Source organism: Caballeronia sp. LZ043, from assembly GCF_031451075.1.
Taxonomy (GTDB): domain Bacteria; phylum Pseudomonadota; class Gammaproteobacteria; order Burkholderiales; family Burkholderiaceae; genus Caballeronia.
Map to the genome: position 1 here is coordinate 1492594 of NZ_JARUXT010000003.1, position 115343 is coordinate 1607936.

A 115343-nucleotide genomic window follows, 5' to 3' on the forward strand; every position below is an offset into this window, starting at 1 on the left:
AACAGCGCGGCGGACAGATACTCCTGCTCCGTGTGCGTCCATACGGCGTCGCAGGCGAGTATGGCCTCGCGATTGCGCCACGTATGAATCAAATCGAAGCCGAGCGCGGCCTTCAACGCGCGGCGCAGGAAGCGCATCGGCTTGCGTTCGTCGGCATCGCGCGAGTAGGTCAGCGTGAATTCCGCCGACTCCGCATGGTGATAGCCATACAGGCAGCCGATGTTGTCGCCCTGCCGATACCGCGCCGGATCGGCGCCATGGAAGAGATGCACATGCACGTTCGTCATAGTGTCCTCGCAGCGGGAAGCGCAGGCGTGTCCGACGTGCGCGCGCGGCGGGCCTCAGAGCGCGCCTCGCGTGCGCCGCTGCGCACCGCGCGCCAGCGCCGCCATGCATGGGCCACGCCGCCGCGCGTCGCGAGCAGCGCCTGCGCCAGGCCCGGATAGACCTTCGTGCCGATCAGCGCATACCACCACCACGCCAGTTCGCGATGACCCGGATCGAGCTGCTCGCTCAGGATCAGATGGAAGTTGTAGGCGGCATCGCTCAGTGCGCCGAAGGTCTGGGCGTCGCGCCGGTCGTCGTCGAAACGCTCGGCCGGAAAGTGATCCACCGCGACCAGCGGGTCATAGCGCACCGTCCAGCCCGCGCGCCGCACGTTCATGCTGAACGCCATGTCGTTGTGAACCTGGGCGCCCGCGCCGCGCAATCGCGTATCGAAACGCAGCGCGCCCACCGCCGCGCGCCGGTAGCTCATGTTCGCGCCCTTCAGCATGCGTACGTCCCGCGCCGGTCCCACGCCGAGGTGATGGTTGCCCACGATCCGGCCCGTGCGGCGCACCACGCCCACTTCGTGGCGCGCGCCGTCCAGCACGCGGCCCTTCTCGTGGACCCAGTCGCGCCCGCCGAGCGCACCGAGGCGTTCATCCTCTTCGAACGCGCCGGCGATACGCGCAATCCAGTCGGGATGGGGCGCGGCGTCGTCGTCGGTGATCGCGACGATCTCGCCTTGCGCCGCCTCCAGCCCGCGATTGAGCGCCGCCACCTGACCGCCCGCGCCGGTCTCGATCACGCGCAACATGAAGCCTTGCGCGCCCTTCAGTTCGATCGCCAGACGCCGCGCCGTTGCTTCGTCCTCGGGACGCGCGATCACCAGCACTTCCTCTGGCAGGCGCGTCTGCGCCCGCAGCGCCGCCAGGCAGCGCTTCAGGTCCGCCGGCCTGCGATAGGTCGGCACCACCACCGAGACGCTCAAGCTCATGGTCATGGTCATGGTCTGTTCTCCCTCAGTGGCCCGCATACTCTTCCACCGCTGCGTAATGGGCGCGCCCGTAGCCGCGCGCGCGTTGTGGCGTACCGTTCAGGATCGCGCCCTGCACGACGATGCCCGCCGTACGCAGGCGCCGCGTCGCTTCGCTGATTTCGCCTTCGTTGTGCGCACCGGAGCGCAGCACGAGGAAGTTCGTGCCCGCCATCTTGCCGACGATCAGCGCGTCCGTGACCGCGAGCACCGGCGGCGTGTCGATCAGCACGGCGTCGTATTTGCGGGCGAGCGCCTCGAGCGTGGGCTGGAGTCGCGGCGACATCAGCAGTTCCGACGGATTGCCCGGACGCTTGCCCGCCGCGATGAAATCGAGCGATGGAATCCGGGTCGTGCGGATTGCCTTCTCCAGGCCGATCGTTCCCGCCAGCAGTTCCGCGAGGCCCGGCTCGCGCCCGGCGCTCAACGCGCGTTCGAGCTTGCCGCGCCGCATGTCCGCGTCGATCAGCAGCACGCGCTTGCCGGTAGCCGCGAGCAGCACCGCGAGGTTGGTCGCGAGGAAGCTCTTGCCGACGCCCGACGCCGGCCCGGTCAGCATCACCACGCGATTGCGCGCTTCCATCAGCGAGAACTGGATCGACGTGCGCAGGCTGCGCATGATCTCGACGCAAACGTCGTTGGGACGCAGCATCGCGAGAATCGGCGCTTCGAGGTCGTCGTGACGGCGGCGCTTCACGTCGGTATCGAAACGGGTTTGCTCGGCGCTGTGCGGCACGAGCGCGAAGATCGGCAGCGAGGAGACGCGTTCGAGGCGCTCCGGATCGTCGATGCCCTTGAAGATCGCGCGGCGTGCGAACACGAAGCCCGTGCCGAGGATCAGCCCGAGAATCACCGCCGCCGACATGATGAGCACCTTCTTAGGCTTGACCGGATCGCCGGGTCGCAGCGCGGCATCGACGATATGCACGTTGCCGCCCGTACCGGCCCGCTGCACCGAAAGCTCCTGCACGCGGTTCAGCAGCAGCACGTAGATGTCTTCCGCCACCTTCGCGTCACGCTGCAACGCCACCGCCTTCACTTCCGATTGCGGCAGATCGCGGAAGCGCGACGCATAGCGCTCGCGTTGCGCTTCGAGTTGCGCGAGCTGCTCGCGCGCCGTCGTCAGCGCCGGATGCAGATTGCCGTAGCGCTGTTCGAGCGTCGTGATCTGCAGGCGCAGCGCGGAAATCTGCGCCTCATAGCCGATGCTGCCTTCGAGATAGACCTTGGCTTCGTCGCTTGCGTTGATGACGCCCGCCTGGCGCTGATACTCGGTCAGCGCAGCTTCCGCGTTGTGCAGGTCCGCCTTGAGCCGCGGCTCCTCGGTGCGCAGGAAGTCGAGCATCTTGCCCGCGTCGGCCTGCTTGGTCTCGATGTGCTGGCGCAGATACGACTGCGCGAGCGCATTCGCGATCTCGGCGGCCTTGTCCGGATTCTGGTTTTCGAGCGAGATCTGGATCACGCCGGTCTGCTTGCCCTGCTCGGTCACCGTGATGCCCGACTGGAAGCTTGCAATCGCCGAGAGATCGTTGGCGCGCATCACCTTGAAACGCGTGCCGGGCCGGGCCACGAGCTGCTTCACGAGCAGCGTGACGCCCTGGCCGCTCGCCTCCGCGCCTGCCTGTCCCTGAAGCAGCGCGTGTCCCTGCGGGTCGGCCAGCGCATAGCGCCCGTCGCCGAGCGCGGTGAGCATCAGTTCCTTGCCTTCCCACTGCGGCTCGACCTCGATCGAATCCAGCTGGATGATCTCGCCGCCCCACGCATACGACGCCATGCCGAACCACGGCTTAGCCGGCACGCCGGGCGTCGCGAAGCGTGCCGCGAGACTGCCGAGCAGCGGCAGCGTCACCGGCGCAACCGAGAAGTTGAGCTTGCATTGCGCCACCACCGGCGCCACCACGCCGCGGCTCTTGATGATCTCGATTTCCGCGTCGGTGGGCAGCGCGCTCGATCCCGAGTTGATCGCCTGGCCGGTTTGCGTCTGCGTGAGCGCCTGCGACGTGTTGTCGTTGGTTTCGACGCGCACGTGAGCATCGGCGGAATACACCGGCCTCGCGAGATAGCAATACACGGCCGCGCACAGCACCACGAAGGCGAAGACGCCGATCAGCCAGCCGATGTCGTCGATCACGGCCTGGATCAGATTGCCGAGCACGACGTCTTCCTCGTCGGGCTTCTGCATGAAGGGATGCACTTGCATGTTCACGATACGACTCCCTTGTTCGATGCCCGCTAGCGCGTCAGCTGCTTCAGATAGAAGAGCGTCTGCAAGGTCGGCAACACCTGGTTGATCAGGCGGTTGAACTGCACCGCGCCCGCCGTGCCCACGTAGACCACGTCCTGCGGACGCAGCTGGAATTGCGTCGAGAGCAGCAGCGAGTCCGGCTGCGACATGTCGAGCCGGAAGATGTCGGGCCGCGCCGGATTGCTGCGCGCGCCGCGCACCACATAGATCTGGCGCACGTTGGCGTCGGTGTCGAGTACGCCGCCGGCGAGCGTCAGCGCATCGGCGATCGACGCGCGGCCGCGCATCATGTTCACCGGCATCGGCGTCTTGACTTCGCCCATCACGAAGATGCGGCTGTCGTAGCGGTCCGGAATGTTGATGATGTCGCCCGACTGCAGCATCACGTTCTGCGAGATGTCGCCGCGGTCCAGCACGCTGTTGGCGTCGAGCACATACAGCTTGCCGCCGCGCGTCAGCCGCACGCGCTGGAGATCCGCCTCGGACGTGGTGCCGCCCGAGCGCGTGATGGCGTCCACGAGCGTCAGCGGCACGTCGCTCACGGCGAGCGGACCGGGCTGCTTCACTTCGCCCGTCATCGCGATCTTCTGGCTGCGATACGCCAGCACGCGCACGTCGAGTTGCGGGTTCTTGATGTACGGCGCCAGCGCGGCGGCCAGCTGGTCGCGGATCTCGCCGGTCGTCTTGCCCGCCACGCGCACGCGGCCGATGAACGGGAAGAAGATCATGCCGTCCGGCGACACGGTCTGGCCGTACGGGTCCGCCTGTCCCGGCAGCGCCTGCGTGTAGGGCTGCCGGAGCGCGCCCGCGACCGTCTGCGTGGTGTTGCCGCCGGTGGAGAGCGTGCTGCCCTGCGGCGTCGTCAGTTCCGGGTGATCCCACAGCGTCACGCCGAGAATGTCCTGCGGTTCGATGCGATACACGTACTGCGCTTCATCGGCGAAACGCGCGGGCGGCAGCGGCTGCGGGGCATCGGGCGCCGCCTGCTCCTGGGCGATCACGTCCGCCGTGATGAGATGCACCGGATAGGTCGCGGTGGGCGTCGGATCCTTGTCTTCGAGCCGCGAGGTATTGAGGAAATTGCCTGGCGCCGTGCTGCACGCCGACAACAACGCCGACATGAAAGACGCCAGCAAAAGAACACGGGGTATCAGCATATTTTGTCGAGCCATCCAAGCACCAGCCGTTCGATCAATCCAAAGCTCTCGCGATAGACCGCGTCATGCGCGCCGTACGGGTCGGCGACTTCAGCGTCTTCCCACTTGCCGAGCAGATGCACCTTGCCGCGCGCGGTTGGCGCGAGCTGCGTGACCGCGCGCATCTGGCTGCGCTCCGGGACGAGGATCAGGTCCGCGCCGCGCGCCATGCCGCGGTCGAAACGCCGGGCGCGATGCTGCGACGAATCGAGCCCCTGCTCCGCCAGCAGCCGCTGCATGGCCGGGTCGATGTCCTCGCCTTCGTGGGCGTAGAGCCCGGCCGAACGAAACTCCATCGGCCGGACGCCGCGCCTCGCCAGATGCGCGCGGAACAGCACCTCCGCAGTCGGACTGCGGCAGATGTTCGCGTGACAGACGATCAGGACGCTCCCGAACATCGGCGCGTTACGCCACGCTTTCTGGCACGGCAACGTGGCTCACGCGCGTGCCGCGTCCGATCGCGTGATACTCGATGCCCATCTCGCTCAGCGTCTCCGGCTCGTAGAGATTGCGGCCGTCGAAGATGACCGGATGCCGCAGGCGACGCTTGATCGCATCGAAATCCGGGCTCTTGAACACCTTCCATTCGGTGACGATCACGAGCGCATCCGCGCCGTCGAGCGCGTCCTTGTGATTCGCCGCATAGGAGAGCCGCGCGCGCGCTTCGGGCAGGCCCTGAAGGTCGAGTGCGAAGACGCGGCGGGCTTCGTCGGCGGCCACCGGGTCGTACGCGACCACTTTCGCGCCGCGCGCCAGCAACGCCGCCGCGAGCACGCGGCTGGGGGCGTCGCGCATGTCGTCGGTATTCGGCTTGAACGCGAGGCCCCACAGCGCGAAGGTGCGGCCTGTGAGGTCGTCGCCGAAGCGCCGCACGATCTTGTGCGTGAGCGTGTCCTTCTGCGCCTCGTTGACGTCCGACACCGCTCTCAGGATGCTCATGTCATGGCCGAACAGCGACGCCGTCTGGATCAGCGAGCGCACGTCCTTCGGAAAGCACGAGCCGCCGTAGCCGCAGCCCGCATAGAGAAAGTCATAGCCGATGCGCGGGTCCGAGCCGATGCCGCGCCGCACCGCTTCGATATCCGCGCCGACGCGGTCCGCGAAATTCGCCAGCTCGTTCATGAAGGAAATGCGCGTCGCGAGCATGGCGTTGGCGGCGTACTTGGTGAACTCGGCGGACTGCACGTCCATATACAGCGTGCGCTCGTGATTGCGGTTGAACGGCGCATACAGGCGCTTCATGCGTTCGCGCGCGCGTTCGCCGGGCACGTCCTCGTCGCAGCCGATCACGATGCGGTCCGGCCGCGTGAAATCCTCGATCGCCGCGCCTTCCTTGAGGAACTCCGGATTCGATACCACCGAGAACATGTGGTCCACGCCGCGCGCGTCGAGCTCGTACTGGATCGCGGCCTTGACGCGCCGCGCGGTGCCGACGGGCACGGTCGACTTGTCGACGATGGTCTTGAAGCCGTTCATGTAGCGGCCAATGTCGCGCGCCGCCGCGAGCACGTATTGCAGGTCGGCGGAACCGTCTTCATCCGAAGGCGTGCCCACTGCGATGAACAGCATCTCGCCGTGCTCCACGGCCTGCTGCACGTTCGACGTGAACGCGAGACGGCCCGCCTCGCGATTGCGGTCGATCACGTCTTGCAGGCCCGGTTCGTGAATCGGCATGCCGCCGCCGTTGAGAATGGCGATCTTGCGCTGGTCGAGGTCGAGACACAGCACGTCATTGCCGATGTCCGCGAGACACGCGCCCGTCACGAGCCCCACGTAGCCGCTGCCGATGATCGTCAGTTTCATGATCCAACTCCAGGTGTTGATGATTTGGCCGGTTGCATGGACCGGACTCAGTAGGCGTTCGCGCCCGCGAAGCCCTTCCACAGCGTCATCGCGACAATCTTCATGTCGAGACCGAAGGTCCAGTGCTGCATGTAGTAGAGATCGAGCTTCACGCGGCCCGACATCTTCTCGATGCGGTCCGTCTCGCCGCGAAAGCCGTTGACCTGCGCCCAGCCCGTGATGCCCGGCTTGATGCGGTAACGGTGCATGTAACCCTTGACGAGGTCCTTGTAGATGTCGTCGTGCTCCAGCGCGTGCGGGCGCGGACCCACCACCGACATCTCGCCCTTCAGGACGTTGATGAATTGCGGCAGCTCGTCGAGACTCGTGCGGCGCAGGAACGCGCCGATCTTCGTCACGCGCCGGTCGCCGCGTTGCGCCTGCGTGATCTGGCCGGCGGCTTCGTGATGAACCCGCATCGAGCGAAACTTGTAGATCCTGAATTCACGGCCATCGATGCCCTTGCGCCGCTGGCGGAAGAACACCGGTCCCGGCGAAGACAGCTTCACGCCGATGGCGATCGCCGCCAGCAGCGGCGCCAGCGCGACCAGCACGCAGGCGGCGAAAACGCGGTCGAACACGCGCTTGGGCAGGACCTTGACGTCGGTAATGGGCGAGGCGGCGAGGTTGATCGCGGGCACGCCCAGCAGATCGACCACCGCATGACCGAAGAACGACAGGCTGCGTACATCGGGGATGAAGCGCACGTTGACGAAGTCGTCGCGGAACTCGGTCACGATGCGGTGAATCGTCGGCTCCTGCGAGATGGGCAACGCGAGCCACAGTTCGCGGACGGCGCGCTCGCGCACGTGTTCCGCGAGCAGGCTGAAATCGCGTTCGATGCGCACGCCCAAGAGCGCGTCGCCTTCCATCGCGGCATGCGAGGCGGCCGGATCGAACACGCAGACGGGACTGAAGCCCGCATCCGGACGGCCGCGCATCTGCTCGATCAGGAACGTCGCATAAGGCGCCGAGCCGATGATCGCGACCGTCTTCTGGTTGAAGCCTTCGCGCCGCAGCAGCTTGAGCGTGGTATGCACGAGCGCCTTCGAGACGATCAGCAGGCCCACCGTGCAGGCGGCCCAGTACGCGAGCCAGCCGCGCGACAACGAGTCCGCGCGATGAATGCTGAAGGTGAGCAGCACGCCCGCGCTTTCCACCAGCAGCCACGCGAAGGTCGCGCGCAACAGCAGGTCGTAGACGGGCTTGCCGCGCCACGACTGATAGATCCCGAGCGCCGGAAACGTCATGATGGTCAGGACGCAGGAGAAGCCGAGCAGGGTGCGTTCGACGTCGCCGAGCCAGACGAACTCGCCCGCTGCGAGCGCGGCGGCAAGCAGCGCGCCCAGCACCGCCATGGCCAGATCGGCGACTCTCGATATCACACTCAGCATTGCATTCCCCTCGGAACGAAAGCACACGTTTATCTGTTGTGAGCGTCATGCCAGTTCGCATGACGCAGTGCATGGGTGGTATGGAACTGGAATAAATATGGCGCTGCAACACCGAAAATATGCGGCTTCAATCGAGCGGATTTATTTGCGGATTTTTTATCGGCGAGCGCCTTTGTTCGTGCGGGTCCGGGTGGTATCGGGATGGGAGAGAAATAAATCGCACCTGAGTCGAGGGGCTTGTATGAAGCAGAAACCGCGCGGATTTTTTGATGCGTTTTTTCCTTTTATCACGCGGTTTTCTCCATGCTAAATATGACGGGTCCGCTTTTGCGATCACGCGCCAGGAGGCACACCATGAATGCACCAGACACCGCGCTTGCGAGCGCATCCACGATCGACGCCGGCACCGGCGTACGCCTCAGCATTCAGCCCGTGATTCTCGCGGGCGGTTCCGGCACCCGGCTATGGCCGATGTCGCGCGAACACTTTCCGAAGCAGCTCATCGGGCTGATCGGCGAGCAGTCGCTCTTGCAGGCCACCGTCAGCAGGCTCGACGGTCTCTCCGCCGCCGGACTGCGCGTGGCCGATGCGGTTGTCGTCTGCAACGAGGAACATCGCTTCACCACCGCCGAGCAGTTGCTTGGCCAGGGCCGCCGCGCGCGGCTCGTGCTGGAACCAGTGCCGCGCAATACCGCGCCCGCGCTCACCGTCGCCGCGATGCACGCGCTTCGTGGCGGCGAAGACGCCGTGCTCGTGGTGATGCCGGCGGATCACGTGGTCGCCGATCAGGACGCATTTCATCGCGCGATCCGTGAAGGCGCGCGCTGTGCGGAAGCCGGCGCGATCGTCACGCTGAGCGTCGTGCCGACCCATGCCGAAACCGGCTACGGCTACATCAGGATGGGCGCCGCGTTGCCCGGCCACGGTGCGTGCAGCCTCGACCGCTTCGTGGAAAAGCCGCATCTCGAACTCGCGCAGCACTATCTGGCTTCGGGCGAATACGGCTGGAACGCGGGCATTTTCATCGTGCGCGCGTCGACCTGGATCTCGGCCATCGAGCACTATCAGCCGGCCATGTATGCGGCCTGCGTCGCGGCGTTCGAACACGGCGACGACGACGGCGAATGCCTGCGTCTCGAACGCACGGCGTTTGCGTCGTCGCCGTCGGATTCGATCGACTATGCCGTGATGGAACAGATTGCCGGCGAACGTGGCGACGACCACTTCACCGGCGCGGTCGTGCCGCTGGATGCAGGCTGGTCGGATGTGGGCTCGTGGGACGCGATCTGGAACATCCTGCCGAAGGACGATGCATCGAACGTGGCGCGCGGCCGCGTGATGTTCGAAGGCGCGACGTCCACCTACGCGCATTCGGAAGGGCGTCTGATCGCCTGCGTGGGCACGCGCGATCTGGTGGTCGTGGAAACGGCGGACGCCATTCTCGTCGCCGACAAGTCCTGCGCGCAGGACGTCAAGGCCATCGTGGGACGCATCAAGTCGGAACAGGGCCGCGAGGCCGCCGATCATCGCAAGGTGCACCGGCCGTGGGGACATTACGATTCGGTGGATCAGGGCGACCGGTTCCAGGTCAAGCGCATCGTCGTGAAGCCGGGCGCGCGCCTGTCATTGCAGATGCATCATCATCGCGCGGAGCACTGGATTGTCGTGCGCGGCACCGCGCTCGTCACGCGGGGCGGCGAGACCTTCATCCTCGCGGAGAACGAGTCCACCTATATTCCGATCGGCGTGCAGCACCGGCTGGAGAACCCGGGCAAGATGCCGCTCGAAATCATCGAGGTGCAGTCCGGAACGTATCTCGGCGAAGACGATATCGTGCGCTTCGAGGATACGTACGGGCGTCAGTGAAGTGACTTGCTGAAGACGCGCGGGGCGCGCCGGGCAAAGCGGGTCAATGCCCGCTTTCGGCCGCCACGCGCTCTTCGCCGACATAAGCTTCGCGCGCCGCCCGCGCCACGTCCGCGCGCGTAGCTTGCGCGGCAATCCAGCGCCGCGCCCACTCCAGCGCATAGCTCCTTGCCTCTTCCATCGACTTGAAGCGCGGCCCGATGAGCCCCGAACGCTCGACCCGGCGACCGTCCTTCACGATCTCCGCCCAGCCGCGATACATGCCGCCGGACACGTCGCGCGCGATCGGGTAGATGCTGTAGCCGCGCGGGTCGCCGACCGGCGCGCAGGCCGGCTCGAACGGCGCCGGCGTTTCATACGGCCGCGCGGGGCGCGGCGCACGCACGCGCGGGACGATGACCGGCGACGCACTGGCCTGGGCGACGTCGCGCGCTTCGGGCAGACGGCGCGGCACCGCCGCGCCCCGCCCGGGCGGCAGGACATCGCGCGACTGCCACGATTCAGGGTTCTGCCAGAACACGCCTCGCAGACGGTCGCAGTCGTAAGACGGCGGGACCGGGCGCGGCGCGGTCTCCGCCACGGGCTGACGCGGCACGTAGGCGAAGGAGCGCCCGGCATTGGCCAGCACCTTGACGATCTCGATCAGCGTGCCGTTCATCTGCCAGTCGACAAAGCGGCGCCGGCACGTGGGCACGGTCGGATAGTGGCTGGGCAGCTTCGACCAGGTTTCGCCTGTTGTGAGGATCCACAACACCGCATTGACGATGGTTCGCGGATGCGCCCGGGGCCGGCCGCGACGGTGCTCGCGCACCTCGCTCTCGCCGATCAGAGCCGAGACCATCGCCCATTCGTCATTGCTGAGTTCATTGAAAAACATTGCGTTGCTCCATGCAGTCGGACTTCGCTGCGGATATCGGACGTCGCGCTGATCAAATCAAAGGAAGGCCGGCACACGTCCGGCTCCCTGCACACTCTGCCCAAGGATCTCGAGGTACTCGCAAACGTTTGCTCAAACAACAAAAACGGTGCATCCGGTGAATTGCCAATCTCTCATGGTGCATGAGTTGACTCAATTCGGCGCACGATGCCTGGTCTCGCTCGTGTATGAAGATATAGTGCAGGAAGCATACCATTACTAAGGTTTGCCCGAATATGACAAACCCCTAGGTTCCAGGCGAAGTTAATGATTTTTTGCGCCAAGCAATATTCTTTAGCGAATAAGCGATCCCGGACGGGACTCGGGCGGTCTGTTTTCTTGTGCCGGACGACGATTCTTGAGCCGCAGAACGGGCTCTTCGATGAAACGCCAGGACAATCCGGCAAGCATCAGCGTTAGCAGAAACGAAGCGGCGAAGCTTGCCGCATGCGCCCATGCCGGCATGCCGGACGGACCAAACATCGCGGCCACCCGGGCGTTGCGGGTGAGGTCCGGCATGAAGCCGTGATAAAGATAGAAGCCATAGCTGATCTTCCCCAACGCCGCCAGCGGCTTCCATTCGAGACATGCCAGCAGCATGGCGCTCCGGCTGCACGCGACGGCGCACACCAGGGCCGCGATGCATGCGCCATAGGTCACATAGAGCGCGGTGAAGCGCAGCGGGTCCGTCATGCGCTCCCACGCCGGCTCGACGCCGCACATCAGCGCAATGCCTCCGGCCAGCGCCAGCGCCACCGGCAGCGAACCCAGGCAGCGCCCGAGCGTGCCGTTACGGCGCACCCATGCCCCGCCGATGCCGCCAAGCGCGAACAGCCAGAAGTTCGCGAGCGGATGCGTGTAGATCACGATGCCCGGCGTCTGCGTCGCCTTCATCCATAACAGCGTGGCGACGCCCGCGACGAAGATCGCGCCGCAGATCCGCGTGTGCCATTTCGCGCCGATGGCCAGCAGCAGCGGCGCGAAGAACAGATAGAACTGCTCTTCGACCGACAGGCTCCATAGATGCGAATAGCGTCCGGGCCAGTAGTGCAGAACATCGGCGATCCAGAAATTGGACAGATAAGCGAAATGAAACGGCATGCCGCCCGCCAGTTCGGGACCGGCAAGGCCGACCGTCATCAGGAGCGTCAGCGTGACGAGCAGCAGGTAGTAGACGGGGAAGATCCGCAGCGTGCGCCGGAAGAGGAAGCGCTTGAGTTCGGCGATGAACGAACTTGCGCCGGCATCGATGCGCCCCCGTTGCTTCGTCAGGATATCCGCGATCAAAAAGCCACTGAGCGCGAAAAAAATCCACACACCGAGGTGTCCAAGGCCGCTGTCTGCCGCCATGGCCTTGTGGTGGATGAAGACCAGCAGGACGGCAAGCGCGCGCAGGCCGTCGAAGCCGCGAATTCTTTCGTTCATGAGTGCGCCCGGTCGATGATGTCAGACGCGGCCGTCAAGGCCGCTTCGCGAGCGCCCTATGCTAATTCGTGCAAAACGGGAAAAAAATCCTTGGCGAATTTCTTTAGCGCGCAAGGCAAGCGTCTTAGCGCCCGCCTTGAAATATTTTTTAACGCCTTGAGTGATTTTCTTTGCAAAGTTTTTAACGGAGACTCGATCCCCTCGAGCCGGCACGCGCAGGACGCCCGCCATACACTCATTGAAAGGTTTTTTGATGAAAAATCATGTTCAGGAGCTGACCGGATTGCGCTGTGTCGCGGTAATGATGGTGGTCATGGGTCATGCGCAGCACATGATTCCGGGCGGCTATCGCGGCGCGCTCGCGCCTTTGCGCCTTTTCTCGGACGGGCGTCTCGGCGTGATGATTTTTTTCGTGCTCAGCGGCTATCTGATTACCGGCATCCTGAAGGCCGAATGGCAGGCCAGCGGCACCTTGCGCCTGGTGCCGTTCTATATGAAACGCGCGCTGCGCATCTGGCCGGCGTTCTATGCCTACCTTGCCGTCATTGCGCTGCTGTCGTTCGCCGGGCTCGTTGATGTCGATCCCGGCCAGTTCGCGGTCGCCGCGCTGCATGTCTGGAATTTCTCCGGCGTCGCCGGCATGAGTTCGATCAACGCGCTTCACCCCGACGGCGCCTGGTATCTCGGCCACTTCTGGACCCTCGCGCTCGAAGAGCAGTTCTACTGGTTCTGGCCGCCCTTGCTCCTTTTCATTCTCGGACGCGGCAGCCAGCGTGCGCTGATTGCCCTGCTCGTGCTCGTGCCGCTCGTCAGGATCGGCACGTACTTCGCGTGGCCGGCCCTGCGCGGGCAGTTGAGCATGATGCTGCACACCGGTATCGATCCGATCCTGATCGGCTGCTTCGTCGCCCTGAATCGCGACGCGCTGAAAGCGCGCGTCGCGGCGCTGCCGTGGGGCGCGCTGCTTCCGTCCGCCGCGGTCCTGCTGCTGCTCTTCGGCATGCCCTTGCTGCATGAGCGGCTCGGCGGGCTCTGGAGCGCAACCTACGGCGCAACGGTGGAAGCGGCGCTGGTCGGCTTCGTGATCGTCGTGCTGATATCGCGCAAGGCGTTCTGGTTCTCGCGCCTGCTGCGCAGCGCACCGTTCGTCTACATCGGCACGATCTCGTTCAGCCTGTATCTGTGGCAGCAATTGTTCAGCGACATCCACTCGCCGGTGGCGTACCGCTTTCCGCTGGGCATCGTCGGCGCGCTGGTTGCGGCGAGCCTCAGTCATGTGCTGATCGAAACACCCTTCCTGCGCCTCAAGGATCGCCTGACGATGCGCAAGCGCGTCGACGTGTATCCGTCCGCGCAGGCCGAGGGATCGAAATGAGTGCTGCGCTCCGACGCCGGCAGGACGTTTCGTGCACAGCCGCTGCCGGCGCCGCTCATGGTCACGATCGCGCTTATTCGCGCGGCCCGTAATCCAGCTTCGGATACCAGTCCTTGCCGCGTCCTTCGGGCGTCATGTCGAGCACGTTCCACAGCGGCATCAGATCCGGCGCGCCGCGCGGATCCTCACCGGGATCGACGGTAGCGAAATCCATCTCGCCGCTCCAGAACTGGCGAATCACGCCTTCGCGCCGGGTGAACACATGGAGCGCGGGTTCATCGCCGCCTTCCTTCGACAGCGCGAAATAATCCCGGCTGAACGCGCCGTTCAGGTCCGAGAAGAGACGCAGGTCGCGCCAGCCGCGCTCCTGCGCGAACGCGGCGAGCCGCGCATACGGCGAACGCGCGATCACCGCGAGCGCGATCCGCTGGCCCATGTCGCGCGCCTCGCCCTCCCACGCGGACAGCAGCGACGTGCACATCGGACAGGGCCGTTCGCGTTGCGGCCCGAACATCCAGCTATAGATGACGAGCGTGTCCTTGTCGCCGAACAGCGCGGCGAAATCCACGGCGCCTTGCGCGCCTTCGAAGCGATAGTCGCCCTTCACTTCGCCGCCCGGCGGCAATGCCCGGCGCAGCTGCGCGACACGCTCGATCTGCCGCCGCAGCTCGATCTCCTCAGCCAGCAGCGCGGTGCGCGCCCGCCGATACTCGGCGCTTTCGTTGGGAATCCGCATGGTGGCGCGCTGCGCGAGTTCAGCCGCGGGAACGAGTGTGCTTGCCGTGCTCATGTCGCTCATATCGATCTCCTTGTCAGTGAATCAGTCGCGATCCGGCGCGCCGAGCGGGAACAATCCCCGATACGGCCGCGCTTCCTCTACCGCGCGCGCAAACGAAGGCCGCGCCAGCAGCCGCTTGCGATACGCAATGACGTTCGCAAACGCAGCATCGATGCGATGCACCCAGTCTGCGTAGAACAGGAACGGCGCGGCGCCGCAATCGGCGAGAGTGAAAGCATCACCCGCCGCCCATTCGCGCGATGCCATCAGGCGGTCGAGATACGCATACGACGTGTCGAGCATCGCGCGGGCATCAGCGACGCCGCGCGCATCGTGCTCGTCCGCGGCCCGCATGGCGTCGAAGACGATCTTCTGCTGCGGCGTCGCCACGTAGTTGTCGAAGAAACGGTCCAGCCAGCGCACCTCCAGCGCGGCGCGTGGATCGGCGGGAAGCAGCCGCACCGGCCCAGGATGAAAGCATCCCAGATATTCGATGATCACCGTCGCTTCCATGACCGGCCGGCCGTCGTCGACGAGCAGCGGGAAGCGCTTCATCGGCCAGAATTCGACGAGCTCGCGCATGGACTGCGGACGCTCCGGCGTCAACGCGCAATAGTCGAAGGCCGTGCCGTTCTCGTACAGCGCGGTCAGTGCCTTCTGGCAATAAGAAGAGAAAGGATGGGCATACAGTTGCAGGGTCATCGGCTGTCTCTCCAGGCAGTTGGGCATGCTTACTCCTACGACGAGCATGCCGCGCCGCAATCGACATCGTTTTGGAATATTTTGTGATGCAGCGCAGCGCTGAAGCTTGCGTTTCGCCGCGTCCGCCATGCTGCTCAACGCACATAGCCATTCATGCGTGGCAGCAATCCGGGTTGACCGACGTCATGAGCCGCGACTAGAATCGCCCAACTTCAAAAAGCCCAAGGTGATCCTTTGGATACCTGCAGTAGTCGATCTTCGATCTGTTTCGCCGCCTGACCGCAGGACGCCGCTCCCCGCTTTTCTTCAAGCTCAGCCGCCGTCTTGCCATCAGGCAGACGGTGCGCGTCGCAGTTTTTCTCCTCGTGCACCCATTCGTCAGCGCCACCGGGCGTGATATCGCGACTCGCGCATAACGCGCGTCGCCGTATCGCTTCGCGTGCGCTTGCGTGCGCCGCTCCTGCGTCCGTCGCGGGACTGAGCGCGCGCGCGTAGTCATCCTTCACGGATTGCCGTGCCCAATGCGAGCCGGCGTCCGCGAGGCCGCTCGTCGCGAGCGTTTGCCCTGGCGATCCCTCGGACCGCCGCTACGCGCCAACCATGGCGCCCGGAGAAAACCATGAACCTGCTGCTGCTTTCGGACCTGCCGCGCGTCGAGGAATCCCGTCCGCATTACGACGCCATGCTCAACCTCGAACCCCGGGAAACGCGCTACCGGAAGCTGGCGCGGTTCTTCTGGCGCCTCACATCGCGCCTGTTCCGGCGCGCCTAGTCACGCCACCGACACGCTCCCGTGCGAAGCTTGCCGGTTTGTTCCCGGAAAGCACCCGGCCTTCTGACCGATGCATCTCGATTTCACCCTGCGCCTGCTGGCCGCGTTCGCCTGTGGCGTCGCCATCGGACTCGAACGGCAGCTGCGCCAGCGCACCGCCGGCCTGCGCACGATCACGCTCGTCGCCAGCGGCGCCTGCCTGTTCGTCACGCTCGGCGTGCTGACGGGCAACGGCGTCGCGGGCGTCACGCAGATCGCCGCGTATGTGGTGTCGGGCGTCGGCTTTCTCGGCGGCGGCGTCATCATGCGCGAGAAAGGCTCGGTGCAGGGCATCAACACGGCGGCGACGCTATGGTGTTCGGCGGCCGTCGGCGTGTTGTGCGGGTCGGGGCACTATGGGCCAGCCATCGAAGGCACGGGCATCGTGCTCATCACCAACACCGTGCTGCGCGAAGTCAGCCGCATGATCAACGCGACGCCGGTTTCAAGCGCCGACCTCGTGCGTGAATATGTGCTGACGGTCATCGGACGGCAGGAAGACGAAATTCATATCCGCACCCAGCTGTCGAATGCCATGGACGCGCAGCCGCTCTCCTTCCTGAGCCTGACGAGCGAAGACATCGAAGACGCGCCGCCGCGCGTGCGCGTGACGGCGACCGTGCGCATGCATCCGAAGGATCAGGCCCGGCTAGAACGCATGGCGAGCCGCATGAGCATGGAGCGCGGCGTGTCGAGCATCAGCTGGTCGGGCAAGAGCGTGGAGACGGCGCCCGAATGATCGATTATGGCGAGCGGCTCTGTCCCATGCGTTCGCGCATCGCGTGACAGTGTTCGACGAGCCGCGCCTGCGCAACGACGAAACGCTTGAGCGGTGTATCGATGTCATAGAACAGGATGTTCGCGACAAAGCCGTACACGGCGGCGTCGATGCTGGCGGGCGTGGCGCCGAACATGAAGGGTCCGTCCGCCAGCAGGTTCGTCACCGCCTGCAAGTCGCCGATGCCGCGCGCATACGCATCATCCGGCTCATAGCGGCCGATCCCCTGATAACGATAGCGCTCGAAATTGTATTGCCGCGCGTGCTCCAGCACGTCGGGATCGGCGTCCGGCAGCGCCGCCAGCAGCGCGGCGCGGAACAGCGGCCAGTAACGGTCGTCGCGCCAGCGCGAATAGGACATCACCCAGTAGAGATCGTCGAGCGTGCGGCGGACCAGCAGGTCGAGATCGTGTTGCAGGGGCGTCAGCGGGTCGTCGAGCGTCAGCGCGTAGCGGCGCTTCAGATGCGCGATGATGCTGTCGCTGTCGCCGATGGTTGCGTCGTCGTCAACGAGATACGGCAACTGGCCGCGCGGCGCAACGCTCGTATCGATCACATGACGATGCTCGAAGGGCAGGCCTGAAAGCTTCAGGAACGCGAACACCTTCAGTCCGAACGGGTTGTTGTCTTCCAGGCCGAACAGCCCGGGATACGAATAAAGCGTGATCATCGGCGTCTCCGCATACGGCTCGGGCAGGTGGACGGGCCGCCAGGCGACGCCCTGCACGGACGCGCCAAGTCCGCTACGATGCCTGACTGGCCTTGCCGCTTCCCGTCCCATGGACGCACGGCTCGCGGCATGTTCCGCTCCCCGCGCGCACTACGCACAACACGCTCGAAAAATACTATGCCCACGCCGCCTCATGCCATCGGTTTTACACTCGATCCGCTCGACCGCGTGTCGGAGAAGCGTGACGACGACGCCTTCGTCGCCACCCTGCGCGACGATCCCGCCACGCGCTTCCTGCTGTTCGTGAACAACGTGCCGCTCTTCAAGCGCGCGAACGGCCACGATCCCTTGTTCGATGCCCGCGAAGCCGCGCGGCTGGGCACGCCGCTGCAAAGCGTGTTTCTCGGCCGTGAAGCGGACCGGCGTTCGCTGTTCGCGCTGTCGTTCGAAGAAGGCGCGGCGGGTCTGGCGGGCGACGGCGTCGAAGCGGTCGAACTGCGTCCGGTCGCCATGCAGGGCCTCGTCCCGCCGCCAATGATCAGCGCCCTCGGCGAAGCGCGTTCGATGCTCGACTGGCATCGCCGCCACGGCTTCTGCGCCAACTGCGGCCAGCCGACCGATTCCGCCGGCGCCGGCTGGCGGAGAATCTGCGGCCATTGCCATGCGCAGCATTTTCCGCGCGTCGATCCTGTCGTCATCATGCTCGTGACGGACGGCGAACGCTGCCTGCTCGGGCGTCAGCCGCAGTTCCTGCCCGGCATGTATTCGGCGCTGGCGGGTTTTATCGAACCGGGCGAGACCTTCGAGCACGCGGTCTATCGCGAAGTGCTCGAAGAAGCGGGCATCCGCTGCACGGACGTGCGCTATTACGCGTCGCAGCCCTGGCCGTTTCCGTCGTCGCTGATGATCGGCTGCTTCGCGCGCGCGACTGAAACGGAGATCGTCGTCGATCAGAAGGAACTCGAGGACGCGCGCTGGTTCACGCGCGCCGAAGTGGCCGGCATGCTCGACGGCACGCATCCGCAAGGGCTTTCGGCGCCCAAGCCGTTCGCCATCGCGCATCACTTGCTGAAGGCTTTCGCCGCCGGCGAGCTGGACTGAGCGGCGGGCAGGTTCGCGGCGCGCGCCGGGCGTTCGGTGCAGAATGCGCAAGGCTGCGGCGCGCCTGTCAGAGGCGTGCGCGACGATATTAATCAGACACCGGGTGAACGACATGAACGTGAAAGACGGCGTCCAGATCTGGCTGATCAGGCATGGCGAAACAGAATGGAGCAAGTCGGGCCAGCACACCGGCACCACCGATATCGCGCTGACCGACGAAGGCCGCAAACAGGCGGCGGCGCTGGCGCCGGTCCTGGCGTCGCAGCCTTTCGATCTCGTGCTGACCAGTCCGATGAGCCGCGCCATCGAAACCTGCAAGCTTGCCGGGCTCGGCGAGCACGCGCAGGTCGAACCGGAGTTGCACGAGTGGAACTACGGCGTCTACGAAGGCCGCAAGACGCCGGATATCCGCCAGGAGATTCCGGACTGGTCGGTGTGGACCTCGCCCATTCCGCAAGGCGAGAATCTCGCCGATGTCGGCCGGCGCGCGCAGACGCTCATCGACAAGCTGCTCGGCACCGGCGCGCGCCACATCGCGCTGTTCTCGCATGCGCATTTCTCGCGCGTCTTCGGCGCGCAATGGGCGACCGGTTCGCCGTCACTGGGCGCACATCTGACCATGGACACCGCCGCAATGAGCGTGCTCGGCTTCGAGCGCGACGTGCGCGCCATCGTCAAGTGGAATCTGCTGCCCTAGCCGCGCTGTTCACGCCATTCGCGATACGCGGCGAGCGTCTGCTCGTCGGGCGGATAGGTGCCGCGTAACACCGCGCCGTCCGCCACGCGCGCCGCGAGGAATTCTTCCAGACGTTCCTGCTCGGCCGCATCCCGCGCGACCTCCTCGGCCATGTGACGCGGCACGATCACGACGCCGTCCACATCGCCGACGACGATATCGCCCGGATACACCGCCACGCCGCCGCAGGCCACCGGCACGTTCATGTCCACGGCGTGATGCTTCGCGAGATTGAGCGGCGCGCTCGCGCCCGCGCAGAACAGCGGCAGGCCGATATCGCCGATCGTGCCGCTGTCGCGTACGCAGCCGTCCGACACCATGCCGGCGACGCCGCGCACCTTGAGACGCATCGTGAGGATCGATCCCGTCGACGCAACCGCGCGCTCGCCGCGGCAATCCTGCACCAGCACGCTGCCGGGCGGCGCGCTTTCGACCGCCTTGCGCTGCGGATGATCCGGGTCCTGGAACACGCCGACATGATCCAGATCCTCGCGCGCCGGAATATTGCGCAGCGTGAACGCCGGGCCGACCATGTTCGGCGCGCCGATCGCGGGTTTCACCAGCGGCGCGACGCCTTGCAGGAAGACATTGCGCAGGCCGCGCTTGAAGAGCTGGGTCGTGAGCGTCGCGGTGCTGACGTGGCGCAGCAGGTCGAGCGTTTCGTCTGAAATGGCGATGGTCTGGGTCATGGCGGGATCAGTGAATTTCGGGTTCGTCGGGGGTGGCGGGCTGGGATTCGAGGAAGTCGAAGTCGCAGCCCTTGTCGGCCTGGGTCACGTGCAGTTGATGCATCACGCCGAAACCGCGCTCGAACGGCCGCTTCGGCGGCTGCCACGCGGCCCGGCGCGCGGCCAGTTCGTCGTCGCTTACCGCGAGATGCAGGCGTCGCGCCGGCACGTCCAGTTCGATCACGTCGCCGTCGCGCACCAGCGCCAGCGGCCCGCCGACAAACGATTCCGGCGCCACATGCAGCACGCAGGCGCCATAGCTCGTGCCGCTCATGCGCGCATCGGAGATGCGGACCATGTCGCGCACGCCCTGCTTCAACAATTTTTGCGGGATCGGCAACTGGCCCCACTCCGGCATGCCCGGCGCGCCCACCGGCCCCGCGTGCTGCAGCACGATCACCGAATCGGCGCCGATGTCGAGCGTTTCCTCGTCGATGCGCGCGGCCATGTCGGCGTAATCCGCGAACACCACCGCCGGGCCGCGATGCCTGAGCAGGCGCGCTTCCATCGCCGCCGGCTTGATGACCGCGCCATCCGGCGCGAGGTTGCCCGTCAGCACCGCAAGGCCGTCGCGCGGCACGAGCGGGTTGTCGCGGCGGCGGATCACGTCGTCGTTGAAGATCTCCGCATCCGCGATGTTCTCGCCCAGCGTGCGGCCACTCACCGTGCGCTGCGTGCCGTCGATCAGCGGGCCCAGCTCCGTCAGCAAGGCCCGCAAACCGCCCGCGTAGAAGAAGTCTTCCATCAGGTACGCGCCCGCCGGCCGGATGTTGCCGAGCACCGGCGTCACGCGCGCCAGTTCGTCGAAACGGGCGGTCGTGAGCGGCACGCCCGCGCGCCGCGCCATCGCCACCAGATGCACGATCGCATTGGTCGAGCCGGACAGCGCCAGCACCGTCGTCACGGCGTTGTCGAATGACTTCGGGGTGAGCAGGTCGGACGGCTTCAGGTCGCTCCACACCATCTCGACAATGCGCTGCCCCGTCAGCGACGCGTGCTGCGCATGGCGCGAATCCACCGCCGGTATCGACGCGAAACCCGGCAAGGTCAGGCCGAGCGCTTCGGCGGCGCTGGTCATCGTCGAGGCGGTGCCCATCGTCATGCAATGTCCCGGCGAGCGCGCAATGCCGCTCTCGACGCCCTTCCATTCGTCCTCGCTGATCTTGCCCGCACGCAGTTCGGCCCAGTACTTCCACGTGTCCGAGCCGCTGCCGAGCGTGCGGCCCTGCCAGTCACCACGCAGCATCGGGCCCGCTGGCAGAAAGATGGCCGGCAGGTTCATGCTGATCGCGCCCATCAGCAGGCCGGGCGTGGTCTTGTCGCAGCCGCCCATCAGCACGCAGCCGTCGAACGGATAGGAGCGCAGGACTTCCTCCGCTTCCATCGCCAGGAAGTTGCGGTACAGCATGGTGGTGGGCTTCTGGAACGGTTCGGCGAGCGTCATCACCGGCATTTCGACCGGAAAGCCGCCCGCCTGCCATATGCCGCGCTTCACTTCCTCCACGCGCTGCCGGAAGTGCGTATGGCACGAGTTGATCTCGCTCCACGTATTGAGCACGCCGATGACCGGCTTGCCCAGATAGTCCGACGGGTGATAACCCATCTGCGCGGTGCGCGAGCGATGGCCGAACGATCGCAGATCATTCACGCCATACCAGCGATGGCTGCGCAGTTCCTCCGGCTTCTTGCGATGCGTGGTCAAGCGCTGTCTCCTTTTGTTGCGGCGAACCTGCGTCTAGTGCAGTTTGAGCGGCACGGAGGCGAGCAGTTCGGACAGTCCGAGCCAGAGAATCTGCACGCCGATGCAGAAGATCACGAAGGCGAACAGCCGCACGGCCACCTGCGTGCCGACCGTGCCGAGCAGCCGTTCCAGATGCCCGGCGAAGCGCACGCACACGTAGATGCTCGCGCACAGGATCAGCAAGCCGATGCCGACGCCCGCCAGATGCACCGGTTGCAGGCCCTGGCGCGGCGAGCCGGTGCCCAGCGCAATCGCGACGGCGATCGCGCCCGGTCCAACGGTAATCGGCAAGGTCAGCGGATAGAACGCCTTGGCGCGCAGGGACGCGCCGCTGCGCGGCTTGGGTGCGGTGTCGGCGGGATCGTCGGGGTCGGCGTCGGGGGCCTGGAGCAGCGTCCAGCCCGCCATCGCGACGACCAGCCCGCCCGCCACGCGCAGCACCGGTATCGAGATGCCGAAGAACGACAGCACATAAGCGCCGATCGACAGCGAAGCCAGCAGGATCGCAAAGCTGTTGATGGAAATGCGCCGGGCGAGTTCGGCGCGGTCGGCGTCGCCGATGTGCGGCAGCATGCTCAGCACGACGAGCGCGGTCGCCGGCGGGTTGATGATCGGGAACAGCCCGGCGACGATCACGAGAACCGTCTTGGCGAATTCGTTGAGCATGGGCGTCGTGGTCCGCGTGTGTGTTCGTTGTGAATCACGCTCGTGCAAGCCGGGACATTGTGCACGTCGAACCACGCGCTGCGCCAGACAAACGTCCGCCGCCGGAATACTCAGTCGAGATTGAAGGCGGTGATTTTCACGTCGGACTGCTTGCACGCCTTGTCGCGGCAGACGCCGCTGAACCAGATCTCGCCATTGCCGATCATCGCGCCCTGGTCGCGCACGAAGAGCGCCGCGTACTTTTGCTGCGCGACGATGTCGACGAGTTTCGGCGTGAAGATGGACGCATAGTGCGCGATGAACTCGCGCCGGGTGCGCAGCGTCATTTCCGTGCCCGCGCGATGCACCGCGACCGGATACGACACCAGCGCCGCGACGGCTTTGCTGTCGTTGGCCGCGACCGCGCGCTGCAAGCGGTCGAAGAACGCCCGATACGGCTCGTGCGCGCCGAACAGCGCGTCCAGGCGGGCATCGACATCGGTTTCGGTCTGTGCGTCTTGCGCGAAGGTGGCGACGGGAAGCGCCAGCGCCGCCGCGAGCCCGATTCCGGCGAGAAGCCTGGTCCAGTTCATCGTGTCTCCGTGGTCAAGCGAACGGCGCCATGAGGACCAGCGCGCATTCGGTGAAAAACGAGCCGAGCCCCACGCCGATCAGCACGCGCGCGATGATCGTCCAGATGCGATTGTTCACGTTGCCGGCACAGCGCCACGCGAGCACGCACCACAGGAGATACAGCGCGGAACAGGCCGCGAACAGGCCCAGCATGCCGGGCCAGAACCAGACTGTGAGCAGCAGGAAGGATTCGGGAGAGAGACCGCCGGCCCAGAGGTCGAGATAGACGAACCACCACGCGAGGTGAATGGGCACGCCCAGCAACCACCAGATTTTCCAGAAGCGCTCTTCTCCGCGCCAGGCTCGACGAAGCATGCGTCGCGTCAGAGTGTAGGAGGCACGCATTCTACCAATGGATGCGTGCGACGCCCGAAGCGGGACCCGAATGGTCGGATCAATCAGTCAACCAGTCAATCAGGCCGACAGGCTGCGGCGCCGGGCTTCCATGCGCGTGATGAGCCGCTGCAAGACGCTTTCCGCCGCGCCCGAAAGCCGCGTGAAGCGAAAGCCGACGACATAACGCACATCGCCGCGCGGCGTGTTCACACTGCGCGGCGAGACGAGCTCGATGTCGATCGACAGGATGGTGCCCGGTCCCAGATGCAGCACAACGTCCTGGAACACGGTGCCGACCCCGGTTTCCGCGAGACGCGGCGCGTCCATGCGCAACGCGATGCCGCCCAGCGACAGGTCGTGCACTTCGTAGCGGAACGCTTCGCCATCGGCGAACGCGCCTTTGGCGTAGTAGGGATCGAGAATCGGCGTCGGCACGCGGAAGTATTCGCGGCGCTGGAAGTGATAGAGCTTCTCGGGAAACGAGACCTCGAAGGCCTGACGCCCTTCGTAATCGGCGGCGCGCGCCGCCTGCGTCGTGAACTCCACCCGCACGCCTTCGGGCGCGGCCTTGAAATACAGTTGCTTTGCTTCGAGCAGCGCGCGGTTGTCGGATTCGACGCCGCCCCAGTCGAACACGATGCGCGCCTCACGCGCGTCCACTTCGAGCAATTGAGTGACGATCTGCCCGTGTCCGCTGGTGACGGTGAGCATGTCGCGGCGCAACACGAGATTGCGCAGGACCACGGATATTTCGGCGGGGATGTGTCGCGCGAAGCGTTCGTGATCTTCGGCGAATTTCTCGATGTCGGATGTATGCGGCAATGACTCGGCGAGCATGATGATCCAATCTAGTTATCGGTGTTGAGACAGCGGACTGCATGCTACTGTGAAACCCTCATACGGCATATGGTGCACTAAAAAAAACGCGGCCAGAAGGCCGGTAACAAGTAGATTTCCACGCCAATTCAGCGTTTTGAGGCTGGTCAAGTTAGTTTCTTACTATTTGCTTTCCATCAAAAATAGGCCGGGCACCGTGCCCGGCCTTGGCTTCACATCAGCTTGTCGACTTCGCTGGTCAGCGCGCGGCGCCGCAACGGCGCGAGCGCCGCGCCAAGCCGTTCACCATGCGCTTCGGTGATGACGCGCCCGAGGATTTCGCCGAAACGCGGTTCATCGACGCCCGATATGATGTACTGCCAGCGATACGCGTCGAGCAGACCCGCATGCACGCGCGCTTCTTCATCGGACGACAGCGCGCGATCCAGTTGCGCGATGAAGTATTCCGCGTCGGCGGCGGCCTGCGCCTGCAACATGCCGTCGATCGCGCCAACCAGATCGATCAGGTCGCCAATGGCGGCGTCGCGTTCCGCCGCGCCGATGCGCGCGTCCTCGCGCATCCATTCCAGTTCGTCGATGATCGCGTGCTGCGATTCCTCCTTCCAGTGGAACAGGAAGATGTCCTTGAAAAGCGGCGACAGGCTGCTGTCGCTCTCCATGCTCTGCCGGTAATGCACCTGCGTAACGATCTCGATGCAGCACGTCAGCGCCAGGATCGACCAGGTGGACTTGCCGAGCACGAAGCGCGCGACATCGTCGGCATCCGGGACGAAGCGATAGCCGGGCGGCAGCGCCTCGGCCGCGAGCGCCTCCACGCGGCGGAACAGTTCCTGATGCTTCAGTTCCTCGTCGGTGAAGCGGACGATTGCTTCGAGCGCCGTCTGATCCGACAGCGCATGCTCGCGGCCGACTTCCAGCATCTTCGCGCCGATGAAGCGCTCGATCATGCCGAACATGTTCGCGTAGGTACGGCCCTGCACCTGCGACATCAGCCGGCGTTCGGACGCGCTCAGGAACGGCAGCCGGTACACCTCGCTGAGGCCGTGCGGCATGAAGGTATGGGCGGGATCGAAATGACGGCCGCGCAGCACGTCCTGATCGATCTCCCAGCGGATGCGGCGGGACACTTCGATGCACTTCGCATAGCGCTGTTGCGTGGACGGATGCATAGCTTGCGGGGAAATCTCTTTCATGACGGCGTTCATGTATGCGGACTCCGGATGATTCAGCGTCGATCAGGACAGGCGCGCGGCCTGGGGGAATGAACAGATCGGCTGATGGAATCGTCAATCGTCGCGTCTCCGTTCTGTGGAGCATTCTCGGCAGATGGACGCGGTCGCACATGAGGCGCAAGTCCCGGACGTCGACCGGGAAAGGCTGCACCAGAGGCGGAAACCCGGGACCGGTGTCCCGGAACGGTCAGGCGGAGGGTGCGTCGAAGCCCGCGCGGCGCGCCAGCACGATGGCCTGCGCACGATTCTCGACCTCGAGCTTTGCGAAGATGCTGGTGATGTGATTGCGCACGGTCTTCTCGCTCAGCGTCAGACGCGCGGCAATCTGCGCGTTGTCGCGTCCGCCCGCCAGCAGTTCGACGATATCGCGCTCGCGCGGCGTCAGCGTCGCGAATGCGGGATCAGCCGGTGGCGTTGACGGCAGGAACGCCCGCACTTCGTCGCGCCAGCGTCGCCAGGCGGCATCGGTTTCCAGCACGAGATGGTTCTCGCTCTCCAGCGGCACGAAGCGCGCGCCGGGAATCTGGCCGGCGAGCAGGCGGCTTTCGTCGAAGGGCACGCGCGCGTCGCCGCTCGCATGCAGCACGAGCGTCGGACACTGCACTTGCGGCAGCAGGTCCACCACGTCGATCTCGTTGAAGACGCGCATGATGCGCGCCGCATTGCGCGGCGTGGTCGTGAGCCGTTCGAGTTCGTTGAACCAGTGATGCTGTTCCGGCGTGCCGCCCGGGATGAATTGCGTCGTGAAGAACTGGCGAAACGCGGGATTCTGCTTGCCCCAGCCCAGTTCCGCGAGCTTCACGAGCATTTCGGCTTCCTCTTGCTGCGCCGGATCGCGGGTGCGCTTGAGACGTCCGCGCGCGTAACCGCCGTGCAGCACCAGATGCGTGACGCGCTCCGGATGCGCCACCGCATAGGCAATCGCGATGGACGCGCCCTGCGAGATGCCGAGCAGCGGAAAGCGTTCGAGGCCGCTCGCGTCGACCACCGTTTCCAGGTCGCGCAGCCACGCATTGAAGGAGATTTCGCCGACGTCGCGGTCCGACAGGCCGCAGCCGCGCTGGTCGTAGCGGATCAGCGTATGACGGCCGCACAGTTCGACCATCAGATGGCTCCAGACTGGACTCGCAAAATCCAGTTCCAGATGACTGAGCCAGTTCGCGGCCTTGACGATCGGCGGACCCGAACCGCACATCGCGTAGGCGATGTGCACGCCGTCGCTCGCAGTGCAAAGGCGGATGTGCTGGCGGGGCGTGGGCGGGCGCGTCACCATCGTTCGAAAGTGTAAGTAGGGACACCATACAAGCACGAACGCCGCGCCGGACGCGCGACTGTTCATGCTTGCGCGTAATGGAATGGAAAGTCAAGAACGTAAGGCAGCGGGCGGCGTGCAACAGGATTCAAGACCTGGCCGCATGCGGCGGGTCATGATCCGGGCTTTATCGATGAAAGAGGACTGTTCGTGACGGAAGCCAATCATTCGGATCAGCCGGTGCGCCCGCAGCGTTGCGTGATCGTGGTCGACCAGGACCTGCCCGCGGGCAAGGCGGCCAATGCAGCGGCCGTGCTGGCGCTGACGGTCGGGCAGCGCCATCCGGCGCTGGTCGGCGAAGCGCTCGTCGATGCCTCGGGCTGCGCGCATCCCGGTCTTATTCCAATCGGCATTGCGGTGCTCGGGGCGGATCAGGACACGTTGTCGGCGATCCGCGACAAGGCGATCGCCGCCGCGTGCGACGTCGTCACCTTCCCGGTGCAGGGACAGCAAACCACCGACTACGGCGCGTTTCGCGATGCCGTCGCCGGTGTCGTCACCGAGGAGCTTCGCTATGTCGGACTCGCGTTGATCGGCGATCGCAAGCCGGTCAGCAAGGCGGTCGCGAATCTCGGCTTGCTCAAATAGCGTCAGGTGCGCGTGGCCGTCTTGTATGCGCCCGGCGTCACGCCGAGCATGCGGCGGAAGGTGCGCGTGAGATGCGCCTGATCCGCAAAACCGGTGGCGGCGGCGATATCCGAGAGCGCGCCGCCGTGACGGATCATCTGCATCGCGCGGCGCACGCGGGCCTGGCGCTGGTATTCGTGCGGCGTCATGCCGGTTTCGCGGCTGAACGCGCGGAACAGCCGGAACGGCGGCAGTCCCGACGCCGCCGCGATCTCCTCCAGATGCAGTTGCTCGCCGATACGCTCGTCCAGGAAACGGCGCGCCGCCGCCACCGCGCGCGGTTCGCGCGGCGTGGCGGCGATTCCCGCGCCTTCTTTCAGATGCCGTCCAACGAGCCGCGCCGCGAACGCCAGATAGCGTTCGTCGCGTTGCAGCGACGGCCCGTGCACCTCGGACGAGCGATGCACGTCGAAGAGCGCCGCGCACAGCGCCGGATCGCGGATGATCGGCCCGACGACGCCGCCTGGACGTCCCGCGGCGCGCGCGTCGCCGGTGAGCGCGCGGAGATGCGCGACATCCACGTACAGCGTGCGCTGCGTCCAGCCGGCGTCGTCGACTGGCCAGCCCGCGTGCGGTTCGTCGGCGTCGATGGCGTACAGGTCGCCGCGCCGCGCGACGAACTCCGTGCCGCGCATGCGGATGCGGATCGCGCCGCCCGTCAGCAGCGCGAAACAGGCGGTGTCGTGCGCGTGGACGTCGTAGGAAAAGTCAGCGAAGCGCCCGCGCAACAGCTCCGCGCCGAGTTCGGGCGCGCGCCAGATTTGCGTGTCGGCTTTGGGCGTCGGCTTCATGAGGGGTCAGCGCTTCGTGCGCAGCGGCAGCGTTGCGATGAATTGATCGATCGCGGCGAACAGCGCCGGCTTGCGCACGCCGTCCTGCGCCTGAATCGACAAACCGGCGAACAGCGTCATGCACAGCGCGGCGAGCGCCGGGACATCGGTGCGGGCGTCGAGTTCGCCGGATTCGACCGCGTGCGCGAGCCGCGCCGCGACCGTGCTCGCGACCTTGCGCCGGAGCTTCTGCAATTCGGCGCGCAACTGCGCGTGTTCCGCGCCCACCGACATCGCGCCGAGAAAAATCATGCAGCCACGAGGATGCGATGTGCCGGTGAACAATTCGGTGCTGGTGCGGAACATGGCCCGCAGGCCGTCGCGTACGGATTCATGCGCCTGCAGATTCCGCAGCGCCGCGCCGCCCTCTGAGGCGACATAGAGTTCGACGGCCTCGCGATACAGATCTTCCTTGCTGCCGAACGCCGCGTAGAGACTGGGGGAGTTGATGCCCATGGCGTCCACGAGATCGGCCATGGAACAGGTGTCATAGCCCTTCGACCAGAACACTTCCATCGCGCTTCTGAGCGCCGTTTCACGGTCGAAGCTGCGCGGACGGCCGCGCGTCTTGAGTTGCGTTTGATTAGCCAGTGACGACATGTCTCGCTCCGCCGTATCAACCGGACTGCGCCGCGCGTCATTCCTGCGCACAGCGCAATTCTGAATTATGTGTCGATCATAACAAAATAACTGGACGTCGTATCATCCGGATGGTCAAATATCTGTGTCGATCGTTACATAATCAGCCGGTTTGAATTCTCAGGAGTGTGTCGTCATGAAAAAGTCCTTGTCCACGCTTGCCGTCGCGTTGCTGGTTGCAAGCCCGTTCGTTGCTGCGCCCGCTTTTGCCGAGAACAACGGCACGCCCGCGCCTTATTCCGTCTTCGTCGATCAACCGACCGGCTATACCTTCGTCAAGCTGCCCGGCGGATGGAAGTTCGTCGGCGCGGTGTCGCAGGAAGAAGCGCAGCATGTGCCTTCGAACGTGTTGACGTCGGTGCTGCCGGCCGAGTCCGTCCGGTCGATCAATACCGCTTCCTCGAAGTAAACCGCGTCGGGTTTGACGCGTCTTTCACGCGTCCTTCACGCGGCCACAATCGAGACGCTCTCCGGCACGGACGCCCGCTCGGCACTGATCGCATCGACGACATGCTGAGCATCGCGCGCGACGCCCGAGAAGCGTCCCGATCCCCACGTATGCAGCCACGGCAAGCCGACGAAGTAAAGCCCCGGCACCGCCGTCACCCCGCGCGTGTGTGACGGATAACCGCGGCCGTTGAACACCGGCGCGTCCAGCCAGCCGAAATCGGGCGTAAAGCCGATGCACCAGACAATCGACGTGATGCCGCTTGCCTGAAGGTCGAGTTCCGCGCGCTCTTCATGCGGTTGCCAGAGCGGCACGTACGGCGCGGCAGGCGGCGCCTCGATGCCATGCTTCGCGATGAAGCCGTCGATGCTCGCGTTGATGCGGTTATAGGTATCGTCCGCTTCATCGAGGTTCTTGCGCAGGTTGGTCGCGAAGCGCAGCGTGCCGTCGCGGAAATCCTCCAGCCGCCCGAACAGTTCCATGCCTTCGAGCGCGAAGCGGCGCAAGTCGATATCGCGACCGCCATCGCGGCCCGTGACGTAGTGATTGGTGTTGTCGCGCACGCCTTCGCGCAGCGGATGATCGGTCACGGGCATGTCGTAATAGCGCATGTCCGCGAGCCAGTCCACCACGTCGCGGCCGCGATGGAAGCGCGCACAGCGCGGCGCTTCTCCCACGGCGAGATGCACCTTGCGGCCCGACAGATGCAGATCCTCGGCGATCTGCGCTCCGGACTGCCCCGAGCCGACGACCAGCACCGCGCCCGGCGGCAAGGCATCCGCATGCCGGTATTCCGACGACTGCACCTGCGCGATGCCCGGCGGCAAGCGCTCCGCCATGCGTGGCACGATCGGCGTGTGATAGCCGCCGGACGCCACCACCAGTTGATCGGCGGTGAAGTCGCCGCGCGTGCTTTTCACGTGATAGCGTCCGCCTGCATCTCGCGTCACGCGCGTGACTGCCGCGCCTTCCAGCACCGGCGCATTGACCTTCGCGATGAAGCCGTCGAGATAGGCGATGATCTCGTCCTTCTTCATGAAGCCGTGCGGATCCGCGCCCTCATACGGATGTCCCGGCAGCGCGCACTGCCAGTTGGGGGTCACGAGGCAGAACGTGTCCCAGCGCTGCGTGCGCCAGGTATGGGTGACGCTGTGCTTTTCCAGCACGAGATGATCGATCTTCGCCTGTTGCAGGAAGTGGCTGACCGACAGCCCCGCCTGCCCGCCGCCGACGACGATCACACTGACATGCTTCGGCGCAGCGCCGCCGGATTCGATGCTGGACATGGTGCATCCCCTGAACGAACAAGTTAATCGAGCGCGAGCACGGTGACCTGTGCTTCGTGCGCATCGTGGAAACGTCGTGCATCTGCTTCGATGCGTGCAAGCTGATCGAGCGCGGCGGAGCATGCGAATCCGTATTTCTCGCGCACGCGTTCGGAGCCGATGTGCAAGGCTTCGCGGGAACGGGCGACGAAGTCATCGACGGCATAGCGCTCGCCCGCCGTGAAGAACTCGCCGACGACGGTCGAAGGCGAATAGCAGTTGGCTTCCACGCCATCGGGCCAGCGGATCAGAAAATGCATGACGGGCATGGAGTGGCTCCGTTTGAAGGTTGATCGGTTTCGAGCCACGCGCGATAAAGGTCGAGATGACGCGCGGCACTCGCTTGCCACGTGAAGCGCCGCAACAGCGCGGGCACGGCTTGCACGAAGTCGATGCCGCTACTGCCCTCGAGCGCGGCGGCAATCGATGACGCGTCGTGTGGATCGGCGAACGTGCAGGTGCGCTCGTCGAGATACCCGGTGAAGGGCGCGATACGTGACACCACGACCGGCCGTCCGCTCGCCAGCGCTTCAAGCACCACCAGACCGAAGCCTTCGCGAAGCGAGATCATCGACACGACATCAGCGAGACGGAACAGCGCGGGCATCTCAGCGTCCGGCAGCGCGCCCGTGACGATCACCGGCGTGCCGCGCGCGCCGACCTCGAGTTCCAGCGCCGCCGCTCGCGCAAAAAAGCGGCGCGTGTAGTCATCGTGGTCGAGCAGACTGGCGCCGCCCGCCAGCACCAGTTGCGCGCCGGGCCAACGTGCGCGCAGCAAGGCGAACGCTTCGAGCAGCATCGACGTGTTCTTGCGTTCCTCGATTCCGCCCACCGCCAGCACAATCGGTCCTCCGCTCATGCCAAAGCGGTCGCGCAACGTATGCGTGTCAGAGTCGGCACAAACGCCGTAGCGCGTTCCGTCGATGCCGTTCGACACCGTGTGCGCCGTCACGCCATAGGTCGAGCGCATGATTTGCGTCCATGCGTCGCTGACGCAGAACACGGCATCCGCGTCCTGCCACGCGCGGCGTTGCCAACGGTCGAGTTGCGGGTCGTCGAAGTGGTCGAGGTGGTGCACCGTGCGCACGAAGCCACGAATCGTTCGCTCGTCCTTCAGTTCCGCCAGCGCATTCCCGCCGATGCTGTCCTGCGCATGCAGCACGTCGAAGCCGTCCGGATTGAGGTCTTCAAGCGCGAGCTTCAACGCGCGAAAGCGTTGCGCGACCATGCCGGTCAGCCCCTTCGCCTCGCCTTCGATGCGCGCCAACACGATCCGGCACGGCGACGCGCGAAACATCGACTCGCCCGGCCGTGCGGGTGCGAAAACCGTGACTTCGTGCCCGGCGTCGTGCAGCGCGCGCGCCAGTTCGAGCGTATGCACGACGCCGCCGCGCGGATTCACCGAATGCGTCAGCAGTCCAATTCGCAGTGCGTTCAGCGCGCGCATATGAACGGCTCCTCGCGGAGGTTCCACAGCAAGGCCGCTTCGTCGCCGCGCGTCACGACCACTTCGCGCGATGGATCCACCTCGCCGATCACCGCGCTCGCGATATCACGCGATGCAAAGCGCGCGAGCACGTCGCCTACATGCTCCTTATGTACTGAAAGCACAAAGCCGAAGCTCGGAAACGCCGTGAGCCAGCGCTCGAAATCCACCTCCGGAGGACGCGGCACCGCATCGAGATCGATACGAGCGCCGGCATTCGAGCATTCGAGCAGCATCAGCGCCGTGCCGAGCGCGCCCGCCATGCTGATGTCCTTCGCCGCAACGCACAGCCCGTCTTCGGCCAACAATGGCAGCAGTTCGAAATCGCCCCTCGCGCGGCCTTCCGGCGCGCCCACCGATGCATTCCAGAACGGATACGGTTCCTCGAAACGCCCGCGCAGATCGACAGCCATGACGAGCGCATCGCCGGGACGGGCGTCGAAGCTGGTCAAGAGCCTGCGCGCACGCCCGACGATCGCCACCGCAAGCTGCGCGCCTTCGCTGCGCACGTTGCTGTGTCCGCCGACGATGGGCACGCCATATACGCGCGATGCCGCCGTCATGCCCGCGAGCACGTCGCCCGCGGCCTGCGCGCTGCCGCTCCACAGCGCATCGACGACGGCGAGCGGGCGGCCGCCCATCGCGTAGATGTCGCTGACGTTCACCATGACGCCGCTGTAGCCGGCGAACCACGGCATCGTCTGGACGAAGTCGCTTACCAGACCTTCGATCGCGAACAGCAGGAAGCCGTCGCCGTCGGGAATGGCGGCGCAATCGTCGCCGATGGCCACATCGCGCGCGCCTGCCGGCAAGTGCGCGAGCACGCGCGAGATATCGCTCTTGTGCTGAAAGCCCCGGCTTTCTCTTAACCGCTCGACCAATCCCGCCAGAGGCTTCACGGCAGCCTCCGCGCGAGCGCGACAAAACCGCTCTGCGGCGTGACGCACGGCGGATAGGCATCGAGTTGCGCGCGCATCAGATGATGAGCGCGGCCGAACAGCGTTTCCTCCTGCTGCGTGTCCCAGTGCAGCCGCCGGAACAGCGGCACGTTCTGCTCCTGGACATGCGCGAGGAACGTCTCGCAGCCGAGCGCATGCGCGCTCGACACGGCCAGCCGGATGAGCGTCGAGCCGATCTTGCCGTGCGAGCGGAATGCCGCATGCACCGCGAGCCGCGAACCGAGCCACACGCCCGGCTCGCGCTCGTGAATGCGCACCGTGCCGACGACCTGATCCGGCATGCCCGCGACACAGCTCAGCGCGACCAGCAACTGCGCACGCGTGTCGATCTCGTCGCGATCGTCGCCGACGAACACGCCCTGCTCGATGCAGAACACCGCGCGCCGCAGCTTGTACGCTTCCTCCGCTTCCCAGGGCAGCGTCGCCCATTTGACGCGGAATTCGACCGGCGTGTAGTCGAGATCGAGTGCATCGCCTTCAATGGCTTCGACGAACATGGTCAGGCCTCGTACGATGACAGCGATGAACACGCGCCGCATTTGCCGCAGCCCGCCTTGATGTCGGCGGAACGCATGCCGGCTTCGCCAAGCATCGCGCCGATGGGCGCCAGCACCGCACGCATGAACTCGGGCGCGGGCGCGGGATGATCTTCGAGCGGTGTGCCGCTGATCGGCACGAAGGGCACGACGAACGGATACACGCCGAGCGCGATCAGCTCGCGCGCCATCCCGACGATGTCCTCCGCGCTGTCGCCCAGTCCCGCCAGGATGTAGGTGCTCACCTGGCCGCGGCCGAACACCGCGACCGCCGCTTCGAACGCTTCCATGTAGCGCGTCACCGGCACCGTCGCCTTGCCCGGCATGATGCGCTCGCGCACGGCCGGCGTGACGGCTTCCAGATGCATGCCGAGCGTATCGATGCCGCTCGCCTTCATGCGCTCGAACCAGCGGTCGTCGTCGGGCGGCTCGCATTGCGCCTGGATCGGCAGATTCACGGCGGCCTTGATCGCGAACGCGCTCTCGCACAGCACCCGCGCGCCGCGATCGGGCGTCGGCGGTGTGCCGGTCGTCAGCACCATGTGCCTGACGCCGTCCAGCAACACCGCCGCGCGCGCCACTTCGGCAAGCTGCTCCGGCGTCTTGTGCGCAATCGTGCGGCCCGCCGCCAGCGACTGGCCGATCGCGCAGAACTTGCACGACTTGCGGCGGCTCTCATAACGGATGCAGGTTTGCAGCACGGTGGTGGCGAGCACATCGGCGCTGTGCAGCGTCGCGATATGCGAGTACGGCACGCCGTCGAGCGTCTGCATCGCGTAGAAACGCGGCGCTTGCGGAAAGCTGATGCTGGCGATCGGAATGGCGTTGCGCGTCAGCGCGCTGATGCCGTGCGCATCCGGCTGACCCGCGACGAACGGCGAATCCCATGCGCTGCTCGTATGCACGGGAACCATGATGGTCACGCCGTCCACCATCACGGCCTTGTGGTCCGATGGCCCCGCGCCGCCGCGCCGGCTCGACACGCCCGCGCGCGGATCGACCAGCCGCAGGCCGGCCGACTGCAGTTCAGTCATCAGTTGCCGGCTCGATGCCGGCAGTTTCTCGCGGGCGTTCATCGTCGTGGATGTCCTTGAAAGAAGTGACGGGCGATGCCGGGCGATCGTTGATCGCGAGGCTCAGCAACTCGGGCCGCGCATAGTGGCCGACCGAATCCATCATGCGTTTGCGCTTCGTGATGAGCGCCATGTCGAGATCGGCGATCACCATGCCTTCGCCCTCGCGCAGCGGCTCGGCGAGATGCTGGCCTTCCGGCGACACGATCGCCGTGTTGCAGCCGCCGCGCAGCGCGCGTTGCAGGTTGGGATCGGGCGTGATGGCTTCGATCTGCGCGTCGGTCAGCCAGCCGGTCGCGTTGACGACGAAGCAGCCCGACTCCAGCGCGTGGTGGCGGATCGTCACTTCGATCTGTTCCGCGAAGATCGGCCCCACCAGCGAGCCGGGGAACTGGCTGCAATGGATCTCTTCGTGCTGCGTCATCAGCGCGTAGCGCGCGAGCGGGTTGTAGTGTTCCCAGCACGCCAGCGCGCCGACGCGTCCCACGCCGGTGTTCACCACTTTCAGGCCCGCCGCGTCGCCCTGGCCCCAGATCATGCGTTCGTGGAAGGTCGGCGTGATCTTGCGGCGCTTGAGGCGCAGCGTGCCGTCGGTATCGAAGATGAGTTGGGTGTTGTACAGGCTGCCGTGATCGCGTTCGTTCACGCCAAGCACGACGACCATGTTGCACAGCCGCGCGTGCTCGGACACGGCCTGCGTGACCGGGCCGGGCACCACCACGGCCTGCTCGTACAGCTTCATGTGATCCGCGCCCGATGCCACCGGCGCGCGCACGAACGAGAAGTACGGGTAGTACGGCACGAAGGTCTCGGGGAAGACGATCAGCTGCACGCCCTGCGCCGCAGCTTCGTCGATGGCCGTGCAGACGCGGTCGAGCGTGCCGTTCGGGCGCTCGAAGTCCGGTGTGATCTGCACGGCCGCCACGCGCACGATACGCGGTGTCGAAAGGGCATCGGGCATGATCGTCACACGGTCCAGGTATGGATGATCAGCGCGTTCTCCTTGCGATGGAGCAGCTGGATGTCCAGCACGTCGAGCGGATTGATCGGGCGGATGCCTTCGATGAGCGACGCCTCGCCGTGTCCATACAGCGCCTGCAGAGCGAAGCGGCAGGCGTAGACCTTGCCGCCTTCGGCCATGAACTTCTGCAGTTGCTTGTTGAAGTTGAGATGACCGGGGAAGGCTTCATCGCCGAGCGTCGGAAAGCCGCGCTGCAGACCGAGCGTGACGCCGGGGCCGTACAGCAGCACGGAGGTATCGAAGCCCTTGCGTTGCAGACGCGTGGCCTGCAACAGGTTCACGAAGCCGATCGACCCTTCGAACGCGACCGTGTGAAACGTGACGAGCGCTTTCTCACCAGGCTCGGCCTTCACGTCCTCGAAGACTTTCTCTTCGTAGTCGACCAGATAATCGCCGTTCTTGTGAAGCGGTTGATTGACTGCGGGCATGGCTTTCTCCGATGAGTGTGAGGTTCGATGCCGGTGCGCTCGTCCATGCAGCGCGTCGACGGGTCTTCAAACGCAACGGGTATGCCAATGATTGGCCCGCGAAATGCAATCACTTTGCAATCAAGCAAAACAAACTTGCTCGACGGAACCGAAAAATTTTTGCCTGAGCCTTGCTGGAAGGGCTTTATCGACGCAAGTGGGAGAAGGTGCGTGGATGGCGTTCGCACGATTTCAGCGCAAACGGGCGTGAGCATGGTGCGTCGTACACCGAAGACGTGCATCGATGCGATCAATGCAATCAAGTCCAATCTGCCGATGCGATCTTTTTCCCTTCGATTGTTTTGACATGCCAGGATCGAGCGAACCTGTTGCGAGGATCATCGCGGACATGAATCAGCCGGCACATCACTGGATCAGGAAGCTCGAAGAAAGCAGGAAGCCCGCTTACCTGACGATTCCCGATCTGATCGAGGAAGATCTCGCAAGCGGCCGTCTGCGGCCACGCGACCGGCTGCCCGGCCTGCGCGATCTCGCCGGCCTGCTGAGTCTCAACTACACGACCGTCGCGCGCGCCTATGCGGAAGCACGCAAGCGCGGCCTGCTCGACGCCCGCGCGGGCAGCGGCACCTTCGTGCGCGGCAGGACGCAGACCTTGCCGCTGGCGGGTGGCGGGAGCGTCGAGATGTCGATGAACATGCCGCCGGAGCCGCCCGCGCTCGCCGCGCGGCTGCGGGCTTCGGCGGCGCGGCTGATGGAACGCGCCGATCCGTTCCAGCTGCTGCGCTATCAGGATTTCGGCGGCTTGCCGGTTGATCGGGCGGCGGGACGCGACTGGCTGCGGCCGCGCGTGCCCGCCTGCGACACCGATACGGTGCTCGTGTGCCCGGGCATCCACGGGGCGCTGGTCGCGCTGGTGTCGCAACTGGCGCGGCCGGGCGAGATGATCTGTTTGGACTCGCTCGCCTATCCGGGCATCAAGGCGATCGCCTCGCAATTGGGCGTGCGTCTGCAAGCGCTGCCGCGCGACGACGAAGGGCCGCTGCCGCATGCGTTCGAGGCGCTGTGCAGGACTGAGAAGCCGGGCGGCTTCTATTGCAATCCGACCTTGCAGAATCCGAGCACGCTGACGTTGACACGCAGGCGGCGTGAGGCCATCGCCGACGTGGCGCTGCGCTACAACGTGCCGATCATCGAGGACGAGCCTTACGGCATGTTGCCGCCCGATGCGCCGCCGACACTGGCCGAACTCGCGCCCGAACTGACCTATCACGTGACCGGCTTGTCGAAGACGCTGGGCGCGGGCTTGCGCGTGGCTTACCTGAGCGCGCCGACGCCGCGCCAGACGCAGCGGATTGCAGGCGCCTTGCGCGCGACCTCGGTGATGCCGAGTCCGTTCACCGTGCTGCTCGCGACGCACTGGGTCAATGACGGCACCGCCGCCGACGTGCTGAACGCGATCCGTGAGGAAGCGGCCGCACGGCAGGCGATTGCATTGGCGGAACTGCACGAATTCGCCTTCGATGCCAACTCGCACGGTTTCCATCTTTGGCTGCCGGTGCCATCGGTATGCGACTGGAGCGCGCCGGAACTGGCGTTGCAGTTACGCAATCAGGGCATCGGAGCGGTGGCGGGCGCGGCGTTTTCGACCGACGGTAATCCGCCAAATGCGTTGCGTTTGTGTCTTGGTGGCCCGCAGGATCGCGAGGATTGCAGGGAAGCGTTGCGACGCGTGGCGGATATGCTGGGTGATCCGCATCACTTGCATGTGCCGATGTTGTGATGCGGGACGGCGTTATTGGAGCGACGGCAGCGCCCACTCATAGATTTCCTGAGCCAATTCGGTTTCGGACGGCAGGCTGACGACGCGGAAGCCGTCGCGCTTCAGTTTCCACGCCTGTTCCTCGATGACGTCGAGAATGCTCTTGTACTCACGTGCTTCGAGTTGCTGCTTGTCAGGCAGCAGCAGGAAAAGCCCCGTGTCCTTCAAGTTTCGAATCCGCGAATACGTGGTCAGGTCGCGGCTGGATTTGAGCACGTTGAATTCGACGGTACTGGCGTTCTTGTGGACAGCCGACACGACGCTTCCGCACGCTGTGCCGGTTTTCAGGTTGAAGTCGAGGAAGTGCTGCACGCCCCGGTCGTCCACGAACTCACCCGAACCGCTCTCCGTGCCAAGCACGAACTTCTCGTAGTCGAGATGGGCAATTCGCTTCAACTCCTCGTTCACGAGCGCCCGCACGCGTGACGTGTCGAGGGACGCGAAGCCTCGCCGGGCCGCCTTGACCTTCGGCGCCATGACAACGACTTCCTGGAATAGACGGTCTACGGTGGAGTCGACGGCGTCGCCGGACGTATAGGCAGGCGCCGACACCTGCAACGTGGCCGAGCCGAACGTGACTGCGTTCATTGCGGTCTGGTGGCGGGCGGCGCGATGCAGCGTTTCCCCGACATGCGTCATGATTTCGCGGAAGGCGCGGCGCGGGAAGGCCTCTCCATAGACGCACTCGAAGCTTTTGTAGTCTTCGAGAAGCTTGAACTTCAGCGCCTTGCCTTCGGGCTGCACGATAACGCCAACGCTGAAGCGTTGCGGAATGAAGACGTCCGGCTGTAGCTCGACGGTGCCCCAGATTCCCGAGAAAGATGGCTTGACGGTTGCCGTGGCCAGACGAGCCAGATGCTCGGGGTTCCCGAGGTCGCGGAAAAGGGATGAAAGATTCATGCGATCACCCCCAGCTTCTGCGCAAGCCAGCCCGGATTGGCACGGTAGGTCAGATAACCCATGATGCCCTGCGCCAGTTCGGGCGCGGCGTCAGGCGAAAGCACGTTGATGAACGTGCTCAATGAAGCCTGCACCGATGACAGCGCGCGTTGGTGCGTGTCCGCGGAAACGGCCATGGCGCTATGGAACGCCTTCAGCTCTTCCGAGGAAAGATGCTGCTGCGCTTCGTCGAGCAGACTACGAGAGGTATAGGAGACGCCCATGGATAGCCAGAGTATGTCGTGAAGCAAAGTCTCGTGGTCCTTTGCAACGTAAATGCCGTTCGAGCTCCGGATGAGATTGCCGAAGTTGCGGTCACGGTTGTCCGTCCAGACGTCGAAGGCCGCCATGAAGCGGACGTCCTGGCTCCGCAGACAGCCTTTGCGCGAAAGCCAGAAGGCCCACTTGTGCACCTGCTTGACGGACTTCCCCGCAACAATCTCACAGCACCACGCGGCGCACATGTTCAGCCCGTTGGTCCAGTTGGGTAACGCCATGTTCTTTCGCAGTTGCTCGACAGGAACGAGCACGACTGCGCCGAATCCCGGCACCGGCACCCCCACCGATGCCGTCAGCACCCATCCCACCGCCTCGCACAAGAGCGCTGGCGTATTGGGCTTGAGAAGTTTCACGAAACAACTGCGCAACTGTCCGGACGCGTCGCGGATAGTGGCGAAATGGATCGTGTTGTTGGCCCCGTCACAGGCGGGAATGCCGCGAAATTCACACCACGCGGAGGCGTCGAGAAGAGGAACTGGCATTGCGGACCAACTCAGACATCCTGAAGGCCAAGGACTGACGTTTAAGGCATGGCATGCGCCATCGGGCTTTTAGAGCGTTCAATCTAGCATGTCGAGTTCAGCCGTCATCAACCATCCGCAACAACTTGAAGAATTCAGACTTTTCGCGTCACAACCCGTTATCACCGCTTCCTGTACGCGTCCAGCAACTGCTGCACGAGCGTGTTCGACACATAATGCGGACCGTCGAACAGATAAATCCGATAGCCCCGATACGCATCGATCTGCGGCTTCAGTTCCGCCACCGTAGCCGCGCGAAAACCCCCTCCCACCTGTGGCCGAAACGCCTCCGCGATGATCCTGACCCGCCCGCGCCCCAGCTTCGCCGCCAGCTGATCCGCATACTCCCGCGCCACGCGCGGCTCGCGCGCATACACGCCGCAACCATCCTGCAGCAACACGCCGACATCGCGCGGCAGCCATTCGTCGAGCCACGCGGCCAGCGCCGTGCCGCCCACATTCGCGCGGTCGTAGACGCTGATCCACAACGGCCGGGGCAGCGCATCCAGCGTCGCGCGCAACGCACCCGCGTTCTGCCAGGTCGGATCGATCTCGACAGGAAAGTAGTAGCCCGTGACATGCACCGGCGGACGCGCATCCACGAGCTGCATCGATTCGTTGAACAGCTGTGCCGTGTTCGCGCGCGCGGCAGCTTCGTCGAAACGGCCTGCCAGCCCGATGATGACGTCGCGCGCCCACGGCTCCTGCCCGATGCGCTCCCAGTCCGGCAGCCGTGCCGCCATGCGCAACCCGGTTCCCGGCAGGAAGGAGAGACCGTCCACCGCCGTCCACTGCACGATGAGTTCGTGCGCACCCAGCTTGTCCCAGTCGCCGTGCGGGTCCGCATGGGCGTTGTCGGGTTGCCAGACCATGCCGTGCACCAGCCGTGGCGGCGCGGTATCGGCGCAAGCAACGGAGAAGGCGCAGCACGCGGCCGCCAGCACGGCGCAGCGCGCGGCCATCAGCGGATGAAAATGCAGAAACGGGAACATGGCGCGGCAAGCGGAAGACAGTGGCGTCAGTACGAGAATACCGCACCGAAGAACACGCCTTTCGCGCGGTCGTCGCCCGCGACCCGGAAGCGGTATTGCACCGATACATCGACGAACGAGCGCGGCGCGTCATACCTGCCGCCGCGGAACGCATAACGCGCCGACACGCCCGCGCCGACGCCCACCGGCACGCTGTGATCGATCGCCGAGTCGTAGTCCATACCGACCACCGCATGCGGAAACACGGTCAGGCGCGGACTGAGCGCATCCACGCGATAGCTGCGGCCGAGACGCGCGTTGGCCGTCGCGTAGCTCGAATGATTCGCGATGTAATGCCCCGCTTCGCCGTAGACCGTGCCGGTCCACCAGCTCGGCACATCGAGCCGGCGGGCGTCGCCGAAACCGTTCGAGTAGGCGGCGCGCGCCAGCCAGTCCGAGCGCACGTCCGAGCCGAGCGGCACGATCTTCTCGATGGCGAAGATCGCATTGGCCGACGCAAACGGCTTCACCCGCGCGCCAAACGCCGCCTGCAAGGTCGAGGTTCCCGACGGGCCGCCGCCCTTCACGCCGAAGTTCTCGTAGCTGCGCGCATAGACTTCGAACATGCGGTCGCCGAGACTGCCGAACGGACGCCAGTACGCTTCCACGCCCGCCTGCCAGTTGTTCGACACGCCCGGCACCGGCGAGAACGCCACGCCCTGCTGCGCGCCATTGCCACGATAGTTCACCGCCGCGCTGAAGCCCCAGTTGCGCGTGGCTTCGGCGTGCGCGGCGCGGGCATCGTTCAGCGCCTGCGCGGAGAGCGCTTCGTCGGCGGGACCGTCCGCGCTGCGGTCGATGGCATGCTCCAGATAGCGCGCGCCCTCGCCCGCACGATGCATCCCGAGCGCCGCGTAACCCGCATCGGCTTGCGCGGATGCAGGCAACGTCCCGTCGCGGTCCGCACGCGCGAAGTAATCCAGCGCGAGCGCATTATCCCCGGCGCGTTGTGCGACGAACGCCGCCTGCACGTCGGTCAGCGCATCGAGCAGCTGTGCGTCGATAACGCCGCGCGCCGCTTCCGACGCCTCACGCGTACGACCCAACGCCACGAGGTCGTCGATCAGCGCGATACGCGGTTGCGGATCGTCCGGCACGGCGGCAATCGCCGTGCGCCATTCGTCCGCCGCAGCACCGCGCTCGCCGCGCTGCTCCGCCAGACGCGCCGCGCGGGTCGCGGCCAGCGCCGGATCGTGCGCGTAGACATCGCACGATGCGCCGAATTCATCGGCGCGGCATTCGAAGGTCGGACGCGCCAGCGGATCGACTTGCACGGCTTGCGTCACGCCGCGTCGCGCCAGCGACTGCGCACGATGGCGGCGCAAGGCGATGGCGGCATCGGTGTCGTCTGCGGCCTTCGAGCGTGGCGGAGGCAGCGCATCGAGCGCGCCTTGCGCATCGCCCTGGGCCAGTCGCACGTCTGCGACGATGGTCCGCGCCACGCGGGCGTCGCGTTCCTGCCGTTCATCATCCGATGCAACCGACGCCGACAGCACCCGCGCGAAGTCGCCATCCGCGCCGCGCGCCGCACGCGCATAGCCGCGCAGCGCCCACGCAAGCGCATCGTCGGGATTCCGCGCGACGGCATCGCCGGCTACCGCTTCCACGCCCGCCAGATCATCGCGCGCGAACATCGTCTCGATCAGCTGCATGCGGTAATCCGCGCGCCACGGCGCATACGCCAGCGCATGCTGCGCGCGCCGCTGCGCTTCATCGAGATCGCCCCTCTCGCGCGCCGCATACGCCGCCCGCGATTCGGCCGGCGCGAGCCGGTCGCCAATGAAACGCCGCCGCGCACGCAAACCGTCGCTGTCGCCGAAACGCGCCGTCGCATCGACGGCGGCGGTCCACGCGGCGGCATCGTCGCCACTCGCCGCAAGGGAATCGATCAGCAGATCGCGCAGGCGCTCCACCTGTGGCGCGAGCCGCACCGCCTCGCGGCCCGCGCTCACCGCGACTGCGTAGTCCTTCCGTCCATAAGCCCGATACGCAGCGCGCGCCGCCTCGAGCGCTGGCGCCGGCAGATCGCCCGGCACGCCGCCGGTGCCCCCCGACGCAATCAGGATCCCGATCTGCCGTCGCCGCGCCGTCAACGCAGGCGTCGGCCCGAACTGTGCGACTGCGTCATCCAGCACGCGCCGCGCCTCTTTCAGACGCCCGCGCGCCGCCAGCGCATTCGCCAGCAGCAGACGCAGTTCGGGCACGTCGGGCCGCTGGCGGATCGCTTCGCGCGCGCCGGCGACGGCAGCGGCGTAACGGTGTTCGTCGTAGGCCGCGAAAGCCTCGCGCGCCACGCGATACGACGCGCCGCTCAAGGGCAGCGGCAAGTTCGCATCGGCTCGGGAAGCGTTCGGCGCGCACAGCGTCGCGGCGGCCCAGGCCGCGACGCCCAAGCGGCGAGAAAAACGCGCCGTCACGACTTAGCGGTCCGCGTGCGATGGCGGCGGCGCTGCTCGCCAATTGCGACGGTCAACGCCTCGTGCGTGATCACCCCTTCCGCCACCAGATAATCGCCGATCCGCCCATGCCGCTCCGGCCGATACTGCTGCAACGCCGTCTCGAACGCGCCGCGCGTGACGAGCCCCATCTCGATCATGAGGTCGCCGAGCAGCGGTACGCCGTCCGCGACGGGTTCATCGCCGGGTTCGGACAAGCGCTCGTCATCCGCCGCGTCCGGATGAACCAGCCGCCCGACCGCGCGCATCATCCGCAGGCCCGCCGTGATCTCGCTTTCGCGCACCACCTGCAAGCTCACCGCGCGCCCCGCCGCCGCGCTCAGTTCGGCGAGCGCGGCATCGTCGAGCAGGCTCGCGCAGACGAACAGCGCGTGACCGTTCGTATCGAAGCCCTGCGGCAGCGCGCGCAACCGCACGAGTGCGTCCGGCTGCGCCACCTGGGTGAGGTCCATGCGCAGCGGATCGAAGCGGCCGCGCGGCAAGTCCGCCTGGAACGCGATCGCCTCCGCGAGCGTCTCTTCGTCGAGCCAGCCGCGCGTGATGAGCACGCGCCCGATCGGCGCCTCGCGCGCATGTTCAGTGCGGCGCGCCTCTTCGAGCCGCTCGGGATCGATCGCCTGCCAGGAGACGAGCAGTTCGCCCAGTTCCTGACGCGTGTCGCGCAGGCCTTCGTTGCTCGGGAAATCGTGCATGGTCTTGTCCCATGCGAGCCTGCGCCCCGTCAACGCATGCACGATGAACAGCCGCCACGCGCGCGACACCGCCATGAAGTTGATGACATTGCCGATCACCATGCGCGGCACCGAAAGCACGCCGTGCTCCCAGCCGTACAGGCGCGTCGTGAAGATGATGCGTTGCGTGACGCGCAGCACGAGCGCAATCGAATTCGCGATCAGCAGCGCCTGAAGCCATCCCGAATCGATGAACGGCGACGGAAAGAAGCGCGTGGCAATGCGAAAGTACGACGCCGCGGCGAACAGCATGAACTGCCCCGCGAGCAGATAAGCAAGCATGCCGACGAAGGCCGTCACGACGCCCTTGCGATCGCGCAGCAGCAGATAGCGGTTCGCCAGCGAGCCGCTCCAGCCCGTCAGCGCCCAGCCTTGCAGGCCGATGCCGAGCGTCCAGCGCGCGCGTTGCCGGTAGGCGGTGCGAAAGGTATCGGGGAAGAACTCGCGCACGCACAGCGGCATGGTCATGCGGATCTCGCGCTCGGGCCCGAGGCCGAACCAGCCCTTGCGGCGCGTCGTGAATTCGACCGGAAACAGCGGAAAGATGGACTGCATGCCGAGCTTGAGAATGCGCGCGCCGATGTCGTAGTCCTCGGTCAGGCTCTCGGTATTGAACGGCTGCTGTTCCGTCTGCTCAACCAGCGCGCGCATGGCGCGACGCGAGAAGCACGTGCCCACGCCCGCCGAAGGCACCGCGCCCGCCAGACTCTCGCGCACCACGAGATCCTTCCCATGCCATTCGGCGAACTCGTCCATGTAGGTGCCCGCGACGAGTTCGAACCAGTGGCGTTCCAGCGACGCCACCGGCAACTGGATCATGTCCTTGCGCGGCAGAAGGTAATTGAAGAACTTCAGCTCGACGGGATGCAGCACGTCTTCGCTGTCATGCATGACGATGCCCGCGAACTCGATGCCCGCCTCGAACTCGTAATGCATGATGGCCTGCACGAGCCAGTTGAGGCAGTCGGCCTTGCAGGTCGGGCCGTCGTGCGGCACTTCCACGCGGTGCAGATGCTTGTAGCGATGCCGCATGCGCTCCACTTCGGCAATCGTCGCGGCATCGTTCTGATAAGTGCCGACGAACACCGTATACGCGCGGTAATCCAGCACCCGCACGAGGTCCTCGATCATCGCGGCGATCACGTCCTGCTCGTGCCACGCGGGCACCATGATCGCGATGGGCTGTTCATCGCGCGCATAGAGCTGCTCGACCGTGAGCGGCGCGTAACGCCGCTCCACCGTCACGCGCCGCCAGAGCTTGCGCGTCCAGTACCAGACGTCGATGAAGAGATCATCCACGCTCGACAGCAGGATGATGGCCGCAACCGTCGCGGCCATGTACTCCAGTCCCTGGTAGTAATCGGCGAGCAGGATGCCGCCGTACCACCTGAGCGTCTCCAGCATCACGCGCGATCCTCGTCCTGCGCGCGGCGCTGTTCGGCCTGATGTCTGCGCCGCGCCCGTCCCGCCAGCACGATCAGCGCGAGCAGCAGCACCACCAGCACGCCCGGAATGCCCCAGCGCGCCCAGTGATGCGTGACCCAGTCGGTGCTGCTTGCGGGTTCGTCGGAGAGTTCGTCGGGGTTGACGGTGTTGAACTGCTTGAGCACGCCGCTGCCGTCCACCACGGCGATATTGCCGCGCGAAAGCTGGAGCTTGTCGGTGAGCACGGGCGCCGCGCCTGCCGAGCGATAGACGATGCCGCTCTGCCCGCCCGCGCTCGCCACGCTCACCACCCCGACGCGCGAGAGACCCGACATGTCGAGCAGCGTGTCGCCGGAAGGCGAACTCAGCGACAGACGCTGCGCCGAATACAACGCGGGGTTCTTCTCGCCGTCGAAGCTCACGTCCGCGGCGAGGAACGGGCCGTCCGGCTGTGTGGCGGCCTGCGCGGACGCCACGGCGAATTTCGCGGTGGCCGGCGCGATGCCCGCCGCGCCGGTCAGCACGGCCAGGCGCGGCACGCTGGCGAGCGCGTCGTCGAGATAGGCGCGCGGCACATACACCGTCGCCGACGACGCATAGCGCGCCGCCATCCCCGCGAAGCTGTCCTCGGGCGTGGCCTTCGCGAGCCGCAGATGGCTGGTCGGCAGGACCGCGACCGGATACGCCTGACGCGCCTGGCATCCGGCATCCGGCTGACGGCGGAACGACACGCGCAACTCGTTGGTGCGCGCAAGCGCGTAGCGCGGGATCGACGCCACCAGCCGCTGGCGCGCGCCATCGACATTGATGAGACGCGCGCCGATCATCACGTCGTTGAAGTAGACCGTGGCGGTCGCGCCGCCGTTGGAGAGCGTCGGCGACGCCGCCAGATCCAGCACCACCTGCGCCGGCAGGCGTCCGTTGCCCGAGGCCGCGGCGAGGTCGAAGCGCGCGACCCACGAAGCGTCGGTCTGCACGTCGATGCTGCGCGGATCGCCGCCGAGATCGGCCAGCGGAATGTCGTCGCCGCGCGCCTGCTGCTCCACGTCGATGCGATGCACGATCACCCGGTCGGATACGTCGATGGGCCGCCAGCCATGCGCCAGCGCGCCGATGCCGCGCGTGTCGCCCACCACGATCAGCGCCCGTCCGCCCACGTGCGCGATGCGCACCTCGCCCGGCGCGAGCGGCGCCGTCAGTTGCGAAGCCGTGCGCTTGCGCCAGGTATCGAACGCGGCGAGCGCGTCGGCGGATGTGCCGGTCACTTGCAGCCGCAACGCATCGAGCGCCGCGCCGAGCGTGCGCCGCAGGGGTTCATCGGCGACCACCACGTCGGGACCGAACGCCGTGCGCGGACCCAGCGCCACCAGCGCGCCCAGTTCCGCCTGGTTCGCGAGCACATGCTTGCCGCCGCCGGCCAGCGCGGCGAATGCGGGGATCGCGCGCAGCGGCGCGGGAACGTCGAGCTCGCCCAGATCCACCGTATCGCCCGGCGCTGGCAGCGCCTGCATCACGGGCCGCTTGCCGTCGCGCTGCAAGAGCGCGTCGGTGCGCCATGCGGCATCGTAGGCGCTGCTCGACAGCTTGCGCCCCGACACCGCCAGCACCGGCGCATACGGCAACGCGCTCCATGCGGTGCGCAGGTCCTGCACGTCGGCCGGATCGAAGCGGAAGGTGAGACGTGTGCCCGGGTCCACGCGCAAGACATTGCCGATGGCCGTCTGGTCCGTGCAGTCGTTCTGATTGATCACCGACGCAAAGCCCAGTCCGAGCCGCACGAAACCGGCGTTGCGCGGCGCGCCGTCCACGCCCAGATTCAGCGACACGCTGCCTGCGTCCTGCGTGAAGGCGCGCGCCAGCACCGGCGAGCCGTCGAGCGAGAGCAGCATGGTCACGCGGCCGCCGTCGCCGCGCACATAGCCGCCGTCGAACTGTAGCGCGGCGTCCTTGAGCGGCACGCCCGCGGGCACGGGCAGGAAGAATTCGCGGCGCGTATCGGGCGCATTGAGCGCGACGCTTTCCAGCAAGCCGAGTTGCCTGAGCGTGACGGTGCGCGTTTCCTGCACATCGGCGGCGAGGTGAGAGAACGCGTCCGCAAGGCTCGGGTCCGCTGGCGTCGCGGCGGACGCCAGGCGCGGCACGACGCTCGCAAACAAAACGCACGCGGCGATCAAGGTCCTGAAGGTACGTAAGGCGCCTCGTTGATGCCGCTTGAAGTTGTCGTAGATCAAGTTACTTGACTCGCATTTGACGCGATGCGGCGCAGTGGCGAAGTCAATGCGTCACCGGCGCCCGGTAGATACCGGTGGCCGCCGAGCGTGAATTGACATCGCTAACGCCGCGATAGCGTGAGACCCGAATTCTGGCGGGAATGACTCAGTGCTGGATGTTGCTCGACAGAAGCGTCGTGAAAAGCCGCGAAGCGCTTCGATCAATACGTGAGGGAACGGCGCCCCCGTTGTTCCGGGAAGGCCAGCCGCAGTCGCGCGCACGGACAATCCGCAACGGCCCTGCGTGTCAACGAGATGGACGCCCGGATGGATTTCGGGCGATGACGGCTGGCCGCGCATGCCACGGAACGAATTGCCGACTGCTCGTTCCGCGCCCTCGTGCGCGACTTTGCCTCGACAGCATCGGGCGCTGACCCGAAGCCGGAAAACTGCGTTGTTGGCTTCGTTCTCATTGTCCAGACGACGACAAAACGGATTGTATTCAGACGTTTAAGGACAGCCAGACAACAAAAATGTAAAAAAGTCTAACGACAGCATCAGGGCGAGTATTGGCTATTTTTTGTCTATCTTCAGACAGAGCTTTTTACCTATTTTGGCCGGGAAAGTTAGTTAGTCCCACGATCTGAAGATGCAATTCGCATGCGTATTCACTATTCATCCGCCCCTCACGCGGGCGCATCGATTTCAATGTCGAGTAACGCGGCGCTCACCGACTTGCCGTGTGCATCGAGCGCGAGGGAACGCGTGACGCCGCCGCCGAGCGCATGACTCAGCACGAAGTTGAACGCATGCAAATTCGGCAGTTCATGGCGCACGACGGCGCCTTTCACGACGTCCGCGAGATGCGCCTTGACACGTTCCGGCGTGACTTGCTCGCGTACATGCGCGTAGTGTTGCGGGTCGTAGCAGATCACCGAGACATTGAGCGTGTTGCCCTTGTCGCCGGTTCGGCCGTGGGCCAGTTCACGCAGTTTCATCGTTTGTCTCCACGAATTCGAAAGCCGGGTTCACCTGTTCGCACGGCAACAGCACCGACTGCACGGCGATGACTTCACGCGTCGCCTTCGTCACGCCGCCGCCGCCTGCCGGACCGTTGGTATAGAGCGTCTCGACCTCGTTGCCGATGCGCGCCGCTTCGCGCGCGTTCGCCGCGCGTCCCGCCACGCGCACGCGGACTTCGTACGGTTCCGCGTGACCGGCGGCCAGCGTCTCGCCATACAGCGCGTTCACGCCGATCAGGTCGAAGCGCAGTTCGGACGTCTCGACGCCCGTGAGCGCGAGCCGTTCCCGCACGATATCGAGCGCCAGTCGCGCACGTGCCAGCGCGCCCGGTCCGCCATAGGAAATCTGTCCTTCGCCGATGAAGCCGTCCACATACGCCACCGATACCTTGAGCGTCCCGGTGCGTTCATGACCGCGCCCGCCCGTCACGCGCACACGGTCCGGCGCTTCCTGCGCGACGCGGACCTGGGTGAAATCGGCGACGACGTCCGGCTGGAGGTAACGCGCGGGATCGTGGATTTCGTAGAGCAGTTGTTCCTTGCAGGTCGCTTCCGTCACGCTGCCGCCCGCGTGCGGCACCTTGGTCACGACCACCGATCCGTCCGCGCTCACTTCGCCGATCGGAAAGCCCAGACGGGCAAGCCCGTTCACGTCCTTGCAACCGGGATCGGCGAAATAGCCGCCTGTCACCTGGCCCGCGCATTCGAGCAGATGACCCACGACCGTCGCCTGGCCGAGCGTATTCCAGTCGTCCATGCGCCAGCCGAATGCGTGGATCAGCGGCGCGGCGAACAGCGACGGGTCGGCCACTCGCCCGGTCAGAACGATGTCCGCGCCCGCAGCCAGGGCATCGACGATCGGCGCCGCGCCGAGATACGCGTTCGCCGAGACGATACGTTCGGCATAGCCGCCGACCTCGTCGTCCGATTCCTCGAAACGCAGCGGCGCGCTCAGCACGACGTCGAGCACGTCGTCGCCGGTCACGGCCGCGATCTTCAGCGACAAGCCCAGTTCGCGCGCGATCTCCGCTGTCCGACGTGCCGCCGCGCGCGGATGGGCTGCGCCCATGTTCGAGATGATGCGCACGCCGTTCTTCGCCGCGATGGGCAGCACGGCGCGCATGCGCGCTTCGAGCAAGGGGTCGTAGCCGGACGCCGGATCGTGGCGGCGCGACTGTTGCGCCAGCGCGATGGTGCGCTCGGCGAGACACTCGAACACGAGATAGTCGAGCGCGCCGTGCTCCGCGAGTTCGACGGCCGGTTCGATGCGGTCGCCCGAATAGCCCGCCCCTGCGCCAATTCTGATGATGTCCTTCATGACTTCGTCCAGTCCGGATTAAAGCGGAAACACGCCCAGCAGCACGCACGCAAGCGTCATGACGAGCGACGCGCCGAACAGCAGCGGGAAGGTGAATTTCTGATGGTCCGCGAGATCGATGCCGCACAGGCCGACAACGAGAAAGGTCGCGGGCGTGAGCGGGCTCACGGGAAAGCCGGTCGTCATCTGTCCGAGCAGCGCCGCCTGGCCGACGTGCACCGGCGCGACGCCCAGTTGCGACGCCACTTCGGCAATCACCGGCAGCACGCCGAAATAGAACGAATCGGGATCGAACAGCATGGAGAGCGGCATCGACAGCACGCCGAGCACGACGGGAATGTGCCCCGCCATCGCAGGCGGCACGAAGCCGACGGCCGCCTGCGCCATCGCCTTGAGCATGCCGCTGCCCTGCATGACGCCGGTGAACACGCCCGCCGCGAGCAGGATGCCGGCCATCATCAGCGCGGCGCGAGCGTGCGCGTCGATGCGTTTGCGCTGCATCTCGACGTTCGGGTAGTTCACCATCAGCGCGATGCACAGGCCCACCATGAACATGATCGCGGGCGGGATCTTCTCGCCCATCACGACCATCGTGCCGAGCACGATGACCGTCAGCACGATATTGAACCAGAAATTCTTCGGCCGGCGCAGCGCCTGTTCCTCGGGCGTCAGTTCGCGCTTCGGCAGCGGCACGGCACCGCTCGCGCCCGAGTAGCCGAGGCGCTTTTCCTCGCGTCGTCCGAGCCACCACGCCATGCCGAACACGAACACGAGACCCACGGCCTGCACCGGAATCAGCGGATTGAACAGCGCCGAAATCGGCAGATGCAGCGAGGCGGACGCGCGGATCATCGGCCCGGTCCAGGGCAGGAAGTTGATGCCCGCCGCCATGGAGACCGCCGCCGCCAGCACGCGCTTGTCCATCTTGAGGCGTTCGTAGAGCGGCAGCATCGCCGGGATCGTGACGAGGAAGCAGACCGCGCCGGAGCCGTCCAGATGGATCAAGAGCGCGAGCAGCGTCGTGCCCATGACGATGCGCGTCGGCTTCGTGCCGACCGCGCGCAGGATGCGGTCGATGATCGGATCGAGCGTGCCGGCGTCGGTAATCGTGCCGAAATACAGGATCGCGAACACGAACATGCCGACGACCGGCGCGAGACTCTTCAGGCCATCGATGACGAACTTGCTGGTCTGCAGGCCGAAGCCGCCGAGCAGCGACGCGGCAATCGGCACGATGATCAGCGCGACGAGCGGCGACATGCGTTTTGAGAGGATCGCCCCGAGCAGGACGACGATGGTGGCCAGGCCGAGCAACGGCAGCATGAACATGTCTCCGAATCTTGTTTTTTGATGCCGTTCAGCGTAAGTTCGCTGCAGCGATAACACAATTGAAATGATTTGATCGCAGCCATCACATCTCATAATGGATCTGAATCTTCGCGACATCCGGGCGCTGGTCGCGGTGGCGGACACCGGCAGTTTCACGCGCGCGGCGCAGCGGCTCAATCTGTCGCAACCGGCGCTGACCGTGCAGATTCGCCGGCTGGAAGAGGCGGTAGGCGCGCGGCTGTTCGATCGCAATAGCCGCAACGTCGCGCTGACGCCCACCGGGCGCGAACTGCTGCCGCTGCTGCGCAAGTCGCTGAACGACATGGAGAACGTGCTGCGCGACGCCCGCGCGCTCGGCGAAGGCGGCAGCGGCACCATTCGCCTGGCGTGCCTGCCCACGTTCGCGGCAAGCATGCTGCCGGAGCTGATCATCGGCATGAAGCGCGAGGTGCCGCGCGTCGCCTTTCAGATCCGCGATGTCGTGGCGAGCGCCGTCAACGCGCTCGTGCGCAGCGAGGAAGCGGATATCGGGCTGACGGGCGGCGAGGTCGCGGACCCGTTGCTGGAGGTGCTGCACGCGGGCGTCGACCGGCTCGTGGCGGTGTGTCCGCGCGGCCATGCGCTGGCGCGGAAGCGGCGCATCGGTCCGGAAGATCTCGCCCGCGAGCCGCTCGTGCTCACCGCGCCGGGCACCAGCGTGCGCGCGGTCGTCGATGCCGCGCTCGGCGCCACGGGCGAAACGCTGGAGATTGCCTGCGAGCCGACTTACATGATGACCGCCGTCGCGATGGTGCGCGGCGGCCTCGGCGTGACGATCCTGCCCGAGACGGCGCGCGAGGTGCGCGCGGAGCCGGGGCTCGTCGTGAAAGCCATCGATCACCCGGCCTTCGTGCGGCCGGTCGCGCTCATCCGGAAGAAAGGCCGGACCTTGCCGGCGGTGACGGAGCGCTTCGTCGAAAGACTGCGCGCGGCCATCGCGCAGTGATTCATGCTCGTGCAGGCGCGGCAGCCTCCGCCGCGCCTGCCATGGCAACGCTGCTTAGCTCGGCATCGTCGACATGTCGATCACGAAGCGATACTTCACGTCGCTCTTCAGCATGCGCTCGTACGCGTGATTGATTTCGTCCATGCGGATCATCTCGATGTCGGAGGTGATGCCGTGCTTGCCGCAGAAGTCGAGCATCTCCTGCGTCTCCGCGATGCCGCCGATCAGCGACCCGGCCAGCGCGCGCCGCTTGAAGATCATGTTGAACACCGCCGGCGACGGATGCGGATGCTCCGGCACGCCCACCAGCGTCATGGTGCCGTTGCGCTTGAGCAGCACCATGAACGGATCCAGGTCGTGCGACGCGGCCACCGTGTTCAGGATGAAGTCGAAGCTGTTGGCGTGCGCGGCCATCTGGTCCGGGTCCTTCGAGATCACGACTTCATGCGCGCCCAGGCGCTTCGCGTCCTCGATCTTGCCCGGCGACGTCGTGAACAGCACCACGTGCGCGCCCATCGCGGCGGCGATCTTGACGCCCATGTGTCCAAGGCCGCCCAGTCCGACGATGCCGACCTTCTGCCCTTTCTGCACGTTCCAGTGACGCAGCGGCGAGTAAGTCGTGATGCCTGCGCACAGCAACGGTGCGACAGCCGCGAGTTCGAGATTTTCCGGCACGCTCAGCACGTAGGCTTCATCGACGACCATGCTCGTCGAATAGCCGCCGAAGGTCACGCCGCCGGACTGGCGGTCGGGCGAGTTGTAGGTCTGGATGAAGCTGTCCGGACCGTCGCAGAACTGTTCGAGGCCTTCCTTGCAGGCGTCGCAGACGCGGCAGGAATCGACCATGCAGCCGACGCCCGCGAGTTGCCCCACCTTGAACTTCGACACGTCCGCACCGACCTCGACCACCCGGCCGACGATCTCATGCCCCGGCACGATCGGATAGTTCGACGCGCCCCATTCGTTCCTGGCCATGTGCAGGTCCGAGTGGCAGACGCCGCAGAACAGGATGTCGATACGAACGTCGTTCGCCCCGACCTCGCGCCGCTTGATTTCGAGCGGACCGAGCGGTTTGTCGGCTGCGGCGGCGGCATAGGAATACGCTTTGTACATGGTCTGCTTCCCTCCGGTATTTGCATCTTTTGCGAACGAACGAGCATCTTTCCACGACGGAAAAACGTGACCGCTGCAAGGTGACAGGGTGATGTTATGTGCGACAGCGAACGTTCGCCATGACGCTGCGTGCTTCTGGCGAACGCCGTGCGGATCGCGCCGATGTTTCGGCGGCCATCCGCAACGCCAGTACTGTATGCCTATAGGGGAATTTCTGCCGGGACGGTTGGACATTCGCGGCGCCGCTGGAGAATCCGGCAATCGCGCCCCCGGGTCCGATCCCTGCTAAGGCGGGACTGGCCGTTTTCGCACGTTGCGGTTCAGAGTGGTCTGCAACGCGAAAGAAGGCGCGCCGGGCAATGACAAAGCAACGCGACAAGGCAACGCACAGAGAGAGACCAAGAGACCATGAAAGCGAAGGCCATCACGGCGAGCATCGACATGCCGGGCGGCGCGGTGAGCGCCGAATTCCACATCGATACCGGGCGGCTCAGGATTTTCGAGCGCGGCCTGTTGCGTGTCGAACTGTTTCAGCCGCACTCGTGGTTCGCGGTGGCGTCGGTGGCGGGCAACAGCCGCTGGGGCACGCGTCCTTGCGAAGCGGATCTGAAGCTGGTCGTCGAGAGCTTCATCCTGCAACGCTTCGGCATGGCGGCATACCGGCGCGAGACGCCGTGCGTGCGCGAGGTGCCGGTGTCAGCGTGAACGTGAACGCCGCGTGCGCTGATAGAAGCTGTCCGGCTTGGTCTTCACCCACTCGACAAACCCGCGCACCGCTTCGTGCGCGAGCAGCGCCTCGACGGTCGAATAACGCTGCGCCAGTTCCTTCTCCGTGAAGAGCGCATGCAATTGCCGATGACAGATGCGATGCAGGACGGCGGTCTGCCTGCCGCCTTGCGACTTCGGCACGAGATGATGCAGGTCGCGTTCGGCGGGCGGCACCAAGCGCCCGCACAGCGCGCAGACTTCTTCCTGTGGCGGGCGATACCACGGTTCAGGCAAGCGTCTGGCCATGACGTGACACCCAGCGATCGGTTTGCATGGATCGAGTCTACGCTTCGATGCCTGTTCCTGCGTCCGGCCGTTTTAATTTGCGCGCGCCCGTGGCACCATGAAGACGCTGTGCATTGTTCACTGTTCACCGTCCACGCAGTGCCTGAGCCGGGAGAAGCCATGGAAGTGACCATCAGCGAATTGACGGGCATGCTCGCAGAACTCGAACGCGAAGATCCGGTCGACTACGGCGATCTTCCCTTTGCAGAACCCGAACTGCGCAGCCTCGTGATGACCGCGCTCGTGGACAAGCATCGGAAGCTCCAGTCCAGCGGACTCAATCCCGGCGACGTCAATCTCACCTACATGCTCACCACCGCGCTGCTCGTGCTGGAGAACCTCGTGCTGCATACGCGGTTGTTGCTGCTTCAGGGACAGCGCATCGACGTGAATGCGCTGTTGCGCAAGTATTCGGGCGGCTGACGGCTCAGCAGCCTGCGGGCGTGGCCTGGGTCGCGCCGTGGGTCGCGCCCGTCAGCAGCACCTCGATCAGATCGCGCACGCTGCGAATCGCCGCGCCGAACGGCAGCCGTTCCCTGCCGCGAAAGAACAGCCCGTTGCCCACGTCGCCGCGCAGCGCCGCAGCCAGACGCGTATCGATGCAGAAGTGCCCGAATTTCTCGATGCCGTCGCGCAGGCCGCACGCGCTCAGGCAGTCGAGCGCCGTCGGACAGGCTTGCGGGCGCGTGCCGATCTTCGCCCGGATGCGCTCTTCGTTGCGCAGATAGCGCATGAGCCACGGCGTCTTCACGGCCCGCGCGGGCAGCCCGGTGACGCTGACGAATTCGACGATATCCTCCGGCCGCGCCTCCGCCAGCACGCGCTTGAAGGCCGGATGCGCATCGCCTTCCTCGGTGACCGCGAACGGCGTGCCGAGCTGCACCCCGTTCGCGCCCGCGCCGAGCCATTGACGCACGGCTTCGTGTCCGTCGATACCGCCCGCGACGATCACCGGCACGTCTGCACGCGCCAGCCCGAGCGCGGCGAACGATGCATCCAGTTCCGCCAGCACGCGCTCGAAGCCGAAGCGTTCGTCGTGCATGTCGTCGAGCGCCGCCACGCCCAGATGTCCGCCCGCGTGCGCCGGATGCTCGATCACGACGGCATCGGGCAGCCTGCCCTTCTTCATCCACTTCCGAAGCACGAGCGTAACGCCACGGCTATCGGAAAGAATGGGGATCAGCGCGATGTCATGACCTTGCGTGAGATCGGGCAAGTCGAGCGGCAGACCCGCGCCCATCACGATGGCGTCCGCGCCGTGCTCGCAGGCGGTGCGCACATAGTCGGCATGGGCGCTGACGGCCTTCATCACGTTCACCGCGAGCATGCCGCGCCCTTCCGACACGACGCGCGCCGCCTCGATCTCGCGTCCCAGAGCGATCAGGTTGGCGCGTTCCAGCGTGGCGCGCGACGGGTCCGCGCGGCACATCGCGAGCAGGTCTTCATGGTGATGACGCAAGTCGATGCTCGCGATCGTGCCCATTGCGCCCTCGCGCGCCACGCTGCCCGCTAGCCGATGCGCCGAGATGCCGACGCCCATGCCGCCCTGCACGATCGGCAGCAGGCTGCGGCCGCGTATCACGAGCGGGGCGAACGAATGAACATGAGAGGTCGAGGCGGAGTCGGGATGCAGGTTCATGACGAGGCAATGGCGGCAAGATGCTGCGGATCGTAGCCGCGCGGTCTTCGTCACGACAAGCCCGCGCCGGACACGTCTCTTGACGTTCATCAGAGGCACGGCGCCTCGGCCAAATATTTTTATTACACCCGCGCGCATCGCGACGCGTTGTAGACTCGCCGCTGTTTCGCGAAACGCCTTGAAGATCCGCGACACCCTGTCGCATCCCATTGATCTGAAACAAAATTTCAACCATTCGCGTCATCACGGGCGACCGTCGGTGGCATGATCCTGACGCGGCGCAATGCCGTTCAACGGCGTTCCTCCAACGCCTCGATCATCGAAACAAGCGAATGCAATGAATGACACTACTCAACGTTCCGCTGTACCCGCGCTGACGGCGTTGATGCTCGCCGCCGGCCTCTCGGGATGCAAGCTGGAAGTCCTCGATTCCAAAGGCGCAATCGGCGTGGCCGAGTCCTCGCTGATCGCCACCGCGACCTACGCGATGCTGCTCGTCGTGATCCCGGTGATCCTGCTCACGCTGTTCGTCGCCTGGCGTTATCGCGCGTCGAACACGAAGGCCACGTATGCGCCGAAGTGGGCGCACTCCACGGCCATCGAAGTGGTCGTGTGGGCCATTCCCGCGCTCATCATCCTGTATCTCGGCATCCTCACGTGGAAGACCACGCACGAGCTCGACCCGTACAAGCCGTTGAACTCGCAGGTCAAGCCGATCAACGTCGAAGTGGTCGCGCTCGACTGGAAATGGCTCTTCATCTATCCGGACCTGGGCGTGGCCTCGGTGAACCAGCTGGCGTTTCCGGTGGGCACGCCGGTGAACTTCCGCATCACGTCGGATTCGGTGATGAACTCGTTCTTCATCCCGCAACTGGGCAGCCAGATCTACGCGATGGCCGGCATGCAGACGCGCCTGCATTTGCAAGCCGACCACGCCGGCGACTACGCAGGCATCTCGGCCAACTACAGCGGCGCGGGCTTCTCCGACATGAAGTTCCGCGCACTCGCCCTGTCTCCCGCCGACTTCGACGCGTGGCTGAACAAGGTCAAAACCGCGCCCGAGACGCTCAGCATGGATGTCTATGCAGGCGTCGCGCGTCCGAGCGAGAAGGTGGCGGTGCGTTACTTCTCCACCGTCGATCCGCGGCTCTTCAACAACATCGTCGCCAAGTACAACGACGGCCGTTTCGACGTGAACGGCAACTACTGCGTAACCAAGGGGTAAGCCATGTTCGGCAAATTAACGCTCGAGGCGGTTCCGTACCACGAGCCCATCATCATGGGGGCGACCGTCTTCATGGCGATCGCGGCGCTCGGCACGGCCGGCCTCATCACCCGGCTCGGCAAGTGGGGCTGGCTGTGGCGCGAGTATCTGACTTCGGTCGATCACAAGCGCATCGGCGTCATGTATCTGGTCGTGGCCGGGCTGATGCTCGTGCGCGGCTTCGCGGACGCCGTCATGATGCGCATCCAGCAGGCCATCGCGCTCGATTCGCCGGGCTACCTGCCACCGCATCATTACGACCAGATCTTCACCGCGCACGGCACCATCATGATCTTCTTCATGGCCATGGCGCTGCTGGTCGCGTTCTTCAACCTGATCGTGCCCTTGCAGATCGGCGCGCGCGACGTGGCCTTTCCGTTCATCAACTCGCTGTCGTTCTGGATGACGGCCGTGGCGGCCATCCTGATCAACCTGTCGCTGTTCGTCGGCGAGTTCTCGGCCACTGGCTGGCTCGCCTATCCGCCGTTGTCGGAGACGCAGTTCAGTCCGGGCGTCGGCGTGGATTACTACATCTGGGCGTTGCAGCTGTCGGGCGTCGGCACGCTGCTGACCGGCGTGAACTTCTTCGTGACCATCGTGAAGATGCGCGCGCCCGGCCTGACGTGGATGAAGCTGCCCGTCTTCACGTGGACCGCGTTCTGCGCGAACGTGCTGATCATGGCGACGTTCCCGATCCTGACCGTCGCGCTCGCGCTGCTCGGCCTCGACCGCTATGCAGGCATGCACTTCTTCACGAACGACGGCGGCGGCAACCCGATGGTCTATCTGAACCTGATCTGGGCCTGGGGGCATCCGGAGGTCTACATCCTGGTTCTGCCGGCGTTCGGGATCTATTCGGAAGTGGTCGCGACGTTCTCGAAGAAGCCCTTGTTCGGCTATCGCATGATGGTGTACGCCACCTGCTGCATCATGGTGCTGTCGTTCCTCGTGTGGCTGCATCACTTCTTCACGATGGGCTCGGGCGCGAACGTCAATGCCTTCTTTGGCATCATGACCATGATCATCTCCATTCCCACCGGCGTGAAGATCTTCAACTGGATCTTCACGATGTACCGCGGCCGCGTGCAGATGACCTCGCAGATCATGTGGACCATCGGCTTCATCGTGACCTTCACGCTGGGCGGGATGACGGGCGTGATGCTCGCGATTCCCGGCGCGGACTTCGTGCTGCACAACAGCCTGTTCCTGATCGCGCACTTCCATAACGCGATCATCGGCGGCGTGGTGTTCGGCTACTTCGCGGGCGTGTCGTACTGGTGGCCGAAGGTCTTCGGCTTCAAGCTCGACGAGAAGCTCGGCAAGAAGGCCTTCTGGTGCTGGTTCGTGGGCTTCTTCGTGGCTTTCGTGCCCATCTACATTCTCGGCTTCATGGGCGCGACGCGCCGCCTGAATCACTACGACAACCCCGCCTGGCAGCCTTACTTCACGGTGGCGGCGATCGGCGTGGGCATCATCGCGCTGGGCGTGGTGTTCCAGGTCGCGCAGATCGTCGTCAGTGTCTTGCGCCGCAATCAGCCCGCCTATCGCGACGTCACCGGCGACCCCTGGGATGGCCGCACGCTCGAATGGACCATGAGTTCGCCGCCGCCCGCGTACAACTTCGCGCGCGTTCCGGCAGTGCGCGCGCTGGACGACTTCGCCCATGCGAAGGAAACCCGACGCGTCGATACCCGTCCGTACGCCGACATCCACATGCCGTCGAACACGAGCGCGGGCTTGTTCATTGGCCTCTTCTCGCTGATGTTCGGCTTTGCGGCGGTCTGGCAGATCGCCTGGCTGGCGGCGGCGGGCCTCGTGGGCGCGGTGGCGGTGGTGATCGGCTACAGCTTCCGCGACAACGCCGGCTTCATCATTCCGGCGGCCACGGTCAGGTCGATCGAAGAACCGAACGCGCCGCGACCGCCCGTCAAGGCCGGCGCGGAACGGGAACTGGAAATGGAGGTGCTGTAAATGTCGCAATCGACACTGACCGCGCACGGCGCGCACGACCACGGGCACGAACATCAGTCGCACTCGGTGTTCGGCTTCTGGGCTTACCTGATGACCGATTGCGTGCTGTTCGCGTCGCTCTTCGCTACCTTCGCGATGTTCGCGATGCAGACCGTGGGCGGGCCTACCGGCAAGGACCTGTTCAACCTGCGCGACGTGGCGCTCGAAACCAGCCTGCTTCTGACGAGCAGCCTGACTTTCGGTTTCGCGATGATCGCCGCGATGCGCCAGCGCACCGGCGCGGTGCTCGGCTGGCTGTTCGTCACGTTCGCGCTCGGCGCGGGCTTCCTGTGGCTTGAGCTTAACGAGTTCGCGCACCTCGTCGCGGAAGGCGCGGGGCCGCAGCGCAGCGCGTTCTGGTCGGCGTTCTTTACGCTCGTCGGCACGCACGGCCTGCACGTGACGGTCGGCTTGCTCTGGCTGGTGGTGCTCGTGATTCAGATGGTGGGCAAGCGCAAGCTGAGCGAACGCGACCTGCGCCGGCTCGCCTGCCTGAGTCTCTTCTGGCACTTCCTGGACATCGTCTGGATCTGCGTGTTTTCCTTCGTCTATCTCGGGAGCATCGTCTGATGGCTCATTCGCACGGCAATTCAAGCGATTTCCCGCACGTCACCGCGCGCGGGTATCTGATCGGCTTCGCGCTGGCGGTCGTGCTGACCGTGGCGTCGTTCTGGGCCGCAACGTCAGGCATGTTCAGCGGGGAGAAGGCGATCGTCATGCTGGCGGTGCTGGCCGCCGCTCAGGTCATCGTGCATGTGGTGTTCTTCCTGCACGTGAATGCGTCGAAGGGGCAAAGCTGGCATGCGTTGTCCTTTGCCTACACCATTCTGATGTCGCTGATCCTGATCGTCGGCACGGTGTGGGTGCTGCATAACGTGCATGCGTTGATGATGGCGCGTTGATTCACCGAACGACTGCAATTTCCGAGACAGCGTCTCGGAAATTGCCGTTCACAAACCGCTCCGCAACTCCGCGATAAACGCCCCGATCACCTCCTCGTTGCGCGACACGATGATGAACTGGCCCACGTGCCGCGCCACGAGCAAGCCGGCCTCGATCATCGCGGCAACGTGCGCGGAAATGGTCGACTGCGACAGACCGCTGCGCGCCTGAATCGCCTTGATTGGCAGGCCGCTGCCGAACGCGCCTTCCGGCTCCTTCAGCCACGTCAGAATCTCGCGCCGCACCGGACTGGCGAGCGCCTTGTGGATCAGATCCGCATTCATCATGTCCCTCGCTCCGCGTCAGAACATGTCGCTGGGAGCGCCAGCCGCGATGCTCCCGGAACGCGCCTCCGGATCCGAGCGCGACGGAATGAACGGGCCCGTAATCATGGTTTCATAGGTCTGCCCTGGACCGACCATCGGAAACACATCGGCATTTTCGTCGATCCTCACTTCGAGGAACGCGGGACCGTCGAAGGTCACGAAGGCTCTGAGCCTGTCTTCCAATTCATCCTCCCGCTCGACGCGACACGCAAACTCGAAGCCATCCGCCTGCGCCGCCAGCACGAAGTCCTTGCGATGCAGCGCCTTGTCGCTCACGGACATTCGACCGTCGTAGAACAGGCGTTGCCACTGCCGGATCATGCCGTCGCCGCGATTGTTGAGCAGCAGCACCTTCACCGGCACGCCATAAGTGCTCGCCGTCTCCAGTTCGCCCATGTTCATGCGGATGCTGCCGTCGCCGTCGATATCGATCACCAGCGCGTCCGGCCGCGCAAACTGGGCGCCGATGGCAGCAGGCAGGCCGAAGCCCATCGTCCCCATGCTGCCCGAGGTGAGGAAACTGCGCGGCTTGACGAAGTCAAAGAACTGCGCAGCCCACATCTGATGCTGCCCGACACCCGTGCTGATGATCGCGCGCCCGCCCGTGATCTCGCCGAGCATTTCGATCACGCGCTGCGGTTGGAGCGCCGGATTGCTCCTGTCGTAGTTCATTCCGTGCTCGCGCCGCAGCGCATCAACGTGCGCGGCCCAGGCGGACGCCGGACGCGTAGCCGGACCGCCCGACATGAGGGCCAGCAGCGCATCCTTCGCGTCGCCGACGTGACTCCATTCCACGCGTCTGACCTTGTTGATCTCGGCTTCATCGATATCGATATGCGCGACTGCATGCGCCTTCGACGCGAATGCTTCCGGCCGCCCACCCGCCACGCGGTCATCGAAACGCGCGCCCACGGCGATCAGGAAATCGCAGTCCTCGACCGCATAGTTGGCGCACGCCGCACCGTGCATGCCGAGCATGCCGAGGTTCAGCTCATGGCGCGCCGGCAGGTTTCCGAGGCCCATCAACGTGGTGACGACAGGAATGCGGTAACGCTCGGCGAACTGGCGCAGTTCGGCGCTCGCACCCGACGCGATGACGCCGCCGCCCGCATACAACAGCGGCCGCTGGCTGCGCGCGAGAAGCGCGAAGAACGCGGCGCGCTTTTCATCGTCGAGCCGCGCGCCCTTCGCGACCAGCCGAAGCCGGTCCGAATAGCCGCGATAGTGCAAGGTGCCGTGTCCGCGCCAGGCGCCCTTCCAGTTCTGCACGTCCTTCGGCACGTCGATCACGACGGGCCCGGGTCTGCCCGTGCGCGCAATTTCGAAGGCCGTCCGCAGGGTTTCTTCCAGCTTCGCCGGATCGGTGACGAGGAAGACCTGCTTCGCACACGCCGACATGATGTTGAACACCGGCGCTTCCTGAAACGCGTCCGTGCCGATGGCCGCGCGCGGCACCTGTCCGCAGATCAGCACGACGGGCACGGAGTCGCCGTTGCAATCGGCGATCGGTGTGACGGCGTTGGTCGCGCCCGGCCCGGACGTCACCATGAAGACGCCCACCTTCCCGCTGGCCCGTGCATAGCCCGCGGCCATGAAGCCGGCGGCCTGTTCGTTGGCGGGCACGACGAGCTTGATCTGCCGCTCGGGTTGGTCCGCATGCGTTTCGTTGAAGCGAAACACCGCGTCATAGGTCGGAAGGATCGCGCCGCCGCTGTAGCCGAACAAGGTATCGACACCTTCCTCGGCGAGCACGCGCAGGATGATGTCGGCGCCTGATATGAGTTCGCCGTCGCCTTGCACGGGCTCGATCGGGCGCTTCACTGCTGGATTACGAGTCATGTCAGTCTCACTTCGTGAATGCGTGGGTCAGCGCATCCGCTTGTCTTGCCACGTGCGTGGCGTGATGCCCCGGCGCGGTCGATGCCGACGCGTCCGGCCCGACATACGACAGTGCAGCGCCCGAAGGCAGAAGCTCGCGCAACTGCGGTTCGGCATAGCTCCATGCGCCCTGATTGCGCGCTTCTTCCTGACACCAGATCACGCGCTTCACGTTCGGGTAACGCGCAAGCTGCGCGGCGATCGCTGCGGCTGGAAACGGATACAGCTGTTCGACGCGTATCACGCGTGCATCGTCGATGCCGTGCTTGCGGCGATAATCGATCAGGTCGTAGTAGAACTTTCCCGACGTCACGATGACGCGTTCGACCTGTGCGTCATGCGCTGCATCGGCATGGGCGTGGGCGTCAGGCAGCACTTCCCGGAACGCGCCTTGCGACAACTCATCCAGCGTGCTCACGGCTTCCGCATGCCTCAGCAGCGACTTGGGCGTCATCACGACCAGCGGCCTGGCGTCGAACGCAAGCGCCTGCATGCGCAGCAGATGGAACAACTGCGCGGGGGTCGTCGGCTGAACTACGCGCATGTTGTCCTGTGCGCTCAGTTGCAGGTAGCGTTCGAGCCGCGCCGATGCATGCTCCGGCCCGGCGCCTTCCTGACCATGCGGCAGGAACAGCGTCAGTCGGCTGCGTTGCCCCCACTTCGCCGCGGCCGCCGCGATGAACTGATCAATCACCACCTGCGCGCCGTTCGCGAAGTCGCCGAACTGCGCTTCCCAGATCACGAGCGCATCGCGCTTCACCGTCGAGTAGCCGTATTCGAACGCAAGCACGGCCGCCTCGGACAGGATGCTGTTCGTTACCGTGAAGCGGCCTTGCACGTCGTGCACGTGATCGAGCGGAATGAACACGCCATCGGCGCGTTGCGTGCGCTTCTGGTTATGCAGCACCGCATGCCGATGATTGAACGTACCGCGCGCGCTGTCCTGTCCGCTCAGGCGCACGTCGATCCCCTTTCCGAGCAGCGACGCGAAGGCAAGATGCTCTCCCATGCCCCAGTCGACGCCCTTCTTGCCCCTCGCCATGTCACGCCGCGCGGCCATCATCTTGTTGACGAGCGGATGAAGCTCGTAACCCTCCGGCACGCTGGCGATGCGCCGTGCCCAGACGCCCACTAGCTCTCGCGTCGGGGCCTGGTAGCGGTCGAGCTTGCCCACGCCCGCTTCAGCTTCAACAGGAAGCGAATCGCCGCCACGCGCGCCGTCGAACGACGCGCGCTGCGCATCGACATAGGCATCGACCTGCTCGGGCGTCATCACGTGTTGCCGGATCAGCGTCTGCGCATAGAGCGTCCGCACGCCCGGATGCGCGGCGATCGCGCGATACATCAGCGGCTGCGTGATGGCCGGCGTGTCCTGTTCCTGATGCCCATGCTTGCGGAAACACACGAGATCGATCACGACACTGCGCCTGAACTGCGTCCGATAGTCGAGCGCAAGATGCACGGCCAGCGCCACAGCTTCGGGATCGTCGCCGTTGACGTGAAGCACCGGCGCCTCGATCATCTTGACGATATCCGTCGCGTAGAACGACGAACGCGTATCACGCGGATCGGACGTCGTGAAGCCGATCTGATTGTTCACCACGACATGCACCGTTCCGCCCGTGCCGTGGCCGCGCGTGTAAGACAGGCTCAAGGTTTCCATCACCACGCCTTGTCCCGACATCGCCGCGTCGCCGTGGATTTCCACCGGCAGCACGCTGCCGGTGTGGTTCGGGCCGAGTGCGTCGGCCTTGGCGCGCGCCATGCCCTGCACCACCGGATTGACGATCTCCAGATGCGACGGATTGAACGCCAGCACGACTTCCACCGGACCCTGCGCGGTTTGCGTCACGGTGCTGTAACCCTTGTGATACTTGACGTCGCCTTCGGGGAGCGGGTCCGCGTGCTTGCCGTCGAATTCATCGAACAACGCATGCACGGGCTTGCCCGCGATGTTCACCAGCACGTTCAGCCGTCCGCGATGCGCCATGCCCATGACGACCGAATGCACGTTCTTCGCGGCGCCATAGCGGACGAGTTCGTCGAGCAAGACGATCAGCGCTTCGCCGCCTTCCAGCGAGAAGCGCTTCTGCCCGACGAACTGCGTGTGCAGATACTTTTCGAGTCCTTCCGCCGCGGTGAGGCGTTCGAGAAAGCGGTGTTTCTCCTCGCGCGAAAACGAGGGCGCGGCGCGCGACGATTCGAGCCGAATCTGCCACCAACGCCGCTCGTTGGCATCGGAGAGATGCATGAACTCCGCGCCCAGCGTGCCCGTATAGGTTTGCTCCAGCGCCGTCACGATCTCGGCGAGGGTCGCGTCTTCGTCGAAGAAGTACGTGTCCGCAGTGCTGAAGCGCGTGGACATGTCGGCCGCCGTGAGACCGTAGTATGCAGGCGTGAGCTCCGGCAGCGCGCGCTGCGGCTCCCGTCGCAACGGGTCGAGACTGGCGCGGCGCGTCCCGATGGTCCGGAACGCAGTGACCAGCGATTGCACGGCCACCTGTTTCCGCGCGAGCGCGAGCGCGCCGTCGGCTTGCACGGCAACCGGCTGCGGATGCCGCGCGAGTTCGACGAAACCGGAAACGACCGGCGCATGCGGTTCGTCATCGCGGTCGCTGCCGTCGACGGCGGGCGTTTCGCGCAAAGCGTCGAAATAGCCGCGCCATTCGTCCGTCACCGAGGCCGGCTCGGCAAGATAGCGTTCATACTGCTCTTCCACGTAAGGCGCGTTGGCGCCGAACAGGAACGAGTTCTGGCGTTGTTCGATCAACATGATGGATGTCCTTCTTGCCTCTACGGCGTGGGGGCGCTCAAGCCGCTGCACGCCGTGGTTCATCGGAGACAGACCTGTCTACCTCATGAGATGAAGTCTAGTCAGCCGCGTCGTCAAGAGGACGCGCTTCTGGCGCCGTGGCGGGCCAAACGGCGTCGAATTCGGGCCACGCCGGCGCGAGCGCCTTGCGGAAGGCATGAAACGCGCTTGTTACACGGACGCAAAAGTCATTTACCGGACAAGGTGTCACTCGCGCGCGAGGGCTGGGATAGAGTGGGGCAATCGGTCTAAGTTGATCGCTTTTCCTCAGGAAGGTCAGGGCATGAAAGTCGCCATAGTTCTGTTCGACGGTGTGCAGGCACTCGACGTTGCCGGCCCGCTTGATGTGTTCGCGGAAGCCAATACGCATCTCCCCGCGGACCAGCAATATGAAGTCTCGCTGGTCGGACGCGAGGCGGGCCTGGTCACCTGTTCCAATGGCATGCAACTGGTCGTGCCGGTCGGCTATCTCGACTCGGATGTCCAATACGACCTGTTGCTCGTGGCCGGCGGCCCGCAGCTGCCCGACTGGAATCCGCCTGCCGACTTCCTCGCCTGGCTGCGCAGGCAGGCGCGGGGCGCGGCCCGCTTCGGCGCCGTGTGTAACGGCGCTTTCGTGCTGGGCCATGCCGGCCTGCTCGACGGCAAGCAGGTCACCACGCATTGGGCCGACGCGGGACGCCTCGCCCGAACCTTCCCGCAAGCGCGCGTGCAGCAGGACAAGATCTTCATGCGCGACGAACAGCTCTTCACATCGGCGGGTGTGTCGGCGGGCATCGACCTGTGTCTTGCGCTGGTCGCCGAAGACTGGGGCCACGAACACGCGATGCGCGTGGCGCGGCGCCTCGTCGTCTATATCCAGCGCGAAGGCGGACAGTCGCAGTACAGCCCGTATCTCGCCGAGGTCACGGAGGAAGCGCCGATCATCGCCAGGGTGCATCGTTATGTGACCGAGCATATCGCCGATGCGCTTTCCATCGAGCAACTGGCCAACGCGGTATCGGTGAGCCGCCGGACTTTTTCCCGCGTGTTCGCCCGGTATGCGCAGGTCACGCCTTCGGCGTTTGTTGAACAGGTGCGCGTCGATACCGCGAGAAAGCGTCTCGAATCGAGCGACGCACCCCTCAAGACCATCGCGTTCGAATGCGGCTTCCATAGCGCGACGCACATGCGCACCACCTTCGCCCGTCGTCTGAACGTCACGCCGAAGCAGTATCGTGCGCGCTTCCGGGACGCGCCCATGGCTCAGCACATATCGGCCCGTTCCAATGTGACCGGCTCGGTCTCGTTGCCCGAACTGGAAGAACTGGCGGAGGCCGCATAAGCTTGCCAACGATCCAGCCGCTCCCGGACATACTCGAACCCGGACTGAACGTCGTGTTCTGCGGCATCAATCCGGGCATGCTCGCCGCAGCGACGGGACAGCACTTCGCCGGCCGGGGCAACCGCTTCTGGCGCACGCTTCATCTCGCCGGCTTCACGCCCGAGTTGCTGCGCCCCGAAGACGGGCGCGCGATCCTTCAATACGGATACGGACTCACGACCGCTGTCGAGCGCCCGACTGCGCGTGCAGACGGTTTGTCGCGCGCCGAGATCGCAAGTGCGGCGGCATCGTTCGAACTGAAGATGCGCAGCCTCGCTCCCCGAACCATCGCGTTCCTCGGCAAGATGGCGCTGTCCGCCATGACCGGTCAGCGTGATATCTCGTGGGGCTCGCAACAGCACGGTATCGGCGGCGCACGCGTCTGGGTGCTGCCCAATCCCAGCGGCCTGAATCGCGCATTCAGCCTCGATGCGCTCGTGCGCGCCTATCGCGAGCTGCGTCTCGCCGTGGAATAGCCGAGGGACGTTCAGCGTCGCGCGGCCATCGTCCTGGCCACGCATTGCAGATGCGCGTTGCCGCGCAACTCGTCGGTCACGAATTCGAGGAACGCGCGAATCTTTCCGCTCGCGCCCCGGCGCTCCACATGCAGCAGACTCACCGGCACCGGATCGGGCTCGAAGGCCGACAGGACCGGTGCCAGCGTATGGCCGAGCACTTCCGGCGCCGCCTGATAGGAAAAGAGTTGCGTGATGCCCACGCCGTCGCTGGCAGCAGCGATGGCGGCGGGCGCGAGATCGACGATCATGCGCGGCTGGAGACGCACCGGCAGGCGTGCGCCGCGCTCGGCGAACACCCATTCCAGAGGATGCGTCACACCGGTATAGGACACGCAGTCGTGCTGCGTCAGTTCGCGCGGATGCAGCGGTTCTCCGCGCTCCTTCAGATAAGCAGGCGACGCATAAGTCCTGCGCCTCACGAAACCGAGCGGCACGGCAAACGTCGTCGAGTCGCCGAGATGTCCGATGCGAATCGCGACATCGACGCCTTCTTCCAGCAGCCGCGTCGTGCGGTCGACATACACCGCGTTGATGGTGATGTCCGGATAGCGCTTCGCAAACGCGTTGATCAGCGGCGCCACGAAGCGCTGGCCGAACAGCACGGGTGCCGACACGGTCAACGTGCCGACCGGCCTGACGTGCCACGCACCGAGGCGCGCTTCCGCATCCGCGAGGGCATCGAGCACCTGGCGGCATGCATCGAGGTAGTCGATGCCCGCATCGGTGGGACGCACCGAGCGCGTCGTGCGCGCGAGCAGTTGCGCGCCGGTGCGCGCCTCGAGTGAATTCAGCGCCCGCGATACCGCGGCCGTCGACAACCCCAACCGTTCCGACGCACTGGTAAAGCCACCGCTATCCACGATGGCGACAAAGACTTCCATCTCACGCAACCTGTCCATTTCATTTCCTACGCCGCGAACATCCGCTTCTGAATTCTAGGCGGCGATGCACGACGCGTGAGCGCCCTTGCAGCGCGTTGGCCTGATTCAAGAACGGATTGGCCTATGGAGAACACGGGACGCGAGCGGATCTTCGACGCCGGTCGCCCTGGCCCGAGCCGCACACTCATTGTCCCGATTCCGGCGCAGCCCGGACTTCAACCACGCAAGTTGCTCGCCGACAATTCAACCACCCCTAAGCACATCGCAACCGAACCAAGGAAGAGCCGTCATGTTCTCTGCAATGCTGGAAGTCAATCCCTATCGCGATCAGTTCGACGCCTATCTCGGCATGGCGAACATGCTGCGCCCCGAACTGCAGAAGATCGACGGCTTCGTCGACAACACGCGTTACGCAAGCCTCACGCGCGAGGGCTGGCTGCTGTCGCTGTCGAGCTGGCGCGATGAAAAGGCGCTGGTGCGCTGGCGCACGACGAGCCGCCATCACAAGATCCAGGAAGCGGCGCGCGACCGGGTGTTCGAGGACTATCGGCTGCGCATCGGCCAGACGTTCGCGGACTCGCAGATTCCGGACGGACACGTTCTGCTCGAACAACGTCTGGATGTGACCGAGGTCGGCGCGAAGGCAGTGACGCTGCACGATGCAAGCCGCAAGCCGGACTGGGTCAAGGAAGCCGGTGCGCAGGCGGTCGCGGCATCGCTGGGCCTCGATATCGCCGCGCCCGGTCTCATCACATGGGATGTCTTCGATGCGCTGCTCACGCCGGGCGATGTCATCGCGATAGCAACATGGCGCGACCAGGCCGCCGCCGATGCCTACGCACGCGAAGCCGCGCTCCCGAGCGACGTTCGTTCCCGCCAGATTTGCGTGATTCGTGAATACGGCATGTTCGACCGCCGCGAGGCGCCGCAATATTTCGAAGAGGCGCATCGAAAGGCATGAGCACGGCAGAGCATTCCATCGCCGCCGCACAGCCGCATGCAAAAAGCGCCGCGCTCTCGCCTCGTCTCGCCACGGGGCTGGCCGGCATGCTGCTCGCGTCCCTGCTGGCGATCCTGAACGAACAGGTCACGGCGATCGCCATGATTGACGTTCAGGGCGCGCTGTCCATCGGTCACGACGACGGCACATGGCTCACCACGCTCTTCGAAGCGGCCAACGTTGCCACGATGGTTTTCGCGCCCTGGTTCGGCATGACCTTCACGCTCAAGCGCTTCACGATCGGCGCGGTGCTGGCCACGATGTTCTTCGGCGTGCTGTGTCCGTTCGCACCGAACCTGGCTTCGTTGTACGCGTTGCGCGTGTTGCAGGGGATTGCGGGCGGCTGTCTGCCGCCGATGCTGATCATCGTCGCGCTGCGCTATCTGCCGCCGAAGGTCAAGCTGTACGGCCTCGCCGGCTATGCGATGACGGCGACCTTCGGTCCGGCACTGGGCACCCCGCTCGCCGCGCTGTGGACCGAGTACGTCAACTGGAAGATGGCGTTCTGGCAGATCGTCCCGCTGGGCGCGCTCGCGTGCACGGCAATCCAGTACGGCCTTCCCGCCGATGCACTGAAACTCGACCGTCTGCGCGCCTTCAACTGGACCGGCTTCCTCACCGGCGCCCCCGCCGTTGCGATGCTCGTAACGGGGCTGCTGCAAGGCGAGCGGCTGGACTGGTTCGAATCGGATGTGATCTGCGCGATGTTCATCGGCGGCGGTGCGCTGCTTGCCGTGTTCCTCGTGAACGAATGGTTTCATCCGCTTCCGTTCTTCAAGCTCCAGCTTCTGTCGCGCCGGAACTTCATGCACGGTCTTTCGACGCTCGCCGGCGCGGTGATCCTGCTGGTCGGCGTCGCCGCGATCCCGGGGCAGTACCTCGCGCGCATCCATGCTTACCGGCCGCTGCAAACCGCGCCGCTTTCCCTGCTGGTGGCGTTGCCGCTGCTGGTCGCGTTGCCGTTGACGGCGGCGGTGCTGAACATGAAGCGGGTCGATTTCCGCTGGGTCATGGCGACCGGACTCACGCTGATGGCCGCAACCTGCCTGATGGGCAGCTCGATGACCTCCGAATGGATCCGCGACAACTTCTACCTGCTGCAAGCCTTGCAGATCGCCGCGCAGCCCATGCTGATCCTTGCCATCCTGATGGGCGTCACCACCGGCCTGCCGCCGACGGAAGGCCCGTTCGCCTCGGCCATGTTCAACTCGCTGAAGACCTTCTCCGCCGCCGTGGCGACCGCGCTCATCGAAGGGCTCGGCACCGCGCGCGAACACTATTACTCGAACGTGCTGGTGGATCAGATCGGCAATCGTTCGCTGGTCGCGAATCAGGGCCTCGATGCCGCCGGCGGCCTCGGCGCACTCGCGCATCGCGTGCATGAGCAGGCGCAGGTGCTGACGTCCGCCGATCTTTATCGCGTCATGGCCTGCATTGCCATTGCGTTGCTGTTACTCATTCCGGTGTTACCCGTGCGCATCTATCCGCCGTGGAGCGCGACACCGCCCTCTCCACGCTAAGGGACGTCTGTCATGTCATCCTCAACCCTTTCCCAAACCCGTTCCCGTTCCGTTCGTATCGCCGTGCCGGTGGTTGCGCTCGCGGTTGTCGCAGGCCTGGGCTTCCGGCTGTCGTCTGATTCAAACACCGAATCCACCAACGATGCCTATGTGCAGGCCGATTTCACCCTCGTCGCGCCGCGTATCGCCGGTCAGATCGCCGATGTCCTGGTGCAGGACAATCAGACCGTCAAGGCGGGGCAACTGCTGCTGCGTATCGACGACCGTGATTTCCACGCCGCCCTGATGAGCGCCCAGGCGGATGTCGTCGCGGCCCACGCCGCCGTTGCGAACTTCGATGCCGAAATCGCGCGGCATCCCTCGCTGGTCGACCAGGCGCGCGCCACGCTGCGCTCCGATGACGCCGCCATCGACTTCGCGCGCGCCAATGCATCGCGCTATCAGAGCCTTTCGGAAAACGGCGCGGGCACGACGCAGGAACAGCAGCGCGCATCGAGCACGCTGGCGCAGCAACTCGCGCAACAGGCCCGCGACCGCGCCGCGCTCAGCACGACCGAGCAGAATCTCGCCGTACTGCATTCGCAGCGCGACAAGGCAGCCGGTGCGCTCGCGCGTGCCGAAGCCGCGCTGGAACAGGCCACGCTGAACCTGTCGTACACGGAGATCCACGCGCCCGTCGATGGCAAGGTGGGACGCCGCTCGGCGCGCGTCGGCGCGTTCGTGACGCCCGGCGCGCCGGTGCTGGCCATCGTGCCGTTGCGGGACGCCTATGTCGTCGCCAACTTCCAGGAGAACCAGATCGCGCGGATGCGGCCCGGCGAGAGCGTGCGCATCAAGGTGGACAGCGTTCCGGGCCGCGTCATCACGGGCCATGTGGAGAGCCTTGCGCCCGCGACCGGCGTGAGCTTCGCGCCCATCGCGCCCGACAACGCCACCGGCAACTTCACGAAGATCGTCCAGCGGGTGCCGGTCAGGATCGCGATCGATCGTCCGCAGGAAGCCGCCGATGCGTTGAGCGTGGGCTTGTCGGTGGAAGCGGAGGTGTCGGTGGGCAGGCAGCGTGAAGCGCTCGCTCTTGGAGGTGACGCCAGATGAACCCGAATGACATGCCGCTGCGCACGCTGGCGCTCGCCGTCCTTGCAAGCTTCGTGATAACAGGATGCACGGTTGGCCCTGATTTCGAAGCGCCGAAAACCACTACACCTGACGTGTTGGAACGAACGCACAACGCACAGGCCCCAAGCAAGCCCGTGCAGGCCGACTTCAATCCCGACTGGTGGACGCTGTTCGACGACCCGGTGCTGAACGCACTGCAACAGCGTCTCGCCGATGCCAACCTCGACGTGGCCGCGGCATCCGCGCGCTTGCGGCAGAGTCGCGCCGCACAGCGCGTGGCCGGCGCGGCCGCGCTGCCGACCCTCGATCGCGCGGCGTCTTACAACCGCGAGCGCGGCAGCGAGACCGGCGTGCTGTCGCTGCTGGGCGTCACGCCGACGCAAACCCAGCCGCAATCGGCATCGGGCAGCGCGCCGCTCGGCGTGGCGGGCATGCCCGGGTCGAAAGGCTCGCCTGCCTACGATCTCTATCAGGCAGGTTTCGATGCATCGTGGGAACTCGACATCTGGGGCCGCGTGCGGCGCGGCGTCGAAGCGGCGGGTGCGTTGTCGGAGGCGTCGTTCGAGGACCGCAATGCCATCCTGCTGTCGGCGCGCGCGGAACTGGCGCGCGATTACATCGACTTGCGCGACACCGAGTCGCTGCTCGACATTGCCCGGCAGAATCTGAACATTGCCCGCGATGCAGTCAGGCTCACGCAGATCCGGGTGCGCGAGGGCGTCACGACGGACCTCGATGTCGCCAATGCATCGGCGCAGATGGAGACCATCGAAAGCCTGATTCCGACGCTCGAAGCACGGCGCGATACCACCATCAACGCAATCGGCGTACTGCTCGGCGAACAGCCCGGCGCCTTGCGCGACGTACTCGCCGAAGCGCGGGACTTGCCGAAGCTGCCTGAACAGGTGCCGGTCGGCTTTCCGTCGGAACTTGCGCGACGGCGTCCGGACATCAGGAAGGCCGAGGCGCAACTGCATGCGGCGACCGCTTCCATCGGCATGGCGAAAGCGGACTTCTATCCGCGCATTTCGCTCAATGGCAGCGCGGGTTTCCAGAGCCTGCAACTCTCCAGTCTCGCCGATTGGGCGTCGGGACAATTTGTTGTCGGGCCGTCGATCACGTTTCCGATCTTCGAGGGCGGACGGCTCAAAGGCACCTTGCAATTGCGCGAAGCGCAACAGGCGGAAGCCGCAATCGTCTTCAAGCGCACCGTGCTCGAAGCCTGGCGCGAAGTGGACGATGCACTACTGGTCTACGATGCCGAGCAGCGCCGGCGCGAACGGCTCGCGTCCGTGGTGAGCCTCAACCAGCGCGCGCTTTCCGTGGCGGAGCAGCGTTACAAGGCCGGCGCGCTCGACTATCTCGACGTGCTCAACGTGCAGAAGCAATTGCTGGACGCGCAGAGCAATCTGGAACGCAGCAAGGCGACGGCCGCCGAGAATCTGATCACGCTGTGCAAGTCGCTGGGCGGCGGGTGGGAAACGACTTACGATCATCGTTTCGCCAGTCGTTGAGGGATCTGGCACGCCGCGCGTGCCATCCTTGTTGCTTCGTGCGCCCGGGCGGATCGCACCGCCACGCTACGCCTCAAGAATCTTCACGTCATAGTCTTCGTCCACAAACGCGACGATGAACTCCTCCGGCATCAGCCACGAATCGACGCTGACCGTCTTCGCGCCGATATCGACCTGGACCTGCGCGTCGGCATCGACGGTACGCATCGCGCGTTCGAGTGCGGCGATGTCTTCGGAATGGATCTCCTGCTTGACCGAGAATTTCATGATGTTGCTCCAGTGTTGGAAGGATCAGTTGAATCATCCGCATGGCGGATCCTTGAATCGAAACCGGGAACTCAGTGACCACCTGCGCCCGCGGCGCCCGCGCCCGCGCCCGCGCCCTTGCCCGGCTTCGTCAGCCAGATCAGCGGCACGATCGCGATGAAGATCACCCCGGACAACCAGAAGATGTCGTTCAGGCCGAGCATCGCGGCTTGCGTCGTCAGCGAGCGTTCGAAGAACGCCAGCGCCTGCGCTGGACTTCCACCCAGCGCGCGTTGGACCGAACTGATCGCATCGACGAACGTCGGGTTGTGGACGCTCGCCTGCTCGGCGAGTTGCGAGTGATGCAGGATCGTGCGGTCGTTCCAGCCCGTGGTCGCGAGCGAGGTACCGACCGCGCCCGCGAACACGCGCGCGAAGTTCGACAGACCCGCCGCCGCCGGAATCTTCGAAGGCGGCAAGCCCGACAGGATGATGGCCGTCAGCGGCACGAAGAACAGCGCGGTGGGAATGCCTTGCAGCAGGGTCGGCACGACGAGCGTCCAGGTATCGACGCCGGTCGTGTAGTGCGAACGCATGAAGAACACGGCGGCGAAGCCGAGGAACGCCAGCGTGGCGAGCACGCGCGCGTCGGAGCGCGGCATCAGCTTGCCCATGACCGGCGCGAGGATCACCGCGAAGATGCCGAGCGGCGCGGTGGCAAGGCCGGCATCCACGGAACGGTAGTCGAGATATTCCTGCATCCATTGCGGCAGCAGCACGAGGTTCGAGAAGAACACCGCATAGGCGACGGAAATCGCCACCGTCCCGCCCAGGAAATTGCGCCCCATGAAGAGCGTGATGTCGACCACCGGGTTCTTCTCCGTCAGTTCCCAGATGAGGAAGAACACGAAGCTGATAAGCGCGAACACGCCGAGCGCAACAATCACCGGCGAATTGAACCAGTCCAGATCCTTGCCCTTGTCGAGCATGATCTGCAAGGAGGCAACCCATGCGATCAGCGACAGCAGCCCGACCTTGTCGATGGGTATGCGCTTCACCGGCGTCTCGCGTTCGCGATAGATCGCCCAGGTCACGCCCGCCGCGAACAGCCCGACCGGAATGTTGATGTAGAAGATCCACGACCACGAATAGCTGTCCGTGATCCAGCCGCCGAGCGCTGGTCCGGCAATGGGCCCGACCGTTGCCGTCATCGCCCAGAGCGCGAGCGCGGTCGAGCTCTTCTCCTTCGGATAGGAGGCCAGCAGGATGGCCTGCGACATCGGGATCAGCGGGCCGGCCACGGCGCCTTGCAGAATGCGCGCGGCAAGCAGCACCGGCAGGTTCGGCGCGATGCCGCACAACCACGACGAAATGACGAACAGGACAATCGCCCAGACGAACAGCCTGATCTGTCCGACGCGCTGCGTGAGCCAGCCGGTCAGCGGAATCGAGATGGCATTGGCCGCGGCGAACAGCGTGATGACCCACGTGCCTTCATCGACGGACACGCCGAGATTGCCCGCGATGGTCGGAATCGCCACATTGGCGATCGACGAGTCGAGCACGTTCATGAAGGTCGCGAGCGCCACCGCGAGTGTGGCGAGGACGAGCTTGCCGCCTTGCAGCGGAGCGGGTTGAGATGTCGGGTTCATTGCATAACCTGTCTTGTCTGTCACTGACCTGTCAGATAAATAGCTAAAAAAAAGTGCGTCAGCGCGACGTCACGTTGTCCGCGATGATCCGCTCGATCTCCGCGTCCGCTTCCTCGCCGTAGCGGCTGAAGACATCGGTCTTGTATGACGTCGTCGTGGCCGCGCCGAGTTGCGTACCGGGCCGGTCGCGCGTTTCGACTTCCGTCTGCATCGAGAGGCCGATGCGCAGCGGGTGGGCGTTCAGTTCACGCTGATCGAGCCGGATCCGCACCGGCAGGCGTTGCACGACCTTGATCCAGTTGCCGGTCGCGTTCTGCGCAGGCAGCACTGCGAAGGCCGCGCCCGTGCCCGCCGAGAAACCTTCGACGTGACCGTGGTACTTCACTTTCGAGCCGTAGGCGTCGGCGGTGAGCGTCACCGGCTGGCCGATGCGCATGTGCGCGAGCTGCACTTCCTTGAAGTTGGCATCGACCCAGACGCCGTCGAGCGGCACGATCGCCATCAGCGGCGCGCCGGGCGCGACGCGTTGACCCACTTGCACCGAACGGCGCGCGACATAGCCGGTGACCGGCGCGGGCAGTGTGTTGCGTGCGTACGCCAGCCACGCGTCGCGCACTTTCGTGGCTGCGGCCTGCACGTTCGGATGTTGAGCGATGGAGGTGCGGTCGGTCAGCGCGTGATTTGCTTCGGATTGCTGGCGCGCGGCGTCGAGCGCAGCCTGTGCGGCGCTCACTGCATCGCGCGCATGGGCGACGTCTTCGCCCGACACTGCACCGGTTTCGGCAATCGAGATACGCCGCTTCAGGTCTGCCTGCGCGCGCGTGAGATCGGACTGGCGCTGGGCAATCGTCGCCCCGTAGTACGCGTTGTTGACGTACAGGCTGCTCACTTGCCGCACCGTCTGTGCAAGGTTCGCCTCGGCGTTGCCGAGCGCGACCTTGGCGTCGGCGGCGTCGAGCGTGACGACGGGCGCGCCCTGATGCACGATCTGCGTGTCGTCTGCGTTCACGGCGATCACGGTGCCGCTCACTTCAGGCGTCAGTTGCACGAGATTGCCGCTGACATAGGCGTCGTCGGTGGCTTCGAAGAAGCGGCCCGTGGTGACGTAATAGCCGCCCCACCCTGCACCCGCCACGGTCACCGTCACGGCAAGCAGCGTGAGCAGCAGCTTGCGCTTGCTGCGCGGTGTTGTGTCGGCGGCGGAGGCGGATCGTTCCGTCTCGCCGCGTTCCTTGATGATGGTGTCGCTCATGTCCTGCTCCTCTACTGTTCAAGATCTCGCTCAGCGTGCGGCGATGGCGTCCGCCTGCGTGTCCGTATAGCCGCCGCCCAATGCGGCCGCGAGTGCGATCTGCTGATCGCGCCGGTCCATCTTCAGGTCGGCGACCGCGCGTTCGGCCGCGAGCGCGTTGGTTTCGGCGTTCAGCACGGTCAGCTGGTTCGTCAGCCCCGCGCGGTACTGCGTGAGCGCAAGCTGCTGCGCACTGCGCGCCGCCTCTTGTGCATGAGTGGCGTCGATAAGTTGCGCATCGGTCGAGCGAATCTGCGACAGATCGGTCGCGACATCGCTCAGCGCCGTGACGAGCGTCTGGTTATAAGTGGCCACCGCGTAGTCGAAGTCGGCATAACGGCCCTTCAACTGCGCGCGCAAAGCGCCGCCGTCGAAGATGGGCAGATGAATCGCCGGTCCCGCCGACATCGTGCGGCTCGCCGCCGTCAGCAGTCGGCCGAAGCCGAACGCATCAAGCCCGAGCGACGCGCTCAGGTTGATGTCCGGATAGAACTCGGCCTTTGCTTCCTTGATGTCGTGCGTCATCGAGTCGACACGCCAGCGCGCCGCGACGAGATCGGGGCGACGGCTCACCAGGTCGGCGGGCAGATTACCGGGCAAACGCACTTCATCGCCGATGCCGAGACGCGGACGTTCGATCGACAGCCCGCGATCCGGACCCTTCCCCAGCAGCGCCGCAATCTGATAGCGCGTGGCGAGGATACGGCCATCGAGCGCCGAGAGCGTGGCGCGACTGGTCGCGAGATCGGCGTCCGCCGTCTTGCGCTCGACTTCGGTATCGAGCCCGTTGGCAATGCGGCCCGCCGTGATCCGCACGATCTGCTCGCGCTGAAGCACCTCGCCCTTCACGATGTCACGCAACGCATAGAGCCGCGCAAGCTGGTTGTAAGCGCGTGCAATCGACGTATCGAGCGCGAGTCGCACCGCCTCGGCGTCCGCCTGGCTGGCCTGCACCTGCGATACGGCGGCGCGCAAAGCCTCACGATTCTTGCCCCACAGATCGAGTTCGTAGGAGGCGGACAGCAGCCCCTTGTTCTCGGATTGCCACGACCCCGCATCCGGTGGCGGCACGAGCGCGTTCTCCGAATAGCGTTGACGCGTCCACGAATACGACGCGCCGACTTGCGGCAGCGTGTTGGCCTTCGCGGTTTCGCTATACGCCGATGCCGCCGCGATGCGCGCACGCGCCTGTTCCAGTGTCGGACTGCCTGCAAGCGCTTCGGCGAGCAACGCATGCAATTGCGCGTCGCCGAATTGATCGGCCCAGTCGGGCGCGGGCCAGCGGCCATTGTCGGCGGGAAGGCTCTGCTCCGTCGCGTAGCTCTGCGGCTTTGCCATCTCCTCGTCGCCATGGATGCCCGCGTAATTCGCGCACGCCGCCAGCATGGCAGCGAACGTCAGCGTGATACTGGTCTGCACTGCCCGCGAAACAAAGCGGGCACGATTCGATTGCATGAACATTTTCTGACCTGTCAGATAATTGCGCAAAAAAAAGCACGAACGCACAGCGTCGCGTGTTCAGTCTTCAAGAAACTTGCTCAACAGACGGCGCAGTTCGTTGAATTCGGCGCGCGTGAATTTTCTCAGACGTTTATTGAGGACGGCCGGCGCGATATGCGGCAGTTCATCGGCGATCTTTTCGCCCTCGGGCGTCAGCGTGAGATTGACGACGCGACGGTCTTCCAGACTGCGCGAGCGTTGCAGCAACTCCCGCGCTTCGAGCTTGTCGAGCATGCGCGTCATCAGGCCGGTGTCGATGCCCAGCAGTTTTGAAAGTTCGAACGGCGTCTGCGTCACGCCGCCGCGCATGGACATGAGAATGCCCATTTGCTGCGTGGTGATGCCGAGGTCTTTCAACGCCGCGTCCAACTCCGCGACCAGCAGGTTGCGCGCCTTGTTGACGGCAAAGCCGACGCTCTGGGTCAGCGTGAAGTTCTTGTGCGAGTAGTGGTCCATGGAGATGCTCCGCTGCAGCCAACGTCATTGGACTCTACTTTACTGCAAAGTCAGATTTTGTATAAGTCTGTTTTTGGAATGCTCTTTTGCAGAAGCGCCATGGGCCGGGCGCGACGCGCTTACGGTTGTAATGAACCGCCGAAGGTAATGCGACCCGCTGGAAGAAAGGTCAGCGAGATCACCGCGCCGCCCCTGACCTCCGGGAAATGGCGGCTTCCGGGGTCCGGCGAGGTCCAGCCGCCGTGACACCAGCCGTCGAGACCGCGGAGCGCGGCGCCTTCGTCAAGCGGGAACACCATGTTGAACTCGCCGTAGGGATGCGCGTGATAGTGCCCTCGGAAGCTGTCTTCCGGATTGCCCTGCGTGTTGCCGGTGCTGTCCATCAGCACGACCGTCACACTGAAGAAGAAAGTCTTCTCGCAAGGCGCACTGAGCAAGGAACGGCGATAGCGCGGCCCATCGATCTCGAGGTTTGCTGCCCAGCCCTCTTGTACGCCGCGCTTCACTCCTTGCGCGATCTCCTGGTAAAGCGCGCTCTGCACGCTCAATTCGCCGTTGAGCCAATGCTCGACCTCCGCGCTTGCGGTCTTGTCCTTGATTCTCTCGAGCAAGGTGATGAGTCGCGCGAGCAATGCTTCCTGCGGCGGGGGCGCATCGTGTCTTGTTCCGGGCATGGCGATCGGGTTCTCATTCGAAGTCGGCTCCGGATGAAAGCACGGATCGTCTTCGACAGGTACACGATGGCCAGAAGCTGCACGCGAATGGCCAGGAAACACCCTGTCCTTACGGATGACGAAGGTCTGCACGCAAACTGCAACCGCAATTTTCCGCGCGTACACTCGACGCAGCCGAGCCTGACAAGCACGCGTAAGCGCAATATTGCGCGCTCGACCGGGTGCATTAGCAGCATGAAAAAGAGGTTTCGTTCTCCCGGACCCACGATGCCGTGATGCGTGGTCCCGGCATGCGATGTCTGACCGAGCACGCGCAACAGGTCAACCTTCATGATTACCACCGACGTCCACGACAACAGCCGCGCCATCGCGGCCGCCCCCGCGCCGCAAGCTCCGGGGCTGTCGTTGCGCGTTGCGGTGGGGCTGATCGGCATGCTGCTGGCTTCATTGCTCGCGATCCTGAACGAACAGGTCACGGCGGTCGCCATGGTGGATGTCCAGGGCGCCTTGTCCATCGGATATGACGACGGCACCTGGCTCACCACCTTGTTCGAAGCGGCCAACGTCGCCACGATGATCTTCGCACCGTGGTTCGGCATCACGTTCACGCTCAAGCGCTTCACGACAGGCGCCGTGCTCGCCACGATGCTCTTCGGCTTCCTGTGTCCGTTCGCCCCGTCGCTGACGGCGCTATACGTTCTGCGCATCCTGCAGGGGATCTCGGGCGGCTGCCTGCCGCCCATGCTGATCATCGTCGCGTTGCGCTATCTCCCTCCGCAAATCAAGCTATACGGACTCGCCGGCTACGCGCTGACCGCGACCTTCGGACCGGCGCTCGGCACACCGCTCGCCGCGCTGTGGACCGAGTACGTCAGCTGGCAGATGGTGTTCTGGCAGATCCTGCCGCTGGGCCTGGTGAGCTGCATCGCGATCGTGTGGGGCCTTCCCGAAGATGCGCCGAAGCTCGAACGCTTCCGCTCATTCAACTGGATCGGCCTGCTCACAGGGTTGCCGGCAGCGGCCATGCTCGTGATCGCGGTCTTGCAGGGCGATCGTCTCGACTGGCTCGAATCCGGTTTTATCTGCGCAATGTTTATCGGCGGCAGCGTGCTGCTCGTGGCGTTCCTGATCAACGAGTATTTCCAGCCGATGCCCTTCTTCAAGCTGCAACTCCTTCAACGCCGCAACTTTACACATGGTCTGGTCACGCTCGCCGGCGCCGTCACGCTGCTGGTCGGCGTGGCGGCGATTCCCGGTCAATTCCTGGCCCGCGTGCACGACTATCGCGCGTTGCAGTCCGCGCCGCTCTCGCTGCTCGTGGCGCTGCCCTTGTTGATCGTGCTCCCGCTCACGGCTGCCACACTCAATCTGCGGCGCGTCGACGTGCGCTGGGTGTTGTCGCTCGGCCTGCTGTTCATGATCGCCACATGCGCGATGGGCAGCGCCATGACGTCCGAATGGATCCGCGACAACTTCTACTGGTTGCAGTCGCTGCAGATCATGGCCCAGCCGATGGTCATTCTCTCCATCCTGATGGGCGTCACCACCGGCTTGCCGCCGACGGAAGGCCCCTTCGCGTCCGCGATGTTCAACACCGTCAAGACCTTTTCAGCCGCCGTGGCGACCGGTCTCATAGAAGGGCTGGGCACCGCCCGCGAGCGCTTTCATTCGAACCTGCTCGTGGATCAGCTCGGCAATCGCGCGCTCGTGACCAGCCAGAGCATCGACGCGACGCACGGCATCGGCGAACTCGCGCATCGCGTGCATGAGCAGGCGCTCGTGCTGGCATCGGCCGATCTGTATCGCGTCATGGCGTGCGTCGCCGTCGCGTTGCTCGTGCTGGTTCCCATCTTGCCCGTGCGAATACACCCGCCCTGGTACGTGAAGCCGACACCCTCCCAATAAGGGACGTCATCATGTTTTCCACTATCCGCGCTCATTCCAGGCTGATCGTCGTTGCGGGACTGGTCGTCGCATTGCTTATCGTGGCCTGGATCTCGTTCAGGCTGCTGGCGAACCCGGACGTCGAGTCCACCAACGATGCCTACGTACAGGCCGATTTCACGCTCGTCGCACCGCGCATCCCCGGCCAGATCTCCGAGGTGCTGGTCAACGACAATCAGACGGTGAAAACCGGGCAGGTGCTGGTGCGCATCGACGACCGGGACTATCGCGCCGCGCTGATGAGCGCCGAAGCCGATGTCAGCGCAGCCCGCGCGGCCGTGGCCAACTTCGATGCCGAGATCGCGCGACAGCCTTCACTCGTCGATCAGGCGCGCGCGACCTTGCGTTCCGACGACGCCGCTATCGAATTCGCACGGGCCAACGCCTCGCGCTATCGAAATCTTTCGGATGCGGGCGCGGGCACCACGCAGGAGCAACAGAGCTCGTCGAGCACGCTGGCGCAACAACTCGCGCAGCAAGCGCATGACCGCGCCGCACTGAAGACCACGGAGCAAAACCTGCAAGTGCTGCGTACGCAACGCGACCGGGCCGCCGGAACGCAAGCCCGTGCGGAAGCGGCGCTGGAGCAGGCGAAGCTCAACCTTTCGTACACGGAGATCCTCACGCCCGTCGATGGCAAGATCGGCCGACGGTCCGCGCGCGTGGGCGCGTTCGTGACGCCGGGTGCGCCGGTGCTTGCCGTCGTGCCGCTCGCGCAGGCGTACGTGGTCGCGAATTTCCAGGAAAACCAGATCGCGAAGATGCGGCCCGGCGCAAGGGCGCGCATCCGGGTGGACAGCTTTCCCGGCGTCGTGATCCGCGGGCGTGTCGATAGCCTCGCGCCCGCCACGGGCGTCAGCTTCGCGCCCATCGCACCCGACAATGCAACCGGCAACTTCACGAAGATCGTCCAGCGCGTGCCGGTCAAGATCATCATCGATCCGGGACAGGAAGCGGCATCGGACCTGAGCGTGGGTCTTTCAGTCGAGGCGCAAGTCGTCACGGGCCGGCGCAGCGAAGCCGTCGCGCAGGGAGTCGAGTCGAAATGAACGCGAAGATTGTGCTTGCCTTGCCCGCATGCCTTGCGATCGCCGGCTGCATGGTCGGACCGGACTTCGAGCGCCCCGCCGCCGTTACGCCCAAGGTCTTCGACCGCACGCAAACCGCGCAGGCGCCGAGCAAGGCCGTCGAAGCTTCCTTCGTGCAGGACTGGTGGACCCTCTTCGACGATCCCGTGCTGAACGCACTCGAACAGCGTCTCGCCGACGCGAACCTCGACGTGGCCGCTGCATCCGCGCGGCTGCTTCAGAGCCGCGCGCAACGGCGCATCGCGGGCGCCGCGGAACTACCGACGCTCGATGCCGCCGCCTCGTATAACCGCGAGCGCGGCAGCGAGAACGGCATTCTTTCGCTGCTCGGCGTGACGCCCTCGCAGAGTCAGCCGGAATCGGCATCGGGCGGCGCGCCATTGGGTGTATCGGCGATGCCGGGCGCCAAGGGATCGCCGGCCTATAACCTGTTTCAAGCGGGCTTCGATGCATCATGGGAACTCGACATCTGGGGCCGCGTGCGGCGCACTGTCGAAGCGGCCAACGCGTTGAGCCTTGCGTCGTACGAAGATCGAAGCGCGATCCTTTTGTCCGCGCGCGCGGAACTCGCACGCGACTATATCGATTTGCGCAGCACGCAATCGCTGCTGGAAATCGCACGGCAGAACCTTGCCATCGCACGGGACTCGGTGAAGCTGACGCAAGTGCGCGTGCGGGAAGGCGTCACCACCGACCTCGACGTCGCCAACGCGATGGCGCAGAGCGAGACCATCGAAAGCCTGATCCCCACGCTCGAATCGCATCGTGATACGGACATCAACGCCATCGGCCTGTTGCTTGCCGAGCAACCAGGCGCGTTGCAATCCATGCTCGCCGACACGCACGCGACGCCAACCTTGCCGCGTCAGGTTCCCGTAGGCTTCCCGTCCGAACTCGCGCAGCGCCGTCCTGACATCAGGAAGGCCGAGGCGCAGCTGCATGCCGCGACCGCGTCCATCGGCATGGCGAAAGCCGATTTTTATCCGCGCATTGCCTTGAACGGCAGCGCCGGATTTCAAAGCCTTCAGCTTTCCAACTTCGCCGATTGGACCTCGGGACAGTTCGTGGTCGGGCCTTCCATTACGTTTCCCATCTTCGAAGGCGGAAGGCTCAAGGGCACGCTGCAACTTCGTGAGGCACAGCAGCAGGAAGCAGCCATCGTCTACAAGCACACCGTGCTCGACGCATGGCGTGAAGTCGACGATGCACTGCTCGTCTACGACGCCGAACAGCGGCGGCATGCGCGCCTGACGAACGTCGTGAGCCTGAATCAGCGCGCCCTCGGCATTGCGCAACAACGCTACAAGGCGGGGGCGCTCGACTATCTCGACGTGCTCAACGTACAGAAGCAGTTACTGGATGCGCAAAGCAAGCTGGAAGAAAGCAAGGCGACGGCTGCGGAGAATCTCATCACGCTGTGCAAGTCGCTTGGCGGTGGCTGGGAATCGAGCTACGCGGCGTCGCTTACGGTCTTCGGGGAATGAAACCGGGGCTGCCGGTCTTGACGACTTCGTTGAAGCGCAGCCTCGTCTGGATGCCATCGATTTCAGCGAACGCTTCGTCCGGCAGCGCGGAGACATTGAAGTTCTCGCGGGCGCGTGCTTCGCTTTTGGGCGTCGTCAGTAACGCGGTGCCGCGTTGCACGGCCCAGGCGAGCAACAATTGCGCGGGCGTCCGGTTCAGTTGCGTGGCAAGCCTGGCGATGACCGGATCATCCAGCGGTCCAGGCTTGATGCCATGTCCCAGAGGCGCGAAGGCCAGAAACACGATGCCGTGTCCTTGGCAGAACTCCAGCAACTCGCGTTCGGGCAGATACGGATGGGCTTCGACCTGCACGACCGCCGGCTTGATGCGCGCGGCTTCGTAGAGCGGGCGCAGCTCATCCAGCCCGATATCCGACAAGCCGATGGCGCGGCATTTGCCGTCATCGACGAGGCGCTCCATCGCCTTCCAGGTATCCAGCAGCGTCACGCCTTCATCGTAAATGACGTCACCGTTGGCATCGCGCGGATCCTGTTCGTCGCCCGCCTGGAACGCGAACGGCGTGTGAATGAGATACAGGTCGATATGGTCGACCTGGAGCCTTGCGCAGCTTGCATCGCAGGCCGCCGCCACCCGGTCCGGTTGGTGATTCGTGTTCCACAACTTGGTGGTGACGAAGATATCGCCACGCGACAGTCCCTCGCTGGCCATGCCTGCTTGTAGCGCCTCGCCGACTTCGCGCTCGTTGCGATAGCGCTCGGCGCAGTCGAAGTGTCGAAAGCCTGCCTGCAACGCGGCGCGGGTCGCGCTCACCGTGATGGCAGGATCGGCGATGAGGGTGCCGAAACCCATCGCGGGCATCTGACCGGCGCCCTGTGCAAGCGGCAACGTCCTCAGCCGGAAATCCTCGAACGTACTCATGAAGGCCTCTCCTGGTTCACGGCATGCGCTGCACCCACCGGCTGCGCCACGCTGGCGCCTCGAACGCTTCCGTGAAGTACTGGGTTTCGTGCGTGACCTTGCCGCTCGCAAACGACATGATGCTCACCGTCAGCGCCGCACGCTTGCCATACGTGATGACGTATTCCGTCACCCACAGGTCGCCGCTTCCCTGTATGCGCCTGACCTCGAAGCCCGACGGCCGGTCCGGATGACCGGAACGCAGCGCCTGCAGATTGGCTTTCCCGTGAATGCGCTCGCCAGATTGAGGATAGTCGCAGATGGCGTCTTCGTCGTAGATATCGTGCTCCGCATCGAGATCACCCGCCGCCGATGCGCGCCAGTGTGCATTCAATGCTTCACGTATCGTCTCATCGTGCATGACAGGCTCCTGTTGTCGCGAGGACCCGGAAGGCCATCAACGCAGCGACTGGAAACTTGCCCGGATTTCCTGAGTGAAAAGCTGAGGCTGCTCCCATGCCGCAAAATGCCCGCCCTTGGGAAGACGATTGTAGTGAATCAGCTTCGGATAGGCGCGTTCGGTCCAGCTGCGGGGCGCGCTATAGATCTCGTCGGGAAAGACGCTGACGGCGACTGGAATCTCCACGTGTTTCGGCGCGAAGAAGTTGAACTTGTTCTCCCAGTACAGCCTTGCCGACGAGATCGATGTCCCCGTCAGCCAGTAAAGCGTGACGTTGTCGAGCACATCGTCGCGCGTCAGTCCTTCCGGCTGGCCTTGAAACACCCGTGCAATCATCTCCTGGCTGCGGGCGTCGTGATCGAGCATCCACGCCGCCGCGCCGACAGGCGAGTCTTCCAGTCCGTAAAGCGTTTGCGGACGGTTCGCCATTTCCAGCGCGTAACCGAGACCATGCTTGTAGAAGTAATCGAGTTGCTCGAACGCATGCTGCTCGTCTTCGGACAGGCCCGCCGGCGCGGGTTTGCCGTATTTCAGATCGTCGGCGATATCGTCGGGAACGGTGGCCGGCATGTTGGTATGCATGGCAAGCAAACCGGACGGCTTCAGCAGCGCCATCTGCTCGGTCACGGCATTGCCCCAGTCGCCGCCCTGCGCCACATAGCGCGTGTAGCCCACGCGCTCCATCAGCGCGACCCAGGCTCGCGCGATGCGGGCGGGATCCCAGCCCGTGGTCGTCGGCGTACCGGAGAAACCGTAGCCCGGCAGCGACGGAATCACGACATCGAACGCATCCGCCGCCGTGCCGCCGTATGCGGTCGGGTTCGTCAGCGGATCGATGATCTTCATCTGTTCGATGACGGACCCGGGCCAGCCATGCGTGACGATCATCGGCAATGCATTGGCATGGCGCGAGCGCACGTGCGTGAAATGAATGTCGACACCATCGATCTCGGTCACGAACTGGGGCCGCGCATTGAGCTTCGCTTCGACCTTGCGCCAGTCATACGCCGTGGTCCAGTAATGCGCGAGGCTTTGCATCGTCGCGAGTTGCACGCCCTGGGTGTCGTCCGGCACCGTTTCGCGGCTGGGCCATTTGGTCGCCTTCACGCGCCGTCTGAGGTCCGCGAGCTGCGCTTCCGGCGCATGCACGCGCAAGGTCCGTATTGCGGTCTTGTCGCTGCCGGGCGGTCGGGACGTGGTGCTGATCGCGGTATCGGCGAGGACGAATCCGCTTGCGGAACCGGCAGCCGCCGCGGCCACGGCCGTTTGCATGAAGCGCCGACGTGACGACGCGTCGACTTGAGTACTGTCTGCCATGTCATTCCTCTCGGGGTTCGATTTGCCGTTCCCGGCACGCGCTCAACGCCGTGCCGGGATGCCACCGGCGTCATGCCTTGCCGTGCAACACCGCGAGAATTTGCGGCGTGAAGCGAGGATCGTCCGCTTCCACATCCGCCGATAGTCGCGCAGTGATCTCCTGCAGGAACCAGCGGTTGCCGTCCGGGTCGCTGAACGTGGCGAAGGTCGCGTAGCTCTTGCGCTCCGGACTGGCGCCTGCGATGCACCCCGTGCCGTCATTGCGATGGAAGACGCCACCCTCGTCGTGAAAGAGCGGGCCGACCTCCACGCCGCGCCGTTCCAGTTCCGCACGCGTGGCCGCGATGTCGGTGACCACGAGGTAATGCCCGCGAGCGGAGCCCGGCGCGGCATCCGTCATGTTCTGTCCGAACATGACCGAGCATGCGGATTCCGGTGGAGTGAACTGGATCACGCGGTAGCCGTCTTCGCCTTTGAAATCGACGTCCAGACGCCACCCCAGGCCGCTATAGAACGCCTTGGCGCGATCGACATCGGACACCGGCACCACGGCGATCTCCAGTTTCATGCCGAGCGCCCCGGCCCCGGACGTCGCGGATTCCTGCTCGCGCTGCATCGAATCGGTGCTCATGACGTCTCCCGGAAGGATCAGTTGCCCGGTTCATAAATGGTGAGCCGGTTGTCGACCCGCTGGACGCCTGCCACTTTCGCTGCGGCCGCCTGTGCGGTATCGATCTGCGACTGGTCCGGTACGGAGCCTTCCAGCGTGACTGTGCTGCCGCGTGCAAGCACGTTGATGTGCGATGAGTCCAGGCCCTTGGCCTGGGTGAGCGAGTGGCGCACGGAGCGGCCCAGTGCGCGGTTCTCCGCGCGGATCGCCTTTTTGCTGGTCGCGGCCGTGCTGTCAGGCGACGCTTCCGCGGCCGTCGCGCGCGGCAAGGTCACGGTAAAGATGAACATGAATGACGCGGCCGCCGCGACGGTAAGATTCAGCATTCGGGTTCGCATGCCTTGCTCCTTTGGGTAACGAAGTCAGCACCGGCGCAACACGTGACGCCGGTCGCCAAGCTTCATTACAGGACGGCGCGCGCGTTCCTTCAATCGTCGCCGGGTATGTCGAACCTTGCCGCGGGTATAGTCGCGTCAAACGAAGGTCACGCGTCTAGTGCACGGCGCAGGAAATCACGCATGAGGTCGGCGATTTCATCGGCCTTCTCATCGAGCGCGAAATGCCCCGCGTCGAGCAAATGCACCTCCGCATCCGGAACATCGTCCCGGTAGGCGTGCGCTTCGCCGGGCAGGAAGGACGGGTCGTAGCGCCCCCATACCACCAGCATGCGCGGCCGATGACGGCGCAGCCACGCCTGCCACTCTGGATAGGCGGCAACATTGGACTGATAGTCATAGAACAGATCGCTCTGGATGCGCGTCTGGTCCGGGCGCGACAGGAACGCGAACTCGTCGGTCCACAGGTCCGGATCGTATCGATCGACATTCGGGCTCGTGCCGACATGACGCTGCTTCGCGGCCGCGAGCGACATCAGATTCTGTTCGACCGCAGCCTGATACTTCTGCCGATTCGCCCAGAATGCCCGGCGCGTATCCCACAACGGCCCGAGGCCCGACTCGTGCGCCACGGCGTTCTGCACGATCATCGCCTCCACGCGTTCCGGATACGCCAGCGCGAGCCGGAAGCCCACCGGCCCGCCATAGTCCTGCACGAAGAGCGTGTACGAATCGAGGCCGAGCGCGTTGGCGAATCCGCCGATCACCTCGGCGACGTGATCGAAGGTGTAGGCAAACTGCTCCGGCGAGGGCGCGTCGCTATGACCGAAGCCCGGAAAATCTGGTGCAATCAGGTGATATTCGTCGCCGAGTCTGTGCAGCAGCGGTTCGAACATGCGTGAAGACGAGGGAAAGCCATGCAGCAAAAGCACGACGTGTCGATTTTCCCGGCCGGCTTCGCGATAGAAGATCGACACGTCGTCAACAGTAATGGATTGATATCTGACCTGCATGATGAGCGGCTCATGATGTGCCGGACGATGCCAGCGGAAGGTTGAAGGTGAAGCGCGCGCCGCCGTGTACCGATGCGTTGTCGGCATCGATCCGTCCGCCATGCGCCTCGATGATCGACCGGCAGATGGCGAGCCCCACGCCCATGCCGTTCTCGCGCGTCGTGAAGAAGCTTTCGAAGATATGCGTCATGTCCTGGACATCGATTCCGGGGCCGCTGTCTTCCACGCTGCACATGACGCTCGACGGATCGGCGAGTTCGGTGCGTATCGCGACGATCCTGGCGCCTTGGCCGTCCGCCTCCACGGCTTGCATCGCGTTGACGACCAGGTTCACGATGACCTGTTGCAACTGCACGCGATCGACGAGAACCACGGGCGCGGGACGCGCGCACTTGCGCATGATCGTCACGCCGCGCGAGCCGACGTCGTGTTGCAGAAACAGCAGCGCCTCGTCGATCAGTTCATCCAGCGGCGCTTCGGCGCGCGTCAGTCCGCGGCGCATCGCCATCGCCCGGATCCGGTCGACGATGTCCACCGCGCGCTGCGCATCTATCCTGATGCGCTGATTGACGAGCCGCGCCTCGTCCACGTCCGGCGCTTTCCGGTCGAGCCAGCGGGTGCTGAGCGCGCTGTTCATCGTGATCGCGGCGAGCGGCTGCTTCAGCTCATGCGCAATCGACGCGCTCAGTCCGCCGAGCGTGGCAATGCGCGCCGCGTGGGCGAAGTCGGCCTGAAGCCGCTGAAGCATGTCCTGCGCGCGGATGCGCTCCGTCAGGTCGACGAGACTGATCAGCGCAATGCCGAGATCCTCCGCCGCGATGGGACGGGCGATCGTCAGCAGGACGTCGATGATGCGTCCGTCGAGCGTCGGGATTCTGGTCGTTTCCTGAAACACCGATGCCCCGCTGTAACGGCTCTCCAGCGCGCGCCTGAACGTGCCGGGACTTTCGCGCCAGACCCATGGCAACGGACCGAGCAGCATGTGCGCCTCCCGCGCGCCAAACATGCTCGCAGCGTGGTGATTGACTTCCTCGATGACGAGCAGCTCCATCGCCCGGTTCAGCCATCCGGGATGCTCGTCGATATAGTCGGACAGGCTTTCCACGCCCTGTGCGCGCAGATCCGACAGCAATGCGATGAGCGGCTGCGCGTCGATCTGCCAGAGCGCCACGGGCATGTCGAGAAACAGACTGCGATAGCGATGTTCGCTGCGCAGCAACGCGGCATGGGCCTGCTTGCGCGTCGTGATGTCCTTCAGCACGCCGAGCACGCGAATGCCGTCATCGAGGTCTGCCAGCACGTGCGCCACGAGTTGCAGGTGCCGCACGGCGCCGTCCGGCATCAGCAGCCGGTGCTCGATATCGAACGGCTGGCGTTCGCGCATCGCCCGGTCGAGCATCAGGCGCACGAAGGTCACGTCATCGGGATGCACCCGCGCCAGCATCAGTTCGAGGGTCGGCGGCGTGGCGGTGTCGTACTGGAAGATCCGGAAGCTTTGTTTCGACCAGAACAGTTCGCCGCTCGACACATGCCAGTCGAAGCTGCCGGTGTCGCTCAGTCTCTGTGCATCGGCCAGCAGCGCCTCGGCATGTTGCAGATCGGCGTAGAGGCGCGCGGTCTCCAGCGACATCGCCGCCTGCGAGGCAAGCAGCCGCAGGATGGCGCTGCGCGCGGGCGTGAAGACGTTGGACGCGAGCGTGTTCTCCAGGTAGAGCACGCCGATCAGGCGCGTCTGCTTGATGAGCGGCAGGCACAGGATGGAGCGGCAATCGTGCCGCATCACGTACTCGTCGGATGAGTACGGATGGGTGGATGAGGCATCGTGGAGCAGCAGACTGTCGCTGGCGCGCATCACGTAGCGCAGGACCGACCCCGGCAGGTCCACCTGTTCGATGCGCAACTTGAGCGACCGCACGTCGATGCGCTCCGCGCTCGCCGTGGCCTCGGCTTCGACACGCATTTCCTTGCGGCGCCTGAGCAGCAACAGACAGCGATTCGCACCGGCGTGTTCGAGCGCCAGTTTCATCAGCGTATGAATCAGCTGCTCCAGATCGACACCGCTGAAGATGGCGCGCGACACGCTGACCACCGTTTCCAGATCGAGCTGCTCGCTGGTGGTGGCGATGGTTCCGCCGATATCCGTGAGCGCCCGCGAAGCCTGCGCGTGGTCGCGCGCCAATTGGCGCACCTTGCTGTGTGCGCCCCAGCGCTCGTAGCAAGCGCGCGCATTCGCCAGATAGGTGCCCGCGATGGTCTCCAGGCCGCGTCCGGCGAAGAAGCGTGCGGCCAGTTCATGCGCCAGCGCCTGATGCTGGATGAAGCCATGCTCGCGCGCCGAGCGCACCGCCTCTTCGTAGTGGTGCATGGCATCCGACGCGCGGCCTTCGAGACGCGCGGCTTCAGCGGAGATCAGCGCATGACAATGACGGAAATTGCCAGGGCAATGGCTCGACCAGTCCGCGAACTTCGCGCAGATGGCATGCAGCGTGCGGCGCCGCACGATCCGCTGTTCCTCGCTCGCCGACGCATCCAGCGCCGTCAAGGTCAGCGCATGAAAGAAGTGGTACGTCGCTTCTATCGGCAGGGCCATTGCGGCATCGAGATTCGCCTGTGCGTGCCGGGCGGCGTCGAGTGCGTCGTCGTAGCGCCCTTCCAGATACGCCAGCATCAGATCCATGATGTGCCGGAACGCAATGCCGCAACCGAAGTTCGCCTGCATGATGACCGAACACGCGGCGTCGCGATCGAAGCGGGCGTTCGCCGGGGTGTCGTCGGCGGGTTCGCCCAGCAGCGTCGTCACAAAATGCTGTTGCAGGAGAATCGTCTCGTACACGGCGTCGTTGCGGCTCTGCCGTGCAAACGCCGCGTGACGACGGGAGAGCCGCAGCACTTCGGCCAGCGGCGTGCCCTTTTCTATCGTCTGCCAGACGGTGGTGAAGGCCAGATAGCCGGCGAAAGCCAGGTCGCCGACATCGAGACACGCGCTGCTCGCGCGTTCGAGTATCGGCAGGTCGGTCATGATGTGACGACGCCAGAAGTTGATGTGATTGCCGTGCAGATGCAGCAGCTTGCCCTTGAAGCGGCGATTGCCAAACTTCTCGTTCAACGCCAGCGACATCTCCGAGAACTGCACCGCCGAGGCAATATCGCCGATCCGCGAGACCAGCATCAGCGCGTAGTTGCCATAGGCGAAGCTCGACTTGTCGGTATTGCCGGCGCGCAATGACAGGTTCACCGCCTTCAGCGTGATGAGCGGATAGAAAGCCGGCCGGGCGATGAACGCACAAGGCATCGATTCCACGAGCAGGTCGATGATCGTCCGGATGGCGGGATCGGTTGCGACCGGCGCATCGACCAGCCTGTCGATGGCGCGGCCCGCGAGGCCATGGGCAATGTCATACAGTTCCCGTTCCACTTCGGCGCCGGCGGCGGTTTCATGCGGCGGCAGCAGCACGCCGAATTCGCGCAAGGCGAGCACGGCGACGTCAAAACTCTCATCGAAGCGGCCCGCAACCTGATACAGCTCCATGCGCAAGCCGAAGACCTTGGCACGGTCCAGGCTCGAAGCAGCGCGTTCGAGCAGCATGTCGAAGAGCGCATCGGCCTCCACAAAGCGGCCGGCGAGATACTCGCATTCGGCAAAGGCCAGACAAAGCGCGAACGTGCGGGCGTAGTGCCGGTCCCATGCGTCGCCGGACAAAAGCGCCACGCCTTGCGCGAGATAGTTTCGCGCCGCCGCGAACGCAGCCGAACTCATCGCGCGGCGCCCCGCCTCGTCATTCAGCACGAGGGTGCGTTCGCGTTCGTCGGCATCGGTCATCAAGCCGATCCCGCGATTGAGATGATTGACGATGTCGAAGAGCAGCGCGCCGGTTTCGTCCGGCGCGCTTCCCTCCGCCAGCGCACGGCCGATATGCAGATGCAGCGCGGGCCGCTCATCCTCCCGAATCAGCGCATAAGCGGCTTCCTGCACGCGGTCGTGCACGAACACATAGGCATCGTCGGTCCGACGCACCAGGCCGCTTTTCATGGCCTCCCAAAGCCTCGCATCGATTGCGTCTTCTGGTTCGCCATGAACACGCTTCAATGCGTCGATGCGCGCCACGTTGCCCAGCGCCGCGAGCCGGCTCAACGCTTCGCGCGTCGGCTGCGGCAGGCGGCCGAGCCGGGCGGCCATCAAACTCGCGACGTTCTCAGTGAATCCCTTCGCGCGGATCCGCCCGAGGTCCCACGTCCAGTGGCCGGCGCGATGATCGAATGCAAGCAATCTCTCGTCGGCCAGCATCGTCAGGAACTGGATCAGGAAGAACGGATTGCCGCCGGTCTTTTCGTGCAGCAGTTGCGCGAGCGGCATCGCCTCCTCCGCGGTGCAGCGCAGCGCATCGCCGAGGAGTACCGTCGTGCTGCCGGTCGCGAGGGCTTCGAGATCGACACGCCTTACGTTCATGCCGCTGTCGCTCACCGCATCGATCATGTGAGCCAAGCGATGCCCTGGTTCGACGCCCTCCAAGCGATACGCGCCGATCAGCAGCAGGTGCGTCACGTCAGTATGCGTCGCCAAGTCTTCGATCAGTTCGAGCGTCGCCGCGTCGAGCCATTGCAGATCGTCGATGAACAGTGCAAGCGGATGCTCCGGCCGCGCGAACACGCCCAGCAGGCGGCGAAACACGATATGCAGCCGGTTGCGCGCTTCTTGCGGCGGCAGTGACGGCACCGCCGCATGCTCACCGATGATCAGCGCCAGCTCCGGAATCAGTCCGATCATCAACTGGGCGTTGGGCGCGAGCGCCTCCGTCAGCTCGTGCCGCCAGTGCCGGAGTTCCGCATCGCTCTGGTTGAGCAGGATACGCACGAGCGACTGGAACGCCTGCGTGAGCGGCACGTAGGGCGTATCGCGCTGATACTGGTCGAACTTGCCCGATGCAAACAGGCTGCGCGACGGCGCCAGCGCCTTCTGCAATTCATTGACCAGCGCCGACTTGCCGATGCCCGCATGTCCCGACACCAGCACGATTTCGGCGTCGCCCTGCGTTGCCACGCGATCGAACGCCGCGAGCAGCGTGTCGATTTGCGGAGCACGCCCATAGAGCTTTTCGGGGATGCGCAAGTGGTCGGACGCATCGCACGTCCCGAGCGTGAAGGACGGTATGTCGCCGCTCGCTTCCCACGCCGCGAGGCAGGTTCGCAGGTCGGCGAGAACCCCGAGCGCAGTCTGGTATCGATCCTCCGCGATCTTGGCCAGCAGCCGCTCGACGATGCACGCGACCACGGCAGGCAAGCCCTCGACGCATTCCGTCACTGGCACGGGCCGGCGCGCGATGTGGCAGTGAATCCACTGCATGGCATCGGATGTGGCGAAGGGCGGCGCACCCGTCAACATCTCGTAGAGCAGCGCGCCGAACGAATACAGGTCGCTGCGCGCGTCGACCGGCCGGTTCATGCGTCCCGTCTGCTCGGGAGACATATAGGCCAGCGTTCCCGCGATGACCTCAGGCGGCGCCGGCGGCGGCTGTTCGCGCGGCAGCAGCGACGCGATCCCGAAGCCGGTCAGGCGGACATGCTCGTCCGCGCCGACCAGCACGTTCGCGGGCTTGATGTCCTTGTGCACGATGCCGAGCGCATGCATTTCGACCATGGCCTGCGCCAGATTCACGGCGATGCGCAAACAGCGCGCCAGTGCAAGCGGCTTGCCCAGCGCGCGGACGAGCGGGTCACCGCCGCTGTCGTCGAGGATCAGCACGGGCGGCACGCGTCCGAGATCGAGCGCGAGCGGCTGCGCGGACCACTCGGGCGCGAGCAACGAAGCCAGGCCGTATTCGTGTTCCAGCCGCATGATGGTCTGCGACGCAGGCTGATTCGCTACGCGCACGAGCAGCGTGACCGGCGAGTCCGGGCGATGCGCGCGGACCGTGAGCAGGTCGCCGTCGTTGTGCAGCGGTTCGAGCGCAAAGCCGGTGAGGTCCATGTGATGCTCCCTTTCGCCGCTCTCTTCCGACGAAACCGGTACGCATCCCACCACCCGTACCGCTTCCGAGGCGAAGAGCAGCCTATCACGCGAGGAGCCCGCCTTACCTTCCGCAGCTTGCGCCGCTGTCCGGCCGCAGCACTAGCGCCACAGCGATCCCGTGTAGTGCGCGAGTCTCGCCTCCACATCCGGATCCTTCTGCAAGCCCATCTCCATCAACCGAGCGATCTTTTCGCGCGCGGCCGGCCGCTGCACGGCGGCGATGAAGGCGTCCCACTCGGGTGCGACCGACGTATCGGGCGGCAACGTCTCCGCATTGACATGCCGCTTGATGACCGCGAGCGATTGCTTGTCGAAGGACGCGATGCGCGTGGCGAGCGCCTCGACGAAATCGTCGAGTTCGTCGTCGGGCAACGCGCGGTTGACGTAGCCGTAGCGTTCCGCGAGGGCGCCGTCGAAGTCGTTTCCGCTCGTCAGCACTTCGAGCGCGCGGCCCCGGCCGATCAAGCGCGACAGCCGCGTCATGGGTCCGCCGCCGGGCACCAGCGCGGCGCCGATTTCCCATTGCGACAGCAACGCCTTGTCGCGGCTGGCGAAGCGCATGTCGCTCGCAAGCGCCAGCTCGCTGCCGACACCGGTTGCACGACCGCGTATCTTCGCAATCGAGATCACCGGCATGCGGCCAATGCGCACCAGCATGTCGGGCAACGGCGGCAGGCCCGTGGGACCGGGCGCCATGCTCGTCGTTGCTTCGAGCGGCGGTTCGAAATCGTAGTGCGTGAGGAAGAAGCCCGGCACCGCGCTCTCGAATACCACGACTTTCACCTGCGGGTCCGTTTCGAGCGCGGTGACCACGGCGTTGAGCTGCGGCAGCATATCGGGACCGAAGATATTGAAAGGCGGTTGGTCGATGATGACGCGCCAGCAAGACGGGCTACGAGGTTCGATCCTGATCTGCTTGTGGGTGCTATCAGAGGTCATGTCACTCTCCATTACCGTTGTCTTCGGTCGTGTGATGCAGCAACTATAGTGGCCGAAACCTCTGCCCGGCGGCGCGTTCATACCAACGTATAGCGCTCTATACGAGGTGTCGCGCGCCGGTGTGGACGTCGCAGCATATTTTCCCCGCGTCGTGGCGCCGGAGGCCGGATGGCAACCCACATCGCGCGTAACTCGGCAGAATTTTTTCAGTAAATCCTGCTAGAGTGTTTCGCATCGCTATGTAACGTCTATCCGCGCAAGGTCCCTGCACAGGAGGAAAGATGAACTCCATGCTGCAATCCACGTCCGGCGGCAGCAAGCCGGACGATCAGACTCCGGTGGTCTATGTGGTCGATGACGACGAGTCGATCCGCTTCACATTGCAGAGCCTGATTCGTTCGGTCAGGCTGCGGGTCCAGACCTTCGATTCACCCGCCGAATTTCTCGCGTTTCCCAAGTACGCCGTGCCGAGCTGTCTTGTCCTCGACGTGCGCCTGCGCGGCGCGAGCGGCCTTGCGTTCCAGACCGATCTCGCACGCCATGGCGTGCACATGCCGATACTCTTCATGACCGCCTACGGCGACATCGAGATGACCGTCAAGGCGATGAAGGCCGGCGCGCTCGACTTCTTCGAAAAGCCTTTCCGTGACCAGGACATGCTCGACGCCATCGCTGACGCATTGAAGCGCGACGCAGCGCGCCGCGCGGCCGACGCGGCGCTCGCCGTCGTATTCTCGTCGTTCGAGTCACTCACCCTGCGCGAGAAGGACGTCATGCAGCGTGTTGTCGCCGGGATGCTGAACAAGCAGATCGCCTACGACATGAACCTGAGCGAAGTCACCGTAAAGATCTATCGCGGGCAGGTCATGAGGAAGATGGCTTCGCGCAATCTGCCCGATCTGGTCAGGAAAGCAGAAGTGCTCGGCATCGGGACTGCGCGCGATTCGCAAACGGTCGTGCCGTTCGTCGCCCCGGATTCGATAGGCCGCGTTGCCGCGCCGCTGACGGCGCATCACGGCACGGTGTAGTCCGCGTTTCATGCCAGCGTGTATTGCTCGATCACCGACGCAAGGATCATCGCGTGCCCGTTGCACACGCTGGTGGTGCGGATCGGTGCATAGACGAAATCGCCTGCCGCGATCGACTCGCCGCTGATCGCACATCGCCCTCGCTTGCGCGCGCGCCGGATTCTCCATGACTGGTCGCCATAGCTGCAGCGGGTCGGGTCGCGCCAGTAGATCGTGGCGGTCGTCGGCGTGGGGCGTTCTATCACGCTCACCACGAGGCCGGCGCCGCAGGGATCGGCGCTCTGGTCCGGCAGACCGCCCGCCGCGTGGCGCGACGCCGCGAGGCCAGCCGGGTTCATGCACGATCTCATCATCACGATGGTCCGTTCCCACGCATCCACCGTCTTCATCAGGTCCGACATAACCAGGCTCCTTGAGCGCGCAGCCATGTTGATGAACGGCCGTCACAGACTGGCGGCCTGAAGAATCGCGTCCGCAAACGCACGGGGCGCCTCCTGCGGCAGGTTATGGCCGACGCCGCCCTCTATCGTGTGGTGAAGGTACTTGCCGCTGAACTTCCGTGCGTAAGCCGCCGGTTCCGGATGCGGCGCGCCGTTGGCGTCGCCTTCCAGCGTCACGGTGGGCACCGCAATGGCGGGCGCGGCGGCCAGCCGCTGTTCGAGCGCGTCGTATCGCGGCTCGCCTTGCGCGAGGCCGAGACGCCATCGATAGTTGTGAATCACGATGGCGACGTGATCGGGATTGTGGAACGCGGCGGCCGAGCGCCGATAAGTCGCGTCGTCGAACGACCATCGCGGCGAGGCGAGTTGCCAGATCAGGCGGTTGAAGGCATCGAGGTTCGCCGCATAGCCCAGCGCGCCGCGCTCGGTCGCGAAATAGTACTGATACCACCATTGAAGTTCGGCCGATGGCGGCAGAGGCTTGCGGTTCGCGTCCTGACTGCCGATCAGATATCCGCTGACCGAAACCAGCGCCTTGACGCGCTCGGGCCAGAGCGCGGCGACGATGTCCGCGGTGCGCGCGCCCCAGTCGTAGCCTCCGAGCACGGACTGGCCGATGCCGAGCGCGTCCATCAGCGCGACGAGATCGAGTGCCGTGACGACTTGCTGGCCGTTGCGCGGCGTGTCGGACGAGCGGAAGCGCGTGGAGCCATAGCCTCGCAGATAAGGCACGATGACGCGATAGCCCTCCGAGGCGAGCAGCGGCGCGACCTCGACATAGCTGTGAATATCGTAGGGCCAGCCGTGGATCAGGATCACCGCAGGCCCCTCACGCGGACCGACCTCCGCATAGCCGACGTTCAGCACGCCTGCATCGATCTGGCGCATCGATTCAAACGTTCCGGATGCCCTTGTTTGCGCCGGCTGTGCGCTTGTCCTTGACGCCATGCCACATGCCGCCGCGCCCACCATGGCGACAGCCGCACGAAGCGTCCGGCGGCGTTGCCTGCTGATGATGTCGTCCATGTCCGGCTCTCCGCATCGACCTGTTTAACAGTCTATGAAGAGCGGCCCGCATTGACATCCTGCTATTGGTATTCCCGCATCGTCGGTTGATATGCCCGACGCATCCCATGGTATTTCGCCCGTTCACTGAGACGCCGGTTCGCGTTGCGGCAGCACGGCGCCGGCGCTTTCCATCGTCTTTCGAAAGCTCATCCGGCGGGTATCGGCAATCGCTCGCGGATCGAAATGTTCGTCCAGCATGACACCCCAGATCTTCCGCATCTGCATGCCTATGTTGCCCGCATCGTACAGCGGGAACACGGCGGCCTCGCGCAGGAACTTTTCCATTGGATGCTGCCGGTCGAGCGCATTGACACCCATCACCTGAAGCGCCCGGAACACCGCGCCGAACAGCGCTTCGCCGCAGAACACCTTCGCCATCGCAGCGACGGCATGGCCGTCCGAATCGAACTGGTCGAGGTAATGCGCCGCTTTCCACGAGAACGCACGGCACGCCTCGATCTTCATCGCAATCTCCGCGAGCATGTAGCCGACTGCCTGATGATGAATCATCGGTACGCCGCCGCCCGCGCTGCGCGTCTTCGACCAGTTCAACGCGAACTCGTATGCCGATCGCGCCACACCCACCGCCGCAATCGCCGCCACCGGTCCCGACCACGTGAATGCCTTGCTGATGACGAGGTCGCCGTCTCCCGCGGCGAACACGTTCTCTTCGGACACGCGGCAGTCCGAGAACGTCATCGCATTGTTCTGGCACAGGCGATGCCCCAGCTTGGAGATGGGCGGGGCATAACTGACGCCCGCTGTTCCGCGCGGGACGATGATCGCGCTGAGTCCCTCGCGGCCGCCTTTCGAAGCGTCGGTGCGTACGATGCAGACGTTCACATCCGCGCCCTTCAGATCCCAGCCGCCCGCATTGCACGGCCAGTACTTGGTGCCGTTCAGCACATACTCGCCGCGCCCCTTGTCATGCTTTGCGATCAGGCCGATGCCTGCCGGACTCGCGGCCGGGTGATCGAAGTTCGCCGTGCCGCCGGTTTCACTGACCGCCTCACTGACCGTCCATCCCGCGATGTATTCCCCACGCGGATCGCTGGTTGCCCGTGTCAGCCACTTCTGCTTCTGTACATCCGACCCGAACCAGACGAGCGGCATGAGCGCAAGCCCATTCACCAGCAGCACGGTGGCGAAGCCCGGGTCCACGGCCGTGATTTCCTCCGCGACGATCTGCAAGTCCAGATTGCTGATGCCGCCGCCGCCGTATTCCCGCGGCAGGAAGCCCATTGCAAAGCCGAGCTTGTAGCACTCGAGGTAAGCGCTCTTCGTGATGGCGAACGCCTTTTGCGTGTCAGGCTCCTCGTCCGCCCGCCTGACCACCGGCTGAAGAATCTCGATGGCGAATTCGCGGGCGTTTTTCTGCAACTTGCGTTGCGCGCCCGTCAGTGTGAAGTCGATTGGCATGAGATGAGCCCCTGACGTCTGCATCGTTCCAGGCATGGCGAGCGTTCGCTCGCTCCGTTAATTTCGATGACATGGCAGGCCGCGCGCTTCATCCGACGCCTTCGGCAAGGGACAGGGAATAGACGGCCTCATCGTCGAGGGCGGCGCGCGGGTTGAAGCGTTCGTGCGCCATGATGCCTCGCACACGGCGCCGTTGCGCAGCCATGTTGCCGCTGTCATGGATGGGCAGCAGCGCCGCATCGTGCAAATGTCTGCTGAAACTGAATTCATCGTCGCCCACGCGCGTGCCCACGAGTTGCATGCACTTGAACACGCAATCGAACATCATCTCCGTGACGTTGATCTTGCACATTGCGCCGAAGATCTCACCATGCTGATCATGCTTGTCCAGATAGTCGGCGGCGCGCCACGCGAAGTAGCGAGCCGATTCGATCCTGGCCGCGACCTCGCCCAGAACATTGCCCACGTTATCGAACCGGCTGATGGGCGCAAGCGAGCTGCCTGCATGGCGTTTCGCGAAGCGCAGGGACACCTCATAAGCCGCGCGCGCCACGCCGGCCGCTGCAATGGCCGCCATCGGTCCGAACCATGCAAAGTTCCGGTCGATGACCCGATCTCCATTGCTCTGGCTACCCGGAAGCAGATTCTCGACGGCGACTTCGGCATCGTGAAACTCGATGGTCGCGCTCGTTCCCATTCGATACTCGTCTCGCGGCGACGCATGACACGCAATGCCCGATGTGCCGCGTTCCACGACGATCGCGGAAAGCCCTCTTGCGCCCACAGTTTGAGTGTCGGTGCGGACGATGACGGTCTGGGCATTGGCGCCGAGTCCGTCCCACCCGGCAGCCGACGACCACTTCTTGCGTCCGTTGAGTACGTAATGGTCGCCGCGCAGCGTTGCGGTGAGGGTGATATCGGAGAGCGAACGCGGATCGTCGATGTCATTCACCGCGAGCGCCGACCGATGCGGCTCGGCTGCCGTCCAGGCGCCGAGATACTGCTCGCTCGGATCCGACGTGGCCGCACCGACGAAGCGTCGCTTCTGGTCCTCCGTCCCGTACCAGATGACCGGCATCAGGCCAAGGCCATTGCAGAGCACGGTGCACGCGAAACCAGGATCGATGGCGGCGATTTCTTCCGTCGCGATGGTGAAGTCGAGACAGGAATAGCCGCCGCCTCCATAGGCGGCGGGCAGCATCGCGGTGGCAATGCCTTGCCGATAGGCTTCGATATACGCCGGCTTCTTCTTCCCGAATGCCGTGGTCAGATCGGATTCCTGTTCGGCTTTGCAGAGCAAGGGGGCAAGGACGTTCTCGGCGAACGCCCGTGCTCTCGATTGCACCGCCTTTTGCTCGCACGACATGGTGAAGTCAATGGCCATCTTGAGCCTCTTGATAGATGCAGATCACGCGTGTCACTGGGCGAGTCACACGCGGCCTGTGGGATCAAGATAGGCACAGCTTTTGGCAGGCGCAATAGTCAAAAGTGTTGAAAGCCCCGACTGTTACAACTTCGTCGTGCAAGCGGGATTGCGACTGATCAATCGCTCTGCAAGCTCAGGGAAATGGCTTGAAGCGAAAGCGGCAGGCTTCGCCGCCGCGCTGCATGCAGGCCTGATGTTCAACCTCGGTGCCCATCAGCCCGGTGAGAAAGCCGATATCGAAACGACACACCTCGGGATAGTCTTTCGTCAGATCATGGTAGACGCAGTTGGTGCACTCCACGCGCGATAGCGTGGACACACGGTCCGGACCAATCTCCATGGCCCGGAAGCCTGCCTCGTTCATGATCTTCACAGTTTCGGTGACGCGCTCGGAACGCGTCTTCCCGACCAGACGCGGAATCATGCCCGCCGACGTCCTGACGCCCAGATCGAACATATAGTGGTCGAGGCGCTCGGGGCCGAGCTCATCGCGCAGCGTCGACACGAGCAACGCGGAGAACCACGAATATTGTTTGGGAAACTGATTGGTGCCCTCTTGAGTGAGGACATAGACCTGAACCGGCCGTCCGCCGGTTTTTCTGGGAGCGCCCTTCTCGATGAAGTTGCGGCGTTCCAGCGCAATCAGATGCTGATTGACCGCTGTCCTGCTCAAGCCGATAGCCTCGATGATTTCATCGACCGTCAAACCGCTCTTGCGCTGGAGCAGGATGTCCAGAATGCCCTGACGGGTGCTGGACAACGGATCGGTAGCCATGTCGATCGGAGGTCGTTTGGAAGGGGCCGTGGGACTTGCACAAGGATATACCCTTCTTTGAATCCACATCAATGCGGCGTGGCCTGATGGGCCATTGCGACGCTGTCGGCCGAGCACACTTCGTCCCGGCAGCGTCATCATGTCATGAACGCGCGTGACCACAGTGAATGCCTTCCGGAAGCTTCGCTCAGGCGTTGAGCAGCTTCAGCAATTCCCTCGCGGTCGGTCCGGACGATGCAGGGTTTTGCCCCGTGATCAGCCGCCCGTCGGTCACGGTGAGGACGTCCCAGTTCCTGACCTTTTCGAAGCGTCCGCCCAGACGCTTCAATTCATCTTCGACCAGGAACGGCATGACCTTCGTCAAGCCAACCGCTTCTTCTTCGTCGTTGGTGAAGCAGGTAACGCGCTTGTCCTTCACGAGCGGCTGCCCCTGAAAGGTCGTGTGACGGAATACGCACGGCCCGTGACAGACGGCGGCAACCGGCTTGCCGGCGTTGTAGAAACTTTCGATCAACGCAATCGAAACGGGATCCTCCGTGAGATCCCACATCGGCCCGTGGCCGCCCGCGTAGAAGATCGTGTCGTGATCTTCTGCCCGCACATCGGAGAGCTTGACGGAGTTGGCGAGAACCTTCTGCGTATCGGGATCCTTCTTGAAGCGCTGCATCGTGTCCGTCTGATTGTCGGGATCGTCGCTTCTCGGGTCGATCGGCGGGTGGCCGCCCTTCGGCGATGCAACGGTGACCTCCACACCCGCATCCTTGAACGTGTAATACGGCGCGGTGAATTCTTCGAGCCAGAAGCCCGTTGGCTTGCCCGTGTTGCCAAGAATATTGTGTGACGTAAGAACGATGACGGTCTTCATGTCCGATCCTTCAAAGGAAGCGTTACGAAGGCAAACGCGTCGTGTCGACGCGGCCGACGCCTCCATTAAAGGCGAAGCAACAGCCAGCACCATCAGACGATGGTTTCGCGGCGGCATCTGCTGGTATGGCGGCGGTGCGACGGGGTCATTGCGCAAACCACTCAACGCATCGACACCGGCTCCCCCGCCCTACGCGCCGACACCCCACCCGCCCTCGCGCTTCTCGCGCTTCTCGCGCGTGCATCCTGCTTCAACCCCCAGATCCACGTCACCGCGAGACACGGCAGCAGCGAAGCAATCGAATACCCGACGCCCGCAAGCGAATTACCCGTGAGCTTGACGAGCGAAAGACTGATGAGCGGCAGAAATCCGCCGAACACCACATTGCCGAGTTGCTGCGCGAGGCCGAATCCGGTCGTGCGGCTTTGCGGCGGGAAGCACTCGGCGATGAACGCGGGCAGCGGCGCCATGATCATCGCGGTGAGAATGGCGAGCACCGCGATCAGCAGCGAGACCGACACCCACTGCATCGAAGCCACGCTCGACCGGATGCCCGCAAACGCCGGATAAGCCGCCGCGATCCACAGCACGATGCCGATCAACATCACGCGCGCCCGCCCGATCGCATCCGACAGCTTGCCGAAGACGGGATACAGCGGCGCCGCGATCAGTATGCCGAAGCCGAGACACAGGTTGGCCTGCATCGGCTCGACCTTGAGTACGTTCTGCAGGAAATACAGCATGTAGACGATCGACGTGTAGAGCGAGACCGACGTACCGCCCTGCGCGCCGAACATGGCGACGAGAATGGCCTTCCACGACGTGCGGCTCGACAGCGTCTCCTGCAATGGCCGCTTCGAAAGACGCCCCGCTTCCTTCATTTCGGCGAAGACCGGCGTCTCGGTCATGCCGAGCCGGATCCACGTCGCGACGGCCACGATCGGCGCGGAGATCACGAACGGCACGCGCCATCCCCATGAAACGAAGCTTGCCGCATCGAGCGACAGCCGCAACGCACCCACGATGACCAGTGCAAGCAGCAGGCCGATGCTCGCCGTGCTTTGCAGCACGCTGGTTGCCGTGCCCTTGCTGCCTTCCGGCGCATGCTCCATGACATAGACGACGGCCGACCCGTACTCGCCGCCGAGCGCGACGCCCTGCACGATGCGCAGCGTGAGCAACGCGATCGGCGCGGCGACGCCCGCCACGGCGTATGTCGGCAGGCAACCGATACCCACCGTCGCAATCCCCATGATCGCCAGCGTGATGACGAAGGTCTTCTTCCGGCCGATGCGGTCCGACATGGGACTGAAGATGACCGTGCCAAGCGGCCGCGCGACATAGGCGATGCCGAACGTCGCGACACCGGCGAGCGCGGCGACGGTGCTGTCGGTGGAAGGCAGGAAGAGCTGCGTCAGGGTCGCCGTGAGCGCGACATAGACGAAGAAGTCGTAGTACTCGAGCATCGTGCCGAGACTCGATGTCGCGATGATCCGCAACATGCCGGGGCCACGATGATGCGCGTGAGGTCGGGATGTCATGCCTGTCTCCATCGTTGATTGTGTGCGTCCGCTTCAGAGCCGGGACGCCTTCTGTCGTGCCTGTTGCTCCAGAAAGCCGGACACTGCCTGCTTGTGCTCGCTGCCGCACAGGAGGATGGCCTGCATGTTCGCCGCCAGTTCGAGCGACGCGGACAGCGTGCCGTGCGCCGACTCCTGCACGAGCTTCTTGGCCATGCGCAACGCACGCGGCGGATTCGCGGCGATGCGCCTGGCAAGCGCACGCGTTTCGTCGTCGAGCGCGGCATCCGGATGAACGTGGGCGACGATACCCAGCTGCTGCGCCGTTCCGGCATCGATGAACTCGCTGGTGAGCGTCAATTCGAGCGCCTTCGCGGGTCCGACGATGCGCGACAGGAACCACGCGCCGCCGATCCCCGACACGAGACCGAGGCGCAGAAAGCTTTCCGCGAACACGGCCCGCTCGCCGGCCAGCCGGATGTCGCACATCAGCGCGAGGTCGCAGCCCGCCCCCACTGCCGCGCCATTCACGGCGCAGAGCGACGGCACGTCCATCGAGCTCAGCGCCCGCGTGATCCGGTGCAGACCGTAGCGCAGACGCTCGCGCACCGCCTCGATGCCACCGTCCATCAGATCCTTGCCGCTCTGCATGTCCTTCACGTTGCCGCCCGTGCAGAAGTGCTTCGACGATGAACGCAGCACGACGCACTGCACGTCGTCCCTGCCGTTGACGCTTTCGAGCACGTCAGAAAGCGCCGTGGTCATGGCGAGCGTGAGCGCGTTGCCGTTCGAAGGTTCGTCGAGCGTGATGGTCATCACGCCCGCTTCCACTGCATGGCGCACCAGCGGCTTCGCGCTTGCATTGGCTTCGTTGTCATTCATGGGTCGTCTCCTCTTTGTTTCATCGATTGACGAAGTTGGCGGTGCGCCGCTCGAGAAACGCGGCCATGCCTTCTTTCTGGTCCGCCAGCGAAAAGCCCGCATGAAGCAGGCGCCGCTCGAACAACAGCCCTTCGGCCAGCGACGACTCGAAGGACCGGTCCACCGCCTCCTTGACAGCCACGATCACCGGCAGCGAATGCCGCGCGATCTGCTGTCCGATCCGCAACGCTTCCTGGATCAGCGCGTCCGGTTCGACCACGCTCGATATCAGGCCGCACGCCAGCGCGTCGGAGGCCGAAAGCGCTTCGCCTGTGAGGCACGCGAGCATCGCGGTCGACTTGCCGGCAGCGCGTGGCAGACGCTGCGTGCCACCCGCGCCCGGCACGATCCCGAGCCTGATTTCCGGCTGGCCGAACAGCGCATCGCTGGCGGCGATGGCGATGTCGCACATCATCGCCAGCTCGCAGCCGCCGCCGAGCGCATAGCCCCTGACCGCCGCAATGAGCGGCTTGCGCAGCCTGCGCAGGCGGTCCCAGTTGCGGCAGATGAGGTCTTCCGAGAACGCCGTCGCGTAATCGAGCGGCGCCATCGCGACGATATCCGCGCCCGCCGCAAACGCCTTCTCCGATCCGGTCAGCACGGTCGCATGCACGGCGGGGTCCGCCTCGATGCGCTGCATTTCGCCGACGAGCGCGTCGATCAGCGCATCGGTCAGCGGGTTCAACGGGTTGTCGGAAGCAAGCCGCACGAGCGCGACGCGACCATGCATTTCCCTGTGTACGATGGGTTGTTCCATGCGGGATCTCCTAAACCGTTCCGGCATGTGCCGCGGCGGCACGGATCACGCCGGCATTGAGCAAGGCGGCGATGGCGTCTTCATCGAACCCGTACAGGCCGAGCATGTCGAGCGTGTGCTGGCCGGTCATCGGCGCGGGCGTTTCATCGCCTGCGGGAGGATCCGACGGCCCGAGCGCAAAACCATGGGTCCTGATGGAACCCGCTACCGGATGCTCGACAGTGCGCGCAATGCCGCTCTGCCGATACTCCACCGTCTCCATCACCTCGCGATACGTCGTGACGGGCGCGCAGAGAATGTCCCTCGCCGAGAGCAGCCCGATCCACTCGGCCGTGGTCCGCTTCTCGAAGCGCGCCGCGAGAATCTCATGGAGTTCGGCGCGATGCCGCACGCGCGCGTCGTTGCCGGCGAAGCGCGTATCGGCTTCGAGTTCCGGCGCGTCGAGCAGCTCGCACAGCGCGCTCCAGCGTGCCGCGTGATAGGCGACGACCATCATCCAGCCATCGCGTGTGGGGAAGGCTTCGTTCGGGCAGGCATAAGGCGCCGCGCTGCCGACCTTCTCCGGTTCCGAACCCGAAGCGAAGAACGCGGCGAAGCCGATCTGCTGCAACATCAGCGTCGCGTTATAGAGGCTCACGTCGAGGTGCTGGCCCTTGCGCTGCGTGCGCGCCGCATGCAGCGCGCCCAGCACGGCGATGGCGGCGAGATAGCCGCCCATCATGTCGGCGACGGGCACCGGCACCTTCAGCGGATCGCCCTGCGCCGTGCCGAGCGTGCTCATGAGTCCGCTCACGGCCTGGATCACGCCGTCGACACCCGGCCGGCGCGTGCTCTCGCCACGCTGCCCGAACGCCGAGATCGAGCAGTAGACCAGTTGCGCATTGAGCGAGCGAAGCGTCTCGTAGCCGAGTCCCATCGACGCCATCACGCCGGGACGAAAGTTCTCGACCACCACGTCCGCCTGACGCGCCATCTCGGTGACGGTGCGGCGTCCAGCGTCGGTCTTGAGATCGATCGCCACGCTGTACTTGCCGCGATTGACGCTCATGAAAGCCGGGCTCACGCCGTTCACCCACGGCGGGCCGATCTGCCGGCCTATTTCGCCGCCCGGCGGCTCGATCTTCACCACATGCGCGCCGAGATCGGCGAGCGTCATCGAACATACGGGGCCGGCCAGCACGTGCGAAAAATCGAGCACGCGAACGCCTTTCAAGCTGTCTCGGATCATGTCGTTGTCCTGTCTCCGGGTTCGACGCTGCATCGAACCATGGCCGCAGATTAGAGTTGCGCGACCGGCGGAACAATCGACTTTTTGGAAACGGGGCTTTGACTTTTTGTTAAAGGGTGTTTAAAGGGTGGCGTCCGTCTTCACCAGCGACACCAGCCAGTCACGGAAGGTCGTGAGCGCCTCGGAGGCGTGCCGGGCCGGCCAGGCGAAGTAGTAGGTATAAGCGCCCCGGTCCAGCTCGAAACGGAACGGCGCGACCAGTTGCCCGCTGTCGAGTTCGGCGCGCACGAGCGCCTTCTGCGCGACGGCGACGCCATGTCCTTCGATGGCCGCCTGATACGCCAGCAACGACGTCTCGTAACGCATCTCGCGGCGGCGCGGATCGCGTGCGAAGCCGGCCGCTTCCATCCAGATGGCCCAGTCGTCGGCGCGCGCGAGCGAATGCAGGAGCGTCTCGCCGGTCAGCTTGCTGCGCGCGCGGATCTTGCGCGATGGCGCCGCGACCGGCACGAGTTCGTTGGGAATCAGCCGCTGCACCGAGAGGCCGGGCCAGCGGCCATCGCCAAGCTGGATCCCGCCGTCGATGTCCTCGCGCCTGAAATCCAGCGGCGCCGATGACGTGGTGAGCTGCACGTCGATTTCGGGGAACTGCCGATGAAAGCTCGCGAGCCGCGGAATCAGCCAGCGCACGGCGAAGGTGGCGGGCGAGCGGATCTTGAGGACATGGGAGCGTCGGCCTGCCGTGCGAATGCTGTCGGTGGCCTGGCGCAGGCCGGCGAACAGCGGCATCAGTTCGGCGAGATAGCGCGCGCCCGCCGACGTCAGTTCGAGCCGTCCCCTGACGCGCTCGAAGAGTTGCAGTCCGAGGAAGCCTTCGAGGGCCTTGACCTGGCGGCTTACCGCTGCCGGCGTGACCGCAAGCTCGCTTGCCGCTTTGGACACGCTCAGCGTGCGGCCCGTCGCTTCGAATGCCCGGATCGCGTTGAGCGAAGGAAGAGTGACGGCACGGTTCATGGCGGTTTGCGCGGGGTCTGACGTGACTTTTCGGAAAGTTTTTAGCGGGCGTGACGGGGCGAGGGAGCGATCGCGTCCAGACGTTACCACGGCGGCCGCGCAACGCCTGATTGCGCCTGATGCTCAAAAGCCCGCGTCTTCGGGTCTCGATCTTGCTGCAGTCCAGCGTCTGAGAAAGCGCTTGAATGCGCTAATGTCGGCGGCCGCCGTACTTTAAAGGTGACGCTGAGCGAGGTGCTCGAACACGCTGAGATCGGTCTGGACTTCGTCATGACGCAGAAGAACCAGATTGCGACGTCGATCATCCTGCCGTTACGAGCACGGGTGCGCAACCTGACCGGATAAACGGACGGGTTACGAGTTTCAATGACGCCGACTTCAACGAAGTGGACTTGCTCGTCGAGGCAAACGGCAACGACACGACTACAGGGATGATTACGTCGGCGGAACACATGTTCTATACGATTCTGTCGCTGACCGCGTCGCACGACGCAAACAGCGGCGAAGCGCGTCCGCCCGTCACGGCGATGCAGCAGCAACGCGCGATCCGGGCCATGCACTGTCCGCAGCGCTTCGGCCACAAGCTGGCAGTAATCGATGCCGAACCGCCCGCCGCGACGGCGAGGTCCGACGCGCGTTACAGCTTTATCGTGCGGCTATCGAAGGCGCGGAACGCGAGGGCTTTCTTCAGGACGAGGCCATCGTCAAATGGCAACGGCGATGAAAGCCGGGCTGATCGCATTTCACCGAGCCAGCCGATATTCCGAAGCTGGAGGCGTTTGTGGATGAGGTAGGGGATTTCAGCCAAGTTTTGACGACACGTTGCCGCCGGTCGAGCGTTCGTCCGACGGCTTCGAATGCACCGACCAGCATTTCTGGAAAACAAGAGGACCCGTGACACATCCTGCGCGCATTGTCATTGTTGGCGGCGGCATCGCCGGAATTCTGCTGGCGACCAAGCTCGGCAGGGAAATCCGCAACGGCCTGGCTGCGACGGTCACGCTGGTCGACATAAGCGCGACCCACATCTGGAAACCCATGCTGCATACCATTGCAGCAGGCACCCGTGATGTGAACCTTCAGCAAGTCAGTTTCATCGCTCACGCCGCCGCGCATGGCTATGCCTATCAGCCCGGCGCAATGTGTGGTCTCGACCGCGAGCGAAAGCAGGTCCAGGTCGCGGAAATACGTGCGGCCAACGGGGAAAAGGTGCTGGACGCGCGGACCATCGACTACGACGTCCTGGTACTCGCTCTTGGCAGCCGCGCCAATGACTTCGGCACTCAAGGCGTGGCGCAGCATGCGCATTTCATCGACAGTCAGGCGCAGGCCGAGGCATTCAACGAAATCCTGCGGGCTCGCCTCTTCAGGAGCATTGCGCGTGATCAACGGTTCCGTGTCGCGATTGTCGGCGGCGGCGCAACCGGCGTCGAACTGGCGGCGGAACTCAGCTCGCTGCTGGATATCGCGTCGGGCTACGGCGATCCCACGGTGCGTCAGCGGCTGGAACTGACCCTGATCGAAAGCAGCCCGCGCATTCTTGCAAGCTTTCCGCCCAACATCTCGGCTTCCAGCGAAACCTTGCTCACGCGAATGGGCTTCAGTGTGCTCACGCAAACGCGCGTGACCGGTGCGACGGCAGACGGCTTCTTCCATGGGTCCGGCGACCTCGTTCCTGCCGACTTGATGGTCTGGGCCGCAGGCGTCAAGGCGCCCGAGTTCCTGGCCGGTCTGGCAGGGCTGGAGACCACGCATTCCAACCAGCTCGTCACGCGCGCCACGTTGCAAGCTACTCGCGATGACCAGATCTTCGCGCTCGGCGATTGTTCCAGCCTCACCTTGCGGAATGCCGAACGGGCGCTGCCGCCCACCGCACAGGTCGCCACGCAACAGGCAGAGCATCTCGCGAAGACGCTACCCGCGTGGTTGACGGGAGCGCCGCTTCAGGACTTCGCGTATCACGACTTCGGCTCGCTGGTATCGCTCGCGAACTACGATGCCTTCGGCACACTCGGCAAGTTCGGCTTCTTCAAGGGTGGTTTCATCAAAGGGCGGCTTGCTCAACTCAGCCACGCGATGCTCTATCGACGTCATCAACAGGCGATACACGGCGTCGGCAAGGCCACCCTTCTCCTGGCCGCCGATGGATTGAACCGGCTGACGCAACCGCCCATCCGTCTCGCCTGAGACGGTCGGACAACCCATTCCCGATACGGCTCATTCGGCGAAAGGCAGACCGGTTTGCCCTTCGGCGCGCATGTCGAAGGTGTTGAGCGTCATCGCGACGAGCGCGTAATACCCGAGCAGGCCGACCAGATTCACCACCACCGCATGGCCGAAGCGCGCGACCGCTGCGTCATACGTCGCATCGCTCACGCGCTTCGTTTCGTAGAGCTCGGTTGCGAAGTCGAAGATCAGCTTGTCATCGGCATCGGCGAAAACCGGCGGCTGGCACGTGCGCAGCGCTTCGGCGAGATCGGCGGGCACGCCTGCATCGAGCGCGATTGGAAGGTGTATGTGCCATTCCGCCTGCGAGCGCCAGCGCGCCGCCGTCACCAGAATCGCGAGTTCGGACTGGCGCAGCGGCAGGCCCGTCTTGTAGCGGCAGAACGCGCCAAGTGCCTGCGCATTCTGCGCAAGCTCCGGACTGAAGATCCAGCCGAGGAACGGACCGTTGAGGTTGCCGCGCGGACCGCTCAGGATGCTCTGCAACACGGCTTTTTGTTCGTCCGATGCGCTAGCCATGTCGAAGTCGGGAAGTCTCTTGCTCATGTTTCGATCGCTGTTCCTGATGAGTTGCTGAAGCCGCGCTCGATGCGCCGCGCTGCTGCGAAGCACGCGGTTTCATCGAACGCAGCGCCGATGATCTGCACGCCCAGCGGCATGGCGCCTTCGCGCAAAACGGGCGCGACGATGACGGGAAGACCTGCGAAGGAAACAGGTTGCGTCAACATGCCTAGGTGCTTCGCGGGTTCGAGTGCGTGATCGCCGACCGCGATGGTCGCGTCGGTGAAGCGCGGCGCCGGGAAAGGTGTGCACGTTGCGAGCAGGATATCGAATCGGTCGAAGAGCCGTGACATGCGTGCGCGAAAACGCTGCTGGTAACGCAGCGCCCGCGCGTGCCAGGTGCCCGGACTCAACGCGCCGGCCAGCAGGCGCGTACGCAGGCGTGGCGATAGGTGTTCCTCGGGCGCTTGAAGAAGATTGCCATGCGCCTCGGCAACTTCGACGTTCGAGATGATCGTCGCCGCGCTGCGGACGCGTTGCATCTCGTCTTCCGGCATATCGATGATCTCATGCGGTCCGAAGACCCACGCGCTTTCGATGACGGCGTCCCACGCGTCGCGCGAGGCGTAGGTACGAAAATACCCGCCGAGCACGGCGACCTTTGGAACCGCGCGTGAGTCATCTGCCGCGCCGCCGTCGAGCGCCGCATACAGGGCGGCAAGGTCATCGACATTGCGCGCAAAGCCGCCGATGCAGTCGAGTGAATCGGCATAGGGCAGCACGCCGCGTCGCGACAGCCGTCCGAAGGTCGGTTTCACGCCCCACACGCCGCACAACGCGGCGGGCGCGCGGATCGAACCGTTCGTGTCACTGCCGAGCGAAAGCGGGACGCAGCCCGCCGCGACAGCCGCCGCCGATCCGCCCGACGATCCACCCGTCATGCGCTCGATGGCGCGCGGATTGCGCACGTTGCCGAAGAAGGGATTTTCGCCGGTCGCGCCGCACGCGAGTTCGTCCATATGCGTGGTGCCGACCAGTACGGCGCCCGCCTGTTTCAGACGCGCGATCGCGTCTGCATCGCGCGTTGCGGCAGGGATATCGAGCCGCGCGCACGAGCCGGCAATCGTCGCGCGGCCTTCGACATCGAACAGGCTTTTGGCGGCGAACGGCACGCCTGCGAGCGGACCCGGATCGATGCCGCCTGCGATGCGTTCATCAATGCGCGTTGCCTGGGCAAGCGCTTCGTCGTGGAACACGTGATGAAACGCGTTGATTGCAGCATCTTCGCGTGCGATGGCCGCAAGCGTGTCGCGCGTCACGTCGACCGCCCGGCGTCGCTGCGCCCGCACGTCGGCGGCGATGTCAAGCGCGCGCTTCATCGCAGTCGGGTTCCGCTGGGTCCGGTGCCACGTCGAGTTGCTGCGCGCTCGCGTGCATGGTGTCGAGCAGCGCGGCGACATCGCCCAGCAACGCGTCAGGCAGGGCGATGCCGAGTGTCGTCGCCCAAGCCTGCAACGAGGCCTCGTTCATGCCGCCTTCGCGCCGATTGCGGCAAGCGCGCCGTCGATCGCATCCGAAAGACGCTCGACGATGATCTCGATCTGCTCGCCTGTCGTGATGAAAGGCGGTGCGATCAGGACGTGATCGCCCATCCGGCCATCGACGGTGCCGCCCATCGGATACACCATCAGGCCGCGCTTCATCGCCTCGCTCTTGATGACGCTGTGCAACTTGTGCTTCGGATCGAAGGGCGTCTTGAGCTCGCGATCCTGCACGAGTTCGACTCCGGTGAAAAGGCCACGCCCGCGCACGTCGCCAATGAACGGATGCTGTGCGTGCCGCTCGCGCAAGGCTGCGCGCAGTTGCTCGCCGCGCGCCTTCACGTTGTCGAGCAGCCTGTCTTCGACGATGACCTTCTGGACTTCGAGCGCAGCCGCGCACGCCGTGGCGTGGCCGATATACGTGTGACCGTGCTGGAAGAACCCCGAACCGCCGACGATCGCATTGAAGATCTCGTCGCTCACGAGCGTCGCGCCGATCGCCTGATAGCCCGCGCCGAGCCCCTTCGCGATGGCGATAATGTCGGGGGAGACACCGTCCTCCTCACAGGCGAAGAGATAGCCCGTGCGGCCCATGCCCGACATCACTTCGTCGAGGATCAGCAACACGCCGTACTTGTCGCAAACCGCGCGGATCTTGCGGAAGTACTCGCGCACCGGAGGCACGGCACCCGCCGTCGCGCCGACGACCGTCTCCGCGACGAACGCGGCCACCGACTCCGGCCCGAGTTCGAGAATCTTCGCTTCTAGTTCGTCGGCGAGCCGTTGCGCAAAGGCTTCGTCCGATTCGCCCGCGTGCTGCTCGCGATACGCAAAACACGGCGTGACGTGATGCGCTTCGATCAGGATCGGCAGGAACGGTTCGCGACGCCATGCGTTGCCGCCAATCGCGAGCGCACCGAGCGTATTGCCGTGATAGCTCTGCCGCCGCGCGATGAAGTGTCGGCGCGCCGGCTGTCCCTTCTCGACGAAGTACTGGCGCGCGAGCTTGAGCGCGGCTTCCATCGCTTCTGAGCCGCCCGAGACGAAATAGACATGGGCGAGATGCTTCGGCGCGGCATCGACGAGCAGGTCGGCGAGTGCTTCGGCAGGCTCCGTCGTGAAGAACGACGTGTGCGCATAGGGCAATTGCTGCACCTGACGCTGAATGGCTTCTATCACGCGGGGATGGCTGTGGCCGAGACATGAAACGGCTGCGCCGCCGCATGCATCGATATAGCGTTTGCCGGTCGAATCGACGATTTCGATGCCGTCACCGCGCACGGCGACGGGAAGCCTGGCGCGCGGCGCGCGATGAAATACCGTGGTCATGGTTCTGCCTTTCAGGTTCGATCAGATGCAAAGAGCGAGGTCTGTGTGCAACTCAGTGCGCCGTCTTGATGTAGCGCGCCGGAATGGCGAGGATCAGCAAGGCGGCAAGAAACAGCGTGATGGCGAGCAGCGCGACGCCGGCGGTCGTGCTGCCGGTGATCTGCTTGAGAAAGCCCATGATCGACGGCCCGACGAATCCGGCGACGGCCGCGCCCACGTTGACCAGACCCGCGCCGCCTGCCGCTGCCGTGCCTGCGAGTATGCGCGAGGGCAAGCTCCAGAACATCGCCAGCGTGCTCATGATGCCGGCGACAGCAACCGTCAGGCACGCAACCGCCGCCACCGGCGCACCCGACGCCACCACGCTGCCGATCAGCGCGATGCCGCCGATGAACACCGGCGCGGCCGTGTGCCAGCGGCGCTCGCGGGTCTTCACGGAATGCTGCGCGTTGATGACCATCGCGGCCGCCGCGACCAGATAGGGAATCGCGCTCACCACGCCGATCTCGAAGTTGGAGCGATGGCCGAGCGCCTTGATCATCGTCGGCATCCAGAAGACGAGGCCGTAATTGCCGACGTTGTAGAGAAAGGAGATCGCACACAAGAGCCACAGCGTCGGCTCTTTCAACGCGGGAAGCAGCGACTGCTTCTTGTCCGACGACTCCCGCGCGAGCTCGCTCTTCACGACCGAGAGTTCCTCGGGCGTGAGCCAGCTTGCGTTCTCGATGCGATTCACGACCATCGCGAACAGCACGAAACCGAGCACGACGGCAGGCAGGCCTTCGATCAGGAACATCCACTGCCAGCCGTTCATGCCCCAGCCGCCGTGCGTCGCGTCCATGATCCAGCCCGACAGCGGACCGCCGACGATCACGCCCAGCGGCATCGCGAGAAACAGCAGGGACATCACCTTGCTCAGCCGGTACGACGGAAACCACACGCTGAAATACGCGATGACGGCCGGGAAGAAGCTTGCTTCCGTCAAGCCGAGCAGGAAGCGCAGTGCATAGAAGGTGGTCTGGCTGCGCGTCGCCAGGGTCGCGATGGAGACGATGCCCCACGCGACCAGCGAGCCGCCGAGACAGACGCGCACGCCGATACGCCTGACGAGATAACCCGCCGGCACCTGGAGCAGCAGATAGCCGACGAAGAACAAGCCCGCGCCGACGCCGTACGCGGCTTCGGTCAGGTTCAGGTCGGTCATCATCTGCAGCTTGGCGAAGCCGACGTTCACGCGGTCGAGATAGCCGAAGAAATAGCACAGCAGGATGATCGGCACGACGTGCAGCGTCACCTTGCGATACACGGTGTCGGCTGACAGCGCGAGCGGCGCGGCGGCGTGCGGGCTTGCCTGATGGGGAGTGGCCATGTCGGTCTCGGGTTTAGCGGCGGTTCTTGCGCAACGCGCGGCCGGGTCGCGCGCCGGTCGGCTTGCCGTGAGCGATGACGGGCGCGCCGTTCACGATCACGTGCTCGATCCCTTCCGGCGCGAGCCGGGGTGCTTCGAACGTCGCGCGGTCGATGACTTCGGCGGGATCGAACACGACGAGATCCGCGTAGCTGCCGACGGCGACATGACCACGCTCCTCGATGCCGAATTGCTCGGCCGTGAGGCCCGTCATCTTGCGCACGGCGGTTTCGAGCGGAAACAGCTTCAGTTCGCGCGAGTAGTGGCCGAGCACGCGTGGGAACGTGCCCCACAGGCGCGGATGCGGCGCGCTGTCGTTGGGCAGTCCATCAGAGCCGACCATCGTCTTTTCATGACGGAAGATGCGCTGCACGTCCTGCTCATCCATGACGAAATAGATGGCGCCGGCCGGCTTCAGGTCTTCGATGGCCGCCTCGACCGAACCGTCGTAGAGCGGCAGGATCTCGCTGAAATCCTTGCCCGCGAGTTCCGGCCGCTTCGCCGACCATGCGAGCATCACACGCGAGGACTGGCGGATGCGGTCCGCGCGCAGCATCGTCGAGGTTGCCGGATACGGATGGCAGTCGAGGCAGAGCGGCTGGCGTTCGCCCTGCGCGTCGATGAGCGCGAGCGTTTCGGCCGAGCGTCCGTGATTCTCCTTGCCCGCGACCTTGTGATGCGAGAGCACGAGATTCGCGCCCACCGCCTGGCCGATCGCGAACGCTTCCTCCATCGAGGGGACGATGTCGGCGGTTTCGTCGCGCAGGTGCGTGGCGAAGACGCCGGGATAACGTGCAAGCGGCGCGCAGACGTCGATCAGTTCCTGCGTGCTTGCCGCTGCCGCCGGCGGATAAAACGTTCCCGACGATACGCCGAACGCCCCTGCTTGCATCGCGGCTTCGACATCGGCCGCCATGT

General features: G+C 64.9%; 107 protein-coding genes (2 of these 107 only partly in view). 29 read left to right on the plus strand and 78 right to left on the minus strand.

All coding sequences use genetic code 11. The features are described 5' to 3' along the window. The 7 genes in view from QCE64_RS26870 to QCE64_RS26900 are tightly spaced (at most 47 nt apart) and all read right to left on the minus strand, a layout consistent with a single transcriptional unit that may run on beyond the window. Positions 1–287, minus strand: the beginning of a protein-coding gene (locus QCE64_RS26870) for a glycosyltransferase (protein ID WP_309934002.1). Its footprint begins 847 nt before the window's first position; the window shows 287 of its 1134 coding nt (coding positions 1–287); its start codon is at positions 285–287; its stop codon lies off the left edge, out of view. Continuing rightward, the gene (locus QCE64_RS26875) at positions 284–1255 is read right to left on the minus strand and encodes a glycosyltransferase family 2 protein (protein WP_310007391.1); all 972 of its coding nucleotides are present in this window, start codon (positions 1253–1255) and stop codon (positions 284–286) included. The genes QCE64_RS26870 and QCE64_RS26875 overlap by 4 nt, the downstream gene beginning before the upstream one ends. A gap of 31 nt (positions 1256–1286) precedes the next feature. Further along, on the minus strand, positions 1287–3500 hold the full coding sequence (locus tag QCE64_RS26880) for a polysaccharide biosynthesis tyrosine autokinase (RefSeq protein WP_309934204.1): 2214 nt from the start codon (positions 3498–3500) through the stop codon (positions 1287–1289). Between the two features lie 32 nt (positions 3501–3532). Then, positions 3533–4702: a polysaccharide biosynthesis/export family protein gene (locus QCE64_RS26885; protein ID WP_404987445.1), complete on the minus strand. Its 1170-nt coding sequence runs from the start codon at positions 4700–4702 to the stop codon at positions 3533–3535. Beyond that, positions 4696–5139 carry a low molecular weight protein-tyrosine-phosphatase gene (locus QCE64_RS26890; RefSeq protein ID WP_310007169.1) on the minus strand — a complete coding sequence of 148 codons (444 nt, stop codon included), beginning with the start codon at positions 5137–5139 and terminating at the stop codon, positions 4696–4698. Before QCE64_RS26890 ends, QCE64_RS26885 begins: the two co-directional genes overlap by 7 nt. Positions 5140–5146: 7 nt before the next feature. After that, a complete protein-coding gene (locus QCE64_RS26895) occupies positions 5147–6544 on the minus strand; it encodes a UDP-glucose/GDP-mannose dehydrogenase family protein (protein ID WP_310007171.1) in 1398 nt (465 codons plus the stop codon). Positions 6545–6591: 47 nt separating this feature from the next. Then, positions 6592–7977 (minus strand): undecaprenyl-phosphate glucose phosphotransferase, encoded by a 1386-nt coding sequence (locus QCE64_RS26900; protein ID WP_309934004.1) that lies wholly within the window; start codon positions 7975–7977, stop codon positions 6592–6594. 354 nt (positions 7978–8331) lie between these two features. Here QCE64_RS26900 and QCE64_RS26905 point away from each other — a divergent pair, with 354 nt between their 5' ends. Further along, positions 8332–9843, plus strand: coding sequence for a mannose-1-phosphate guanylyltransferase/mannose-6-phosphate isomerase (locus QCE64_RS26905; RefSeq protein ID WP_309925001.1), 1512 nt, complete (start codon positions 8332–8334; stop codon positions 9841–9843). A 43-nt stretch (positions 9844–9886) separates the two neighbouring features. Here QCE64_RS26905 and QCE64_RS26910 read toward each other — a convergent pair whose 3' ends face one another. The 3 genes from QCE64_RS26910 to QCE64_RS26920 form a co-directional block, all read right to left on the minus strand. Next, on the minus strand, positions 9887–10720 hold the full coding sequence (locus QCE64_RS26910) for a transposase (RefSeq protein WP_309925002.1): 834 nt from the start codon (positions 10718–10720) through the stop codon (positions 9887–9889). A 333-nt stretch (positions 10721–11053) separates the two neighbouring features. Then, a complete protein-coding gene (locus QCE64_RS26915; protein ID WP_310007173.1) occupies positions 11054–12184 on the minus strand; it encodes an acyltransferase in 1131 nt (376 codons plus the stop codon). Between the two features lie 21 nt (positions 12185–12205). After that, complete coding sequence (locus QCE64_RS26920) at positions 12206–12415, minus strand: hypothetical protein (protein WP_310007175.1); 210 nt, start codon at positions 12413–12415, stop codon at positions 12206–12208. 22 nt (positions 12416–12437) lie between these two features. Between QCE64_RS26920 and QCE64_RS26925 the strand changes: the two genes are divergently transcribed. Beyond that, positions 12438–13559, plus strand: a complete 1122-nt coding sequence (locus tag QCE64_RS26925; protein ID WP_310007177.1) for an acyltransferase — start codon at positions 12438–12440, stop codon at positions 13557–13559. A gap of 73 nt (positions 13560–13632) precedes the next feature. Here QCE64_RS26925 and QCE64_RS26930 read toward each other — a convergent pair whose 3' ends face one another. Beyond that, positions 13633–14349, minus strand: a complete 717-nt coding sequence (locus QCE64_RS26930) for a DUF899 family protein (RefSeq protein ID WP_310007394.1) — start codon at positions 14347–14349, stop codon at positions 13633–13635. 30 nt (positions 14350–14379) lie between these two features. Beyond that, the gene (locus QCE64_RS26935; protein WP_309925330.1) at positions 14380–15039 is read right to left on the minus strand and encodes a glutathione S-transferase family protein; all 660 of its coding nucleotides are present in this window, start codon (positions 15037–15039) and stop codon (positions 14380–14382) included. A 619-nt stretch (positions 15040–15658) separates the two neighbouring features. Here QCE64_RS26935 and QCE64_RS26940 point away from each other — a divergent pair. Together QCE64_RS26940 and QCE64_RS26945 are read left to right on the plus strand one after the other, a co-directional pair. Beyond that, a complete protein-coding gene (locus tag QCE64_RS26940; RefSeq protein WP_310007179.1) occupies positions 15659–15811 on the plus strand; it encodes a hypothetical protein in 153 nt (50 codons plus the stop codon). Positions 15812–15881: 70 nt separating this feature from the next. After that, complete coding sequence (locus QCE64_RS26945; protein WP_309817824.1) at positions 15882–16589, plus strand: MgtC/SapB family protein; 708 nt, start codon at positions 15882–15884, stop codon at positions 16587–16589. 4 nt (positions 16590–16593) lie between these two features. Here the strand turns inward: QCE64_RS26945 and QCE64_RS26950 are convergent, their stop codons facing one another. Beyond that, complete coding sequence (locus QCE64_RS26950) at positions 16594–17298, minus strand: glutathione S-transferase C-terminal domain-containing protein (protein WP_309934207.1); 705 nt, start codon at positions 17296–17298, stop codon at positions 16594–16596. Between the two features lie 177 nt (positions 17299–17475). Between QCE64_RS26950 and nudC the strand changes: the two genes are divergently transcribed. After that, a complete protein-coding gene (nudC, locus tag QCE64_RS26955) occupies positions 17476–18399 on the plus strand; it encodes an NAD(+) diphosphatase (protein ID WP_309925006.1) in 924 nt (307 codons plus the stop codon). A 112-nt stretch (positions 18400–18511) separates the two neighbouring features. Beyond that, positions 18512–19096, plus strand: a complete 585-nt coding sequence (locus tag QCE64_RS26960; protein ID WP_309925007.1) for a histidine phosphatase family protein — start codon at positions 18512–18514, stop codon at positions 19094–19096. Here QCE64_RS26960 and QCE64_RS26965 read toward each other — a convergent pair. The 8 genes from QCE64_RS26965 to QCE64_RS27000 all read right to left on the minus strand — a co-directional run bounded on the left by QCE64_RS26965 (position 19093) and on the right by QCE64_RS27000 (position 26560). Then, the gene (locus QCE64_RS26965) at positions 19093–19824 is read right to left on the minus strand and encodes a ribonuclease activity regulator RraA (protein WP_310007181.1); all 732 of its coding nucleotides are present in this window, start codon (positions 19822–19824) and stop codon (positions 19093–19095) included. The genes QCE64_RS26960 and QCE64_RS26965 overlap by 4 nt on opposite strands. Positions 19825–19831: 7 nt before the next feature. Beyond that, the gene (araD, locus tag QCE64_RS26970; protein WP_310007184.1) at positions 19832–21565 is read right to left on the minus strand and encodes an L-arabinonate dehydratase; all 1734 of its coding nucleotides are present in this window, start codon (positions 21563–21565) and stop codon (positions 19832–19834) included. 33 nt (positions 21566–21598) lie between these two features. Further along, positions 21599–22270: a MarC family protein gene (locus tag QCE64_RS26975; protein ID WP_309925011.1), complete on the minus strand. Its 672-nt coding sequence runs from the start codon at positions 22268–22270 to the stop codon at positions 21599–21601. 110 nt (positions 22271–22380) lie between these two features. Then, entirely contained in the window at positions 22381–22842 is a 462-nt protein-coding gene (locus tag QCE64_RS26980) for a hypothetical protein (protein ID WP_310007186.1), read from the minus strand. A gap of 13 nt (positions 22843–22855) precedes the next feature. After that, on the minus strand, positions 22856–23197 hold the full coding sequence (locus tag QCE64_RS26985) for a hypothetical protein (RefSeq protein WP_309925014.1): 342 nt from the start codon (positions 23195–23197) through the stop codon (positions 22856–22858). A 99-nt stretch (positions 23198–23296) separates the two neighbouring features. Further along, a complete protein-coding gene (locus tag QCE64_RS26990) occupies positions 23297–24055 on the minus strand; it encodes a flagellar regulator YcgR PilZN domain-containing protein (protein ID WP_309925015.1) in 759 nt (252 codons plus the stop codon). A gap of 212 nt (positions 24056–24267) precedes the next feature. Beyond that, on the minus strand, positions 24268–25248 hold the full coding sequence (locus tag QCE64_RS26995) for a hypothetical protein (protein WP_310007188.1): 981 nt from the start codon (positions 25246–25248) through the stop codon (positions 24268–24270). A 226-nt stretch (positions 25249–25474) separates the two neighbouring features. Then, a complete protein-coding gene (locus tag QCE64_RS27000) occupies positions 25475–26560 on the minus strand; it encodes an alpha/beta fold hydrolase (RefSeq protein WP_309925017.1) in 1086 nt (361 codons plus the stop codon). Positions 26561–26749: 189 nt separating this feature from the next. On the opposite strand from QCE64_RS27000, the gene QCE64_RS27005 reads away from it, so the two are divergent. Beyond that, positions 26750–27187: a DUF2000 domain-containing protein gene (locus tag QCE64_RS27005; protein WP_309925019.1), complete on the plus strand. Its 438-nt coding sequence runs from the start codon at positions 26750–26752 to the stop codon at positions 27185–27187. Between the two features lie 2 nt (positions 27188–27189). On the opposite strand, the gene QCE64_RS27010 is transcribed toward QCE64_RS27005, so the two are convergent. Both QCE64_RS27010 and QCE64_RS27015 read right to left on the minus strand, forming a co-directional pair. Beyond that, positions 27190–28017, minus strand: a complete 828-nt coding sequence (locus QCE64_RS27010) for an AraC family transcriptional regulator (protein ID WP_309934014.1) — start codon at positions 28015–28017, stop codon at positions 27190–27192. 6 nt (positions 28018–28023) lie between these two features. Then, positions 28024–28656 (minus strand): TetR/AcrR family transcriptional regulator, encoded by a 633-nt coding sequence (locus QCE64_RS27015; RefSeq protein ID WP_309925022.1) that lies wholly within the window; start codon positions 28654–28656, stop codon positions 28024–28026. A gap of 175 nt (positions 28657–28831) precedes the next feature. Between QCE64_RS27015 and QCE64_RS27020 the strand changes: the two genes are divergently transcribed. Further along, positions 28832–29104, plus strand: coding sequence for a hypothetical protein (locus tag QCE64_RS27020; protein WP_309925023.1), 273 nt, complete (start codon positions 28832–28834; stop codon positions 29102–29104). Between the two features lie 35 nt (positions 29105–29139). Here QCE64_RS27020 and QCE64_RS27025 read toward each other — a convergent pair whose 3' ends face one another. Genes QCE64_RS27025 through QCE64_RS27060 form a run of 8 tightly spaced genes read right to left on the minus strand, consistent with a single transcriptional unit; the run spans position 29140 to position 35971 of the window. After that, on the minus strand, positions 29140–30429 hold the full coding sequence (locus QCE64_RS27025) for an MSMEG_0569 family flavin-dependent oxidoreductase (RefSeq protein ID WP_310007190.1): 1290 nt from the start codon (positions 30427–30429) through the stop codon (positions 29140–29142). A gap of 23 nt (positions 30430–30452) precedes the next feature. Then, positions 30453–30737: an MSMEG_0570 family nitrogen starvation response protein gene (locus tag QCE64_RS27030; RefSeq protein ID WP_309925026.1), complete on the minus strand. Its 285-nt coding sequence runs from the start codon at positions 30735–30737 to the stop codon at positions 30453–30455. After that, positions 30716–31915, minus strand: coding sequence for an MSMEG_0565 family glycosyltransferase (locus QCE64_RS27035; protein ID WP_310007192.1), 1200 nt, complete (start codon positions 31913–31915; stop codon positions 30716–30718). The genes QCE64_RS27030 and QCE64_RS27035 overlap by 22 nt, the downstream gene beginning before the upstream one ends. Further along, positions 31903–32853, minus strand: coding sequence for a sll0787 family AIR synthase-like protein (locus QCE64_RS27040; RefSeq protein WP_310007194.1), 951 nt, complete (start codon positions 32851–32853; stop codon positions 31903–31905). The genes QCE64_RS27035 and QCE64_RS27040 overlap by 13 nt, the downstream gene beginning before the upstream one ends. Next, entirely contained in the window at positions 32850–33410 is a 561-nt protein-coding gene (locus QCE64_RS27045) for an MSMEG_0567/Sll0786 family nitrogen starvation N-acetyltransferase (RefSeq protein WP_309925032.1), read from the minus strand. Before QCE64_RS27045 ends, QCE64_RS27040 begins: the two co-directional genes overlap by 4 nt. Before the next feature lie 2 nt (positions 33411–33412). Beyond that, complete coding sequence (locus QCE64_RS27050) at positions 33413–34483, minus strand: MSMEG_0568 family radical SAM protein (RefSeq protein ID WP_310007396.1); 1071 nt, start codon at positions 34481–34483, stop codon at positions 33413–33415. Continuing rightward, entirely contained in the window at positions 34476–35483 is a 1008-nt protein-coding gene (locus tag QCE64_RS27055; protein ID WP_310007196.1) for a Nit6803 family nitrilase, read from the minus strand. The genes QCE64_RS27050 and QCE64_RS27055 overlap by 8 nt, the downstream gene beginning before the upstream one ends. A gap of 5 nt (positions 35484–35488) precedes the next feature. Beyond that, positions 35489–35971 (minus strand): MSMEG_0572/Sll0783 family nitrogen starvation response protein, encoded by a 483-nt coding sequence (locus QCE64_RS27060; RefSeq protein WP_309817869.1) that lies wholly within the window; start codon positions 35969–35971, stop codon positions 35489–35491. A gap of 45 nt (positions 35972–36016) precedes the next feature. Here QCE64_RS27060 and QCE64_RS27065 point away from each other — a divergent pair, with 45 nt between their 5' ends. Further along, positions 36017–36316 carry a hypothetical protein gene (locus QCE64_RS27065; protein WP_309934024.1) on the plus strand — a complete coding sequence of 100 codons (300 nt, stop codon included), beginning with the start codon at positions 36017–36019 and terminating at the stop codon, positions 36314–36316. A gap of 43 nt (positions 36317–36359) precedes the next feature. Then, entirely contained in the window at positions 36360–37751 is a 1392-nt protein-coding gene (locus tag QCE64_RS27070) for a PLP-dependent aminotransferase family protein (RefSeq protein WP_309934026.1), read from the plus strand. A gap of 12 nt (positions 37752–37763) precedes the next feature. Here QCE64_RS27070 and QCE64_RS27075 read toward each other — a convergent pair whose 3' ends face one another. The 9 genes from QCE64_RS27075 to QCE64_RS27115 all read right to left on the minus strand — a co-directional run bounded on the left by QCE64_RS27075 (position 37764) and on the right by QCE64_RS27115 (position 51045). Then, entirely contained in the window at positions 37764–38690 is a 927-nt protein-coding gene (locus QCE64_RS27075; RefSeq protein WP_310007198.1) for a hypothetical protein, read from the minus strand. Further along, a complete protein-coding gene (locus QCE64_RS27080; protein ID WP_310007200.1) occupies positions 38687–39490 on the minus strand; it encodes a HipA family kinase in 804 nt (267 codons plus the stop codon). The genes QCE64_RS27075 and QCE64_RS27080 overlap by 4 nt, the downstream gene beginning before the upstream one ends. A 161-nt stretch (positions 39491–39651) precedes the next feature. Next, a complete protein-coding gene (locus QCE64_RS27085) occupies positions 39652–40521 on the minus strand; it encodes a hypothetical protein (protein WP_404987446.1) in 870 nt (289 codons plus the stop codon). A gap of 26 nt (positions 40522–40547) precedes the next feature. Then, positions 40548–42977, minus strand: a complete 2430-nt coding sequence (locus QCE64_RS27090) for an NfrA family protein (RefSeq protein ID WP_310007202.1) — start codon at positions 42975–42977, stop codon at positions 40548–40550. Then, the gene (locus QCE64_RS27095) at positions 42974–45154 is read right to left on the minus strand and encodes a glycosyl transferase family protein (protein WP_309934035.1); all 2181 of its coding nucleotides are present in this window, start codon (positions 45152–45154) and stop codon (positions 42974–42976) included. Before QCE64_RS27095 ends, QCE64_RS27090 begins: the two co-directional genes overlap by 4 nt. Further along, entirely contained in the window at positions 45151–47328 is a 2178-nt protein-coding gene (locus tag QCE64_RS27100) for a cellulose biosynthesis cyclic di-GMP-binding regulatory protein BcsB (RefSeq protein ID WP_310007204.1), read from the minus strand. The genes QCE64_RS27095 and QCE64_RS27100 overlap by 4 nt, the downstream gene beginning before the upstream one ends. Positions 47329–48068: 740 nt before the next feature. After that, positions 48069–48380 carry a hypothetical protein gene (locus tag QCE64_RS27105; RefSeq protein WP_310007207.1) on the minus strand — a complete coding sequence of 104 codons (312 nt, stop codon included), beginning with the start codon at positions 48378–48380 and terminating at the stop codon, positions 48069–48071. Next, positions 48367–49722, minus strand: a complete 1356-nt coding sequence (locus tag QCE64_RS27110; protein ID WP_310007209.1) for an acyclic terpene utilization AtuA family protein — start codon at positions 49720–49722, stop codon at positions 48367–48369. The genes QCE64_RS27105 and QCE64_RS27110 overlap by 14 nt, the downstream gene beginning before the upstream one ends. A gap of 18 nt (positions 49723–49740) precedes the next feature. Continuing rightward, positions 49741–51045: a citrate:proton symporter gene (locus QCE64_RS27115; protein WP_309925050.1), complete on the minus strand. Its 1305-nt coding sequence runs from the start codon at positions 51043–51045 to the stop codon at positions 49741–49743. A 100-nt stretch (positions 51046–51145) separates the two neighbouring features. Here QCE64_RS27115 and QCE64_RS27120 point away from each other — a divergent pair, with 100 nt between their 5' ends. Beyond that, the gene (locus QCE64_RS27120; protein ID WP_309925052.1) at positions 51146–52036 is read left to right on the plus strand and encodes a LysR family transcriptional regulator; all 891 of its coding nucleotides are present in this window, start codon (positions 51146–51148) and stop codon (positions 52034–52036) included. 54 nt (positions 52037–52090) lie between these two features. Here QCE64_RS27120 and QCE64_RS27125 read toward each other — a convergent pair whose 3' ends face one another. Beyond that, positions 52091–53149: an NAD(P)-dependent alcohol dehydrogenase gene (locus QCE64_RS27125; protein ID WP_309925053.1), complete on the minus strand. Its 1059-nt coding sequence runs from the start codon at positions 53147–53149 to the stop codon at positions 52091–52093. A gap of 408 nt (positions 53150–53557) precedes the next feature. On the opposite strand from QCE64_RS27125, the gene QCE64_RS27130 reads away from it, so the two are divergent. Next, positions 53558–53854 (plus strand): hypothetical protein, encoded by a 297-nt coding sequence (locus tag QCE64_RS27130; protein ID WP_309925055.1) that lies wholly within the window; start codon positions 53558–53560, stop codon positions 53852–53854. Here the strand turns inward: QCE64_RS27130 and QCE64_RS27135 are convergent. After that, entirely contained in the window at positions 53846–54163 is a 318-nt protein-coding gene (locus QCE64_RS27135) for an HNH endonuclease signature motif containing protein (RefSeq protein WP_309934046.1), read from the minus strand. The two genes, QCE64_RS27130 and QCE64_RS27135, sit on opposite strands and share 9 nt — an antisense overlap. Positions 54164–54322: 159 nt before the next feature. Here QCE64_RS27135 and QCE64_RS27140 point away from each other — a divergent pair, with 159 nt between their 5' ends. Continuing rightward, positions 54323–54625: a hypothetical protein gene (locus QCE64_RS27140; RefSeq protein ID WP_309817900.1), complete on the plus strand. Its 303-nt coding sequence runs from the start codon at positions 54323–54325 to the stop codon at positions 54623–54625. A gap of 4 nt (positions 54626–54629) precedes the next feature. On the opposite strand, the gene QCE64_RS27145 is transcribed toward QCE64_RS27140, so the two are convergent. After that, positions 54630–55841 (minus strand): nitronate monooxygenase family protein, encoded by a 1212-nt coding sequence (locus QCE64_RS27145; RefSeq protein ID WP_310007211.1) that lies wholly within the window; start codon positions 55839–55841, stop codon positions 54630–54632. Positions 55842–56178: 337 nt separating this feature from the next. Between QCE64_RS27145 and cyoA the strand changes: the two genes are divergently transcribed. The 4 genes from cyoA to cyoD are packed head-to-tail and all read left to right on the plus strand — an operon-like array spanning position 56179 to position 60017. Then, the gene (gene cyoA / locus QCE64_RS27150) at positions 56179–57066 is read left to right on the plus strand and encodes a ubiquinol oxidase subunit II (protein ID WP_309925060.1); all 888 of its coding nucleotides are present in this window, start codon (positions 56179–56181) and stop codon (positions 57064–57066) included. A 3-nt stretch (positions 57067–57069) separates the two neighbouring features. Further along, positions 57070–59076 (plus strand): cytochrome o ubiquinol oxidase subunit I, encoded by a 2007-nt coding sequence (cyoB, locus tag QCE64_RS27155; RefSeq protein ID WP_310007213.1) that lies wholly within the window; start codon positions 57070–57072, stop codon positions 59074–59076. Further along, positions 59077–59685: a cytochrome o ubiquinol oxidase subunit III gene (gene cyoC / locus QCE64_RS27160; RefSeq protein ID WP_310007215.1), complete on the plus strand. Its 609-nt coding sequence runs from the start codon at positions 59077–59079 to the stop codon at positions 59683–59685. It begins immediately after the preceding gene. Continuing rightward, positions 59685–60017 (plus strand): cytochrome o ubiquinol oxidase subunit IV, encoded by a 333-nt coding sequence (cyoD, locus tag QCE64_RS27165; RefSeq protein WP_310007217.1) that lies wholly within the window; start codon positions 59685–59687, stop codon positions 60015–60017. Before cyoC ends, cyoD begins: the two co-directional genes overlap by 1 nt. 48 nt (positions 60018–60065) lie before the next feature. Here the strand turns inward: cyoD and QCE64_RS27170 are convergent, their stop codons facing one another. Genes QCE64_RS27170 through QCE64_RS27180 form a run of 3 tightly spaced genes read right to left on the minus strand, consistent with a single transcriptional unit; the run spans position 60066 to position 65034 of the window. After that, entirely contained in the window at positions 60066–60344 is a 279-nt protein-coding gene (locus QCE64_RS27170; protein WP_309925068.1) for a helix-turn-helix domain-containing protein, read from the minus strand. A 15-nt stretch (positions 60345–60359) separates the two neighbouring features. Then, positions 60360–62222, minus strand: coding sequence for a biosynthetic-type acetolactate synthase large subunit (gene ilvB / locus QCE64_RS27175; RefSeq protein WP_310007219.1), 1863 nt, complete (start codon positions 62220–62222; stop codon positions 60360–60362). 7 nt (positions 62223–62229) lie between these two features. Then, a complete protein-coding gene (locus QCE64_RS27180) occupies positions 62230–65034 on the minus strand; it encodes a 2-oxoglutarate dehydrogenase E1 component (RefSeq protein ID WP_310007221.1) in 2805 nt (934 codons plus the stop codon). Positions 65035–65356: 322 nt separating this feature from the next. On the opposite strand from QCE64_RS27180, the gene QCE64_RS27185 reads away from it, so the two are divergent. Continuing rightward, a complete protein-coding gene (locus QCE64_RS27185) occupies positions 65357–66397 on the plus strand; it encodes a GlxA family transcriptional regulator (RefSeq protein ID WP_309934062.1) in 1041 nt (346 codons plus the stop codon). 2 nt (positions 66398–66399) lie between these two features. After that, positions 66400–66912, plus strand: coding sequence for a G/U mismatch-specific DNA glycosylase (gene mug, locus QCE64_RS27190; protein ID WP_404987447.1), 513 nt, complete (start codon positions 66400–66402; stop codon positions 66910–66912). 11 nt (positions 66913–66923) lie between these two features. On the opposite strand, the gene QCE64_RS27195 is transcribed toward mug, so the two are convergent. After that, on the minus strand, positions 66924–67853 hold the full coding sequence (locus QCE64_RS27195) for a LysR family transcriptional regulator (RefSeq protein WP_309925077.1): 930 nt from the start codon (positions 67851–67853) through the stop codon (positions 66924–66926). Positions 67854–68124: 271 nt separating this feature from the next. Here QCE64_RS27195 and QCE64_RS27200 point away from each other — a divergent pair, with 271 nt between their 5' ends. Genes QCE64_RS27200 through QCE64_RS27215 form a run of 4 tightly spaced genes read left to right on the plus strand, consistent with a single transcriptional unit; the run spans position 68125 to position 72985 of the window. After that, positions 68125–68796, plus strand: a complete 672-nt coding sequence (locus QCE64_RS27200) for an antibiotic biosynthesis monooxygenase (RefSeq protein WP_310007224.1) — start codon at positions 68125–68127, stop codon at positions 68794–68796. Further along, positions 68793–70355, plus strand: coding sequence for an MFS transporter (locus QCE64_RS27205; protein ID WP_310007226.1), 1563 nt, complete (start codon positions 68793–68795; stop codon positions 70353–70355). Before QCE64_RS27200 ends, QCE64_RS27205 begins: the two co-directional genes overlap by 4 nt. A 12-nt stretch (positions 70356–70367) precedes the next feature. Next, positions 70368–71450, plus strand: coding sequence for an HlyD family secretion protein (locus tag QCE64_RS27210; RefSeq protein WP_309934066.1), 1083 nt, complete (start codon positions 70368–70370; stop codon positions 71448–71450). Continuing rightward, positions 71447–72985 (plus strand): efflux transporter outer membrane subunit, encoded by a 1539-nt coding sequence (locus QCE64_RS27215; protein ID WP_310007228.1) that lies wholly within the window; start codon positions 71447–71449, stop codon positions 72983–72985. Before QCE64_RS27210 ends, QCE64_RS27215 begins: the two co-directional genes overlap by 4 nt. A 66-nt stretch (positions 72986–73051) precedes the next feature. On the opposite strand, the gene QCE64_RS27220 is transcribed toward QCE64_RS27215, so the two are convergent. The 6 genes from QCE64_RS27220 to QCE64_RS27245 all read right to left on the minus strand — a co-directional run bounded on the left by QCE64_RS27220 (position 73052) and on the right by QCE64_RS27245 (position 78804). Next, on the minus strand, positions 73052–73252 hold the full coding sequence (locus tag QCE64_RS27220; protein ID WP_309925089.1) for a copper chaperone: 201 nt from the start codon (positions 73250–73252) through the stop codon (positions 73052–73054). A gap of 71 nt (positions 73253–73323) precedes the next feature. Further along, the gene (locus tag QCE64_RS27225) at positions 73324–74883 is read right to left on the minus strand and encodes a DHA2 family efflux MFS transporter permease subunit (protein WP_310007230.1); all 1560 of its coding nucleotides are present in this window, start codon (positions 74881–74883) and stop codon (positions 73324–73326) included. A gap of 58 nt (positions 74884–74941) precedes the next feature. Then, a complete protein-coding gene (locus tag QCE64_RS27230) occupies positions 74942–76135 on the minus strand; it encodes an HlyD family efflux transporter periplasmic adaptor subunit (RefSeq protein ID WP_310007232.1) in 1194 nt (397 codons plus the stop codon). Between the two features lie 30 nt (positions 76136–76165). Beyond that, entirely contained in the window at positions 76166–77635 is a 1470-nt protein-coding gene (locus tag QCE64_RS27235; RefSeq protein WP_310007234.1) for an efflux transporter outer membrane subunit, read from the minus strand. 57 nt (positions 77636–77692) lie between these two features. Continuing rightward, entirely contained in the window at positions 77693–78130 is a 438-nt protein-coding gene (locus QCE64_RS27240; RefSeq protein ID WP_309925096.1) for a MarR family transcriptional regulator, read from the minus strand. Positions 78131–78249: 119 nt separating this feature from the next. Then, entirely contained in the window at positions 78250–78804 is a 555-nt protein-coding gene (locus QCE64_RS27245) for a DUF4863 family protein (protein ID WP_310007399.1), read from the minus strand. A 330-nt stretch (positions 78805–79134) separates the two neighbouring features. On the opposite strand from QCE64_RS27245, the gene QCE64_RS27250 reads away from it, so the two are divergent. From QCE64_RS27250 to QCE64_RS27260, 3 genes are read left to right on the plus strand one after another with little or no spacing between them, the layout of a single operon-like run. Beyond that, entirely contained in the window at positions 79135–80709 is a 1575-nt protein-coding gene (locus tag QCE64_RS27250; RefSeq protein ID WP_310007236.1) for an MFS transporter, read from the plus strand. 11 nt (positions 80710–80720) lie between these two features. Then, complete coding sequence (locus QCE64_RS27255) at positions 80721–81797, plus strand: HlyD family secretion protein (protein WP_310007238.1); 1077 nt, start codon at positions 80721–80723, stop codon at positions 81795–81797. Continuing rightward, a complete protein-coding gene (locus QCE64_RS27260) occupies positions 81794–83320 on the plus strand; it encodes an efflux transporter outer membrane subunit (RefSeq protein WP_310007240.1) in 1527 nt (508 codons plus the stop codon). Before QCE64_RS27255 ends, QCE64_RS27260 begins: the two co-directional genes overlap by 4 nt. On the opposite strand, the gene QCE64_RS27265 is transcribed toward QCE64_RS27260, so the two are convergent. The 8 genes from QCE64_RS27265 to QCE64_RS27300 all read right to left on the minus strand — a co-directional run bounded on the left by QCE64_RS27265 (position 83301) and on the right by QCE64_RS27300 (position 94959). Continuing rightward, on the minus strand, positions 83301–84239 hold the full coding sequence (locus QCE64_RS27265; protein WP_310007242.1) for an aldo/keto reductase: 939 nt from the start codon (positions 84237–84239) through the stop codon (positions 83301–83303). The genes QCE64_RS27260 and QCE64_RS27265 overlap by 20 nt on opposite strands. A gap of 16 nt (positions 84240–84255) precedes the next feature. Then, entirely contained in the window at positions 84256–84639 is a 384-nt protein-coding gene (locus QCE64_RS27270) for a nuclear transport factor 2 family protein (protein ID WP_310007244.1), read from the minus strand. Positions 84640–84675: 36 nt separating this feature from the next. Beyond that, positions 84676–85995, minus strand: a complete 1320-nt coding sequence (locus QCE64_RS27275; RefSeq protein ID WP_310007246.1) for an epoxide hydrolase — start codon at positions 85993–85995, stop codon at positions 84676–84678. A gap of 70 nt (positions 85996–86065) precedes the next feature. After that, the gene (locus QCE64_RS27280; RefSeq protein WP_310007248.1) at positions 86066–86626 is read right to left on the minus strand and encodes a VOC family protein; all 561 of its coding nucleotides are present in this window, start codon (positions 86624–86626) and stop codon (positions 86066–86068) included. A 17-nt stretch (positions 86627–86643) separates the two neighbouring features. Continuing rightward, positions 86644–87003, minus strand: a complete 360-nt coding sequence (locus QCE64_RS27285; RefSeq protein WP_309925110.1) for a BON domain-containing protein — start codon at positions 87001–87003, stop codon at positions 86644–86646. Positions 87004–87149: 146 nt separating this feature from the next. Then, positions 87150–88013 (minus strand): alpha/beta hydrolase, encoded by an 864-nt coding sequence (locus QCE64_RS27290; RefSeq protein ID WP_309925111.1) that lies wholly within the window; start codon positions 88011–88013, stop codon positions 87150–87152. A gap of 10 nt (positions 88014–88023) precedes the next feature. Next, positions 88024–93978, minus strand: coding sequence for an AAA family ATPase (locus QCE64_RS27295; RefSeq protein ID WP_310007250.1), 5955 nt, complete (start codon positions 93976–93978; stop codon positions 88024–88026). A gap of 141 nt (positions 93979–94119) precedes the next feature. Continuing rightward, complete coding sequence (locus tag QCE64_RS27300; RefSeq protein ID WP_309934089.1) at positions 94120–94959, minus strand: enoyl-CoA hydratase/isomerase family protein; 840 nt, start codon at positions 94957–94959, stop codon at positions 94120–94122. 281 nt (positions 94960–95240) lie between these two features. Here QCE64_RS27300 and QCE64_RS27305 point away from each other — a divergent pair, with 281 nt between their 5' ends. Further along, positions 95241–95987, plus strand: a complete 747-nt coding sequence (locus QCE64_RS27305) for a response regulator (RefSeq protein ID WP_310007252.1) — start codon at positions 95241–95243, stop codon at positions 95985–95987. A gap of 8 nt (positions 95988–95995) precedes the next feature. On the opposite strand, the gene QCE64_RS27310 is transcribed toward QCE64_RS27305, so the two are convergent. The 11 genes from QCE64_RS27310 to QCE64_RS27360 form a co-directional block, all read right to left on the minus strand. Further along, entirely contained in the window at positions 95996–96388 is a 393-nt protein-coding gene (locus tag QCE64_RS27310; protein WP_309925117.1) for a DUF3331 domain-containing protein, read from the minus strand. A 42-nt stretch (positions 96389–96430) separates the two neighbouring features. Beyond that, a complete protein-coding gene (locus tag QCE64_RS27315; protein WP_310007254.1) occupies positions 96431–97453 on the minus strand; it encodes an alpha/beta hydrolase in 1023 nt (340 codons plus the stop codon). Positions 97454–97576: 123 nt separating this feature from the next. Beyond that, positions 97577–98914 (minus strand): acyl-CoA dehydrogenase family protein, encoded by a 1338-nt coding sequence (locus QCE64_RS27320; RefSeq protein ID WP_309925121.1) that lies wholly within the window; start codon positions 98912–98914, stop codon positions 97577–97579. Between the two features lie 88 nt (positions 98915–99002). Then, a complete protein-coding gene (locus QCE64_RS27325; protein ID WP_309925123.1) occupies positions 99003–100298 on the minus strand; it encodes an acyl-CoA dehydrogenase family protein in 1296 nt (431 codons plus the stop codon). A gap of 175 nt (positions 100299–100473) precedes the next feature. Next, a complete protein-coding gene (locus tag QCE64_RS27330; RefSeq protein WP_309925125.1) occupies positions 100474–101115 on the minus strand; it encodes a winged helix-turn-helix transcriptional regulator in 642 nt (213 codons plus the stop codon). A 187-nt stretch (positions 101116–101302) separates the two neighbouring features. Further along, complete coding sequence (locus QCE64_RS27335; RefSeq protein ID WP_309934097.1) at positions 101303–101980, minus strand: type 1 glutamine amidotransferase domain-containing protein; 678 nt, start codon at positions 101978–101980, stop codon at positions 101303–101305. Positions 101981–102141: 161 nt separating this feature from the next. Then, positions 102142–103521, minus strand: coding sequence for an MFS transporter (locus QCE64_RS27340; RefSeq protein WP_310007256.1), 1380 nt, complete (start codon positions 103519–103521; stop codon positions 102142–102144). Between the two features lie 33 nt (positions 103522–103554). After that, positions 103555–104382, minus strand: a complete 828-nt coding sequence (locus QCE64_RS27345) for an enoyl-CoA hydratase-related protein (RefSeq protein WP_310007258.1) — start codon at positions 104380–104382, stop codon at positions 103555–103557. 19 nt (positions 104383–104401) lie between these two features. Then, positions 104402–105178, minus strand: a complete 777-nt coding sequence (locus QCE64_RS27350; protein ID WP_310007260.1) for an enoyl-CoA hydratase-related protein — start codon at positions 105176–105178, stop codon at positions 104402–104404. A 10-nt stretch (positions 105179–105188) separates the two neighbouring features. Then, positions 105189–106406: a CoA transferase gene (locus QCE64_RS27355; RefSeq protein WP_310007262.1), complete on the minus strand. Its 1218-nt coding sequence runs from the start codon at positions 106404–106406 to the stop codon at positions 105189–105191. 120 nt (positions 106407–106526) lie between these two features. Then, entirely contained in the window at positions 106527–107420 is an 894-nt protein-coding gene (locus QCE64_RS27360) for a LysR substrate-binding domain-containing protein (RefSeq protein ID WP_309925134.1), read from the minus strand. A gap of 392 nt (positions 107421–107812) precedes the next feature. Between QCE64_RS27360 and QCE64_RS27365 the strand changes: the two genes are divergently transcribed. Next, a complete protein-coding gene (locus QCE64_RS27365; protein WP_310007264.1) occupies positions 107813–108214 on the plus strand; it encodes a hypothetical protein in 402 nt (133 codons plus the stop codon). A gap of 100 nt (positions 108215–108314) precedes the next feature. Then, positions 108315–109607: an NAD(P)/FAD-dependent oxidoreductase gene (locus QCE64_RS27370; RefSeq protein WP_310007402.1), complete on the plus strand. Its 1293-nt coding sequence runs from the start codon at positions 108315–108317 to the stop codon at positions 109605–109607. Positions 109608–109637: 30 nt separating this feature from the next. On the opposite strand, the gene QCE64_RS27375 is transcribed toward QCE64_RS27370, so the two are convergent. The 6 genes in view from QCE64_RS27375 to QCE64_RS27400 are tightly spaced (at most 52 nt apart) and all read right to left on the minus strand, a layout consistent with a single transcriptional unit that may run on beyond the window. Further along, positions 109638–110192, minus strand: a complete 555-nt coding sequence (locus tag QCE64_RS27375) for a carboxymuconolactone decarboxylase family protein (RefSeq protein WP_309925141.1) — start codon at positions 110190–110192, stop codon at positions 109638–109640. Continuing rightward, positions 110189–111526 (minus strand): AtzE family amidohydrolase, encoded by a 1338-nt coding sequence (locus QCE64_RS27380; protein WP_310007266.1) that lies wholly within the window; start codon positions 111524–111526, stop codon positions 110189–110191. The genes QCE64_RS27375 and QCE64_RS27380 overlap by 4 nt, the downstream gene beginning before the upstream one ends. Next, the gene (locus QCE64_RS27385) at positions 111510–111677 is read right to left on the minus strand and encodes a hypothetical protein (RefSeq protein WP_310007268.1); all 168 of its coding nucleotides are present in this window, start codon (positions 111675–111677) and stop codon (positions 111510–111512) included. The genes QCE64_RS27380 and QCE64_RS27385 overlap by 17 nt, the downstream gene beginning before the upstream one ends. After that, positions 111674–113017: an aspartate aminotransferase family protein gene (locus tag QCE64_RS27390; protein WP_310007270.1), complete on the minus strand. Its 1344-nt coding sequence runs from the start codon at positions 113015–113017 to the stop codon at positions 111674–111676. The genes QCE64_RS27385 and QCE64_RS27390 overlap by 4 nt, the downstream gene beginning before the upstream one ends. A gap of 52 nt (positions 113018–113069) precedes the next feature. Continuing rightward, entirely contained in the window at positions 113070–114386 is a 1317-nt protein-coding gene (locus QCE64_RS27395; protein ID WP_309925149.1) for an MFS transporter, read from the minus strand. A 13-nt stretch (positions 114387–114399) separates the two neighbouring features. Then, positions 114400–115343: the 3' portion of a D-aminoacylase gene (locus QCE64_RS27400; RefSeq protein WP_309925151.1), read on the minus strand. Its footprint extends 493 nt past the window's final position; 944 of the gene's 1437 nt are visible here — the last part of the coding sequence; its start codon lies off the right edge, out of view; the stop codon is at positions 114400–114402.

Bases quoted from the DNA above. Each gene is read 5' to 3' on its own strand.
- QCE64_RS27325 (WP_309925123.1), bottom strand. From the start codon at position 100,298: ATGGCCATTGACTTCACCATGTCGTGCGAGCAAAAGGCGGTGCAATCG.
- cyoA (WP_309925060.1), top strand. From the start codon at position 56,179: ATGAATGACACTACTCAACGTTCCGCTGTACCCGCGCTGACGGCGTTG.
- QCE64_RS27050 (WP_310007396.1), bottom strand. From the start codon at position 34,483: ATGACTGAACTGCAGTCGGCCGGCCTGCGGCTGGTCGATCCGCGCGCG.
- QCE64_RS26995 (WP_310007188.1), bottom strand. From the start codon at position 25,248: ATGAAAGAGATTTCCCCGCAAGCTATGCATCCGTCCACGCAACAGCGC.
- QCE64_RS26885 (WP_404987445.1), bottom strand. From the start codon at position 4,702: ATGCTGATACCCCGTGTTCTTTTGCTGGCGTCTTTCATGTCGGCGTTG.
- QCE64_RS27330 (WP_309925125.1), bottom strand. From the start codon at position 101,115: ATGGCTACCGATCCGTTGTCCAGCACCCGTCAGGGCATTCTGGACATC.
- QCE64_RS26950 (WP_309934207.1), bottom strand. From the start codon at position 17,298: ATGATCACGCTTTATTCGTATCCCGGGCTGTTCGGCCTGGAAGACAAC.
- cyoB (WP_310007213.1), top strand. From the start codon at position 57,070: ATGTTCGGCAAATTAACGCTCGAGGCGGTTCCGTACCACGAGCCCATC.
- QCE64_RS27130 (WP_309925055.1), top strand. From the start codon at position 53,558: ATGAAAGCGAAGGCCATCACGGCGAGCATCGACATGCCGGGCGGCGCG.
- QCE64_RS26880 (WP_309934204.1), bottom strand. From the start codon at position 3,500: ATGCAAGTGCATCCCTTCATGCAGAAGCCCGACGAGGAAGACGTCGTG.
- QCE64_RS27010 (WP_309934014.1), bottom strand. From the start codon at position 28,017: ATGAAGCCGACGCCCAAAGCCGACACGCAAATCTGGCGCGCGCCCGAA.
- QCE64_RS27145 (WP_310007211.1), bottom strand. From the start codon at position 55,841: ATGAACCTGCATCCCGACTCCGCCTCGACCTCTCATGTTCATTCGTTC.
- QCE64_RS27250 (WP_310007236.1), top strand. From the start codon at position 79,135: ATGATTACCACCGACGTCCACGACAACAGCCGCGCCATCGCGGCCGCC.
- QCE64_RS27230 (WP_310007232.1), bottom strand. From the start codon at position 76,135: ATGAGCGACACCATCATCAAGGAACGCGGCGAGACGGAACGATCCGCC.
- QCE64_RS27265 (WP_310007242.1), bottom strand. From the start codon at position 84,239: ATGAGTACGTTCGAGGATTTCCGGCTGAGGACGTTGCCGCTTGCACAG.
- QCE64_RS27025 (WP_310007190.1), bottom strand. From the start codon at position 30,429: ATGTCCAGCATCGAATCCGGCGGCGCTGCGCCGAAGCATGTCAGTGTG.
- QCE64_RS27315 (WP_310007254.1), bottom strand. From the start codon at position 97,453: ATGGACGACATCATCAGCAGGCAACGCCGCCGGACGCTTCGTGCGGCT.
- QCE64_RS27055 (WP_310007196.1), bottom strand. From the start codon at position 35,483: ATGCCCGATGCCCTTTCGACACCGCGTATCGTGCGCGTGGCGGCCGTG.
- QCE64_RS27375 (WP_309925141.1), bottom strand. From the start codon at position 110,192: ATGAGCAAGAGACTTCCCGACTTCGACATGGCTAGCGCATCGGACGAA.
- QCE64_RS27285 (WP_309925110.1), bottom strand. From the start codon at position 87,003: ATGCGAACCCGAATGCTGAATCTTACCGTCGCGGCGGCCGCGTCATTC.
- QCE64_RS26910 (WP_309925002.1), bottom strand. From the start codon at position 10,720: ATGTTTTTCAATGAACTCAGCAATGACGAATGGGCGATGGTCTCGGCT.
- QCE64_RS27245 (WP_310007399.1), bottom strand. From the start codon at position 78,804: ATGCCCGGAACAAGACACGATGCGCCCCCGCCGCAGGAAGCATTGCTC.
- QCE64_RS27255 (WP_310007238.1), top strand. From the start codon at position 80,721: ATGTTTTCCACTATCCGCGCTCATTCCAGGCTGATCGTCGTTGCGGGA.
- QCE64_RS27390 (WP_310007270.1), bottom strand. From the start codon at position 113,017: ATGACCACGGTATTTCATCGCGCGCCGCGCGCCAGGCTTCCCGTCGCC.
- QCE64_RS27060 (WP_309817869.1), bottom strand. From the start codon at position 35,971: ATGCCCGCAGTCAATCAACCGCTTCACAAGAACGGCGATTATCTGGTC.
- QCE64_RS26975 (WP_309925011.1), bottom strand. From the start codon at position 22,270: ATGCTCAACGAATTCGCCAAGACGGTTCTCGTGATCGTCGCCGGGCTG.
- QCE64_RS26920 (WP_310007175.1), bottom strand. From the start codon at position 12,415: ATGGCGGGCGTCCTGCGCGTGCCGGCTCGAGGGGATCGAGTCTCCGTT.
- QCE64_RS26935 (WP_309925330.1), bottom strand. From the start codon at position 15,039: ATGACCCTGCAACTGTATGCCCATCCTTTCTCTTCTTATTGCCAGAAG.
- QCE64_RS26960 (WP_309925007.1), top strand. From the start codon at position 18,512: ATGAACGTGAAAGACGGCGTCCAGATCTGGCTGATCAGGCATGGCGAA.
- QCE64_RS27085 (WP_404987446.1), bottom strand. From the start codon at position 40,521: ATGTTCCCGTTTCTGCATTTTCATCCGCTGATGGCCGCGCGCTGCGCC.
- QCE64_RS27360 (WP_309925134.1), bottom strand. From the start codon at position 107,420: ATGAACCGTGCCGTCACTCTTCCTTCGCTCAACGCGATCCGGGCATTC.
- QCE64_RS27195 (WP_309925077.1), bottom strand. From the start codon at position 67,853: ATGGACAGGTTGCGTGAGATGGAAGTCTTTGTCGCCATCGTGGATAGC.
- QCE64_RS27280 (WP_310007248.1), bottom strand. From the start codon at position 86,626: ATGAGCACCGATTCGATGCAGCGCGAGCAGGAATCCGCGACGTCCGGG.
- QCE64_RS27080 (WP_310007200.1), bottom strand. From the start codon at position 39,490: ATGCCAGTTCCTCTTCTCGACGCCTCCGCGTGGTGTGAATTTCGCGGC.
- QCE64_RS27310 (WP_309925117.1), bottom strand. From the start codon at position 96,388: ATGTCGGACCTGATGAAGACGGTGGATGCGTGGGAACGGACCATCGTG.
- QCE64_RS27125 (WP_309925053.1), bottom strand. From the start codon at position 53,149: ATGTACAAAGCGTATTCCTATGCCGCCGCCGCAGCCGACAAACCGCTC.
- QCE64_RS26905 (WP_309925001.1), top strand. From the start codon at position 8,332: ATGAATGCACCAGACACCGCGCTTGCGAGCGCATCCACGATCGACGCC.
- QCE64_RS27335 (WP_309934097.1), bottom strand. From the start codon at position 101,980: ATGAAGACCGTCATCGTTCTTACGTCACACAATATTCTTGGCAACACG.
- QCE64_RS27260 (WP_310007240.1), top strand. From the start codon at position 81,794: ATGAACGCGAAGATTGTGCTTGCCTTGCCCGCATGCCTTGCGATCGCC.
- QCE64_RS27020 (WP_309925023.1), top strand. From the start codon at position 28,832: ATGAAAAAGTCCTTGTCCACGCTTGCCGTCGCGTTGCTGGTTGCAAGC.
- QCE64_RS27200 (WP_310007224.1), top strand. From the start codon at position 68,125: ATGTTCTCTGCAATGCTGGAAGTCAATCCCTATCGCGATCAGTTCGAC.
- QCE64_RS26900 (WP_309934004.1), bottom strand. From the start codon at position 7,977: ATGCTGAGTGTGATATCGAGAGTCGCCGATCTGGCCATGGCGGTGCTG.
- ilvB (WP_310007219.1), bottom strand. From the start codon at position 62,222: ATGACTCGTAATCCAGCAGTGAAGCGCCCGATCGAGCCCGTGCAAGGC.
- QCE64_RS27395 (WP_309925149.1), bottom strand. From the start codon at position 114,386: ATGGCCACTCCCCATCAGGCAAGCCCGCACGCCGCCGCGCCGCTCGCG.
- QCE64_RS26980 (WP_310007186.1), bottom strand. From the start codon at position 22,842: ATGAACTGGACCAGGCTTCTCGCCGGAATCGGGCTCGCGGCGGCGCTG.
- QCE64_RS27000 (WP_309925017.1), bottom strand. From the start codon at position 26,560: ATGGTGACGCGCCCGCCCACGCCCCGCCAGCACATCCGCCTTTGCACT.
- QCE64_RS27340 (WP_310007256.1), bottom strand. From the start codon at position 103,521: ATGACATCCCGACCTCACGCGCATCATCGTGGCCCCGGCATGTTGCGG.
- QCE64_RS27105 (WP_310007207.1), bottom strand. From the start codon at position 48,380: ATGAAACTGCGTGAACTGGCCCACGGCCGAACCGGCGACAAGGGCAAC.
- QCE64_RS26940 (WP_310007179.1), top strand. From the start codon at position 15,659: ATGAACCTGCTGCTGCTTTCGGACCTGCCGCGCGTCGAGGAATCCCGT.
- QCE64_RS26985 (WP_309925014.1), bottom strand. From the start codon at position 23,197: ATGCTTCGTCGAGCCTGGCGCGGAGAAGAGCGCTTCTGGAAAATCTGG.
- QCE64_RS27240 (WP_309925096.1), bottom strand. From the start codon at position 78,130: ATGGACCACTACTCGCACAAGAACTTCACGCTGACCCAGAGCGTCGGC.
- QCE64_RS27355 (WP_310007262.1), bottom strand. From the start codon at position 106,406: ATGATCCGAGACAGCTTGAAAGGCGTTCGCGTGCTCGATTTTTCGCAC.
- QCE64_RS27205 (WP_310007226.1), top strand. From the start codon at position 68,793: ATGAGCACGGCAGAGCATTCCATCGCCGCCGCACAGCCGCATGCAAAA.
- QCE64_RS26930 (WP_310007394.1), bottom strand. From the start codon at position 14,349: ATGAGCACGGCAAGCACACTCGTTCCCGCGGCTGAACTCGCGCAGCGC.
- QCE64_RS27345 (WP_310007258.1), bottom strand. From the start codon at position 104,382: ATGAATGACAACGAAGCCAATGCAAGCGCGAAGCCGCTGGTGCGCCAT.
- QCE64_RS27380 (WP_310007266.1), bottom strand. From the start codon at position 111,526: ATGAAGCGCGCGCTTGACATCGCCGCCGACGTGCGGGCGCAGCGACGC.
- QCE64_RS27045 (WP_309925032.1), bottom strand. From the start codon at position 33,410: ATGTTCGTCGAAGCCATTGAAGGCGATGCACTCGATCTCGACTACACG.
- QCE64_RS27075 (WP_310007198.1), bottom strand. From the start codon at position 38,690: ATGAATCTTTCATCCCTTTTCCGCGACCTCGGGAACCCCGAGCATCTG.
- cyoD (WP_310007217.1), top strand. From the start codon at position 59,685: ATGGCTCATTCGCACGGCAATTCAAGCGATTTCCCGCACGTCACCGCG.
- QCE64_RS27035 (WP_310007192.1), bottom strand. From the start codon at position 31,915: ATGCGCGCGCTGAACGCACTGCGAATTGGACTGCTGACGCATTCGGTG.
- cyoC (WP_310007215.1), top strand. From the start codon at position 59,077: ATGTCGCAATCGACACTGACCGCGCACGGCGCGCACGACCACGGGCAC.
- QCE64_RS27015 (WP_309925022.1), bottom strand. From the start codon at position 28,656: ATGTCGTCACTGGCTAATCAAACGCAACTCAAGACGCGCGGCCGTCCG.
- QCE64_RS27220 (WP_309925089.1), bottom strand. From the start codon at position 73,252: ATGAAATTCTCGGTCAAGCAGGAGATCCATTCCGAAGACATCGCCGCA.
- QCE64_RS27135 (WP_309934046.1), bottom strand. From the start codon at position 54,163: ATGGCCAGACGCTTGCCTGAACCGTGGTATCGCCCGCCACAGGAAGAA.
- QCE64_RS27030 (WP_309925026.1), bottom strand. From the start codon at position 30,737: ATGCCCGTCATGCATTTTCTGATCCGCTGGCCCGATGGCGTGGAAGCC.
- QCE64_RS26890 (WP_310007169.1), bottom strand. From the start codon at position 5,139: ATGTTCGGGAGCGTCCTGATCGTCTGTCACGCGAACATCTGCCGCAGT.
- QCE64_RS27180 (WP_310007221.1), bottom strand. From the start codon at position 65,034: ATGTTGATCGAACAACGCCAGAACTCGTTCCTGTTCGGCGCCAACGCG.
- QCE64_RS27290 (WP_309925111.1), bottom strand. From the start codon at position 88,013: ATGCAGGTCAGATATCAATCCATTACTGTTGACGACGTGTCGATCTTC.
- QCE64_RS27110 (WP_310007209.1), bottom strand. From the start codon at position 49,722: ATGAAGGACATCATCAGAATTGGCGCAGGGGCGGGCTATTCGGGCGAC.
- QCE64_RS27350 (WP_310007260.1), bottom strand. From the start codon at position 105,178: ATGGAACAACCCATCGTACACAGGGAAATGCATGGTCGCGTCGCGCTC.
- QCE64_RS27140 (WP_309817900.1), top strand. From the start codon at position 54,323: ATGGAAGTGACCATCAGCGAATTGACGGGCATGCTCGCAGAACTCGAA.
- QCE64_RS26945 (WP_309817824.1), top strand. From the start codon at position 15,882: ATGCATCTCGATTTCACCCTGCGCCTGCTGGCCGCGTTCGCCTGTGGC.
- QCE64_RS27225 (WP_310007230.1), bottom strand. From the start codon at position 74,883: ATGAACCCGACATCTCAACCCGCTCCGCTGCAAGGCGGCAAGCTCGTC.
- QCE64_RS27120 (WP_309925052.1), top strand. From the start codon at position 51,146: ATGGATCTGAATCTTCGCGACATCCGGGCGCTGGTCGCGGTGGCGGAC.
- QCE64_RS27275 (WP_310007246.1), bottom strand. From the start codon at position 85,995: ATGGCAGACAGTACTCAAGTCGACGCGTCGTCACGTCGGCGCTTCATG.
- QCE64_RS26895 (WP_310007171.1), bottom strand. From the start codon at position 6,544: ATGAAACTGACGATCATCGGCAGCGGCTACGTGGGGCTCGTGACGGGC.
- QCE64_RS27235 (WP_310007234.1), bottom strand. From the start codon at position 77,635: ATGTTCATGCAATCGAATCGTGCCCGCTTTGTTTCGCGGGCAGTGCAG.
- QCE64_RS27270 (WP_310007244.1), bottom strand. From the start codon at position 84,639: ATGCACGATGAGACGATACGTGAAGCATTGAATGCACACTGGCGCGCA.
- QCE64_RS27215 (WP_310007228.1), top strand. From the start codon at position 71,447: ATGAACCCGAATGACATGCCGCTGCGCACGCTGGCGCTCGCCGTCCTT.
- QCE64_RS27185 (WP_309934062.1), top strand. From the start codon at position 65,357: ATGAAAGTCGCCATAGTTCTGTTCGACGGTGTGCAGGCACTCGACGTT.
- QCE64_RS27070 (WP_309934026.1), top strand. From the start codon at position 36,360: ATGAATCAGCCGGCACATCACTGGATCAGGAAGCTCGAAGAAAGCAGG.
- QCE64_RS27300 (WP_309934089.1), bottom strand. From the start codon at position 94,959: ATGACCTCTGATAGCACCCACAAGCAGATCAGGATCGAACCTCGTAGC.
- QCE64_RS27320 (WP_309925121.1), bottom strand. From the start codon at position 98,914: ATGCCAATCGACTTCACACTGACGGGCGCGCAACGCAAGTTGCAGAAA.
- QCE64_RS27210 (WP_309934066.1), top strand. From the start codon at position 70,368: ATGTCATCCTCAACCCTTTCCCAAACCCGTTCCCGTTCCGTTCGTATC.
- QCE64_RS27295 (WP_310007250.1), bottom strand. From the start codon at position 93,978: ATGGACCTCACCGGCTTTGCGCTCGAACCGCTGCACAACGACGGCGAC.
- nudC (WP_309925006.1), top strand. From the start codon at position 17,476: ATGCCCACGCCGCCTCATGCCATCGGTTTTACACTCGATCCGCTCGAC.
- QCE64_RS27385 (WP_310007268.1), bottom strand. From the start codon at position 111,677: ATGAACGAGGCCTCGTTGCAGGCTTGGGCGACGACACTCGGCATCGCC.
- QCE64_RS26925 (WP_310007177.1), top strand. From the start codon at position 12,438: ATGAAAAATCATGTTCAGGAGCTGACCGGATTGCGCTGTGTCGCGGTA.
- QCE64_RS26990 (WP_309925015.1), bottom strand. From the start codon at position 24,055: ATGCTCGCCGAGTCATTGCCGCATACATCCGACATCGAGAAATTCGCC.
- QCE64_RS26965 (WP_310007181.1), bottom strand. From the start codon at position 19,824: ATGACCCAGACCATCGCCATTTCAGACGAAACGCTCGACCTGCTGCGC.
- QCE64_RS27115 (WP_309925050.1), bottom strand. From the start codon at position 51,045: ATGCTGCCGTTGCTCGGCCTGGCCACCATCGTCGTCCTGCTCGGGGCG.
- QCE64_RS27065 (WP_309934024.1), top strand. From the start codon at position 36,017: ATGCAGCGCGTCGACGGGTCTTCAAACGCAACGGGTATGCCAATGATT.
- QCE64_RS26915 (WP_310007173.1), bottom strand. From the start codon at position 12,184: ATGAACGAAAGAATTCGCGGCTTCGACGGCCTGCGCGCGCTTGCCGTC.
- QCE64_RS27305 (WP_310007252.1), top strand. From the start codon at position 95,241: ATGAACTCCATGCTGCAATCCACGTCCGGCGGCAGCAAGCCGGACGAT.
- QCE64_RS27170 (WP_309925068.1), bottom strand. From the start codon at position 60,344: ATGATGAATGCGGATCTGATCCACAAGGCGCTCGCCAGTCCGGTGCGG.